The organism is Streptococcus pyogenes (genome assembly GCF_002055535.1).
GTDB classification, from domain to species: Bacteria; Bacillota; Bacilli; order Lactobacillales; family Streptococcaceae; genus Streptococcus; species Streptococcus pyogenes.
On record NZ_LN831034.1, the window covers coordinates 1,379,341 to 1,494,683 of the forward strand.

Consider the following 115,343-nt stretch of genomic DNA (forward strand, 5'->3'; position numbering starts at 1 on the left):
TTCCTCTCTCTTGGCAGCCTTAGCCTTAGCTACTTTTTTGCGGCATCTTTAAGTGTAATTTTGACGGCTTTTTCTGCCTTATAAAGATAAACACCATAATGCTTATTAGCTACGATTTGATTAATCGCTTTTGTGATATCTCGGTCTGTTTCAACCATTGTGTTACGTTTAAGCATGATACGTAGTGCACCTTTGCGAACCATGTAGGCAGTTCCTTTAGGGCATTTGCGAGAACGCACAATTTGTACCCCTAAAACTTCACCATAAACACCAGAGACAACACGATTTGCTCCAACCTCGGTAGCACCTAACCACTCCTTCGCGGCATCTAAACGTAGGGTAGAGGCATCCGCCGGATTCATGACAATGACTGTCTCTGCGTCATCTTCGTCATTAAAAATATCTAGCGCTTTAGATACACCATCAACCGTAGCAGTAGCTTCCACAGTTTGAGTCGATTTACTTAACGCGTCAAGCACGTCTGCATCGACTTTGTGGTCAATAGCCTCAACGATTTGCTTCGCTGCCTGACCTACAGGATCCCCATACCCAGATAAGATAGCTTCGTCAGTGATTTCTACACCTTTTCCGGCTTTTTTAATGGTCATAGTAGTCTTTTTGAAGCCAAGTTGAGTCATTGGGATAGCTTCACCCTCGGCAACATCTTCTGCGTCACCGATGTAATCCCATTTAGGCACTGTTAAAGTTGTACCTGGTTGTCCTTCTAAAGTTGTATCTACTTCAGCAAGAGGAGCAAAGCGAATCGCTTTCCCTACCTCTGCATCAATCATATCCGCTAGAACCTCAGGGTCTAGCATTTGTGCCATTTTAGTTGTTCCTACTGCCATTTTTTAATTTCCTTTCAATTGGTCATAAAGACTCTTATTTTTTAGTTTTAGGTTCAGTTTTTCTTGGTAAGACATCTTCGAAAAATCTTCCTTAGACACCGAACCTTGTCCGTTATCAGCAGACGGATTGCCTGCCACTGTGATTTTGGGCGCTTTATCCTTTGTTTGGCCAAAATGAGGATATTTACCCAAAACCGTTTTGATTGCATCCTCCATGCTTGTCTCGTCAGTGACAAGGCGCTCAGATAGTGCAATCACATCATCAATAGACTCAGCGTTCACACCTAAAGACATTGCTGCTAGCTTTGCATTAAGAGCCTTATTGTTTGCCCGAGCTTCCTCAAGCTCTTTGTCTTTAGCATTCAAGATTTCTGTTTGTTTTTCTGACTCGCTTCTTTGTGACTCTTGCCACTCTTGGAAGGCTTTTAGTGCATCCTTGGCAGACTCTACATCATCAAAACCCAAGTCTTTAACTGCTTTGTTATAGCCTTTAGAATGCTCTTTAGTTCCCACTCGGTTGAGATCATCTTGTGTAAATGCTTTATCTTCTTGTTGATTATTTTCCAAGTCAGTAGTCTCTTGGTCGACATTTTCGTTTGTCACATTTTCCATGTGCATTCCCTCCTATAAATGCGATAGGTCGCTGATTTCCGTTCTTTAACGCCTGCGGATAAAGGCATAATAAAAAGCCGTATTGCTACGACTTTGACTTCTAAAGGGGTCGAATTCGACACGGTTAAACTTTATTTCCCCCACTTCCGTTTGTAGTTTTTCTTAATATAGTCAACCGTGTCACCAATTGCCTTGATAACTGATTGGTTATCTAAAGTAGCAGCTTTAACAGTCGCTAACTCTTCGTTTGTTGCCAGAGCGTTTCGTTGAACGATTGATTTTAGCTCCATGATTTGTTTGTTTTGATTTTTAATTGCTTCAACCTGCGTGGCATTTTCTGCAACAAGCATCACAACTGCTGTTTCTAGTTTACGTTTTTTCTTAATGCGTTTATTCATGTTCCCTCCTATTTTTTAAGTACAAAAAAGCACCTAGCTTTTAGCTAAATGCTCTAGATTTAATAAGTCGTAGTTTGGTGTACTAGTCACCAATAACCTTTATCAGTCAGTAAATCAATAATACTCTCAGCTAGTTTACCTTTAGCTGTTATATTGTACTTTTCATCAAAGCTTTCTGTCTGGTAGTAAGTCTCTATACCTTCACAAAAAACATCATACTTTTCGGAATTAACATCTATATCCACAGGTAATCCCGGAAGTTCATTTTTGACAAAATCGATTTGACTATCATTTAAAATACTTTTTAATTTCATCAATTTCCTCCATATTTTTTGCGGATTCTCGTGCTAGTAGCATGAACTGTAACAATATTTCCGTCTATCGGGTTTATTACTGTCGAGACACACTTACCAATGTATTTCTGGGAAGGTCTATCAAGGTTATCGTACTTAATAGGAGCTATCTTCAACGGTTCTTTTATAGAATCGACAATATCAATAGGCGCTATATTTCTCAGTACCGCCCTTTCGGCTAAATGCTTTGTTATTTTTAGCGGTATCCCTTCACTAGTTTCTACTCCTATTATAGCACTTTCAACATCCCTACGTTTATCTAATTTAGCTTTTTCTTTTCTAACTTCGACTTCACTTTGAGTTTTGGTATAAGGATTATTGTAACGCTTTTCTCTGGCTTGATTGCGATGTAAAAAGGCATTGTTGTTTATCAGATAATTGAGTGCATCTTGTTTACTTCTAACATCCGATTGATATTGCCTAATCAACTCTTTATCACCCAATTGCTTCGCAACGTGCAGTAACTCTTTACTCTCACGTATTGATCTCTCGATTGCCCTCTGCTTAGCTTGCGCATTCGCATTAGCTTTAGCTTGTGCAGGAGTGATATTTTTTAGATGCTCTGGCAATTCTGGCTTACTATTCACACCGACGACAAACGGCGTTTTAGTGTGCTTGCAGTTGATTCCCAAGCATCCATCAGGCTCACCATGCCCGTAATCAGATAAAGCTAAGATTTTTATCCCTCCTTCTTCTCTCGCTTCGCCAGTAGTGACAATTTGATATTGCAAAGGTGCACACATCTCTCTAGCTGTAGCTCTTTTTGAGTAATAGAAGGTATCAATGCCAAGCTCCCTAGCAGGGGCTTCTTTGGCTTCGTTAAAGACTCGCCAAGTCGTAGTATTGATAACGGTACGAGCATAAGAGTCTGCTCTCCACTTTCTCCCAGCTTTATCTGTAAAACCATAAAACCCCTTTTTAAACCATTTAATCACAGTTTGATTGATAGCTTGGTCAGGCGTTTTTAAGCCTGTCACCACACCAGCAACAGCGTCTTGGATTATCCCTTGATAAGCTCCTATAACACTAAATGGCAAGGTGGTGTTAGTCAAATTATGCACATCATCAATAGCTTGTCTAGCATAGTTAGATAGGTCGTCTTGGATAGTACTGTTTACCCCAGACTCTCTACCTAGAGCCTCTTCTAGCTGCTCAGACGTGTTTTTATAAATTTTAAATCCTTCATTCTTGATAATATAGCGAAGTTGAGCTTCCGCAATGCCAGAATACTTTGCAATAAGCTTGATGTTATCTGCATTAAGCAGTCCAACGTCATGTAACTTATTAGCTTGCCAAAGATAAGGATTATCGGCTAAGCTCGCTGAGCCTCTGGCTTTTATCCTCTCAATCACTTGATCAAATAAATCAAGAGTCAGCTGATGATACATATCAGATAACTGACTAGCTTCCAAAAGAAGCTGTTCGTCATTTAACTTAATAGGCTTCTTTTTCATCTAATCACTCTCCGTATAAATGTGTATCAGTGCGCTGTTGATTGATTTCGTCAACGATTCCAGTATTAATTTCTGCAGCTATTTCTTGGGCTTTTTCCTCTGTCACGTTTAGCACTTTTTGGATGGCCATCTCACGAGTGCCAAAGCCAGCATTAACAACTTTTATCCAGTAGTCTAACTCAGCGTCTCGATCTGTAAAAACACCGTCATCAAGACTTATGCTGATGTTATCCATGCTTGGAACTTCGCTTTGGTACAAATCATAAGCTTTAGCAATCTCAAAAATAGAGATAACTAACTCTTTTAGCGATTGCTCTACTAAAGTAACAATACTGTTACGCATTTGGTAGGTGTCTGAGTTTTCAGAGACGATTTCTGTTGCAGTCTTCATGCTTTTGCCATCAAAACTAAATAACCCAGCGGATACGCCTATTTGCATTTCAAACAACGACAAGCCCTCGTTGATAGCCTTGATATAGTCATCAGCTCTAATAGGGGTTGTTAGGTCCTGTATTGCGCTTGAGTCTAAATCCCTGCCGCCCATACGGATATAAACGTTTTGATCAGACTCGAACCGAGGCCTTGGAACAACATCGCCATCAGCGGTACGAACAGTTAAAGCGGTCAAACTCTCTGGCACAGCAACTCGACGTTGACCCATCTTAACTTCCCACATAAATTCGTCATAGGTCGTATTGATAAAGTCAATCGTTGTCTTGGCGTTATCAAAGATAGATAGCCCAAGTGGGCTATTAATATCCTTGTTATTCATTCCAGGGGTCTTGAGATAAGTAAAGATAGGCCTAGTCACATCTGTAACTTTTGCCTCGTCTTTTAAGTCCTTGTATACCTCAGATAACGGCACTCGGCTACCTACTTTGGCTTTATCATCCGAGCGATATAACTCATTTGAGATAACATAATCATCAGAGCTCTGCCACTCATGGAACTCTATCAAGGTATAGTAGACCTCTTTGCCGTTGATTGTCTTAACGGACTTAATGACGACGGCGGCACTCGAAACGTCTTGCGTATTACTCTGCAGTGGCAAAAAAACAGGCGCTTGAACAAATGCTACCCTAACTTTATCACCATCCACATAAGGCCTCATAGCTAATCCGCCTAACGCTAAACAACTCTCCAGATACCGCTCGAAGTTTTTATTAAACCTGTCGTTTTTTAGTGTCTCACTAATAAATTCGTTAGCCGCATCATCATCAACCTTAATCTCTGCCTGCTCGTTAAAGACTAGACTGGCAATCTTTTTAGCAGCTGTCCGTGCAATTGGTAGATGGTTAAGATCTCTTTTTTTAGTCTCGCCGTCCGTGTTTAAGTATAAAACACTATCCCAATCGCTCTTATAATACTTTAGATTGGTTGTTATACGATCGTACTCTAGCTTACTGATAGCTATTTTAGGATGATCAGTTATATTTGTAAGACTCTGCGTTGTCATCACGTATTTACTCCTTGTAACAAGATTTTTTATTTTTTGGATTACTCCCATTTAAGCAACTCCTTTAGTTGTAATACCGATGCACAAACACGTTGACGCTGTATCTAAACTCGTCCATGGCATGGTTATCTTTATCAATAGGTTTGCCATTGTCGTCACGACTGTACAGCCCTATCTCTTTTAAAAAGTGGTAGTGGTCATACTCTTCTTCGCTATGATTAACAAGATAAAAAGCGCCATCTGAGATAATGTTTTGGCCGCGTTCGATACCGACCTCAATACCTTTTGCTTTGCTAGATACATCTTTAGAATTGTTCGGAGCTCCCAGAGTAAATACTCCTAACTTATGCAGCTCCTCTCTCAAAGATTTACAGGCAGGATCCACAAATACCTCTGTATAGCGCATCTGATACTTTTTAACGCACCAGTCTATAAAAACTTTTAACTCTAAAGCGTAGGTTGACATAGCTTTTACTTGGCCAGTGTCAGCTCCGCTGTGGTAGTAGTGAGCTACACGATTAAGTCTGAAGCTTATCCTACCGTTATCTCTAACTCTTGTTACGATATTACAAGACATAGAGGTGGCATCTGATTGACCTCCATCTGCACAGAAATACATCTCTACTGGTTCGCCAATCAAAGCATCCAAAACATTTTTTTCCGTGTCAAAAAGGCCATAAATAACTCCCTGAGGCATGACCCGCTGTCCAAGTACATCTCGTTTGTATAGATATGGATTTTTTTTAAGACTGTTGATAATGTTTTGTTTACGCTCTGCGGTTAGTATTGGGTTATCATCCATGGTCCAATGAGTCCACCTCGTGTTCTGAACATCAAAGACATCTTTAATTACTGGATGTTGAGGTGCTGGGGGATTTAAATCTGCTAGATGATAACGTAGCTTAGCCGCCCAAGTACGCCTAAAACACTCCTGGATAAAATCCATGTGCAGTAAGTTAATCTCGCAGAATACTACTGATCCTAAAGACATACCTGTAATAGCACCAACACTGTTAACTTTACCGCCGCCTTTATAATAAACGCGCTTATTGCCTTTTGGTGTCGTGATTAACAAGTGATCTCCACGCTCGTCGTGTTTTATTTCGCAGTTACCGTCAAATATATGCATCAAACCCGTACCATCGCCGTCGATAAACAAACGATAAGCTTGTTCTTGATTATAAGCAGTCACAAGGTGATTTTCATCTTCTGACTCAATCAGATACCTAGCATAACGAAAATGCCCAGCTGTGGTCTTTCCGCTACGAGGGGTCAAGTGCCCTCGTTGACCTCTAATTCGTAGTTAAAAGGGCGTCTAATGACGTCTTTTTGTTTATTTGAAAAGATAATCTCCAAGGCTAATCACCTCCTTCCACAGCATCTAACAAGGCTCTCATTAAGCTAGTATCAGGCTTAGCGCCCTTCTCTGCGTCAAGTTTGACTTTAAGCAGCTCGATGCGCGTTCGTTGCTCGTCTGTGGCGAGCTCCGCGGCCTTAATTCGCTGTCTTTGTTCTTTTCTATCCAGGCTATCTTTGACCTCGGTAGTTGTAATTTTAGCTAATAGCTCTGCAGATCTAACATCACCCTTTAAAGCATTTTCCACAAGCTTGAGTGCAATAGCTGATTGATTTGTGGGGGAAATATCCAATTGTTCTAATTGTTCTCGAAGCAAGGCGCTTGGTACAGTTGATCCTAACACCAGCTCCACAGCTTTTCTCAAATTCGCTTTTTCCCTCCTAGCTTTGCCGGAAGCTATGCCTCCTTTTTTTGCAATTTCTCGGAGTTCGCTCGGGGTTCGTTTGGAGTTTGGTATCAAATTATCTTCATTTGCCATCGCCTCACTTCCTTACTTTTAAATATAAAAAAAAGGCTTTCGCCCTTTTAAAATTATTTTATAGTCCTAGCCAATTAATAATAAAGGCTTGATCATCTTGATAAAAAAAGTTATTTTTGATATCTTTTGCAGTTATTTCTTTAATTGCGCTATAAAACAGATTGTAAACGAGATACTCAAGTTCGTTGGCGTATCTATATTTTAAGGCCGAATCTTTTTCGCTTGGTTCAATATTTTAGATTTTGTGAATTACTTTTGTTACTAGCATGTTATTTACCTCTTTGTCTTTGTGATCACATGATAGCTCTGAAACACTGTTAAGTCAACGGTTTTAAGGGGTTTTTAGTTTAGTTGTATAACACTTTCTCCAGTTAATTCTTCCCAGCGTTTTATAATGACATCTACATATTTTGGGTCATATTCCATTAATCTAGCGTGACGACCATTTGACTCACAAGCAATTAACGTTGTCCCAGAGCCACCAAACAAATCAAGGACAATGTCGCTTCCCTTTGTGTTGTTTTTGATTTGGTAATCAAAAAGTCCGACAGGTTTCATTGTTGGATGAACGCCATTTCATTGAGGTTTCTCATAATCAATAACTGTTGTTTGCTTTCTGTCTGAAGCCCACAAGTGACCAGCGCCATCTTTCCAGCCATAAAGACAAGGTTCGTGCTTCCAATGATAATCTTGGCGACCGAGAACCATTGAGTTTTTATTCCAAATTAAGCATTGACGTACTGTCCAACCGATATCAAAACAAGCACCTCTAAAATTATAGCCTTCTGAATCAGCATGCCAAATATAAAAAACAGCGCCTGGCTTCATAACTTCATTTGCAGAACTAAAAGCATTAACCAAGAACTGTCTAAAACTGTCATTATCCATACTGTCGTTTTTTATAGTTAAACTATCTTTTGTTTTACCCTCATAAGCCACGTTGTATGGTGGGTCTGTAAGTAGTAAATCAGCTAATTCTCCATTCATAAGTTTTTTAACATCGGCTCCATTTGTACTGTCGCCGCACATCAACTTGTGACTACCAAGTTGATAAATGTCACCAAGTTTTGACTTTGGCTCATCTGGCACAGTCTCTGTAAAATCGTCTAAATCTTTTTCATCTTCGATTAAATCATCTAAATTATCTAAAACGTCAAATCCAAAAGCAGACATATCGAGGTCTAAAATGTCGTTTAATTCTTCGTTTAACAAATCTAAATCCCAAACCGCAATCTCACCAACTTTATTGTCAGCAAGTCTGAACGCTTTAATTTGCTCTTCAGATAAGTCATCTGCGACAATAACAGGAACTGTTTCTAGCCCTAATTTTTGGGCTGCTTTATAACGAGTGTGGCCGTTTACGATTTCGCCGTTTTTATCAACGACAATAGGCACTTTAAAACCAAACTCTTTAATAGATTCAGCAACTGGTCCAACCGCCTCATCATTGTTTCTAGGGTTATTTTTATAAGGTGTTATTTCACTTAATTTTTTGTCCACAAACTCCATGTTTTATTCCTTTTTTACATAATAAAAAGTCACCACAATGTGATGACTAATTGGTTAACCATAGATAAATAGCAAATGAATGCTAAGCCTATTGCCTACCCCATTCTGGGACACTTCTATTTATCGAACAGGAACAGTCGGAATCGAACCGACTTGCAACCGTTGTCCCTGCTAACCACAAGCAAGGTTGCGACCCTTGGTTTTGGACTTGCGGTTAATATGTCGGTTGGCACTGTCTTGTCCAACCTTGACATCGACTTAGCGCTGGTACGCATTGTCAAGAGGCATTGCTAAGTCTTAATCATTAACACCGAACCCAGATTGCGTATTCTCCTCAAGGGAACGCCAATGTCAAATAAGGGTGTTAATTCACGGCGGACATCGCAAAGTTCCGTGATTCTTTTTGCTTTGATTACATTCCGCAATGTCACAGCGTGTAATCTCTGGGTGATTGAGACGGCAGGATTCGAACCTGCACGTCCCACATACCATAAAATAACAAGTTTGATCGTAGTTAAAGTTGGCGACTAAATAAAATAGTCAGTAGTTAAAAGGTTATCTCTTCTTGCTATTTTGATAATACTATAATAACATGTAAAAATATGTATAAACTATCTTATTACTGTATAAAAACTAGCTAAAAACTCCTTCCTCAACAAGCAACACACCCTCTCTGTACAGCTCTGCAAAAGATAACAAAGCAATGTCAAGTGTATCATAGTAAAAGCTCTCTGACATACACAATTCTGTATAAATAACCTTATCTGCCTTTTTATAAGGCGCTAAGTATTTGTCATACAAAATCCTGCGTCTCTCTGGCTCTAGTATCATACTGACGGCTTGCTCAATCGCATCCAGCTCTTGTTCTGCTGACACACGGTTGAGCGCTAGTCTCTCAACAGGCTTGCTTGGCGTTCCATACGGTTGTCTTGGCTCAAAGGAATAAGTGGCTGTCACTTTTTGAGTATCTACATCATTAGCTATCCTTCGCCAGCGTGGATACTCTCTCAATTTACGCTTGGCATTAGATTTTGTTTTTTGGATATCAATCTCTGGAAAAAACGTCATGAAAGCCCCCCCAATGTGGTATAATTTATTTAAGCTTAAATTTAACCAAGGGGGCGTTCCGTATGGACGTCTTTTTGTTTTGTGGAGAAAAGTCCTCTCTTTCCTTTGTTTTTTGACACAGGCGCACGATGTCGTGTTAAAGCATTAGCGACGCCTTGGATAATCACGGATGACCGATAACCCGCTTTAGATTTGTTTTGGTGTAAGGAGGTTCTCGTTTCTATTTTTTAATTTCGGTCCACCCCCACAGAGCCATCGCAGGCTCTTGAGCGCTTGCGTGGGGTTATAATTTTGTCAGCGATACCCATTTAAACTGTGGAAACTGTTCTGCTTGTTTGCGGGTGCATTTAGTAGCCTGATGTGGATTATCAACATAAGATATATACCTGCAAGTTTTATATAAATAATACTTATGCCATTTTTCGCTATATAACACTCCTAACTCTTCAGTCATTCAGTCACCTCTTTCGCAAATTGCCAAGCCCACTCGAAGTCTTTTCGGATTTCTGATTCAGTGAGTTTTGCATTTTCGGCTGTTAGATTTTGACTAAAATACAAAGTGTTTTTACCGCGTACTAAAGGCTGACCGTTTGGCAAATCAACTGTATACAGCTGCTCTTGCTCGATTTCATAGCCAAATTGGTGCATATTAATAAGAGTACGAACTGGATTCTTTGATTTTTGCATCCAATAATAAAAATCATCTTCTTCAACTTTTTCATCATAGATTGACATTTGATATAAATATAAATCATATTCCAAATTATCTTTATGCTTTTCGTACCAATCTGCAACACATTGTTGTACTATAATTTTTAGTTGGTCGATGATACCTAATACATCAATTCTTCTAATTAAATTACCTTTAAAGTCGAAATAATTAAACGCCTCTAGTTCTCTTATCTTTTTAATAGCTTCTTCAATGTTCATTTTGTTACCTCGCATTTAACTTACTCTCTACATGCACTATCGCATCACCAATCCACTCTTTGACATTAAATTCTTGCTCAATATCTTGAGTCCTTGGCATAACGTTAATATCACTAAAACTCAGCATGTCGTCTTTTGTATTTTGCAAAAAATAAATGTTTTTAACTTGTCTTGTTAAAGAGTCACCATGCACCACCACACCATTTATCCCTCTTATAGACATATTAAAGAGTAGAAACGGTACTGCTTTGTCCGATAACTCTTCTACGTGATACCAGTATTTACTCGGACGATAAGTAAATGGACTGTCATTTAATCGTTGTTCTTGCCATGCTTGGATAAGTATCCCACCCGTCCCGACTGCTACCTCGTAGTATTGATTACCACTTATTATTTTAGATAATAGTGTACTAACCGATTTAGGCGTAAAGTCTTGCTTTTTATTTTTGCGGTCAGCTTGTTCTTCCTCAAAATATTGCATAAACCAGTCGTAAGATACATCTGTTTCATATTTCAAAAACTGTCTAAATATATCCTCACGACTATCTTTATCAAAGAGTATGTCCGTAAGTCGTTTGGGTGCTTTATAAACTTCGTCGATGCCTAGTATGCGATGTATCTCATCGATCTTAATCATGTTACCCTCCGTTGTGCGTAAGTTCCGCAATTCGCTTTGTCTGTCTAGCTCTATCTTCGCTAGCACGTTTAAGCTGCTTTTGTGTCCTGCTTAGCTGTGTACGTAGTCCTGTGATTTGCGACTCGTAATATTGTCGTGCGTCGCGATAGCTAAAATACGACACGGTTACCATCATCCCAAATATTGCGATTGCAAGAAACAATAGTGCTTTCCAATCGTTTTTTAGGACATTCATTATTTTATTAAAGTTATCACGTAAATTTTGCAACGCTTCATCTATCGTCATTCTTCCACCTCTGCCAAAATATAAGTCAAATCTCTTCCGTAAGGAGAAAGTTGTACGACTTGATAACCAACAACTGTCACTTTTGCGTACTTGTTTTTGTCGATAAAATCGTTCAGGTGGTCTGTTGCACTTTTCCATTCGTCCTTAACTTCAATATATCTCTTCATTCTTCCACGCTTTCGATTAACCAATATTCAATGAGACGCTTTGTATATTCGAGTGCTTTTTCTAAATCCTGAGTCGCATTGCCTTTGTATCTATGTCGTTTAATGTATTTATCAATGTGACTTTCCATGATTGCGACAAACTGGTCCCATGGGTACGTCTTATACCACGACTCAATCAAATCAATTTCTCCGTGATTATAATGCTTTGGTTTATGTACTAATTCTTCTATCATCACTCCACCTCTCTCAAATAATTTACTATCGTTTTACACACGCTCTCATTTGGCAATATTCTGCGTTCTAAGAGCGCTTTTAATTGCCAAGTATAAATGCCTATCTTATCTGCTAAAACGTCATCAGACATCTTTATTTTGCATCTGTGAGCTATTAACAGCTCTGATATATCGTAAGGCAACAGATTATCGTAAGATCTAGGTGTATATTTAATATCGTTATGCCACTGTCTGTGTCTTTTCATAGACCCATTCTCCGAGCTCTTTCTAGTGCGTCCGTGCGTTTGATTTTTTTAACGAGCTTAACGTCACCGTAGTTTTTAAACATCCACTTTTCGTAAATCTTGTCATCCTCATCTGTCTTTTTTTGTTTAAGGCGGTAAGACTGCTTGATTAACATTATCATTTCCTTTGTCGTGTAAATTCGTTGGAACCACTCCAATACATCAGGTGGCGGCAATCTGTTTAGTTTTTTATAGTATTTGACAGATCTATAGACTCTGTCAGCTTCTTCTTTGTCTGCGATGGTAATGTTATCGTCTAAAAACGCTTTAATTGACGGCTCCATTTGTTTGTAAAAATCATCTACTAGTGTCATAATTCGTTTATTTTTACCTCGATTCTGGGATTTGGGCTATACAGCTTACGTGTAGTGTGCTCGACAATGATGTTGTCATCTGTCCACACAACCTCTGATTTTGATATGCTGTCATATACTGCTTTTTCAAGGTTGTCCAAATCGGGCTTCTTTGGCACATATAAGAGCTCATTTATATAATCCTGATACTTTTGTTTAGTCTTATCTTTGGCACGCTCTGACGGCTTTTTAGACACCAATTCTGGTGCTTTTAGATAAAAAGTAACATCAACTTTTAAACCGTCGTCAAAATAAGGCCCTTCGTAATTGTTTTTAACATAGTCTGTGACCTGCTTCCGCCATGCCATCATATCTCCATCCTCGTAAGCTCCACTCCATCTGCTAAAGCGTGGACGTTTTTGCGGTTTTGGCTCAATCGGTATTATAAACTTAACCACTACTCCTCCAATTCGTCTTCGTATCCTATAAACTCTGCGTGTCTGCCATCTGGTCTCCTCTTTTTATGAGCTGGCGACGCTATAAAAACTATTGTGTCAGCGGTAACACCAAGTCTTTCTGCTAGCTCATGCTTTGTGCCAACATCTACAAAAGAGTCTCCGTCGTAGACCGCATATATCCTTTGTCTATATCTGTTAGCCATATCATTTAAAACGGCAGATCATCGTCTGAAATATCCATTGGGTTTGAATTGCCAAACGGTTGACTGTTATCGTTTTGCGAAGAGTTATCTTGACCAGATTGTTGCTGGCTATTTCGACTTTCCAACATTTGGAAACTCTCTGCAACAACTTCCGTCACATAGACACGTTGTTCTTGTTGGTTTTCGTAGTTACGTGTCTGAATACGACCCGTAACTCCGATCAAAGCACCTTTTTTAGCCCAGTTGGCTAAATTTTCAGCAGACTGTCGCCAGATAACACAGTTAATGAAATCTGCTTCTCTCTCCCCGTTTTGCTCTTTAAATCTGCGGTTTACCGCAAGTGTGAACGTAGCTACAGCTACTTGACTCGCTGTATAGCGAAGCTCTGCGTCCTTGGTCATGCGACCAACTAGCACAATGTTGTTAATCATTTTTTTGCCCTGCTCTCTTTTTTAATTTATTAATCAAATCATCAGTCGATACAATCTGTTCTGTGCGTAAATCTTCCAGTGATTTAACTTTTAAGGTATCTGTTAGCCATTTTGTTAGCTCTTTGACATTTTGATTTGTGGCTTTTGCAATATCGCTTAAATCAGATTTATAAGTCTCTACTTGGATATTGCTGATTTTCGGGGTTTGGAAGCTTGCCCCTTTTGACGTTTTATTTGTTGGTTTTTGCGATTGATTTGTTTTGTTGGGTTTGCTAGCTTCATTGCCGTCATCATCTTGATCGCTTGTTATCCCAAAAATTGCTGATAGTGCGTAGCGTTTTGCGTAAGTGATAGCCGAACCAGCGCCTTGTACATCATTTTTTGTTGGTTTAACACTTAAAGGTCCGTATTCCACCCATTCGCCACTCGTGTGCATGACTAGCGTTGCGACATCGATATAACCGTTTTCTGCGTTTGTTGTTGGATCCTGCGAAAAAGATATCCCGTTATTAGCAAAGGCTTTTGTAATCGCTTCCGTCACGTTTTCTAGAGGCACGTATTTGCTTTTGAAAAAGGGGTTGTCTTTATCTTTTAGCGGTTGTTTTACCTCTAGCTGAGCTTTACAAAAGGCTTTAGCATATTCTGTTATACTTTCTGATTTCCTCATTTACTTTACCTGCAAACTTTCTGTTTCGATTAGTTCAACTCCAGATATATCAATTCCAGATTTCAAAGCTTTCGAGATCTCAGATTTCATTGGTTTGTATTCAATTTTTTCTTGCATGTAATCAAGAGGAATTTTTGTTTCGTCCAAAATCTCTACTTTTTTGCTTTTTCGCAAAGACACCTTAAACATTCCAGCGTCAACTTTTTTCTTTTGGCTCAATTCCATTGCACGCCTGATTGTCTCTTTGTATTTTTCCACTTTTGCTTCTGCTTGCTTTTGCTTTTTGTAAAAAGCTTCTTTTTCGGCTTTATACATTTCGACGTCAGCTTGAGCATTTTTTAACATTTTGACAAAATACTCAATGGTATTTTCTAAGTCTGATTGAAAATCAATGCTGTCAAGCGTATTTTGAAAGGTTTCGTCGTCTAAATCTAAACTTTCCAGATAAGCGGCGATTCCCTCAAGTTCATATAAATAAGCCATGTTATTTCCTCTTTCTGTATTTTAATCATCCAAAATGTGTTGTTTAGTGGACCACTTGCTGTCAATCTTGCGATTAACGATTAGCTCTGGCCATACATCAAATTCTGTCTCGATGTAGTCCATCAAGTCTTCGTCTGTGTAGTCTTTAAAGGTTTGATAAGTCTGTTTTAGCGTAGGTTCTTCGCTGCCTCTAAGACAGTCAATCGTAAAGATAAGCGCATCTCTAAAATTGCTATCAAAGGTTACGAGCTCACCGTTAATTCTGATTCCAACCATTTCGCACCTCGTTAGCTATTTCTACGAATTCGTTCAAGTTTCCGTTTTTTAAAATGTTTATCCGCTTTTGTTCTTTTCTAACTTGACTTTCAAGTGAGCTGATAGCTTCTGCACGCTCATCATCGTTGTCAATTAGATAGTACCCTCCGCCTTTTCGACGGCTAGAACCTATCAAATAGCCTTTCATTACCATTCCGTGGATAATGTCTCTCAAGGTTTTCGGGTCTTTGATGTCAAATGTTCGACAAATTTCCTTTGAATTAACCATCATGTTACTTCCTATCGGCAAATAACAAAATATTCTTTTTTCTAACTCATCTAGTGGCATTACCATATTAAATCTCTCCTAAAACGTGACTTTTGAGCACTCTCTCCACGCTCTCAATTCTTCAATTTTCTTTGTTCGGACATCTTCATCTAGCGCCATGATTTTTGCCGCATGTTCCTCGGATAGCCCGAAAAATGTTGTTAGTGTCAATTCCATAGCTTCATCCTTTCGTCCTCCATGCCATCAAATTCCATGATATGACTTTTGTCGCAGCCTTTTCTGATACGGGATGCAATTCTCTCTCCATAAATTTTTCTAATTTCGGCAGGTGTCAGATTGGTAGTAATGATTGTGTTTGTGCGCTTGTTAAGCAAGCTGTAAATAATGCTTGTGGACCAGTCACTAACTTTTTCGGCACCTAGATCATCTAGCACCAGATAATCGACATCTTTTAGCTTATCCATCCAAAATGCTTCCTTGCTAAAGTCTCGCTTTATCTCTGACAGTAAGTCAGTGACATTTACAAGCAAGCCTAATTTTTTCGTTTTATCAGACAATCCCCTAATGATGCTATAAGCTAAATGACTTTTGCCTCGTCCTGCTTTGCCAGTCATGATGATGTTTCCCTTACCACCACTAAACCAATCGTTAGCCATTGTCTTTGCCCAATAAAGCACCTCTTTGTGTTTAGCCGTATCAGCCCTAAAATTGTCAAATGATGCATTTTCCAACTCGTCGTCCATAATTGATAATTTTTTGAGATAGTACAGTCGCTTGTTTTCAAGTTCTCTCTCATATTGCTTTTGGACGTGCAAAGTGTTTTGATTGTCTAATTCTTCTCTGTGACAATCTGGACATACTGTCAAACCAGTCTTAAGGACTGTGATGTACCTACAACCGTGTTTTTCACAGACAGCATCTTGTTTCTTGGTGTTTTGTTGATAAGATATAGCGATTTTAGCAAGTGCATCTTCGTCACCAAGTATCATATTCGCTTACCTCTTCGTCTTTGCTATTAGTCTTAGATTTTTGCTTTAATCTAAGTTCTTGTGCAGCATCAACTTGCTCGACTGTTGTTATACCGCTGTCAATCCAGTTATTAATCACCGCTGAGACATAATTCATGTTTCTTGCACCGTTAGCAAGAGAGGTTTCGATAGCTTTTTTTAGCAAGTCATTTGAGATGTGTTCTTCTAGTAAAAATCTATTGATTTGTTGCACCTCGTAACCGTTAAATTGTCTCCCCCAAAGATTTTCAATTTCTTCTAAAAAACTAGTCCCTTTATCATCATAATAATTAGATATATTAGTATTGATAATATTAGTATTGATTGTGTGTAATTTATACACGTCTTGAAGTGTACTTTCTACACTTCCGTGGTGTAATTTATACACGTCTTGAAGTGTACTTTCTACACTTCCATTGATATATAAGCGATTAGGCTTGTTTATACCTTGCCTAACTTCTCTTAAAAGGCTTAAATCATGTAATTCTTTTTTTGCTTTTACTACGGTTTTATTTGAGCATTTAAGTAGTTCCATAAATTGCTCGTTTGTAAAGTACATATAAACCTTGCCGTCATCATCAAACCACTTATTTTCAACAGATAGTGTTCTGCGATCAAATAGCAACATGTAAATCAGTTTTGCTTTATCGCTCAGAACGTTGTACGGCTCTTTCAACAACCACTGTGGGAACTGATAAAATTGGTTGTTTTTAACTTCATCAATATGCATTATTCCTCGCTTTCTAAAATAGCCTCCATATCTTCTAAATACTGATTATCATCACCATTTGTTCGGTAGTTTCGCATGGTTATCAATATCTGATTAAGCTTGTCGTCCATACTGTTTCCTCATATAGGCATCAAATTCGGCCCACTGCTTTTCAGATGATGCTCTAAGCGTGTCGTGTTTAATCGGTTCCTGTTTTTTTGGTTTTGCAAAAATAAAATCTAATAGTTTCATGTTATTTCTCCTCGATCTCGTCCAAAAGTCTTATTTGTTATTTAGCCAAGCTATGATTTCAGCTTTTTTCCAACGGACAGCTGGCAATTCCTTTGGAAAATTTTTGTCGCGTCTGTAGTATTTGTCAAAAGTACTGGGGCTCATGTTAAGCCTCTCTGCTACTTTTTCTCTGGTCCATAATTCTGCATTGAGTTCGTCTAACTTCATTTGGACTAATTTGTTAACTGTTTTTTCAATGAATTCTTTTATCCAGTCGGACAAACTCATTAAGATATTGTCCATAGTTGCCTCCTTGTGGTATAATGAAGTAAATTAAGTTTGTTTTGAGTCCGATTCCCGTCGGACTTTTTTGTTATCTAAATTCGTCTAAGCTGACACCTAAGACATCGGCGATTTTAACGACATCATCAAATTTCAATGATTTTTTTCTTCCTTTCTTTAGATCAATCAAGCAATTTTGGTTCAATCCAGCCTTTTGTGACAGTTCATATTTGGTCATTTTTTTCTCAATTAATAGAGCTTCGATTTTACCCCACATAATTCCTCCTAAGCACAACATGTAGTTGTTGATAACTTTTTATATACAATATATTGATTTTTCAATATAGTCTTGATATAATATTCGTATGATTCAACAAGATCTCTCGAGAGACCTCTACTCTTCTAATCTTGTTTAGTCAAATAAGCAAGAAAGGAGATTAATTATGGATACAAAAGAATTTATGAAAGTTGTCTCAAAACATATCAACCAAAATTTCAATGTTGACAACCAATTAGTTGAATTTGTCGTTGCGGAACTTAATCAAATGAATGCACCTATTACACAAAAGCAAGCTCAGCATATCGTTAATATTTTGGAGTATGTTTCTAAGTCAACCTCTAAATCTACTATCGCAGCTATGACAAATGCATTGTTAGAGCTTGGCGTACTTAAGGGAGATTGATGCAATCAACTTTACCGGTTTTTATCAGTTCAGGGTCTATCTTATGATAGGCTCTCTTTTTCTCTCCGCTATACGGATATCGTTTTGGTCTCATGCTCTACCCCACTTTCTCATTTAAAAATTTATTAATAAAATACTGCTGGCCTTTACCTGTCATCTTGGTAGTTTTGCTGATACGGATACTGCCATTTGGCTCCTGGTGCGTCCGTTCCTTGACTTCGAACAGCTTCATGTCCATGCTTCGTTGTGTCGGCATGTTGTAGCTCTCGCCATTTTTACGAATCAGGAAGCCATTCTCACGCAACCAAGCGAATAAGCGATTTTGACCGATGTTATAACCATTCTGACGTAAGATTTTAGCAAAATCACCAATCAAGATAGATGTCTCACTAGCCTCAACCGCATCAGCAAATAGCACCTTTGGACGGTCTGCCTCGATTTGTGCTTCCAGCTTGTGCACTTTCTTATCAGCCATCAGCAACGCCCTTGCCATGATTTTCTCAGGACTGTTGAAGTCTTTTTCAACCTGGATGAAGTATTTACGGACTTCTTTGCCTTTGTCAGTCTTGGATACCATTGCCAAATTTTTGGCAGCATCAAGTGAGAGAACGTAGTCTTGGATTTCTCTGACAGCCCCATTATTTACAACCGTAGTTCCAACTACACTTGTAAAATCATATCCTTCTTCAAGAATTTTAAAGTTTTGTTTTACCCACTCACTAAAACGAGTTTTGACTTTTAATTCTTTATGTAAGTCTCTTGCACTTACTACTGGTTCTTGATTTTCGTTTAGTGTTACGTTAATTAGATGATTCATAATTTCCTTTCTACGAATTTTCGTATATCATCCGACAGATGATTCTTTACGCTCTTTAAAAAGATAGACGATATCAAATTCTGGAAAAAAAGTTTGTTGAACTTTCAATGCTTCACCAAATTTAAAATCAGAGTCACCGTTAATTTTTTCTCGAACTGTTTGAGATTTCAACCGTAAACAGTCGGCAATATCAACCAATGAAACACCTTTTTCTTTTCGAATGTGTTCGATGTTTTTCATATCATTCCTTTCCAATACGATTTTTCGTATATTATTTTATTTTAAAAAGCTGTCGTTTCCTTAAGCTTGATTTAATTATATATGATTTTTCGTATATAGTCAACAGTTTTTTTAAATTTTTTGTTATTTTTTTGTCTTGAAATATGATTTTTCGTATGTTATTATATAGTAGAAAAAGAAAAAAGGAAATTAAAAAAATGGATGAAAAAGATTTAAAGAGGATTATCGAAAGTAGATATAATAGCGTTAGGGCTTTTGCTATTGAAAATGATATCCCATACACAACAATGCGCTCCATTTTAGAGCGCGGTGTGATGAATGCAAAAGCAGAAACTATTTTTAAAATATGTGATATTCTTGGAATTAACCCAGAAAGTTTTGCTGAAGAAAAAACTGATTGGCAGGCCACTATTGACCTATCCAATCTACGCGAAAAGGTTGTGATGTTCGACGGCAAACCTTTGTCTGACAAAGACGTAGAGAAAATTGAAGCTATTATTAAAATATCTTTAGGAGTAGGGAATGGTGAAGATAAATGAGATGCTTAGTAAGTACAACATAAAGTTATTCGAGTTTCCCGACACAATGTGGAAAAGGTCAGGGTTTTACTATCCTGACCTTAGGATAATTTATGTCAATCAAAATCTATCACAAATAGAAAAAGAAAAAGTTATTTTACATGAGCTGGGCCATATCGAACACGATCCTAAGCAATATCAAAGATTGCTACTAAAATATGAAAATCAAGCCGATAGATTTATGATTAGGGAATTGATCAAAAATTACTTGTCATCCCACGATGTCGTTGATTTTAATTGGTTACAGTTTGCTACGACATATCAAATATCGACAACGTGGGGGCAAAAGATGATACAAGACGAATTTTATAAGATCGTATCAGGTAGTTAAGAAAGGATTTGAAAATGAAGAAATCAGATGGATTGCCGTTTTATTTTAGGTTTTGGTTTATTCTAATTATAATTTTATTGTACCCCTTCACGTATGGTATTTCAATCTTGTTTGGACTGGGGTTATTTTTACAAAGGCAAAAAACGTATCCCAATCTAACACCTTCACAACAGAAAAAATGGAATGAGATAAAAGAGAGCGAAATTGAAGCCTCTGCTATCAAAAACGATGCATACGAGAGAGCAGCAGAAATAAAAAACGAAGCTAGTAAGATAGCTATAAAAACTGAAGAGGAGGCTGTAAAAAAATTCAATACATTAGTATCGAGCGGAGAAGCAAAGAAACAAAACCTAGAAAATGATATAAAGTCGCTAAGTTCTCAAAAAAAAGAAATAGAGTTTTTTATAGAGGAAAACAGCGACAAATCTTTGCTATCTCAGACAACTGTTGATTTTACAGACAATGTCACTTCTAATGAAATCAAAAATGAACTTTCTATTGTGCAGTTAAACGAAAAGGAATTAATAAAGCTTGGCATTGCCGTAAATAGTCTCGGAGCCACAACGAAAGTCAATATAGCCAAACAGTCTAAACAACTGCTACGTGCTTTTAATGCAGAATCTGATTATTATTTATCAAATATAACGATAAAAAATGTAGATACATACAGAAATAAACTCGCTAAAACATTTGAAACACTAAACAAGCTATTTGAAATTGATGGTGTAAAAATCAGCAAAGAATTACTTACATCAAAATTAAAACAACTTGACATATTATACAAATACCAAAAGCAGATTGAAATTGAAAAAGAATTGCTAAAAGCACAAAAAGAAGAAATTAGAGAGCAGCAAAAAGCCGAAAAAGAGATCCAACAAGCCAAAGCTAAACTCGAGAAAGAGGAAAGACAATTCAATAACGAAATGTCTAAACTGCTCAAATATCTAAATGGCGCTCAAAACGAAATTGAACAACAAATCTATGCAGATAAAATTAAAGAGCTTGAAGATAAAATCAAGGAGCTTGAAAAAGATAAAGAGGATGTGCTTAAGCGTGAATCTAACACCCGAGCAGGTTATGTTTATATCATCTCTAATATTGGATCGTTTGGGGAAAATGTATATAAAATCGGCATGACTAGACGGTTAGAGCCGATGGATAGAATCAACGAACTTAGCAGCGCTTCTGTTCCTTTTCCATTTGACGTCCATGCTTTAATTTTTAGTGAAGATGCACCAGCACTCGAAAGCACACTCCACAACTACTTCCGGAATAAAGAAGTTAATAAAGTTAATCCACGGAAAGAATTCTTTAAGGTAGATCTTCAAGAAATTAAGGAAGTTGTTCTTAAAGAACATAATAATACTGTACATTTTACAGATTTAGCTGTTGCAGAACAATACTATGAGTCAATTAAAAAAGATGTAGTCATTTAAGAATAAAAAAAACCCACGCTCTCAAAGTTTGGCGACTCTGAGCGTGAGGCAATATGCAATCAATAAGAAACAAGCATTAAATGGCTCGTTTTCTTGTACCTAATTATACCATTTTTAGGAGGTGATGCCAATATCCTTTCAACTGATCTCGTCCAAAAGTCAAAAAAGAAAGGATTTAAGAATGAAATACAATAAAACAAAATACCCAAACATATTTTGGTACATTACCTTGAAAGGTAAGCGATACTATATCCGTAGAGGCTATTACTTGAACGGAGAAAAAAAGGAGGCCACTGAAAGTGGCATAAAAACGATACAAGAAGCTCGTTTGTTGCTAGCTGAAATTGAGCGAAAAATAGAAAACAATGAATTTGCTTATAATAAAAATTTGACTGTTGATGAATACTGGGATATATACGTTGATAATAGATTAAAAGCTGGAGTGTGGTCTCCTGACACATACGTTGAGCGCACTAATATCTTTAAAAATCACATCAGCCCAAAGTTTGGCAATAAAAAAATGAATGCTATAAACCGTATAGAATACGAAAACTACATTAACAATCTGCTCAATACCAACTCAAGAAGTACAGTAAAGCACATATATGATGTTTTTAGTATTATGTTAAATCATGCTGTCAAAAATAAAATGCTAGACGATAATATCATCAAATTTATTGACATTGGCGATAGCGAAATAAAACCTATCAACAAACGTAGATCAATGCAAGAATTTAAAGCTTGGGATAAAGTTGCCAGAAAAATGCTTGATGATTATGACTACGCAATGGTTAGGATAACATATCTTGGATTGCGTAGAAGCGAGGTAGCTGGCATAAAATTAGGGAATATAACTTTTAATGATAAAGATTGTGCGGTCGTAAAGATAGACGAATCAAGGACAAGAGGTAGAAAAGATGGCGGAGGCCTAAAGACAGCTTATTCGGAACGATATGTGTATTTAGATTTTGAGACATCACAACTGCTAAAAAAAGCTATTGATACTTCTATCAAAATAGCCGTGTGTAACGATCGCATCTTAAATAAGGCTGATTTCCTATTTTTAGGAGACGACGAAAAAGTAAAGCCATCTTTTGTAGGAAAACCAATCGGTAGCCATTACATCTACTGCTTATTTAAAAAAATTAATAAAAATTGCGACGTTCATTTTACTCCGCACATGATGAGGCACTTTTTTGCTACACAGGGCCAAATAGCCGGTGTCCCAATCGAGCATATGGCAGCGGCTTTAGGTCATTCAAATAATTACATGACTAGCCAATACACCCACATAAAAGACGAGGTAGGGGAAAATGTCACAGCAGCTTTTATGGGCAGCATAAAATAAAAATTCCCCGACATAGTCCCCGACAAAATATTACTTTTTATGATTTTTGTTACTTTTTATGGCTAAACAAAAAAACTAAAACGCTGTAATATCAATGTTTTAAAACAATTTGCTTGTATATAAATTTTAAAATACTATAATCAAAGTATGAAAATCACTAAAATTGAAAAGAAAAAACGCCTCTACCTTATCGAATTGGATAATGACGAATCCCTTTATGTAACAGAAGATACTATTGTTCGGTTTATGTTGAGTAAAGATAAAGTCCTTGACAATGATCAGCTTGAAGACATGAAACATTTTGCCCAACTGTCCTACGGCAAAAATTTAGCCCTTTATTTTCTTTCCTTTCAACAACGCAGCAACAAGCAAGTTGCTGATTACCTGCGCAAGCATGAGATTGAAGAACACATTATTGCTGACATCATCACTCAACTCCAAGAAGAACAATGGATAGACGACACCAAATTGGCTGATACCTACATTCGCCAAAATCAGTTAAATGGTGATAAAGGTCCCCAAGTCTTAAAACAAAAATTATTACAAAAAGGCATTGCAAGTCATGACATTGATCCTATCTTATCTCAAACTGACTTTAGCCAACTCGCTCAAAAAGTAAGCCAAAAACTCTTTGACAAATATCAAGAAAAATTGCCACCAAAAGCCTTGAAAGATAAAATCACCCAAGCATTACTGACCAAAGGCTTTTCATACGATCTAGCTAAACATAGCCTCAATCACCTTAATTTTGACCAAGATAATCAAGAAATAGAAGATCTTCTTGACAAAGAATTAGACAAACAATATCGTAAACTCAGTCGCAAATATGATGGTTATACCTTAAAGCAAAAGCTCTATCAGGCTCTCTACCGAAAAGGCTACAACAGCGACGACATTAATTGCAAGTTAAGAAATTATTTATAGACTGACAAAAGAAGTGATTTTTTCACACATTTATGATAGACTATAGAGGATAAGTTTAATTGTAGAAAGTTGGTAAGGCATGAAATTACCTAAAGAAGGCGACTTTATTACAATTCAAAGTTATAAGCATGATGGTAGTTTGCACCGTACTTGGCGCGATACTATGGTACTAAAAACAACTGAAAATGCCCTCATTGGAGTTAATGATCACACTCTTGTCACAGAAAGTGACGGTAGACGATGGGTGACCCGCGAACCTGCAATCGTTTACTTTCATAAAAAATACTGGTTTAACATTATAGCCATGATTCGAGATAATGGCGTCTCTTATTACTGTAACTTAGCTAGTCCATACATGATGGACACTGAGGCCCTTAAATACATTGATTACGATTTAGATGTCAAAGTCTTTGCGGATGGTGAAAAGAGATTACTTGATGTTGATGAATACGAGATTCATAAAAAAGAGATGCAGTATTCAGCCGATATGGACTTTATCCTAAAAGAAAATGTCAAAATATTGGTTGATTGGATTAATCATGAAAAAGGACCATTTTCCAAGGCCTATATCACTATTTGGTACAAACGTTATCTTGAACTGAAGAATCGTTAAGAGTTGTCCAGCACTCCCAAGGAGTGCTCAGAACGCAGACAAACTCAGTTTTAGGCTCAAAAAGCATGAACAGCTCTGCTGATTTGACATCCAATTTCCTATTTCTGCGTGTGGAGTGAGCCAAAACAGATGTTTTTCGTTGTGGTAAAAGTGGCGTCAATGTTAATGTTGACGCCACTTGGCATTTTTGAGCCTAGGATCTCAAAAATAAGGCATGGAATTCCAAAGAAAGTCGCTGCCTTAAGCACTACCTAAGGAAAGTATCAAAAAATACTAAGTTTAGTAGCGAGGAAATCTCCGACGAAAGAGAGTACTCACTACTTTTTCTTTGCGTTAAAGTAGAAGTGTCTTGTTAAGTCGCAAAGTCTTTTGGCACTTGATGTTGTAACCAAAACTGACAAGACACCTCTTTTAGGTAGAATTTTATCAAAGTATGTAGGACGCTTGACGTCGTGTATTGAAAATGAAACCACTAAAATAAGGAATCATTCAAGACAAAACGATACCATCGGCCTCAATCATCTTCTTGGAAACTTGAAAACCGTCCATAACCCTGAGATTATCCTTAAAACGATTAATGTCTATTCTCGTCGTCTTCAGGTTTTTTCGCAGATAATGGCTACGCTTATACTCGGTTTAATCCTTTAGAAACTAAGAAGCAATTGAATAGCCTGCACGTTCGTAAAACAGACAAAAATGACACTGAGAAGAAGTCTAATAAAATCTGACAGAAGATATTGTGGGAGTTAAGAATCGTCTGCATAAACTTTTCCAAGTCACCTTTTGTCTTACTATAACTGCTAAAATTACCATTAAAACCACATTAAGATCTCCATACCATCCATTACTATCCATTAATTAAACAATTTCTTTTATAATGGGATTTGTAATATATGCATACAACCTACAACAACACATGACTTGAGAGCATTGTAAAGTGTCTTTTAAACCCCAATCTGCAATTAAAAATAAACAATAAAAAGCTTAAATTTGTTATACAACAAATTTAAGCTTTTTATCATTAAAATACAATCAACCAAGTTAGTTCGATTACTTTAACCAAAGTTACTAAATAGCTATAGTCCGTACGGGATTCGAACCCGTGTTACCGCCGTGAAAAGGCGGTGTCTTAACCCCTTGACCAACGGACCATAATAATATAATTATAGATAATGGGCACGAGTGGACTCGAACCACCGACCTCACGCTTATCAGGCGTGCACTCTAACCACCTGAGCTACGCGCCCAAGCTAATAGCTTGGAAAAATTATTACTATTGGTATGCCGGCTACATGACTTGAACACGCGACCCTCTGATTACAAATCAGATGCTCTACCAACTGAGCTAAGCCGGCTAATCTTTTATGCGGGTTAAGGGACTTGAACCCCCACGCCGTTAAGCGCCAGATCCTAAATCTGGTGCGTCTGCCAATTCCGCCAAACCCGCTTTTATGACCCGTACTGGGCTCGAACCAGTGACCCATTGATTAAAAGTCAATTGCTCTACCAACTGAGCTAACGAGTCTTTCCTTCAAAAAATATGACTACTCTTTGAACGGTCCCGACGGGAATCGAACCCGCGATCTTCGCCGTGACAGGGCGACGTGATAACCGCTACACTACGGGACCTGTATTTTCCAATACTATGGGAGTTAACGGGATCGAACCGCTGACCCTCTGCTTGTAAGGCAGATGCTCTCCCAGCTGAGCTAAACTCCCATTGAGTGTGTCATTAAGCTAAGCGACTACCTTATCTCACAGGGGGCAACCCCCAACTACATCAGGCGTTCTAGGGCTTAACTGCTGTGTTCGGCATGGGTACAGGTGTATCTCCTAGGCTATCGTCACTTAACTTGTAAATGTGCTATTTTCATAACCCACTCAAAATTGAATATCTATAGTCTAACAAGAATCCGTAACGTTGTCAATATTTCTTTTTGGATAAGTCCTCGAGCTATTAGTATTAGTCCGCTACATGTATCGCTACACTTACACTCCTAACCTATCTACCTGATCATCTCTCAGGGCTCTTACTGATATAAAATCATGGGAAATCTCATCTTGAGGGGGGCTTCGCACTTAGATGCTTTCAGCGCTTATCCCTTCCCTACATAGCTACCCAGCGATGCCTTTGGCAAGACAACTGGTACACCAGCGGTAAGTCCACTCTGGTCCTCTCGTACTAGGAGCAGATCCTCTCAAATTTCCTACGCCCGCGACGGATAGGGACCGAACTGTCTCACGACGTTCTGAACCCAGCTCGCGTGCCGCTTTAATGGGCGAACAGCCCAACCCTTGGGACCGACTACAGCCCCAGGATGCGACGAGCCGACATCGAGGTGCCAAACCTCCCCGTCGATGTGAACTCTTGGGGGAGATAAGCCTGTTATCCCCAGGGTAGCTTTTATCCGTTGAGCGATGGCCCTTCCATTCGGTACCACCGGATCACTAAGCCCGACTTTCGTCCCTGCTCGAGTTGTAGCTCTCGCAGTCAAGCTCCCTTATACCTTTACACTCTGCGATTGATTTCCAACCAATCTGAGGGAACCTTTGGGCGCCTCCGTTACTCTTTAGGAGGCGACCGCCCCAGTCAAACTGCCCGTCAGACACTGTCTCCGATAGGGATAACCTATCTGGGTTAGAGTAGCCATAACACAAGGGTAGTATCCCAACAACGCCTCATTCGAAACTGGCGTCCCGAAGTCAATGGCTCCTACCTATCCTGTACATGTGGTACAGATACTCAATATCAAACTGCAGTAAAGCTCCATGGGGTCTTTCCGTCCTGTCGCGGGTAACCTGCATCTTCACAGGTACTAAAATTTCACCGAGTCTCTCGTTGAGACAGTGCCCAAATCATTACGCCTTTCGTGCGGGTCGGAACTTACCCGACAAGGAATTTCGCTACCTTAGGACCGTTATAGTTACGGCCGCCGTTTACTGGGGCTTCAATTCAGATCTTCGCTTGCGCTAAACCCTCCTCTTAACCTTCCAGCACCGGGCAGGCGTCACCCCCTATACATCATCTTACGATTTAGCAGAGAGCTGTGTTTTTGATAAACAGTTGCTTGGGCCTATTCACTGCGGCTGACCTAAGTCAGCACCCCTTCTCCCGAAGTTACGGGGTCATTTTGCCGAGTTCCTTAACGAGAGTTCTCTCGATCACCTGAGGCTACTCGCCTCGACTACCTGTGTCGGTTTGCGGTACGGGTAGAGTATCATTAAACGCTAGAAGCTTTTCTTGGCAGTGTGACATCACTAACTTCGCTACTAAAATTCGCTCCCCATCACAGCTCAATGTTATAAAGATAAGCATTTGACTCATCTTACACCTCACTGCTTAGCCGGACTCTTCCAATCGTCCGGTTTAGTTAGCCTACTGCGTCCCTCCATCACTATATACTCTAGTACAGGAATATCAACCTGTTGGCCATCGGATACACCTTTCGGTCTCTCCTTAGGTCCCGACTAACCCAGGGCGGACGAGCCTTCCCCTGGAAACCTTAGTCTTACGGTGGACAGGATTCTCACCTGTCTTTCGCTACTCATACCGGCATTCTCACTTCTATGCGTTCCAGCGCTCCTCACGGTACACCTTCTTCACACATAGAACGCTCTCCTACCATGACACTTTTGTGTCATCCACAGCTTCGGTAAACTGTTTTAGCCCCGGTACATTTTCGGCGCAGGGTCACTCGACTAGTGAGCTATTACGCACTCTTTGAATGAATAGCTGCTTCTAAGCTAACATCCTAGTTGTCTGTGCAACCCCACATCCTTTTCCACTTAACAGTTATTTTGGGACCTTAGCTGGTGGTCTGGGCTGTTTCCCTTTCGACTACGGATCTTAGCACTCGCAGTCTGACTGCCGATGATATCTCGTTGGCATTCGGAGTTTATCTGAGATTGGTAATCCGAGATGGACCCCTCACCCAAACAGTGCTCTACCTCCAAGAGACTTAACATCGACGCTAGCCCTAAAGCTATTTCGGAGAGAACCAGCTATCTCCAAGTTCGTTTGGAATTTCTCCGCTACCCACAAGTCATCCAAGCACTTTTCAACGTGCCCTGGTTCGGTCCTCCAGTGAGTTTTACCTCACCTTCAACCTGCTCATGGGTAGGTCACATGGTTTCGGGTCTACAACATGATACTAAATCGCCCTATTAAGACTCGGTTTCCCTACGGCTCCGTCTCTTCAACTTAACCTCGCATCATATCGTAACTCGCCGGTTCATTCTACAAAAGGCACGCTCTCACCCATTAACGGGCTCGAACTTGTTGTAGGCACACGGTTTCAGGTTCTATTTCACTCCCCTCCCGGGGTGCTTTTCACCTTTCCCTCACGGTACTGGTTCACTATCGGTCACTAGAGAGTATTTAGGGTTGGGAGATGGTCCTCCCAGATTCCAACGAGATTTCACGTGTCTCGCCGTACTCAGGATACTGCTAGGGCTCAAAAGAATTTTAAATACGAGGCTTTTACTCTCTTTGGCTTACCTTCCCAGGTAATTCTTCTATCCTTTTAAAGTCCCACGTCGCAGTCCTACAACCCCGAAGTGTAAACACTTCGGTTTGCCCTCCTGCCGTTTCGCTCGCCGCTACTAAGGCAATCGCGTTTGCTTTCTCTTCCTGCAGCTACTTAGATGTTTCAGTTCACTGCGTCTTCCTTCTCATAACCTTAACAGTTATGGATACTAACCATTAGTTAGTGGGTTCCCCCATTCGGACATCTCTGGATCAGCGCTTACTTACAGCTCCCCAAAGCATTTCGTCGTTTGTCACGTCCTTCTTCGGCTTCTAGTGCCAAGGCATCCACCGTGCGCCCTTATTAACTTAACCTTATTAACCTAGTTTTTTTAAACTAGAAAACTTATTAAATAGTCACAGCGTTTTCGGTTTATTTTCTTGTTACTTTTCTACAATCTATTTCTAGATCGTGGAATTTGATATAGATATTCAATTTTCAATGGACTATTATATAGGATACTAAGCAACGCTCGCTTTAGCGAAACTTCTGTAGAAAATTAGGAATCTGACCATGTGGGCCTTGCACACAAGGGAAGATTGTCCATTTTCCTAGGAAGTGAGTTGCGTGTTCAACTTCACTTGTATTAAGTTTAGTAGGATTGTATCCTGATGGAGCCTAGCGGGATCGAACCGCTGACCTCCTGCGTGCAAAGCAGGCGCTCTCCCAGCTGAGCTAAGGCCCCACAAGACCTCTCAAAACTAAATAAGACGATAAACGTGTTCCATTTCCTTAGAAAGGAGGTGATCCAGCCGCACCTTCCGATACGGCTACCTTGTTACGACTTCACCCCAATCATCTATCCCACCTTAGGCGGCTGGCTCCTAATAGGTTACCTCACCGACTTCGGGTGTTACAAACTCTCGTGGTGTGACGGGCGGTGTGTACAAGGCCCGGGAACGTATTCACCGCGGCGTGCTGATCCGCGATTACTAGCGATTCCGACTTCATGTAGGCGAGTTGCAGCCTACAATCCGAACTGAGATTGGCTTTAAGAGATTAGCTTGCCGTCACCGGCTTGCGACTCGTTGTACCAACCATTGTAGCACGTGTGTAGCCCAGGTCATAAGGGGCATGATGATTTGACGTCATCCCCACCTTCCTCCGGTTTATTACCGGCAGTCTCGCTAGAGTGCCCAACTTAATGATGGCAACTAACAATAGGGGTTGCGCTCGTTGCGGGACTTAACCCAACATCTCACGACACGAGCTGACGACAACCATGCACCACCTGTCACCGATGTACCGAAGTAAAACTCTATCTCTAGAGCGGGCATCGGGATGTCAAGACCTGGTAAGGTTCTTCGCGTTGCTTCGAATTAAACCACATGCTCCACCGCTTGTGCGGGCCCCCGTCAATTCCTTTGAGTTTCAACCTTGCGGTCGTACTCCCCAGGCGGAGTGCTTAATGCGTTAGCTCCGGCACTAAGCCCCGGAAAGGGCCTAACACCTAGCACTCATCGTTTACGGCGTGGACTACCAGGGTATCTAATCCTGTTTGCTCCCCACGCTTTCGAGCCTCAGCGTCAGTTACAGACCAGAGAGCCGCTTTCGCCACCGGTGTTCCTCCATATATCTACGCATTTCACCGCTACACATGGAATTCCACTCTCCCCTTCTGCACTCAAGTTCTCCAGTTTCCAAAGCGTACATTGGTTGAGCCAATGCCTTTAACTTCAGACTTAAAAAACCGCCTGCGCTCGCTTTACGCCCAATAAATCCGGACAACGCTCGGGACCTACGTATTACCGCGGCTGCTGGCACGTAGTTAGCCGTCCCTTTCTGGTTAGTTACCGTCACTTGGTGGATTTTCCACTCCCACCATCATTCTTCTCTAACAACAGAGCTTTACGATCCGAAAACCTTCTTCACTCACGCGGCGTTGCTCGGTCAGGGTTGCCCCCATTGCCGAAGATTCCCTACTGCTGCCTCCCGTAGGAGTCTGGGCCGTGTCTCAGTCCCAGTGTGGCCGATCACCCTCTCAGGTCGGCTATGTATCGTCGCCTTGGTGAGCCTTTACCTCACCAACTAGCTAATACAACGCAGGTCCATCTCATAGTGGAGCAATTGCCCCTTTTAAATTACTAACATGCGTTAGTCTCTCTTATGCGGTATTAGCTATCGTTTCCAATAGTTATCCCCCGCTATGAGGTAGGTTACCTACGCGTTACTCACCCGTTCGCAACTCCTTGAACCGGTGCAAGCACCAGTTCTCAGCGTTCTACTTGCATGTATTAGGCACGCCGCCAGCGTTCGTCCTGAGCCAGGATCAAACTCTCTTTAATTTGCGTTTGAACTTACTCGTTCCTTCTGTCGCTGACAGATTTATTTCTCGTTTCTTGACGGGTAATATGTCTCCATATCACCCTCACGTTTGGTTCGTCTTATTCAGTTCTCAAAGGTCTTAACGTCTCCTAAGAGACAACTTCTTTATTCTATCAGGTTTCTCATAGCCTGTCAACTACTTTTTCATCTTTTTTCAATAAGTGTGTTACAGGAACCTCTCTGACAGCTTTATTAGTATACGATATCTTGTATAAGATTGTCAATAGCTTTTTTATTTTTTTATAAAAATAAGTGTTAGGTTGTACTGATAAAACGCTAATACAAAAAAAGTTTAACCCTTCTGTGATGCTTTCTCAGTGATAGGCTTATTTGGAACTATTTTGTTATAATCTGATCTTGCACGCACGTCACATAACCTATATTTTAAGCAAACGTAAGTGCTTAAATCTTTTATGGAAAAACAATTCAGATTGCTGCCAAAGATTGTGCTATTATTTTTAGTTAGAAAAAATTCTATTTTTATTTGGTGTCAGAAAGTCTTTGACCTTTTTTTAAAAAGTAAAAATTCTCTTATGATACCATGTTCGTCATGAGTTTTTTATTGTTAAATGGAAAAAGAAAAAAACGCGCTTTATATTCTGAAAACGCGCTTTTTCATATTTTTTGAGAATTTCTAGCCCAGAATTGGGACTAATCTTTTTTCAAACTAATTTTACGTAAGATTTACTTAAAGAGGAACTGTAATAGATACTTTTGTTAGCATAATGACTGTCGTATCTATCACTTAATCTCATTTTCATCATGTCACCTCTAAACATGAATAGCTTTTTCCCACTTTTAAAATACGTATAATCATCCCTGTAGGTTTTAGTTGTGAACTATTTAGCTTCTATTAATCCTAGGTTTCCATCTTCGCGACGGTATAAAATGTTTGTTGCGCCATCTTCAGAATCAGTGTAGATAAAGAAATCATGTCCCAATAGTTCCATCTGTAAACGCGCTTCTTCAACATCCATTGGTTTTAATGTCACATTTTTAGTACGTACAACTTGTACTTCTGGTATCTCATCGACTTCTTCAGCTTCAAACTCAGTTGTAAAGACTTGACCAGTTGGAACCTTTTCGCGATGTTTTTTAGCAATTTTGGTTTTATTTTTTCTAATTTGGCGTTCGATCTTATCAACAACTAAATCAATAGAGCCGTACATATCCTGTGAAACATCTTCAGCACGAAGGGTTACTGAATCTAATGGGATCGTTACCTCAACTTTTGAAGATCTCTCCCGATAAACTTTTAAATTAACACGTGCATCTATTTCTTGGTCTTTAGCAAAATATTTTTCGATTTTAGTAAGCTTTGATTCTACATAATCGCGAATAGCTTCTGTCACTTCGATATTTTCTCCACGAATACTGAACTTAATCATAGGATACCTCTTTCTCGCGCTTGAAGCGCTTACTTTATCTTTAATACTATTATACTGCTTTCATGAAAATTTGCAAGTTTTAACGTGCAATTGACAAACTTTTAATGTCACTATTTGCTACTTTAGCCAATTGTTTTCTAAGAGCGATAATTGTACTACCAGTAGTATAAATATCATCTACTATAAGGATTTTATCAGGAATGTTTGATACTTTTAGTAGTCGATAAGATTTTTCTACTAATAATCTCTCTTTTTTTGTTCTGGAAGATTGGTGAGTATTATCTAGCTTTTCAAAAAGAGAAAGGTAGCTAACATTAGCTGCCTCAAGAATAGCGCTCACTTGATTAAATTGTCTTTCTCGAAAACAACCGGGACTTACAGGAACCGGGACTGGGATATAGCCTTTATAGTACTTGGTGATAACATCGGCAAGTTCTACTGCAAAAACTTTTCTTAATAAATAGTCTCCTTGAAACTTATATTGACTGAAGTATGCTTTCATAGCAGCATTATAACAATATAAGCTTCTATGATTTACATTGTATCCTTTGTTTTCCCATTTTAGACAATCTCGACAAGCTATTATATCTGAGTTTGCACAACATGTCGCACAAACACTTTTTCCTATCTTTTGAAAGCTTTTTTGACATTGTTGACAAATCGGTGAAGAGATACGTCTTAAAAAGATGATTTCTGTAATACTTATTGGTGTTTGACTAATTTGTTGACATAGTAGACAGATCATGCGAATACCCTTTATAATTCATTTCTTTAATCTCTTTTCTTGCTAGTAGCATTGCTTTACTGATACCTTCATGAAAGAAATATAACGTTCCGTCTGGTCTGTCTATAGATCTTCCAACTCGTCCAGCAATTTGAACAAGACTTTGGGAACTATAGACACGATGATGAGACCCAAGAACAAAAACATCAATTTGGGGAAATGTCACACCCCTTTCTAAAATTGATGTTGTAATTAAAATCGTTTTTTTCCCTTGACGAAAAGCTGTGATATCTTCTTTCCTGTTTTGTGATTGACTAGAAACACAAGCTATTTGTTCGGCGGGCAATAACTCTTTTAAGATTGCTGTAACAGATTCTGCCATTATAATAGTGGGTAGAAAAATTAAAAGGGGATAGCCTGTTTTTCTTTGTTTTTTTAAGTATTTTAAAATTTTAAGAGGAAGTTTTTGCCGATGTATCATTTTAAATAGATTAAAACTTCTTATAAATTTTGGAATAACTAATGGCCTATTATGAAAGCGTCTCGCCAATGTCAGCTTGACTACTTCTCCCTTGTTTACCTTTCTTTCTAAAGTTCTAGTTGAAGTTGCAGTTAATAAAATCTTTGCGCCACCTTCTTTTAAAGCCTGACTTGCAGCATAATGAAGTTGAATATTATTTACAAAAGGGAATGCGTCTACTTCATCAATAATTAAGAGATCAAAAGCCTTGTGAAATTTTAGCAGCTGATGCGTTGTGGCTACTATAATAGGAGCTCTTTGATAAGGAAGAGACTCTGCGTGCATTAAACAGATGCTGCAGGAGAAGGCTTGGGATAAACGAGTAGCCACCTCTACACAAACATCTACTCTTGGGCTGGCAATGCAAACCCAGCCACCTGTGTTAATTACCGCCTCAATCGCAGCATAAATCATTTCTGTTTTTCCTGCACCAGTTACAGCATGAACTAATGTTGTTTTTTGATTTTGCATATTGATTAATAATTGTTGGGAAATCATCTCTTGATAAGCAGTTAGTTGACCGCCCCAAACCAGATAATTACCTTTTGGAAAATGCATAGGTGGGATAGCATAGAGCAATTTATCTGATTGATTTCGTCCAAAGACAAGACAAAATCGGCAATAATAGGCTCCACTTGGCAATCGTGCTTCTTCATCAAGCTGATAGTGACAACGTTGACAAATCATTTTTCCTCTCAATATTACTACACTTTTTAAAGGTTGAGCAAGCTGCTTTGCTGAATCTGGTAACTGGCTTTCTAGCAACAACCGTCCATAACTATTTTCAATAGACTCCATACTTTATTATTCGCTTTTTTTTGCTAATTTTTATCTTTTCTTGTACAATTTTTTTATGGAACATTTTAAGACAATCAAAGCCAGTGGTTTTTTCGAAGAAAGTATTAAAAAATCTCGTTTCATTTGTCATATCAAACGAGTGAGCACTGAAGAAGATGGTAAGAATTTTGTTAATGCTATCAAAAAAGAACATTACAAAGCTAATCATTCCTGCTTTGCGATGATTATCGGTAACAACAGACAGATCAAGCGCTCAAGTGATGATGGTGAACCTTCAGGAACTGCTGGAATACCTATCCTTTCTGTGTTAGAAAAGCAGTGTTTAACAAATGTAGTAGTTGTGGTAACGCGTTACTTTGGTGGTATTAAATTAGGAACAGGTGGGTTAATCAGAGCATACTCTAACATAACCGCAACAGCTATTAAACGATTTGGCATCATTGAAGTTAAACAGCAGATAGGACTAGAAATCACACTTTCTTATCCCCAATATCAACTATACTCTAACTTGCTAGATCAATTGGCTTTAACCGAAACAGAAACTAAGTTTTCAGACACGATAAAGACAACACTTTATTGTGATACTGAACGTGTGGAAAATCTCATTGATACTTTAACAAATTATTATCATGGTCAGATAAGCTGTGAGAAAATCGGATCCAAAGTTATTGAATTCCCCTGTGATTAATCATCAACAAAAGTGATATGGCTTTATTATCAGAGTGATAGTAAATCTGTATTTTACTTTAATAATATCTCTCCTTATACTTAAATACACAGCGTATTTATTTTGTATCAAGAAAAGAGGCTAAACTATGACTAAAATTTACAAAACTATAACAGAATTAGTAGGTCAAACACCTATTATCAAACTTAACCGTTTAATTCCAAACGAAGCTGCTGACGTTTATGTAAAATTAGAAGCTTTTAACCCAGGATCTTCTGTTAAAGATCGTATTGCTTTATCGATGATTGAAGCTGCTGAAGCTGAAGGTCTGATAAGTCCTGGTGACGTTATTATCGAACCAACAAGTGGTAATACAGGTATTGGTCTTGCATGGGTAGGTGCTGCTAAAGGGTATCGAGTCATTATTGTTATGCCCGAAACTATGAGCTTGGAAAGACGGCAAATCATTCAGGCTTATGGTGCAGAGCTTGTCTTAACACCTGGAGCAGAAGGTATGAAAGGGGCTATTGCAAAAGCTGAAACTTTAGCAATAGAACTAGGTGCTTGGATGCCTATGCAATTTAATAACCCTGCCAATCCAAGCATCCATGAAAAAACAACAGCTCAAGAAATTTTGGAAGCTTTTAAGGAGATTTCTTTAGATGCATTCGTATCTGGTGTTGGTACTGGAGGAACACTTTCTGGTGTTTCACATGTCTTGAAAAAAGCTAACCCTGAAACTGTTATCTATGCTGTTGAAGCTGAAGAATCTGCTGTCTTATCTGGTCAAGAGCCTGGACCACATAAAATTCAAGGTATATCAGCTGGATTTATCCCAAACACGTTAGATACCAAAGCCTATGACCAAATTATCCGTGTTAAATCGAAAGATGCTTTAGAAACTGCTCGACTAACAGGAGCTAAGGAAGGCTTCCTGGTTGGGATTTCTTCTGGAGCTGCTCTTTACGCCGCTATTGAAGTCGCTAAACAGTTAGGAAAAGGCAAACATGTGTTAACTATTTTACCAGATAATGGCGAACGCTATTTATCGACTGAACTCTATGATGTACCAGTAATTAAGACGAAATAAAAAAGGGTTTGGAACTACTAAGGTTCCAGACTCTTTTTAGTGTTCTTTTTTAAAAACTGCAGGCTTTCTTCAATCCACTGAGGTAACTGCTCTTCAAGTGGCCTAAAGCCAATCTTGTGCCGACTGTTGGAATAACGATGACGATGGAAAAAATGCTGTTTTTCTTCTGCTAAGGTCCGCATAGATAAACTTGGCTTTTTACTATATTCATCAATATCAATTACTTGTACTAAAACCTGGTTGCCTATAGCCAATAATTGATCAATATCGTCAATAAATCCCGTTTTTATTTCTGAAATATGAATGAGACCTGTTGTCCCATTTTCAAGGGCAACAAAGGCTCCGTATGGTTTAATCCCAGTGATGGTGCCATGCAGTTTGTCGCCAATTTTCATTAGTCAAATACCTCGATTGTTTCAATGATAACGTCTTCTTTAGGTTTATCCTGTGCGCCAGTTTCAACGCCAGCAATCAAATCCAAAACTTGGAATGAAGTTTCGTCCACAAGCTGACCAAAGACCGTATGACGACGATCAAGGTGAGGAGTTCCACCATTTGCAGCGTAAGAAGCTGCAATTGGAGCCGGCCAACCACCACGTTCTAGTTCTTTTTTGGCATAAGGAATCTTACTATTTTGAACAATAAAGAACTGACTGCCGTTAGTATTTGGTCCCGCATTAGCCATCGACAAGGCCCCACGGAGATTATAGAGTTCATCCGAAAATTCATCTTCAAAACTTTCACCATAGATGGATTGTCCACACATTCCTGTTCCTGTTGGATCGCCCCCTTGAATCATAAATTCAGGAATAATACGGTGGAAGATAATCCCATCATAGTACCCTTCTTTAGCCAAACCTAAGAAATTGGCTACTGTTTTAGGAGCATGATCTGGGAACAAGACCAGGGTCATATCGCCATGGTTTGTTTTAATGGTTGCTTTTGGTCCTTTATGGTTTGGCAAATCCAATTGTGGAAACTGTAATTCTTTGTCAATCAATCCTAATTCCTCCAAGGCATATAAAATGCCATCTTCTTCAACTTTTTTTGTGATAAAATCTGCTTTTTCTTGCAGTAATGGATGTGATACTCCCATTGCAATACTGATACCAGCATAGTCAAATAACTCTAGGTCATTGAGTTCATCTCCAAAAACCAAAATATTTTCAGGTTTTAATCCTAAATGGTCAACTACTTTTGAAACACCTAGCGCTTTTGACGTACCTTTCAAGACAACATCTGATGAGTTATCGTGCCATCTGACCAAACGAAGGTGCTCTGCTAATTCAGCAGGCAACTGCAAGCCATCTCCCTTGTCCTCGAAAGTCCACATCTGGTAAACATCATGATACTCATTATAATCCGGACAGACCTCTAGTTGAGCGTAGACATTATCAATAGCATTGCTAATCATGTCATTTCGAGCGGACAACACCGCTTCATGACGACCCGCCATTCCATAAAAAATGCCCATATCATCCGCCCATTTTTTATAGGCCACAACAACATCTGCTGGAATCGGAGCTTGGAAAATAATAGTTTTAGCATCGTCTTTGACATAAGCTCCATTTAATTTGACACAATAGTCAGCATGTAAATCTTGAACTTCTTGTGGAACACCGTACCGAGCGCGACCTGAAGCAATACCAACCAAGATGCCTTTTGCCTTCAAAGCCTTAAATACTCTTTGAATCGACTCAGGCATATAACCCGTATCTTTGACCCTCAAGGTATCATCAATATCAAAGAACACCATTTTGATTTTTTTAGCTTTGTATTTTAGTTTTGCGTCCATACTTTCCTCCAATTTGCTATACCCTATATTATAGCATTAATTATCGTCTTGGGGGACTAAATGATGTCGAAAAGCATAGACAACCGCTTGGGTTCGGTCACCAACTTCTAACTTGGCTAGAATATTGGACACATGTGTTTTGACGGTTTTTAAGGAAATAAAGAGTTCATCAGCGATGGTCTGATTATCATACCCTTTAGCTAAAAGGTGTAAAATGTCATACTCACGCGCTGTTAGTTCCTCATGCAAGTCAGGGTGTTGATCATGCGCCTTAATTTTTTTGTCAACTTCTGTTTCAATAGCTAACTCTCCCTTTGAAACCTTGCGAATGGCATTTAAAATTTCAGCCGCACTCGATGTTTTTAACATATAACCCTTCGCTCCTGCATCAATGACAGGGTATATCTTTTCATTATCTAGATAGGAAGTTAACACAAGTACCTTAGCCTCTTTCCATTTTTTTAGGACTTCTAAAGTTGCCTCAACACCGCCTAACTCTGGCATCACTAGATCCATAACCAAAACATCTGGCTTCAAAGCCAATGCCAAATCAACCCCTTCACGTCCATTAGAGGCCTCACCAACGACATCAATATCAGCTTGTAAATTCAAAAAACTCTTGAGTCCCATGCGGACCATTTCATGATCATCGACCAATATCACTTTTATCTTACTCATCGTCATCTCCCTTCACTATCGGCAGTCTAATATCCATGGAAACTCCTTTGCCTTTTTGACTAATTAAATGTAGGTTTCCTGCTAAATCATTGACACGGTCTTCAATATTCTTCAGACCATAACTCAAATCCCTTACCTGATCCATATCAAATCCTACACCATCATCAATCATCTTCAATTGTAATTCTGTTGAGGTTTGATTGAGATAAACTTCAATTCGACTAGCTTTAGCATGTTTTAACGTGTTGCTAATGAATTCTTGGGCAATTCTAAAAAGATTATCTTCCATTGTTTTAGGAAGCTGAGCAATGGTTTCCTTATAAATGACTTCAATATCACTTTTATCTGTTAATTCCTTAAGAATCATATGAAGGCCCTCAGATAAAGTCCGATTAGCTAGCTCGGTAGGTCTAAGATGCAAAAGGAGAATGCGTAGATCATTTTGAGCATTTTGCAACATTGCTTCAACCGTTGTTAACTGTGTTTGTAATTGTGTTTTGTCCAGTTGTTCCAAACTCATCGAAATTCCTGATAAAATCAATGACGAAGCGAATAGCTCTTGACTGACTGTGTCATGTAAATCTCTTGCAATTCGTTTGCGCTCTTGTTTTACAACTTCTTGGCTATCAAGAATATAAGCACTTTCTTTCTTTTGCATGTTAGCAGTCAGGTGAGACATTTTTTTAGAAAGTCGACTTAAATTAGTATTGATTTCTGATGTCTCATCTAGATAGAGTCGTCGATTATTGAGAATATATTTTAGATTTTGGTTGATGTTACGCTTACTGTTATCATCCATAATAATCCACAATAACAACAATAATAAAGTCACAGAAACAATCAACAATAAAATCGAAAACCCTAGACGTTCGACCTGCCATAAATGATTGCGAAGGTAGTTAAAAGTGATTCCTAAATTATCCATGACCACAAAAACAATAGATAAAATGGTAATGGTTGAGTAGAGCCAAACAAGAGCATAGTAACGTTTTTTCATCGCCTATCCACCTCAACATTTCCGGCAATAGTTGTAACGATAATTTTGACTTTTTTAAGGGATTGGTTATCCGTTTCTTTTAACTTAATAGATTCGTTGCGCAAATCATATTGCTGACATCTAAAAAAATCAACGCTTCCGTATATGGAACTAACATCTAAAGTAACAGTGACATCAATAGGTACCAATATAGTCGTATTTCCAAAAATTTTACGTATCACAATGATATTATCCATTCCTGTCACAATAACATTGGTTAAGTCAACCGTGTCATTTCCTGAGATTCGAATGATGTTAATGTCATCAAAACAATAATAATCACTTTCATAATTAGCAGTACCAATCCATTGATGCTTGGTATTGTTCACTTCAATCTTTTCTTCCTTGAAACGAATCAAGGCAAAGCGATTCTTCTTTTTGACTTGTGAAAAATGGTTAATGAAAATGTAAACTATCCCCAAAAGAACAGCCATGATAATGTAGGGATTAAGCATGAAAATTAAAAAAAGAAACAATAAACTGACAGTTAGTAAAAAATTATTGCGGCTATCTTGGTTATAAAAGCGTAATGCTAATAAGATAAGAACTAGAATTAGGATAAAACTTGATAAATCATTATCCAAGATTGTCATGATACCCATAGCTAGCAGTATACACTCGATAAGTAAAAAGAATTGAAATTTTTTCATTAGTTTCCCCTTATTTCTTTGTATTTTATCAGAATTCCTGGAAAATTGCATCTTTATATGACGAGTAGTTAAAAAGAATAGTTAGTGGCATGCCAGTAAAACATGAGACTAACTATTCTTTGTTAAGGTGTTTGAGAAGTAGTTTCTGATGGGCTTAATTCAGTGTTGCTACCTGGTGCAGTACTATCATTTATTGAAGAACTGTTTGAACTTGACGTTGAACTCGATGAGCTACTAGAAGAGTGTGTTTCTTCTGGATAAAGGTAAAGACTAATCTCTCCTTTATCAGACAGACTCAAAGACGTTCCATAGTAAGGAGATTGACCACTGACAATAGCTTTAGAACTAGGAGAATGAATTGGCACAAAGCCCGTTGCTGAGCTAGAGCTTGGCACATAAGCTTTTATTCTAGATGCATCTATACCTAAAGCTGTTAAGGTATTGACTGCATCTGCATAACTATATTCTGTTACCATAGGCATAGTGATCGTATCACTAACAGCAACACTGAGCGTAATTTTAGACTTTCCGTTTGGATTAAATTTATCACCCGCACTTGGCGATTGACTGATGACTGTATTTTCAGGATATTCATTAGTTACAATGCGCTCAATTTTGATTTTTGATTTTGGAACACCATAAGTTTCTATCAAACTATTCATAGCTTCTTGATAATCTAGTCCTTTGTAGTTTTCCATGTCAAAACCTTTGTTTCCAATTGACACATAAAGCGTAATGCTTGAGCCTTGCCTCTTAGCTGTTCCTGCTTTAGGATCTGTTCTAACTACATTTCCCTCAGCAACCGTATCACTCTCAATTTGCCTGATTTTACCCACTTTTAGCCCAACATCATACAGTTCTTGTTTGGCAACTTTAAGACTAGTGCCTGCTACATTAGGAACTTTCACAGAAGTTGGTTTAGTTAGTATAAGATAAGTAAAGAGTGCTACACCTACAATAAAGAAAGAAAAAAGAATTTTGAATAAAGTACCTAAAAAACGACCACTTTTTTTCTTTTTGGTGGGGGGCTGTAAAGCATCTGTTTGATTAGTTTGATCTAATCGACTTTCCTGTGTTAACACTGTTGGGGTAGGGGGAGACAATTTTACAGAAGCGGTGGGACCTGAGGCCACTTTGGGGAGGGGTTTGGTACTTTCAACATTCTCAAAGATAATCTTACGCTCCCGACTACGATTATAACTAAGCGCCGTCATTAAGTCACGACTCATTTCAAAGGTTGACCCGTAACGATCACTTAATTTCTTGGCTGTTGCTCGAATAACAACATTCTCCAAAGCTTGTGGCACATTGTGGTTCTCCTCGATAATAGATGGAAGAGGCTTTTGAAAATGTTGCAAGGCAATCGTAACAGCACTATCGCCGTCATAAGGGATATGGCCTGTCAACATCTCAAAGAGCATAATCCCCATCGCATAAATATCACTTTGAATCGTCGCTTTGGAGCCGCGAGCCTGTTCTGGAGACAAGTAATGAACACTGCCTAACATCGAATTAGTTTGTGTCAAGCTTGTTTCTGCAAAGGCTACTGCGATGCCGAAATCAGTTACTTTGACAACACCCTCCTTAGTTAGTAGGATATTTTGAGGTTTTAAATCTCTGTGTACAATTCCTTTTTGGTGGGCTAAAGTCATAGCAGAAAGGACTTCTTCCATAATTCTAACCACTTCATTATTAGATAATGGAGCATGATTTTGAATGTATCTCTTTAGGTCAGCACCATCCACATATTCCATTACTAAAAATTGCTGTCCGTCTTCTTCACCTATATCCCGGATGGCAACAATATTGGGATGGTTCAATTCAGCCATGGCCCGCGCTTCTCGTTGGAAACGCGCAACTGCTACCTGATCTGTTTGATAATTGGTACGCAAGACCTTGATTGCAACGTCTTCATTATCCAAGATCAAGTCATTTGCTAAATAAACATCCGCCATACCACCGCGGCCAATAGATTTCAGAATGCGATAACGACCAGCAAATAATTTGCCAATCTGAATCATTCGACGTCCTCACTTTCGTTATGAACCAAAGCGATTGTAATATTATCTAGGCCTCCTCTTAGGTTAGCTAAGTCAATCATTTCTTGGTTTTTTTCATCAAGACTAACCTTACTGCCCAAGATAGTCACAATTTCATCATTTGAAATCATATTGGTTAGACCATCACTGTTAATGACAAGATAATCCCCTGGCTCCAAAACCCTCACTCCTAAATCAGGCTCTACTGGGGAAGCTTGACCAATAGATTGAGTGATAATATTTCTTTGTGGATGGCTAGCAGCTTCTTCTTCTGTGATCTGTCCTGCCTTAACCAACTCATTCACTAAAGAATGATCACTGGTCAATAAGGTATAATGCCCATCATGGACAAGACCAATCCGTGAATCACCAATATGAGCATAAATGGCGCTAGATTCAACTAAAGCTACTGCTTCAACAGTCGTTCCCATTCCTTTAAAGTCTTCTGATTGGCCTAGATCATAAATCCGTTGATTTTCTGACTGGATAGTTTCAAATAACCAATCTCTAATCTGACTTAACTCTGTGAAGTCTGTTTTTACCCATTCTCTTCCCAGGTCTGTGACTGTCATCTCACTGGCAATATTTCCAGCTCTGTGGCCACCCATACCGTCTGCTAAAATCACTAAAGTGATGCCTTTTTTATTATCAAACTTATTGATAAAATCTTGATTGTTTGAGCGTTTTTGCCCAATGTCTGTTTTTAATGAAATCTTCATACGTTTTTTCTGACTCAGTCAGTTTCCTCCTAAAATACTACAAGACTCGTCTGACTTGTCCAATAAAGAAGCCATCAGTCTGGTATTGTTCTGGTGTGATAATAAGATAACCATCCTTGACAATATCTGCTTGTGTATGGTTCAGTTTTACTTGTTCAAAATTAGGATGACTCTGTAAAAATGCTTCGATGACTTGACGATTCTCCTCATCAAAAATAGTGCAAGTACTGTATGTTATTATACCACCTTTACGCAAGGTTTGACAAACACTAGACAATATCTCTAGCTGGATAGCTTGCAGAGCATTGAAATCTTGACTTTCTTTATTATATTTGATATCGGGTTTTCGACGAATCAAACCAATTCCTGAGCAAGGAGCATCCACCAAAATCTTATCAAAGCTATCCTTTTCAAAATGACGATGAACCTCTCTGGCATCTAGTTTTCTTGTCTCAATGTTATCAGCAACTCCTAAGCGGTTAGCATTTTCCTTCACCAACTCTAGTTTATGATCATAGAGATCTAAGGCAATAACTTTACCTGTTTTTAAGTAAGATGCTATATGAGAGGTCTTGCCCCCTGGAGCGCTACACGCATCAAGAATTATGTCGTCACCGTCAATGTTTAAAGTAGGAGCTACAAGCTGACTGCTTTCATCTTGAATAGTGATGTCCCCATTTGTGAAATAATCACTGGCTGCAAAATGACCTGACGCTTTGGTTAAACCAGTTGCTGATAAAAGGGAACGTTCTGCATCTAAAGCCTCAGCAACTTCCTCTAGCTTCAAAGGGTCTGTCACGCGAATACTAGCCTTACTACGCACAAATAAACTTTCCATGATGGCCACTGATCTGTCAGAACCAAATTGGTCTTCTAACTTTTTAACCAACCAAACAGGCAGTGAATACTTGACCGAATAATACTTATTTCGACGCTTAATTGTTTCCATATCTGGGAGAGGATGGCTGGTGAATTGACGTAAAATAGCATTGACAAACTTCTCTGCACCTTTTTTATTGCCACGATTTTTGGCAATACCAACCGCATCGTTAACAATGGCATGCGCTGGTAACTTATCTAAATAAGTCAGTTGATAAAGACTGAGCATAAGGAGATAATAAACCCATTTGTCCAATTTATCTCGGTCTTTGACATAATGGGCTAAATACCATTCCAAGCTAATTTTACGTGAAACGGTACCATATACAATCTCAGTTAATAGAGCTCTGTCCTTAGCAGATAAAGCTTTATTGCTTAGTTGCTGATTAAGCGCTATGTTTGTGTAAGCCCCCTGATCAAAAATAGCTTCAATGACAAGGAGGGCTTTGCCTCGCGTACTTTTTTTCCAATTATCTGCCAATGATGTCCCCTACTTCAAGTTTTCTACCAATGCCGTTTAAAAAGTCTATTATTGACATTTTAGGTTTACCAGCCGGTTGCACAACGATCAAGGACAAAGCACCTTGTCCAGTAGCTATTACCAAAGATTTTTTGGTTTTGACAACAACTTGTCCAGGTAATCCCTCTCCTTCAGCTAGTTGAGCTTCGTAAATTTTTAAACGTTGCCCCTCTAAAAACGTATGCGCTACCGGCCAAGGGTTCATACCTCGAATATGATTGAACACTTCTTGATTAGACATTGTCCAATCTAATTTTTCATGTTCTGGAGAGATATTAGGTGAAAAAGTAGCTTGGCTGTGATCTTGAGGAATAGGTTTTAATTCTCCAGAAAGATAAGCTGGCAAACTATCCAAAAGTAAGTCTCGACCAATGATGGCTAATTTCTCAAAAAGAGTACCTACATTATCGGTTTCAAGAATTGGAGTGCTTGCTTTAGCGACCATGTCACCTGCATCCATTTCTTTAATCATTTCCATAATAGTAACGCCGGCCTCTTTATCTCCATTCATAATAGCATAATGGATAGGTGCTCCACCTCGATATTTAGGTAACAATGATGCATGTACATTAATAGCAAATGAAACTGAATCAAGTAATATTGTTGGTAAAAATTGGCCAAATGCTGCTGTAATAATACCATCTGCACCAAGTCCCATAATCTCAATGAGTTCTTGAGAGCCTGATAATTTTTCCGGCTGATAGATTGCTATTCCATGCTCAAGAGCTAATTGCTTTACAGGTGTTACCTTAATATCTTTTTTGCGTCCAACAGCTCGATCAGGCTGAGTAACCACTCCTAAAATCTCATAGGCAGGATTATCTAGCAAGCCCTTCAATACAGTTGCTGAAAATTGGGGAGTTCCCATAAATAATAATTTTATCATGACTTTCCTCTTTGTATTTTTATTATATCATAACTGATCATCCTAGATTTAGTGATTTACCTTATAAAAATTGTTGCGGTTCACAATCAATAATTAGTTTTAAATGACGATTATCTGCTTCTTGACTCCAATCAAGAATACGATTGAGCGTCTCTTCTAGGTTATCTTCAAAACGGTATTTTAACAAAATTTGATAGTGGTATAAATTGTGTGTTCTAGCAATTGGCTTAGGAGTCGGTCCTAATATTTTAATATTATCCGATAAGTGACTCTTTAGCAGTTCTGTAACTTGATAAGCTTTTTTTACAACCGATGCTTCTAAACGATGCGAAAGCGTAATACCCACTGTAAAGTAGTAAGGGGGATAAGCCATTTGATGACGAATAGACATCTCATAACGGTAAAAAGCTTCAAAATCTTGTTTCTTAGCTAATTGAATAGCATAGTGATCGGGATTATAAGTTTGAATCAAGACCTCTCCTGGCTTATGGGCACGGCCTGCCCGACCAGCAACCTGTGTTAACAATTGAAACGTTTTTTCTGACGCTCGAAAATCCGGCAAATTTAAGGAAGTATCTGCATTTAGTACCCCAACTAAAGTCACATTTGGAAAATCCAGTCCTTTGGCAATCATTTGCGTCCCTAACAAAATATCTGCTTCCTGGCGACCAAAACTATCTAGTATGGTTTTGTGACTTCTTTTTTTTCGTGTGGTGTCAACATCCATTCTCAAGATCTTAGCTTCTGGAATAACCCCTTGCAATTCATCAAAAGCTTTTTGAGTTCCAGTGCCATAATAGCGGATACTATTGCTATGACACTCAGGACAAGTAATTGGGATAGGTTTTTGAAACCCACAGTAATGGCAATTCATAGTTTTAGTATCCATGTGAAGGGTTAAAGAGATATCACAGTTGGGACATTTGTCCACATAACCACAGTCCCGACACATCACAAAACTAGAATAACCACGTCTATTTAACATTAAGACAACTTGTTCTTTTTTAACCAAACGTTCTTTAATCTTATCAATCAAATATGGGGTAAAATTACTAACTGCTTGCTGTCCAATATAATCACGAAAATCAACAATCGTTACTTCTGGAATCTTAGCAAGAGGGTTTGCTCTTTGCGTTAATTGAATAAAATGATAGACACCCTTACTAGCCCTTGCTCGGCTTTCAATACTTGGCGTAGCAGAGCCCATAACCACAACTGCTTGATGGTGTTTAGCTCTGAGCAGGGCAACCTCTCTGGCATGGTATCTAGGGTTGCTTTCTTGTTTATAGGTTGATTCATGCTCCTCATCGATAATAATTGCACCAATCCGCTCTAGTGGGGAGAAAATAGCAGAGCGGGCACCAACCACAACCTTAGCCTGTCCTGTTTTTATCTTGCGCCACTCATCAAACTTTTCACCATCTGATAAGCCTGAATGCATAATAGCCACTTGCTTTCCGAAACGGGAAATAAAACGAGAGGTCATCTGAGGAGTCAACGAAATTTCTGGCACTAAAACAATGGCTGTCTTATCCTGTTTTAAAACCGCTTCGATGATATGAAGATAAACTTCTGTCTTACCCGAACCTGTAATCCCTTCAATCAAAAAAGGTTTACTCGGTTTCCCAATTTGTTCAACAATTTCAGTAACAGCTGACGCCTGCTGTTCATTTAAGGTTAAAAAAGAAGATGGTTTGATCTGGTCAAAATAGGACTCACTGCGATCAATTGGACGTTCGTCAATACGAATTAAGTGATTTGTCACAAAGTAAGCCACCACATCTCTAGAAAAGGCTTGATAAAGCGTTGCAAGTTTAGCTTCCTTCGTATGGGTTAGCAGATAGTCTTTTAATAATTGACGCTTTTTGGCACGACTAGAGATGGGATGTACCGCTAAGGCGTCTAAGTCGACGTGATAATATTTTTCTGTCTTTAGGTTTTTCTTGTCTTTGGCTAAATAACTAACAGTAATATGCCCAGCTTGTATGCCCTTAAGAGCTATTTTTTCCTTCTCGCGGTCTAAGGTAGAATATAAGACAGATGGTTTTCCTTCAAAAAGAAAGTCCCTATCAGACTTTTTTAGACCTGACTCTGGCCTTAGCACTTTATCATAGTTAGAGTTAAGAAGATTAGGAATCATTGCTTTTAAGAGCGTGATTTTATAAGAAAAAACTGTTTTTCGAAGCTGATCAGCAAGGGTCAATTGCTCTTGGTTTAGGACTGGCTCAGGATCTAAAACGGTCTGAATCAGTTTAAGAGAGCTTGAATCTTCTTGGCCAAAACCAATAATAAAGCCTTGCAACAAACGATTCCCTTTTCCAAAAGGAACATGCACACGAGAACCAAGCTGCACGAGAGAAACTAACTCTTTTGGAATACCATAAGAAAATGGCTTGTCCGTTTGCATCAATGGAATATCTACAATCACATGAGCTACTTTTTCCATTTGCTTCTCCTTTTCTGTCATGGACATCGTACTAAATATGAAAAAATCTAAGATTTCTGAAACCTTAGATTTTTTCTCCTTCTTCTTCTTTTTCTTTGGCAATTTGTTCTTTGATTTTACGTTCCTCTTCCTCTTTGGCCAAGCGTTCTGCCTCAATCTTAGCACGGACAGCTTCACGTTTAGCTGAAGGATCTGGGTGAATCACAACGTTTCCTGATTCAATTTCTTCAAGTGCCTGAAGTGTTGACTTCACTGATTTAAATTCTTGAGTTGGAGTGGCACCAGCTTCTAGTTCATGGGCACGTTTGGCTTGTAAAATCACAAGTGAATACTTGGATGGTACTTTATCTAATAAGGTATCAATGGAAGGTTTTAACATCATAATGCTTACTCTTTTCTATTTAGCTTTAAAGGAATTTTTTGTTATTTTAATCATTTTATCATAACGACCAATCACGCGCTCCACACGAAAGTGTTCTGTCTCAATGATACGCTTAACCCGCTCAGCTGCCAAGGCAACTTCATCATTAACAACTGCATAATCGTATTCGCGCATAAGGGCAATTTCTTCTTTTGCTCTTTCAATACGTTGAGCTATGACTTCTTGACTATCTGTACCACGACCAACCAGGCGGTCTTCTAATTCATCTAAATCTGGTGGTGTTAAAAAAACAAAAACACCATCTGGTACTTTTGACTTAACCTGAAGAGCTCCTTGAACTTCAATTTCTAAAAAGACATCAATTCCCTTATCAAGAGTCTCATTAACATAAGTTAAAGGGGTGCCATAGTAATTACCAACATATTCAGCATACTCTAGCATTTGACCAGTTTTAATGAGTTCTTCAAATTCTTCACGTGTGCGGAAGAAATAATCAACCCCATCAACCTCGCCCGGTCTTTGCGGACGAGTCGTCATTGAAACCGAATATTCAAATTTATGATCTGGCGTTGAAAAAATTTCTTGTCTTACCGTTCCTTTTCCGACACCTGAAGGGCCAGAAAAGACGATTAACAAACCGCGTTCAGACATTGTATTCTCCTTATTAGTTGCTTTTTAATAGTTTATCAAAAAGGCTAGTCTTTTTCAAGAACATTTTCAAAGGCAAGTCATAAAGAAAAAGAGGATAATTCCTCTTTTTCTACTTGGCATAATCAACCGCTCTCATCTCACGAATAACAGTTACTTTAATATTTCCTGGGTAATCTAGATTGTTTTCAATTTTTTCTCTTACTTTATGCGACAAAATGACAACCTGATCATCTGAAATTTTTTCAGGTTGAACCATAATACGAATCTCACGTCCAGCTTGTAGAGCAAAACTATTTTGTACCCCATCAAAACTTGTCGCGATTTCTTCTAAATCACGAAGACGCTTGATGTAATTCTCCATTGACTCATTACGAGCGCCTGGACGAGCCGAACTGAGAGCGTCTGCTGCAGCTACTAGCACAGCGATCACAGAATCTGGCTCCACATCTCCGTGGTGGCTAGCAATAGTGTTGACAACAACTGGATGTTCTTTGTATTTACGTGCAAATTCCATTCCAATCTCAACGTGACTGCCTTCAACCTCACGGTCAATAGCTTTACCCATATCATGCAAGAAACCAGCACGGCGGGCAAGAGCAACATTTTCACCTAACTCACCAGCTAAAATACCAGCTAACTTACCAACCTCAACAGAGTGACGTAGGACATTTTGACCAAACGAGGTACGGAATTGCAGGCGTCCCATGATTTTAATCAAATCAGGATGAAGGTTTGGTGCACCAATCTCATAGGCTGCAGCTTCACCGTACTCACGAATACGATTATCCATTTCAAGACGATTTTTCTCAACCAATTCCTCGATACGAGCTGGATGGATGCGACCATCAGCAATCAGAGATTCCAAGGTCATACGAGCAATTTCACGTCGAATAGGATCAAATCCTGATAAGATAACAACTTCAGGAGTATCGTCAATAATAACGTCAATGCCAGTCAAGCTCTCTAAAGTACGAATATTACGGCCTTCACGTCCAATAATTCGGCCCTTCATGTTGTCGTCTGGGAGATGGACACTGGTAATAGTTTGTTCAGTCACATACTCACCAGCAAGGCGTTGCATGGCTTGCGCTAACAAGTCCTTGGCTGTTTTAACTGTTCGGTCCTTGATGTCACGTTCGGCATCTCGAATGCGCGTCGCAATTTCATGGGTCAGTTTGTTTTCCGTCTCCATTAAAATCACTTCACGCGCTTCTGCAATCGTCATCGCAGCAACTTTTTCCAGTTCTGCTTTTTTCTCCTCTTCAAGTTTTTCCACTTGAAGTTGCCGCTCATCAATGTGTTTAGATTTATCGGTCAGACTTTGTTCTTTACTATCTAGTACCTTTTCTTTACTTGATAGGTTTTCATCTTTACGGTCAAGAGTTAAGGAGCGCTCCGCTAAGCGTGTCTCGAGTTGTTTAAGCTCTTGTCTTTCAGACTTAAATTCTTGTTCAATCTCTTCACGATATTTTCTTGCCTCTTCTTTTGCTTCTAAAAGTAATTCTTTACGATTTGCTTTACTTTCACGTTTAGCTGTTTTTTTGATGTGTTCAGCATCTACTTCTGCTTTGCCACGAATATCAACAGCTTCTTGTTCAGCGTTTAAAAGAGTCAACTCTGCAGCTTCCTTCGCAGACTTGAGTCTAATCGAAATAAGTGCATAACCTAATATTAAACCAATGAGGGCAGAAACAATTAATAAAATAATATTAACCATGTTTGTACCTCAATATATTCTAGATTTCATTAATAGAAAGCCATCTCTTAGTTTATCATAAATTGAGCGTTTACACAATTCCAATTCATTTTTAAAAAAATTAACATTTGGGCCAAGTGGTTGAGAACCCTACTTAAAAAAAGACTGTAGCAAGTCGTCCATGATGTAGGCTTCTATTTCAGAATAACTTTTTTTCCGGAGGCGTGTTAAGACAACACGCCAAGAAATGGGACGTTCCATTGGAATACACTTAATGTCCTTTAATTGGTATAATTCTGTAATAGGTTTGGGACAAATAGTTAAGACGTTGTGATTAATCTTGGTAGAATTAAGCATAAAATCCCAGGAAGAGGACGTCAAAATAATATTAGGTCTGACTTGGTGACGCTCGCAAGCTTCAAGCACTAAATGGTGAACCATGAAACTAGGATCAAATAGGGCAAGTTGTTCATCTGTTAAATCTTCCCACTGAATAACTTTTTTGGAAGCTAAACGATGGCGTGGAGACAGGCATACAGATAATTCTGATCTCTGGATTTCATAAGTCTCAACCAAATTATCAGCGATGCCTGTTGGGGATAACAAGACTGCGACGTCAACATTTCCCACGAGTAGTTCATTTTTTAGTTGGTAAGCACCAATCTCCTTAACATTGAATTGAATCCCCGGATTTTCTAAAATCAGTTTTGGCATTACTTCTGAGAAAACAACTGATAAAATAAGAGGAGGAATACCAATATTGATACTTCCCTTTAACCCTTTACTGTGATCATGCAATTTCAAAAACATGTCATCATAGAGACTGAGAACCTTTTGAGCGTCCTTATAATAATTATCACCAAGATAGGTTAACCCAATAATACGACCTCTTTTTCGTTTGAAGAGCTTAACATTTTCTCTTTTTTCAAAATCATTGATCATCATGCTAAGTGTCGGCTGCGACACATACAACAGTTCCGCCGCCTGGCTCAAGTTAAAATGATTTTCAACGATTGCGATAAAATAACGAATTTGTTTAATATCCAAATAGGATTCTCCTTGTCTTATCAATTGCTTTTTCCGGTATAATTACCTATATTATGACACAAGTAGATGTTAAATGCTATTGCCAACTCTATCAAAAAAATTTATATGCTTATAAAAATTCTATATTTTTATTTTTAGCGTTTTCTTGTTATCTTAGAGACATGGAAAGCGCTTTTCTAAAACTGAAAGGATGTTTATTTTATGAAAAACATAGTTATCGTTGAAGCTTTACGAACTCCTATCGGAGCTTTTGGAGGCTCCTTTAAAAGTGTCTCTGCTGTTGAACTTGGAACAACTGTACTGAAAAAAATCCTTGATAAAACGCAAGTAAAGCCTGAAATGGTTGATGAAGTCATCCTAGGAAACGTCCTTCATGCAGGCCTAGGACAAAATGTGGCAAGACAAGTTGCAGTCCACTCAGGAATTCCTGAAGATAAAACAGCTTTCACATTAGATATGGTTTGCGGTTCTGGACTTAAAGCAATCCAATTAGCTGCGCAAAGCATCATGCTTGGTGACGCTGATATCGTTATTGCTGGTGGTGTCGAAAACATGTCACAAGCAGCCTATGTATCAACTCAGCACCGTTTTGGACAGCGACTTGGTAATAGTCAATTGATTGATACTCTTGTTCATGATGGCTTAACAGATGCTTTTAACAATTACCACATGGGTATTACTGCTGAAAACGTTGCTCAGAAATATGGCATCTCAAGAGAAGAGCAAGATCAATTTGCTTTAGAAAGCCAAGAAAAAGCTGCTAAAGCATTAGAAAATCATCGTTTTGCTGACGAAATTGTCCCTGTCTCTGTGCCTCAACGACGCAAAGACCCTTTAATTGTTACAACAGATGAATACCCAAAAGTTGATACAAGCCTTGAAAAATTACAGCAATTACGTCCTGCTTTCCTCCCTAAAGAAGGAACCGTTACTGCTGGGAATGCCTCAGGAATAAACGATGGTGCAGCCTTATTGATGTTAATGACTGAAGAAAAAGCTCTTGAATTAGGGTTAACACCTTTAGTCACTATTGAAAGCTATGCTAGTGCAGGTGTTGCACCTGAACTGATGGGAACTGGACCAATTCCTGCCACTCAAAAAGCCCTTAAGAAAGCTGGATTAACAATTTCTGATTTGGACTTAGTGGAGTCCAATGAAGCATTTGCAGCACAGTCCTTGGCGGTTTTAAAAGATTTAAAGTTAAACCCAGAAATCGTGAATGTTAATGGAGGAGCCATCGCTTTAGGTCATCCTATTGGTGCCAGTGGCGCTCGCATTCTAGTCACATTAATCCACGAAATGAAAAAACGCCAAGTAACCAGAGGACTAGCAACACTTTGCATTGGTGGAGGACAAGGAACTGCTGTTATCGTGAAAAACAATACTTAGTCTCGTGAAAGTTGGTAGAAAAAATGTGTAAAGAAATCACAATAAAAGAAGCGGTAGCTCACGTTAAAGATGGTGATACCATTATGGTTGGTGGCTTCATGACAAATGGCACACCAGAAAAATTAATTGATGCACTTGTGGAAAAAGGTGTCAAAGACCTCACTTTAATCTGTAACGATGCCGGTTTTCCTGACAAAGGCGTTGGTAAGATGGTTGCCAATAAACAGTTTTCAACTATTATTGCATCACATATCGGTCTCAACCGTGAAGCAGGCCGACAAATGACTGAGGGCGAGACTGTAATTGATCTTGTACCTCAGGGAACATTAGCTGAGCGCATCCGCAGTGGCGGTTTTGGGCTAGGCGGTTTCTTAACACCTACTGGAATAGGAACCGAAGTTGCCAAAGGAAAAGAAGTCATTACTATTGACGGCAAAGACTACCTTCTTGAAAAACCTTTGAAAGCTGATGTCGCACTTATTTTTGCTAACAAGGCAGATAAAAATGGCAATTTGCAATACGCAGGTTCTGAAAATAACTTTAATCATGTGATGGCTGCTAATGCGAAAACCACCATTGTTGAAGCAAGAGAAATTGTTGACGTGGGGCAAATGGATCCTAATTTTGTCCATACTCCTGGCATTTTTGTTAACTACTTAGTGAAAGGAGCCTAACATGGGAACATCAACTACTGTTCTTTCAAAAGAAGAGATTCAAACACGTATTGCTAAGCGCGTTGCACAAGAATTAGAACACAATACACTGGTCAACTTAGGCATAGGTTTGCCAACAAAAGTAGCCAACTATATTCCTGAAGGTGTAACCATTACCCTGCAGTCCGAAAATGGTTTTGTCGGTCTCACTGGATTAACAGATGATCACTACGATCCTACTATTGTTAATGCTGGTGGGCAACCTGTTAGTATTGCTCCTGGAGGGGCTTTCTTCGATAGCTCAACTTCCTTTGGTATTATTCGAGGCGGCCATGTGGCCGCAACCGTCTTAGGTGCCTTACAAGTTGATAAAGAAGCTAGCATTGCTAATTACCTGATTCCTGGAAAAATGGTTCCTGGGATGGGAGGGGCCATGGACTTATTGGTAGGTGCTAAAAAAGTCATTGTTGCAATGGAGCATACCAATAAAGGCAAAGCAAAAATTTTAGACAAATGCACCCTTCCTCTGACTGCTCAAAATGTTGTTAACCTAATCATTACTGAAATGGGAGTCTTTGAATATCAAGATGAAGGTCTATGCGCCCTTGAAATTAACCCAGATTACACCTTTGAAGACGTGCAAAACGTTACCGAAGTTACCCTAATTGATAAAACAAACTAAAGACTAACCAAAAGAAAGACGAGGATAGTATCATGACACATACTAAAGAAGTTGCATTTATCACTGGTGCTGCAAGCGGAATTGGAAAACAAATCGGGGAAACCTTATTAAAAGAAGGTAAAACGGTTGTTTTTTCCGACATTAATCAAGAAAAACTGGATCAGGTTGTTGCTGACTATACTAAAGAAGGCTATGACGCTTTTAGTGTTGTGTGCGATGTCACCAAAGAAGAAGCCATCAATGCTGCTATTGATACGGTTGTTGAAAAATATGGTCGTATTGATATTTTGGTTAACAACGCAGGTCTTCAACATGTTGCCATGATTGAAGATTTTCCAACTGAAAAATTTGAATTCATGATTAAAATCATGTTGACAGCACCATTTATTGCCATTAAACGTGCTTTTCCTACAATGAAAGCTCAAAAACACGGTCGTATTATTAATATGGCTTCTATCAATGGTGTCATTGGTTTTGCTGGCAAATCCGCCTACAATTCAGCTAAGCACGGCTTGATCGGTCTGACCAAAGTAACTGCCTTAGAAGCTGCTGATTCAGGCATTACGGTCAATGCCATTTGTCCTGGATATGTTGACACACCACTGGTTCGTGGCCAGTTTGAAGACCTTTCCAAAACAAGAGGTATTCCCCTTGAAAATGTTCTTGAAGAAGTGCTATACCCACTTGTTCCTCAAAAACGCCTCATTGACGTTCAAGAAATTGCAGACTATGTGTCTTTCCTTGCCAGTGATAAGGCAAAAGGTGTTACAGGTCAAGCCTGTATCTTAGACGGTGGCTACACTGCTCAATAAATTTGGAGAGATAAAGAGGCTGTATCTTGTGATCTGTCTCTTTATTTTCTAATAAGGAGGTCATAAAACTATGGAAATTATTGGTTCTCTGGGGGTCTTGGTAGGTGTTATTGTTATTATTTACCTGTATGTCAAAGAAGTTAACATTATCATCGCTGCGCCTCTTGCTACCAGCTTGGTCATTTTGTTTAATCAAATGGATCCAACCACAACCTTACTTGGAAAAGAACCCAACCAATTTATGGGGGCACTCTCCACTTATATTCTCAATTATTTTGCTATCTTTTTATTAGGTTCTATCTTAGCCAAATTAATGGAAACAAGCGGTGCAACCACTTCTATTGCAGATTATATTTTAAAAAAAGTTGGTCATGATAGTCCTTATAAAGTACTCGTTGCTATTTTTCTGATCAGTGCTATATTAACTTATGGGGGAATCAGCCTCTTTGTTGTCATGTTTGCTGTCTTGCCGCTTGCACGAAGCCTATTCAAAAAAATGGACTTGGCTTGGAACTTAATTCAAGTTCCTCTTTGGCTCGGTATTGCAACTTTTACCATGACGATTTTACCCGGAACACCTGCCATTCAAAATGTTATTCCTATTCAATACTTGGACACCTCACTAACTGCTGCCGCCATTCCGAGTATCGTTGGCTCAATTGGCTGCGTGGCTTTTGGGCTCTTTTATATGAAATATTGTCTAGCAAAAAGTATGGCAAGGGGTGAAACTTATGCCACTTATGCTTTTGACAATGAGATACAAGTGAAAACAAAAAATCTCCCACATTTCCTTGCCAGTATCTTACCTTTATTGTTGCTCATTATTATCGCCCTAACCGGTAGCCTTTTCGGAAACGATTTTTTTAAGAAGAACATTATTTTCATAGCACTTTTAGCTGTCATTCTCACCGCAAGCTGGCTCTTTAGACAGTTTATTCCTAATAAGATTGCTGTCTTTAATTTAGGAGCTAGCAGCTCTATTGCACCTATTTTTGCGACAGCATCTGCAGTTGCCTTCGGAGCCGTTGTGATGATTGTCCCAGGTTTCACATTCTTCTCAGATCTCATTTTGAATATTCCCGGTAATCCTCTTATTAGTTTAGCCGTGTTGACTTCCTCTATGTCAGCTATTACCGGCTCTTCTTCCGGTGCTCTAGGAATTGTCATGCCTAACTTTGCCCAGTATTATTTAGATCAAGGCCTTAATCCCGAAATGATTCACCGTGTTGCCACTATTGCTTCTAATATCTTTACCATTGTGCCCCAAAGTGGTGTCTTTCTCACCTTCTTAGCATTGACAGGACTTAACCACAAAAATGCTTTTAAAGAAACCTTTATTACTGTTTCTGTAAGTACTTTTATCGCACAGGTCATTGTGATAGCCTTTGATCTGTTTTCTTAGCCTTTTCTCCTCCACAAGTAGCCACTTTCTCACTATTTGTGTTATGATAAAGTGTAAAACAAAGGAGATTGAAATGACAAAAGAAGTTATCGTCGAAAGTTTTGAGCTAGATCATACTATTGTAAAGGCCCCTTATGTTCGTCTTATTTCTGAAGAATTTGGACCCAAGGGCGATCGTATTACAAATTTTGATGTTCGCCTAGTGCAGCCTAACCAAAATTCTATTGAAACAGCCGGTTTGCATACCATTGAACACTTACTTGCCAAGCTCATCCGCCAACGCATTGATGGGATGATTGATTGCTCTCCTTTTGGCTGTCGAACAGGTTTTCACCTTATCATGTGGGGAAAACACAGTTCTACTGATATTGCCAAGGTGATTAAATCCAGCCTAGAAGAAATTGCAACTGGGATTACTTGGGAAGATGTTCCTGGAACAACTCTTGAATCCTGTGGGAACTATAAGGATCATAGCCTCTTTGCCGCCAAAGAATGGGCTCAATTGATTATTGATCAAGGGATTTCAGACGATCCTTTTAGTCGCCATGTCATCTGATACTAGTGTGTTGTCAAACATAACAATCCTACTGACCTATTTGACTTGTTACAAAAAACAAGTCTATCTGCAGATTTTAAGACAACATACTTTATTAATCAAAAAACTGAGACAAGTTGCCTTATCTCAGTTTTTTTGATTTTCTCAGTAATCTAAAGCATCAGCATAACCTTTGCCATTTCCTACAAAATAACCCGTCTTACAATTAATAGAGAACAGATAAGTGCCATCAGGCTTAAACATATTATAGTAACCATTGCCATTAATAATATTAACCGGCTCTAAAATATATTGGTTGCCTGAAATATAACCTCTAGCTTGTGAGGTTGCTACAATTTTTTCAAGAACTCCTGGATTAAATGCCCAAGATGGGTTAGCTCTGTCAGCAATAACATCTTGATTGTAAGGTACACGTGATAAATGCCGTTGTAAGCTTGCAGGATCATAACTTGTCAAGCCATAGCCAGATGGTGCTACTGATGTACTTTGTCCTTGAGCTGCTTGATCCTGGACTGCTTGCTCATTAGCTGCTTTAGCGGCCTCAGCCTTGCTGGCTAGTTGCTGACGACCTTCTGTGATGCTTGCCTGCAAGACAGCATCAAGATTTGCATTTCCTGTTGTCAAGGTTGCACTTGATAAATCATCAAAATTAGCATCAGCCTTGACTTCAGCCGAAACCTTTTCACCATCTACAACAACATCGGAAACAAATTTACCGTTAACCGCTGTAATAGCAGCAATAGCTTTCTTAAGGGAATCGACTTTTGCTTTCGCCTTATCATAGTAAGCAGAGCCTTCCAAAGCTTTCAAGGCAGCTTCTAAATCTGGCAAAGTAGCAAAGGCACTATTTTTTAATTTGCTCTTTGTGGCATCTGTATAAAAAGTACCATATAGTTTTTCGAAAGCTTTAGCAGCAGCCTTCAAGCGCGTTGCTTTTTTAGCACTGTCGGTCTGCAAAGAGGTCTTTGTCTGTTTACTTGCTGTTTGAGTTGTTTTACCACTGTCTTGTCTCAAGAAATGGTTCCAACCAAATACAACTGCAAGAATGGCCAATAATAGCAGAAATAAAGCTATTAACCAACCTTTTTTCGTGTTTTGTTTGGCTGGATGGTGGCTATCTTCAGAAAGAAACTGATCTCTTTTTGGTTCTTCCTTGGTCATCTGTGGTTCTGGAATGACCCTCTCTGATGGATCTAGATCTAACACAGGGACTGTCGCTTCCACCGGAATCCCAGTTACCACCGCAGTAGTCTCCATTGGAGCTAAGTCTTCAGCTACTTCTTCAACCAAAGTGCTATCTTGCTCAGCAGACTCCGCAGACACAGGTTCGTCATCAACAAGACCGGCTTTACTCAATGCTTCTCTTTGTTTTTTGATAAAGTTATCTAAACTAGCTGTATCAAGCTCTGTATACTTAGCATCAAACTTTTGAGAAGAAACTTCGTCACGGTGTTGCTTAATGTACTTATCTAAAATACTATCATCCTTAGTAACACCTGCTTTTATCTCTGACTGTTTGCGTACAGCTTCACCAATTGTCATTGACTTGGCTTCATTAAGCCCCAATGTTTGCGATTCTTTTGTTACTTCGACTTCTTTGCTTTCTTCTGACACGCTTACTACCTCTCTATATCAGATGTCGCTTTACCCTTTCCCCATAAAATTGGTACAAATCAACTTTTAGGGTGCCGTTATAAAGTTTACGTTTTTTATCAGCTTTTTGCCCGTATTTTAGTTCAAAAAGTTCATCACTTGTAAGGATAAATTTGCTCCATGTTTTCAATGGTGCAAAGGTTTGTCCCATTTCATTATACAAGATGTCAACCGCTTTGTCATCAAGCAACCGTTCTCCATAAGGAGGATTTGATATCACTACACCATTAACCTTGTCTGTTCGAAAGTCTTGCAGACGCATTTGCTTAAAGGTAATCACATCAGATAAACCAGCTTCTTCAGCATTACTTTTAGCAATCTCAATCATGCGGCCATCGATATCAAAGCCAGAAATATCTAATTCGATTTCATAATTAGCTTCTTGTTCAGCATCATCACGAACTTGTTGCACCATATCTTTATCTACCCAGCTCCATTCTTCAAAAGCAAACGAACGGTTAAATCCTGGAGCAATATTCATCCCAATCATGGCTGCCTCGATGCAAAACGTTCCCGATCCACAGGTGGGATCAACCAGAGGTTTATCTGGAAACCAGTTAGATAAGGCCAAGATAGCAGCTGCCATATTTTCCTTGATCGGTGCTCCACCTTTTTGAACGCGATACCCTCGTTTAAATAGGCTAGATCCTGTCGTGTCAATCATAATAGTGGCTTGGTCTTTTAAAATAGATACCTCAATGTTAAACGTTGACCCAACTTCTTGAAGAGGAACTCCTTCTGGCCTGTGGAAATGCTTTTGCAGTTTCTTAACAACGGCCTTTTTGGTAATCGCCTGAACACTTGGCTCGTTATGCAATTTAGACTTAACACATTTGGCTTTTGAGATTGGAAATTTAGCTCCTAGCGGTAAATAATTTTCCCAATCCAAGGCAAAGACACCTTGGAATAATTCTTCAAAGGTTCTAGCAGGAAATTGTCCTACGATAATTTTGATACGATCTGCTGCACGTAACCAAAGATTTGTTTTAACAATCGCTTCTACATCACCTTCAAAATAAACTTTCCCATTTTCAACCTGACAATCAAAGCCTAGTGCTCTGACTTCTTTACCAACGACAGCTTCTAAACCTGCGGCTGCAGTTGCGACTAATCTAAATGTTTCTTTCATATATCTCTTTCTTTTAAATCAAATAAAAGCTAGCAAATGCTAGCTTAACCTATTATGCAATTTTCTATAAGCCATGTTTTGTTCCGGAAATAACTAGGAATTATTTCCTTCGATAATCATCTGTCTACCGTCTGTTGACAGTCAGGATAGCTTGTTCGTTTCCAACTATCCCATGCCCCTACCAAAGTTTGGGTTGCTAGCTTGAGGGGTTTACCGCGTTCCATTTTTTACGTTTCCATAAAAACTACGTCACTGTGGCACTTTCAGAAGTACTTTGGCATATCAAACGACTTAGCCATTTCCTTCGCCGTAATGTGTATGCACATCCCTAGGCTTATGTGTTCGCCTAGCACAATCACTACTGGCATCACAGCCAGTGCTAGCATGGACTTTCCTCATAGTATTAAAATACTACGCGATTATCCAAAAATTGCACAGTTTTCATTACTCAATAATTTGTTTACCAAAAACCTCTTTTTCCAATTTACTAATACGTTTCAAGATGTCAAAATTAGTAGCTGATTGAGCAACACGAGTCGGTTGCGGTACTGGTTGTTGAACAGTCGCTGAAACTGTATTTCTAGCTTGAAACTTCGCCTTTTTTAAGGCTTCATTCTCAGCTTTTAAAGCTTCAATTTGAGCATTGAAATTTTCATAATCTTTAATTACATTATCAAGAAATTCATCAACTTCTTTCTTATCAAACCCTCGCATACTAGTCTTAAATTCTTGCTCAAAAATATCTTTAGGACTATAAATAATACTTGTCATTCTTTACTCTCCGAACGGTCAATCTTTTTACCAAAATTATATTTCAGTATTATTATCAATGATACAGAAAAATAGTTCAAAAAGCAAGTATTTAAATACCAATACCCCTAAAAATACAATGCTAGCTTTGTGACATATCATTTAGCCGATCAAAGGTTAGCAATAGCAACTGATAATGCGGCATATCTTTTGCTTTCTTGAGAAAATATTTTAAGTTGGTCTCGTTTTCTGTGTCATAAAAAACATAAGCCCCTTCTGTCTTTTCTAATAAAAACTGATAATATTGACTAAATTGCGTCGGTTGTTCGTAATTTGGAAAGTAATATTTTACAAAGTCAACAGCCCTAAACTGACTTAAAACTTCTTTATTTTTTTCATTCCACCTATCTCCATGCGTTTCAAACAAGAATATAGTAGCTATCTGCAAGGGATACTCCTCTTTTAGCTCATTAGCTACTTCCAAAGCCCATTGTTCAAAACCCAAGTTCCCTGTAAAGATAAACCAATCCACACCATTTTCCAAATAACCTATTAAATCTTTACGAATAGCCTGTTTAATAATTGAAACTCGTGGGTCTTTATGGTCAAAAATCCCTATTTCAAAGCTTCGGTAACCTGTAATTAGAATCGCAGTCATTAGGTGTTATCCTTTCAAAAAATATGTTATAATAAAAGTGCTTAAATTTTTAGCATTAACTAGATAATATTAGGAGAACAATGGTTAATTATCCTCATAATCTTATTCGACAAAAAGTAAGTTCCGTTCAAAAGCAAAATAAGGTGGACTTCGCCAATAGAGGTATGTCCTTTGAAGCTGCTATCAACGCGACAAATGATTATTATTTATCTCGTCAAATAGCTGTCATTCACAAAAAACCTACTCCTGTCCAAATTGTCAAAGTGGATTACCCTAAACGCAGTCGGGCAAAAATCGTTGAAGCGTACTTTAGACAAGCTTCAACGACTGACTATTGCGGCGTTTATAAAGGACATTATGTTGATTTTGAAGCAAAAGAAACCAGGCAAAAAACAGCTATGCCCATGAAAAATTTCCATTTACATCAGATTGAACATATGGCTTGCGTTTTACATCAAAAAGGAATCTGCTTTGTCCTTCTTCACTTTTCCACACTGAAGGAGACTTACTACCTACCTGCTCAAGCCTTGATTTCATTTTATCAGATAGATAATGGCAGTAAATCGATGCCCATTGATTATATCAGAAAAAATGGCTTTAAGGTAGCATTTGGAGCCTTTCCACAAGTCCCTTATTTAAACATAATTGAACAAAATTTTTTAGGCGGTGATTACAATTAAAAATCCAAAAATCCTTAAGTGGCTAAAGTATGTATTAAGTGCAATTCTTAGCCTTATTATCCTTGTTATTATTATTGGTGGTCTTTTGTTTACCTTCTACATTAGCAGTGCTCCGAAACTGTCAGAAGCCCAGTTAAAATCAACAAACTCTAGCTTGGTTTATGACGGTAATAACAATCTGATTGCTGATTTGGGTTCTGAAAAGCGTGAAAATGTAACAGCTGATAGTATCCCTATTAATCTAGTTAATGCTATTACCTCAATTGAAGATAAACGTTTCTTTAACCATCGTGGAGTAGATCTTTATCGTATTTTTGGTGCTGCCTTTCATAATCTAACGAGTCAGACCACTCAAGGGGGGTCAACGCTTGATCAGCAACTCATTAAACTAGCCTATTTTTCTACTAATGAATCTGATCAAACCTTAAAACGTAAGGCTCAAGAAGTTTGGCTTGCTCTTCAAATGGAGCGAAAATATACTAAACAAGAAATCCTGACTTTTTACATCAACAAAGTATATATGGGTAATGGCAACTATGGTATGCTGACAGCCGCTAAGTCTTATTATGGCAAGGATCTTAAGGATTTATCTTATGCCCAACTAGCCCTATTGGCTGGAATCCCTCAAGCTCCTAGTCAATATGATCCTTACCTTCATCCTGAAGCTGCTCAAAATCGCCGTAACGTCGTGTTGCAACAGATGTACATGGAAAAACATCTGACGAAAGCAGAATATGAAACTGCCATCGCAACTCCCGTCGCTGAAGGTCTACAATCACTCCAACAGCGCTCAACTTATCCAAAATATATGGATAATTATCTAAAACAAGTTATTGAAGAAGTCAAAAAAGAAACGAATAAAGATATTTTTACCGCTGGTTTAAAAGTTTATACCAATATTATCCCCGATGCGCAGCAGACTCTTTATAATATTTATCATTCTGGTGATTATGTTTACTATCCAGACCAAGATTTCCAAGTTGCTTCAACGATTGTTGATGTGACAAATGGTCATGTTATTGCTCAGCTTGGCGGACGTAATCAAGATGAAAATGTTTCATTTGGGACTAACCAAGCTGTTTTAACTGATCGTGACTGGGGTTCTACCATGAAGCCAATCACAGCCTATGCTCCTGCTATTGAATCTGGTGTTTATACTTCTACTGCTCAGTCGACTAATGACTCAGTCTATTATTGGCCTGGAACCACTACCCAATTGTTTAACTGGGACCTTAGATATAACGGATGGATGACAATCCAAGCTGCTATTATGCTATCGCGAAATGTCCCAGCAGTCCGAGCACTGGAAGCCGCAGGACTTGACTATGCTCGATCTTTCTTAAGCAGTTTAGGTATTAACTATCCCGAAATGCACTACTCAAACGCTATCTCAAGTAATAACAGTAGCTCAGATAAAAAATATGGTGCAAGTAGTGAAAAAATGGCCGCTGCATACGCTGCTTTTGCAAATGGTGGTATTTATCATAAACCAAGGTATGTCAATAAAGTGGAATTTAGTGATGGTACAAGTAAAACTTTTGATGAAAAAGGAAAACGTGCCATGAAAGAAACCACGGCCTATATGATGACAGATATGTTAAAAACTGTTCTCACTTATGGTACAGGTACTGCTGCTGCCATTCCTGGTGTTGCGCAAGCTGGTAAAACAGGGACTTCTAACTACACTGATGAGGAACTAGCTAAAATTGGTGAAAAATACGGCCTTTATCCAGATTATGTTGGTACATTAGCGCCAGACGAAAACTTTGTTGGCTTTACTAAGCGCTACGCCATGGCTGTTTGGACAGGTTACAAAAACCGCTTGACCCCAGTATACGGATCAAGTCTAGAGATTGCATCTGACGTTTATCGTAGCATGATGACTTACTTAACAAATGGTTACAGTGAAGATTGGACGATGCCAAATGGTCTTTATCGCAGTGGTGGATTCCTCTACTTAAGCGGAACCTATGCGAGCAACACCGACTATACTAATTCGGTTTACAACAATCTTTACAGCAATAACACGACAACAGCTTCTAGCCAAACGACTTCAGATGATACTAGTAGTAGCAATGATACAAGTAATTCAACCAATACAGACAACAATGGCAGTCATCCATCTACCGATGATAAAAAGACAACTCATTAATCTCTAACCTCTACTTATTGTCTGTACCTACCTTTTATTACATATCCATTTAGTTACTTTTAATATCTACCTTAAGTGATAATCTAAATAAAAAGCGAGTCCACGTTCTGTGAGGACTCGCTTTTTATATGACACAAATGACTTACCACATACAATATAAAACAAAAAACAGAATTCTTTAATCGTATTAAAGAAAAGGTACAACGTTAAGGGAATTAGCAACTGATTTTTCAAACGTTAACCTAAAACAAAATAGACTTATTTAAAATTGTTATAAATAGCAACTAATGCCATAAGAGAGTATACATGAAAAAAACACGTTTCCATATACCGAAGACGTGTTTTTTCATATGTCATTTTCTTAGCATAATAATTTTTTTCATGTTCACTTTCTTATGCGGAGTCCAATCCGTTTGCTGTTCGTTTTGTCCAGCTTTTAGATTTCATACAGTCGCAAAGAAAGGAATTAGTATTGTGCTAAAGCACCCATTGGATCCCAAGGAGCTAGTACTTGTGGCTCTTTTTCATAAGCCGCTAACTCGTCAGCTGTTAAGAATTCTTTACGGACAACAATTTGATAGGTATATTCATCCATCCAAGCATCTGAAGCAACAAAGTAACCTTTGTCACCAACCTTCTCACCCCATGAATTTTCAACCTTCCATTTTAACGTTTTTCCTGTTTCATCTAAGTCAACACCTGTTAAAACCATAGCATGTGTCATCAAACTTTCACTATAATCCAAACGTCCAGCCTTATCTTGACTAAGATTGATATCCATACTAGCTTCAAAATCGTAAGTATTAGTTGCTAAAATGCCTTTTTGACGATCTGAAACTTGACCCACATCAGAGCCAAACCAAACGGACTCACCAGCCTGCATCTGCTTGATAGCTAGTTCTTTGAAACGTTTCATATCAAGGTTGAGGTAGCGAACCTCACGACTACCGACCACATTTCCTAGCATCTCAACAGTGTATGATTTGCCATAAGGCTTATCAGCAGTTGGCGCATTAATAACAGACACATAATCAGAAAGCTTTAAGCCAACAAATTTGTCGTAAAACGCTTGCGGTGTCAAACCTTTCTCAACATGATAGTGGTCATCTTTATCACGGTAGGCAAAATCAAAATGACGAGGTGGTAAACCAAGGGTCATGGCCAAGAAGTTAAAAATTTCCTGAAGAAGCTCTGCTTTTCGATCCTCAACTTGGTCTGCCTTAGCACCTGACGCAATCAGGTCACGAAGAATTTGAGCATCTTGGCGCAATAATTTATTCAAATACTGGTTTAATTCACGACTGTTACTTGATGAGATTGATTCTGGGTAAACAGATTTTGGCACCACTCCATACTTCTCAAACAAGGAAACCACCATGTCCCACTGACCACCATCTTGTTGTGGAACATCCAAGAGAAACTTAACTTTACGACTGGTTAATTCTTGGTCAGCTGTAGCAATGACCTGCTCCATAAACCAGTTAGCTTTTTCATACTTATCCCAAAAGAAAGTATGAGCTTGTGACAGTTCAAAATTTTCTAACTTAAATTCTGTGATTAATTTGTGTCGGAAAGTGTTCAAGGCAGCAAACATCCAGCAACGACCAGAAGCCTTTTGGTTAGATACCTTATCTTTAGTTAAATCAATAGAAAACACAAAATCATTGTCCACTTCACTTTGACGGGTTTCTAATGATTTTAGCAAACCATTATGCGTAACGGCATTCTCAATAGCTGAAAATTTTGCATTGGCTTCGTAATGAGCAAATAATTGTTCTGTAAATGTCTCTGTTAATGCTGACATTATTGTCCTCCTAAAATATTAAGATAAGCTTCACCTGAAATAATATTGGCAAGATGGTTATTATCCAGCCATTCTATTCTAAAGGATTACTTCTATTATAGACCTTATTTGATTTTCTTCAAGAAAAAAGTTAGGATAACCTAACTTTTTTTGTTTTCTTTTTTTACTCTTTGAACATCATCTCTTATTTCCAAAAATCATCAAAAATGGTGATTGGCAGGTGACGCTTGTGTTGTCCTTTATGCCACCATTTTTCAATAGTTGCTTGAGCTACTTTGGAAATCAGCTTCCCTTCCAAATAGTCGTCGATGTCTTGATAGGTCACCCCTAGAGCAACCTCATCAGCCAAGCCTGGTTTTTGATCTTCTAAATCAGCAGTTGGAACTTTTTCATACAAAGCAGCATCTGCTCCTAAAACTTTCAAAAGAGCCTTTCCTTGACGTTTGTTAAGCCTAAAGAGGGGAAGAATATCTGCTCCACCATCACCAAATTTAGTAAAGAAACCAGTGATGTTTTCTGCCGCATGATCCGTTCCAATAACAGCACCAGCCATTTGGCCAGCAATGGCATATTGACTGATCATTCGCTGACGTGCTTTAATATTACCTTTATTGAAATCAGAAATCTCAACGCCTGCTGCTTGTAGAGCCTCTACTTGACCGTCCACAGCTGCCTTGATATTAATGGTAAGGGTCTGATCTGGTGCAATAAAAGCCAAGGCTTTTTGCGCATCTGCTTCATCAGCCTGAACCCCATAAGGCAAGCGAACAGCTATAAATTGGTAAGCTTGATCACTTGCTTCCTCCCGTAACTCTGCAATGGCCATTTGGGCTAGCTTTCCTGCGAGGGTAGAATCCTGACCTCCCGAAATGCCTAAGACATAAGTTTTTAAAAATGAGTGCTTACGCAAATAAGCTTTTAAAAAATCAACGGCTTTCCGAATTTCTTCTTGTGGGTCAATGCTAGCCTTGACGCCTAATTGTCGAATTATCTCTTCTTGTAGTGTCATGTCATTCACTCTTTCCATAAGCATCTTTGCGAATGTTATCAATTAAGGCCATCTTGTTTTGCCACACATCACGGGCTAAGTCTACTGGGTAGTCTTGAGGATTTAAGACACGCTTGTATTCATCCCAAAGCTTGTCAAATTCTTTTTTAGCATAAGCCTTGATTTCAGCTAAGGTCGGTAGCTGGTAAACTAATTCTCCCTTGACAAAAATATCAACTAAGAGAGGAATTGCATCAAATTCTTTAACGGTTTTCTTAATATAGGTATAGGTCGGATGGAACATCTCAATCTCAGTTAATTCATTAACATTAATATCAGTAAACGTGATATAGTCGCCTTCTGATTTGCCTTTTTCACGACTGGTGATGCGCCAAACTTGTTTTTTACCTGGTGTGGATACTTTTTCTGCATTATTTGATAATTTGATCGTATCACGCATGCTGCCATCTTCTTGCTCAATAGAGACAATCTTATAAACAGCACCTAAGGCAGGCTGATCATAGGCTGTGATCAGTTTGGTCCCAACACCCCAAACATCAATTTTGGCCTTTTGCATTTTTAAGTTGAGGATGGTATTTTCATCGAGGTCATTAGAAGCATAGATCTTAGCCTCGGTAAAACCAGCGTCGTCTAACTGCTGACGGACTGTTTTTGAGAGGTAAGCCAAGTCACCAGAGTCCAATCGAACACCTAGAAAATTAATCTTGTCACCCATTTCTTTGGCTACTCGGATAGCTGTTGGCACACCTACTTTAAGTGTATCATAGGTGTCAACAAGAAATACACAATCTTTATGGGTCTTAGCATAAGCCATGAAAGCATCATAATCATTACCATAGGCTTGCACTAAAGCATGAGCATGCGTACCTGAAACAGGGATATCAAAGCGTTTACCTGCTCTCACATTACTTGTTGCATCTGCTCCACCAATCATCGCTGCGCGGGTTCCCCAAATCGCAGCATCTAGTTCCTGTGCACGACGGGTGCCAAATTCCAAAAGGGGTTCATCCTCAATCACAGAACGAATACGAGCAGCCTTTGTAGCAATCAAGGTCTGGAAGTTAACAATGTTTAAAAGAGCTGTTTCGACCAACTGACACTGACCTAGAGGGCCTTCTACTTGCACAATCGGCTCATTAGCAAAAACCAAATCTCCTTCTTTAGCTGAACGGATGGTCAATTCTAATCGTAACTCTTTAAGGTAGGTCAAAAAGTTTTCTGGATAACCCAGTTCTTCAAGGTAAGCCAAATCTGTTTCTGAAAATTGAAATTGCTCTAGGTACTCCACCATGCGCTGTAAACCGGCAAAAACAGCATAACCATTGTTAAAAGGTTCCTTGCGGAAATAGACTTCAAACACCGCATGACGATTATGAATGCCCTGCTCAAAATAAACTTGCATCATATTAATCTGATACAAATCAGTATGGAGAGTTAAACTATCATCTTTATACATAAAGGGGACTCCTTTGAATTATTGTTACTATTATAACATATTTTAAAAAAGACTCTTTGGCTAGGGTTTAGAAATAACTTGAGTTATCGCTAAAGTAAAAAAAGAACTGATCCATCATGACATCCTCAAATAAGAAAGAGTTAATGGATTCAGTTCTATATCGCTAATTATTATTTAAATTTGACATTGCTATAAATCCCAAAAACAATAATCCAAATCGTTGCTCCAATGGCGCCGATATAGGTGGATTCTTGTAAGAAAAGAGAGATAAAGACAAAGGCAAAGAAAGCAAGGGTCAAAGGCGTTGTCACTTTATATTTTGGCATCAAATAACCATCTGCCATAAAGTCCTTAGATTGACGGTACTTCCAGTGAGCAATCATGGTTAAGGCGTAGATAGCAATATATACACCTGATGAGGAGGCCGTAATGAGTGAGAACGCATCTGCAACTCCTGGTAGGATATTAATCAAAGCTGAGATACCAACCACAACCGCTGAAGCAATAATGGCACGACTTGGCACCCCTTGTCGAGATAAAGTATTAATCTTTAAGCGATTGGTCAAAGCGTTTGGAGTCTCATTAGCAATCTGATAGAGATGACGACCGGTTGAATAAAGGGTTGAGTTAAGCGCTGACGCTGCTGATGTCAAGACCACAAAGTTAATCAAGGCTGCTGCCCATTTAATACCAATCAATTTGAACACCATCACAAAAGGAGATTCATCAACTGGTAACTGATGCCATGGCACAATTGCCATAATAGAGACCAAGGCTCCCACATAAAAGATCACAATACGGGTTGGAATTTCTTGAATAGCCTTTGGTAGAACTTTTCTTGGGTTAGCCGTCTCAGAAGTGGTAATTCCCACAAATTCGATAGCTTGATAAGCAAAGAAAACCATTTGGAAGGCCATAAAGAACTTTAGTTTCCCATTTGGGAACATGGAAAAATGGTCAAAAATATTGGAAAGGCTAGCATGGCCTGTGTGAGTTTCAAAACCTGTCAATACCATGAAAATAGCTGTTGCAATCAAAGCTAAAATAGCTAAAATCTTAATCATGGCAAACCAAAACTCTGTTTCCCCAAAAACGCGCACAGCAATTAAGTTGATCGAACTAAGTAAGACTAAGAAAACCAACTGAATCAACCAGGCTGGCCAGCTTGGGAACCAAAATTGCACATAAGCACCTACTGCTGTGATTTCTGCCATTCCAATAAAAATAAGGGAAATCCAATAGGATAGACCCGAAAAATAACCCCAGCCTGGACCAATGTATTTGGAAATAAAATTGATAAAGGTGTGTTGATCTGGATCATAATAGAGCATTTCACCGATGGCACGCATCATCATAAACATGAAGGCACCTGTAATCATATACACAAAAATAATAGATGGTCCTGTTAGGGCAATAGAGCGTCCTGCCCCTAAAAAGAGACCTGTTCCAATCGTTCCTGCGATCGCAATTAACTGCACATGACGATTTTCTAAGCCCCTTACCATTCCATTTTCTAGTTCGTTATTGTCTGTTTGTTCTTTTATAGACATTCTAAACTCCATTCACTAAAATACTATTTATTATATCCTTTTTTCAGAAAATTTTCAACATTTATCTAGGAAAGATATTAAGGAAAACTGTTCTTTATATTTCTTAAAGGTCTTATGCAATTTAGCTTTTTTAAGGGTGAGACAAGGAAAAATGAAGGAGTTTTAACCTTATGAAGAGAAACTTTCAAGGTAGTGATAAACACCTTGCCCTGCAATTGCACCATCTCCAACAGCTGTCGTGATTTGGCGAAGGTCTTTTTGACGAACATCTCCAATCGCAAAAATACCAGGAATACTTGTCCTCATATGATCATCTGTGATAATCCAACCTTCTGAATCGGTAATTTCTAGATCCTTTACCATACCTGTAACAGGATTCATACCAACATAGATAAACACACCTCCAAAAGCGTGGTCAGTGACTTGGCCTGTTTTCACATTTTCGATTAGGACATTGGAGACCTTAATGTCGTTACCTTGAATTTCTTTGACAACTGAATCCCAGATAAAGTCAACTTTGTCATTAGCGAAGGCACGGTCCTGCAAGATTTTCTGAGCTCTTAGTTGATCACGGCGATGAACAACGGTTACCTTTTTAGCAAACTGAGTAAGATAAATAGCTTCTTCAACTGCTGAGTCACCACCACCAACGACCAAAAGATCCTGGTCACGGAAAAACGCACCATCACATACTGCACAATAAGAAACTCCTCGACTAGTATAGTATTCTTCACCTGGAACACCTAGTACACGGTATTTAGCTCCCGTTGCAATAATAACCGTTTTAGCTTCATAACTAGCATCTTCAGTCAACACACACTTATAGTCACCAAAATTTTCTATTTTTTGAACAATACCATAAATGTTTTCAACGTTAAACTTCTCTAAAGGTTCGTACATTTTCATAGCTAATTCTGGTCCAGATATATGATCATATCCCGGGTAATTCTCTATATCAAAAGTGTTGTTCATCTGACCACCAGGTGCCCCTTGTTCAATAATGGCAACAGATAAATTACTTCTAGCAGCGTATAAAGCGGCAGTCATTCCTGCTGGTCCTGAACCAATAATTAATGTATCGTACATGATTTTTCTCCTTTAATCTACTCTTGCCAATATTTTAGCAATGATAATCCCTTCTTGCAATGATTAGGATTTTATGACAACCAAAATACTCATAAAAGCAAACGATAAAATTGGGATGGTTAAAATAGCAACCATTAGCATCTCATAAAGAAAAGCTTGTCTTTCAATCAATGTTTTATCTCTTTTGGTTTTTGCTCGCCATAAAGTCCATATTAAACAAATTAAAATCATAGTAAGGCTTGAGAGAATGAGACCTTTTACATAAAGGCTAAAGATTTCTACTAACATATTTCCACCTAGTCATTATTTCTTTCCCATAAGTTTTTCTAAAAAACATAACAAGAAAAGCCCAGGGATACCTAGACCTTTTTATTATAACAAAAGAATAACATTAAATGTATGTTTTTGAATAGCTTGCAAAAAATTCTTTGGTTCGTTCTTTTTGAGGATGTCTAAAGACTTCTTCAGGTGTTCCTTGTTCCAAGATTTTCCCTTGATCTAAAAAGAGTACTCTATCTGCCACTTGGTAAACAAAATTCATGTCGTGACTCACTAAAACCATGGTCTGTCCGGATTTAGCAGCATCAGTAATAGACTTTTCCACTTCGCCAACTAATTCCGGGTCAAGAGCCGAGGTCGGCTCATCTAGTAATAAAACATCTGGTTTCATAGCCAGAGCTCTTGCTAAAGCTACCCGTTGTTTTTGTCCCCCTGATAAATGACGTGGGTAATGATGTTTTCGATCTGCTAAACCAACCTTAGCCAATTCTGCTTGCGCCAGTTTAGTCGCTTCTTGGTCAGACAGTTTTTTGACCACCTTAAGACCTTCTTTGACATTCTCAAGGGCTGTACGACGCTCAAAAAGATTAAATTGTTGAAAAACCATGGCAAGTTTCCGACGTAAAATAAGGACTTGCTCTGTGGTAATGGTCTCAAAATCAACCGTAAAGTCACCAATGCTAATGGAGCCTGAATCTGGTTTTTCCAAATAGTTTAGGCTACGAAGGAAGGTCGATTTCCCTGCTCCTGAAGCACCAACTAAAGCAATCACTTGACCTTTTTCAATATCAAGAGCCAAACTATCTAAAACTTTTTGCCCTGAGAATGTCTTGCTCAAATTTCTAATTGTAATCATCAACGCAATTCTCCTAACTTTTCATTTCTAGCTTGTTCTGGTGCTTTGATGGCCATCTTGTTTTCAATCAAGCGACCTACTTGCTCCATCAAAATACTGATAGACCAATAGACAAGAGCAACAGAGATATAACGTTCAAAATAACGGTAATCTGATCCGCCTAGAATTTGAGCCTGGGCAAACATTTCGACAATCCCTGCATTAAAGGCAAGCGATGTTCCTTTAGTTAAGCCAATTAACCCATTAATCAAGGTTGGAATAGCCACAACAGTTGCATTAGGAATAATGACACGACGGTAAACCTGCACAGAAGTCATGCCTAGACTTTTTGCTGCTTCAATTTCACCTGTATCTACTGATAAAATGGCTGCCCGAATAGTTTCACTAGCGTAGGCTGCTTCATTAAAAGCAAAGGCTGTAATGGCAAAAATAGAAGCCGGAATTGCATTAACATTCCAATCAAAGCCATACTTCTGATTGAGAAATTTTAGAAAGAGGGGAATACCGTAGTAGGTCAACATCAACTGTACCAAAATAGGAGTTCCTCGCAAGAAACTCACAAAAATAGCTTGAATAGGGTATAGTAGCTTCACTTTATTAATTTTGACAAGGGCAAAAATCAAAGCCAAAACCAAGCCAAAGGTTGCTCCTGATAGTGTCAAACCAAGCGTAATTGGAAGCCGTTGGATAATATTTGGAATGGCATCAAAAACAGCATGCCAACTAAAAAGTTTCCCATGTGGAATCGGTGAGATGAGGTAATCATAAAAAGCCCAACCACTGGTTAAAAACACTGATGTCATGTATTTCCCCTTTGTATTTGTTTGTCTTAATATTCTAACACTCTTAGACCCACATGTAAAATAGTAAATTCGTATTATAGCAATAAGCAAAAGCTATGATCACTTTTTGTGTTAACAAATGGTAAACAATACAAGTAGCAGGTGTAAAAAAAGCAAGATTAGATGCCAATTGATCACTTGCTTGCTCTTTGTTCTTAAAAATGTTGTTTTTTGGCCTTACGCTCAGCGCGGCCCTTAGCACGATTTTCAGCACGACGTTCTTTGCGACGTTTTTCATCAACCGCCCACTGAATTTTTTTCTTGTAACCTGGTTTGACTTTTTTCTTTTTCTTTTTGACCAAACCAATCATTTCTGTGTCTAATTTTTGATAGGCTTTTTCACGGTTTTGACGGCGATCACGGTCATAGGTATCTTGAAATTCTCCATTTTTGAGCACCTTCGGTGTAAAGGCAATCCCCATTTTTTCCAGCTCTTTGATATCTGAGTCGTCACTTGGCTGGTAAAGTGTAATGGCAGTTCCTGCCATACCATTTCGACCTGTTCGGCCTACACGATGGACAAAGAAAGACAAGTCTTGTGGGATGGCGTCATTGATCACATGGCTGACCCCTTCAATGTCAATCCCACGCGCTGCTAAGTCTGTGGCAACAATGTATTCAAAGTCCAGTTTTTTGACTTGGTTCATGATGCGCTTACGTTCTCTTGGAGGAATGCCCCCATGAATCTTAGCCACTTTTAAGCCATTAGCTGTTAAAAAGGCATGCAAATCATCTGCGCGTTCCTTGGTATTGACAAAAAGCATAGCCATATAAGGCTGCATGGTTTTGAGAATCTCTAACAGTTGACCATTCTTATCACGCCCTTTTGTCGACACAAGCCAGTTATCAATGGTATCTGCGATAACGGTCTTTGTCTTGATTTGTTCAATAACAGGATTGGTCAAGTATTTTTTCAAAAAGGGTTGTAATTTCTGTGGAATAGTTGCTGAGAACACCAAAATCTGAACAGATTTTGGAAGCGAAGCTGCAATCTTATCTACCGTATCCAAAAAGCCCATGTCCATGGTCATATCGGCCTCATCCACAACAAAGGTCGTTGCTTTATGAATCGCTAAATCACCAGACTTGACCAAGTCATAAATACGACCTGGGGTCCCGATGACAATATGCGGCTGGCTGTCTTTTAGTTTTTCAATCTGACGGAGTTTGTCTGTGCCTCCAACATAGTTGGCCAAACGAATCTCTTCTTGGAAGTGCTTAGCAATCTGTTTACAAGCATCAAAAATTTGAGTTGCTAATTCACGGCTAGGTGCTGTAATAACGACTTGCACTTCTGCTTTAGCTTCATCAAGTTTTTCAAAAATGGGCAACAAAAAGGTGTGGGTTTTCCCTGAACCTGTTTTTGATTCCCCAACTAAGTCACGACCGGAGTTAACAATAGGAATCAGCCGCTTCTGGACCTCTGTTGGATTGACAAAGCCAATTTCTTCCAGCGCTTGCTGAACGTATTGCTTAAAATGATAATCTTTAAATGACATGTTTTACCTCGTTTTCTTCCATATTATATCATTATTGTTAGAGACAAGCAAAAGGAGTGGGACAACACTCGCAAAATCAGCATTTGTGGGTCATCTCCACTCTCTTATTGATGATGTTAATCAAAATGCTATTGGTGACTATTCTTGATAATCCCCCTTAGAACACGTATAAGATAGCTAAAACTAGTAAACTAGCTAGACTTCCTACTCCCCACAAAAAAGCATCTACCTGCCATTCTGACCACTTCTTGCCTTTACCAGACAAGCCTCCCAATTCCAAATGGTGGTGGAAAGGCGTCATTCTAAAAATACGACGACCTTCTCCATATTTTTTCTTGGTGTACTTGAAATAGGACACTTGCAACATCACAGAACTTGTTTCAAGAACATAAACGATCCCAATAATCAGGAGAGTCCATTCTTGACGAAGCGCAATAGAAATGGCAGCCAACATAGCTCCAAGGGCTAAACTACCTACATCTCCCATAAATACTTTAGCAGGTTTGTGATTAAAGCAGAAGAAGCCAAGCAAGGCTCCAATCATTGCTCCAATCAGTAACAAAACATCAAATTGACTCTGAACGTAGGCAATAACGCCGTAAGTCACTAGACTAATCACCACTGAGATAGAAGCTAAGCCATCGATACCATCTGTCAAATTAACGGCATTTGAAAAACCAACCACCCAAAACAAAACAAAGAATAGGTAGAAAATTCCCAGCGGCAGCTGATAACCAAACACATTAATAGAGGAAATGCCACTTGGACTAACATGTAAAAAATAGAACATCAATCCTCCAACCAACTGCAAGGCTAACTTTTGTTTGGCTGTCAATCCTTCATTGATTTGCTTAAAAATTTTTAAAAAATCATCCAAAAATCCGATAATCCCGTAAATGACAACAATTGATAAAATGCCTGAAATCAAAGCTAAACTTTGAGTGTTTTTGATCGAAAATAGACTAACCAATAACGATACTGCCGTAGCTACTAAAAGAAAAACAGTTCCCCCCATAGTCGGTGTTCCAGCTTTAGCTAAATGTTGCTTGACATCTTCATGCATTTGTTGCCCACCAATTTTTTTCAATTGATAGAATTTGATAAAATAAGGCATTGTGAAAGCAGATACCATAAAGGATATGATTGCTGCAATAAGGGTTAAAAACATGTTAATCTCCTAAAGTAATGGTCATTTTTTTTATTTTTTTCAAGGACTTACCAACATCAACACTTTGTTTCATAACACGACCAGAATCTGTTCCTTTAAAGCTGATGTCTATTCCAGTCCATTTAGCAAAGGTTTTAACATTGGATTTTGTCCAGCCATACATGTCTGGTACCTCCACAAAACGGTCTGATAATATGAGAACTTGTTGGTTTTCTGTTAACGTTTGACCGGGCTGATGCGATACTTTTTTGATCTTGCTGCCAGTACCAAGGACAACTGGCTGGACAAGGTTTCGACGCAACTCGCTTGATGTCTCACCAGGATTCTTTCCTACAAAGTTTGGTAATTTATAAGTTGTTTGACGATTAGCATCTGATACTACTGGCTTAGTTAGTGTATCTTGCATTAAGTATGCTTCTTCCAATACTGGGTTAACCACATCTTGCCAAAAAAGGGGACCAAAATGTTGTGGTTTAGTCATAGTAACATACATCAAAAAGTCTGGTTTATCAGCTGGCACCATTGCCACAACCGAATAGACATAGTTAGTCAATCCACCATCTTGATAACCACTTCCATCTTCTGAACCAATTTGTGCTGTTCCTGATTTAACAGCAACAGGTAAATCACCCACTTTAATAATTGGTCCAAATGTTTTTGAATAGAGTGTTCCAAACTCAGGGTCTGTTCCTACACCAATCATGTATTGTCTTGTTTCACTAGCGGCTTTTTTTGATACAGGTTTTCCAACAATTTCTTTATTTGCCGTTCTAAAACTTGCTGTGTTAGGATCATAAATTTGACTGATAAATTGTGGCTCTAACATCTCACCATTATTAGAAATAGCAGTAAAGGCTCTAAGCATTTGAATCTGGGTTACAGAAATCCCTTGACCAAAAGCGCTCATAGCTTGAGTCACGATATTATCAGAAGGAAATATACCTGCGTCTTCATCTTTTAAACCAAAACGAGTAGGAAAACCAAAGCGGAACTTCGTCAAATAATTCATCCATTTTGCATTACCCATTTTTTGTTCAAGTTTAGTCATCCCAACGTTACTTGAGAAGGCAAACCCTTGTGCATAATTCATGTACTGTCCTGTGGAAATGCCTTCGTTAATAGACCAGTCTTGAATAGTAGCATCTGCAATTGTCAAACCATTAGCATTGCTAAAGGTTTCGTTTGGGTTGAAAACTTTATCATCAATAGCCGCTGCCAGAGTCATCACTTTCATGGTTGAACCTGGTTCAAAATTTCCTTGATGAAGTGCACTGTACCATTTGTAGTTCGTATTTTCAAGTCCTTTCAGAGTATCAGCATTATAAGTGGGGCGTTGTGTTGTTGCCAAAATTTCACCAGTTTTAGCATTAACAAGTGTTGCACTGGCCAACTGACCATTTGATTTGGCTTGAAAAACATCCATCTGGGTTTCTAAGAAGGTCTGGATAGGCTCAGATAGCGTTGTGTAAATATCTTTGCCATCAATAGCTTTCTTGACAGTCTTACCTGTACCCAAGAGTGTGGTCCCATTTCGATCTTTTTGATAAGTAATAACACCATCTTGACCTGATAAAATTTTATCAAAAGAAGCTTCTAGACCTGTTTTTCCAACTAAACTCTTAACACCTGTCTTTTTATCTTCTGTTAGAGATGCTAGGCCTATAAATTCTGAAGCAAATGTCCCATTTGGATACATACGACCAGGACTAGTTGTGAAAGCAATTCCCTTGATTTTGGCATCTTCCATAGCCTTTTGAATAGTAGACATAGTACTATATGAAATGCCAGACCCTGACGGTCCAAACGAGACTTGGAAAAGTCCTTTACGCTTAAGCTGTTTAATTACATCTGTTTTTTTCATTCCCAGATGCTTTTTTAAAATATCAGCTACTGTTTCATACTGAGAAGGTTGTACATATAACTTTTCATCTGAAGCCGAGACAAATGATTTATCCAAAATTGCGTATATGCTATAAGTCGTAGAATCCACTGCAATAGCTGTACCATTTCGATCATAAATGGTCCCACGCTTAGCTTGGATCGTAACGGTTTCTTGATAAACCTTCTTCGCCCCTTCTGACAAACTAACTCCAAACTTTTGATCTGTTCCAATAATAATCATGAAATTAATAATGAAAATAAAGAAAATAAAGATAGTTAAGAGCATCATATTTTGTCCAACTCGAACGCGATTTTCGACTGGAGTTCTCCTATCGCGCACAACATAATCTAAAACATATTTTTGCCATTTTTTCATAGATTACTCGACTTTCTTGATATTATTATTACGGTTGCTTAAGCCTGCTTTACCAGCAATATCTATAATACGATCACGGCGAGATAACTCATTTACTTCTTGCTTGGCATTATTAAGCTCTAGTTTTTGATCCGAAATATGACTATTTAAACTAGTGATTTCTTGTTGTAGCTGCAACTTACGACTTTGCAGGTAAATAATACTTACTGCCATCGTAATCGCTGTTACAATGATAGCAGTATAAAAAGCCTTCTCAATTCTAGAGAAAGTTTTTATTCGTTTTTGCAAGGCATTTGTAACTGCCTGAGTTCTTTTTTCATTTGTCATAGGCTTATTTCCGAATTTTTTTGGCAACACGTAGCTTGGCTGAGTGTGCCCTTTTATTAGCTGTTAACTCTGAATGACTAGGTAAGATCGGCTTACGTGAAACAAGTTCAAACTTAGGTTTCATATCTTCAGGAATTAGAGGAAGCCCTTTTGGCACATCCACCGTACTAGCTTCTTTAAACAACTGCTTGGTTAGGCGATCTTCCAGAGAATGGAAGGTAATAACTGAGATACGACCATCAAGGGCTAATAATTCCATAGCGTCCTGAATAGATTCATCGGCCGCTCCCAATTCATCATTGACTTCAATGCGAATAGCTTGAAAAATCTGTTTAGCAGGGTGGCCTTTTTTCTTCAACTCTTTAGCTGGCTTTGCTGCCTTAATCAATTCTGCCAACTCTGTTGTTGTCTCAATAGGCTTAATAGCTCTTGCTTGTTCAATTTTTCGAGCGATCTGCTTGGAGAATTTATCTTCACCATATTTGAAAAAAATCTTAACCAAATCATTGAATGGATAGGTATTCACCACTTCGTAAGCTGTTAAGAGCGACTGACGATCCATGCGCATATCCAATGGAGCATCTTGTTTATAAGAAAACCCTCGTTCTCTTTCATCCAATTGCGGGCTGGAAACACCAAGGTCATATAAGATACCATCAATTTCATCAACTCCAAGCGCTGTTAAACGTGCTTTGAGGTGTCTAAAATTATCTTTAATAAAAGTTACCTGTCCTTTGTCAATATAAGATTTGAGGGTAACTTGTGCATTGTCAATAGCCTTTTGGTCTTGGTCAAAACAATAGAGGTGCCCTTCTTCACCAAGTTTGGACAACAAATAAGCTGAGTGGCCTGAGCCACCTAGCGTCGCATCAACATAAATCCCATCAGGCTTTATGTCAAGCATGTCCACTGTTTCGTGAAGGAGTACGGTCACGTGATGAAATTCTTTTGTCATAACTTTAATTGTACCATACTTCAAAAGGTTTAGAAATGAAAAAGTAAGAGAAAAGGATTTCATTCTCGTGGGAATCTTCCTCTTCTCTAATCTTGTTCTTTTTGTTCGCTATCAGCCAACTTAGCAAGCACTGACTTAGCCACTGCCTCTAGAGTTTCAACTGCTTGTAAAAGATTTTTAGCTTCCTTAATCACACAACAATCTGTCAGCGGGTTGTCTAACCAAATACCAAAGGTTTTATCCCAAATCGTATTTGGTAAGTCAGCTAATAATAGCCTATCGACGTCTGCCAGCTATCTTCGGCAGTTTTGAAGAGTAACTTGTAAGTCTATTAATAATTGGTTGACCTTGCTCATTATTTCGACGTTTGATCCAGCTAACCAGCATACCATCTCCAAAAAAAAACAAAATAGCCCCAATTTCGGACAATTTTCAATTCCAAATGAATCACCTGAATCTGATGTAAAAGTTCTTCTAAAGTAACCTTTGCTTCTTCTTTTTCTCTTTCATTAGTCATTAAGGGACCTTATAGTAGCTTATTCTCTGATATGTCCATCCCCATTAATATAAAATTTAGTGCTGGTCAAGGCTTCTAAGCCCATTGGCCCACGGGCGTGCATTTTTTGAGTAGAAATCCCAATTTCAGCACCAAGCCCAAAAACAAAACCATCGGTAAATCGTGTTGAAGCGTTGACATAAACAGCAGCAGCATCCACTAAATCTTGAAAGGTCTCTGCTGCCTTAATATCCCTTGTGATGATAGCTTCGGAATGGTGACTAGTATACTGATTTATCCAAGAAATAGCTTCTTCCAAAGAGGAAACAACCTTAACAGACATGATATAATCTAAAAATTCGGTCTCAAAATCCTCTGCTTTTGCAGGCACTGCCTGCTCAAATAACGGCAAAGCCTTGTCATCTGCCCGCCATTCTACTGGCTGAACTTGATTGATCGCTTTTTCAAGCATAGGAATAAACCTTGCTGCTACAGCTTCGTGAATTACCAATCCCTCAGCTGCATTGCAAACACTTGGGCGCTTTGTTTTAGCGTTGATAACAATCTTAGTAGCTATATCTAAGTCAGCTTGAGCATCCACATAGATATGCACATTCCCCACACCTGTTTCGATGACAGGCACTTTTGCTTTTTCCTTAACGGTCTGAATTAATTTAGCACCACCACGTGGAATCAAAACATCTACATAATCCGTTGCCTGCATCAATTCTTCAGCGACAGCATGTGAGGGATCCTCAACTAGCTGGACAGCATCTGGGGTGATCCCTGATTTTTCCAGACTTTGTCGGATCAACTTCACCAAAGCTTTATTTGAGTGAAGGGCATCTTTTCCTCCCCTTAGGATGATCGCATTATTGGTTTTGAACGCCAGACTAAAAGCATCCACTGAAACATTCGGACGACTCTCAAAAATCATCGCAATCACCCCTAGAGGAACTCTCTTTTGGAGGATTTTAAGGCCATCGAGGTTAGTATAGCCCTTAATGACTTGTCCGATTGGATCAGCTAAGTCAGCAACCTGTTGAACTCCCTGTGCTATCGCTTTAATCCGTTCTGAAGTTAAGCGCAAGCGATCCATCATGATGTCAGAAATACCATGTTCTTTAGCATTCGCTAAATCTTTTTGGTTAGCGGCTAAGAGAGTCTGTGTATCGTCAACTAATGCCTTTGCTAAGGTGCTTAAAAAGCGATTTTTAATTTGCGTCGACAAAGGTGCTATTAAAAGACTAGCTTGTTTTGCCCTTTGCCCTAACCTTCTCATATCAGTCATGCCTTACCTCTTCTATCTGCTTGAACCAGGTGCCTAGTGGTTGCCCTTCAAGCACTCTTAAAATATCTCTGGGATTAGCTCCATTCATCAAGACCATCTGTCCTTTGTTTTCAAATACCATCTGAGCAGACTGCACCTTACTTAGCATCCCACCTGTGCCAAACTTACTGCCCGCACCACCTGCTGACGCAATGATTTCTTGCGTAATATTAGCAACATGGCTGCGTAGCTGCGCATCCTCATAAATAGTAGGGTTTTTATCAAAAAGGCCATCAATATCAGACAACATGATTAATAAATCAGCTTTTGTAATACCAGCAACAACAGCAGATAAACGGTCATTATCTCCAAATTTAGTCGCATGATCCATTTCATCCACACTAACCGCATCGTTTTCATTAACAATCGGCACAATGCCCAAACTAATCAGACTTTCAAAAGCATTGGTAACATTGGCTAGACTTTCTGGGAAAACCACCACATCTCTCGTCAATAAAATTTGTGACACGTTGGTTTGGTAGTATGCAAAAATTTGTGAATAAAGACTCATCATGGCTACCTGACCAACACTGGAAACTGCCTGTTGTTTAGCAAGATTGGTCGGACGTTTTTCCATTTTCAAAATATCTAGTCCAAATCCCATCGCTCCCGATGATACTAAAATAACTTCCTTGCCCTTATTCATCAAACTTGAAATCACAAAAGCCAGTTGGTCGATTTTTTCTAAATTAATTTTACCTGTTGGTAGCACTAATGAACTAGTGCCAATTTTAATTACGATACGTGTTACATCTTCAAATTGTCGTTTCATCATACCCAAATTATAGCATAAAAAACAGCCCCAGAGGACTGTTTTTCCGAATAATGATCCCTCTTCGTTAAAGCCTCTCTAAGCTTTTCCAGAAGGTTTTTTGAATCCATAATTGCGCAAGACCTAAAACCATTAGTATTAGACAACTCAATAGAATACTAATCAACAGAGGTTGTTGGATAATATTGGCAATGATAACAGCTCCAAAACCTAGCACACCTGCAACTATTAAATTACCAAAGATAAGTCCCATTGTTAACCATTGCCCATCTCCTCTGGTAAAGAGTTGCGTCATGTCTTGCCATTTTAAATCCAGAAGCCGGTAGTCACGACGATACATCAATTCCCCTTGCACAATCAGTGATAGGGCGTAGCCAAGACAAAAAGCAATCGTTAGAAGAGGATGCAGGTGCAACACAAAGAGACCAAACACAAGATAAATCACCATAGGCACAATCAGCTGCAGACCTACAAGCAAGCAAAATTTATCCATCAAGAATTTTTTTAACGTTATTGGTAAGCTTTTAATAAAGGTAAAGTTATCCTTTTCAAGTGAAATACCTACTCCAATAAAGCTGGTTGGTGTTGCACACATGACACCCAAACTAACCCCAAATAATAAGGCTACCCCAAAGTAATCTGGGGAAATATGCTTAAAGAAACCTGTGCCACGTGACAAACTTGGACCGATAAAAAGCATCACATACATCAGGGGCATGAGATAGGTTTGTGTCAGTAAAGTTGCATTTTGTAACGTTAATAGGTGATGTTTTCGCAACAACTGCGCCAGTGATTGATTCTGATGAGGACGATTAACTGGTTTTTTAGTTTGCTTGACTTTGTTCTCGTTACTAATATAAAAAGCCTCACGATAATAAGTTGGCATCACTTTTGTGACAATACCATATACCATAGCTAGGATAAGTAACAATGGCAACCAAAAGTTAAGGAGGGCCGCAGTAGAAAACGGTGCCTGAACAACATCATAGAATCCTTTGAAATAGGGAATAGTTGGGTAATCAGTAAATACGCCATCCGTCATCGTACGCTTGTTGTTACTAATATTAATCGCAAAAATTAAGACGAAAGCGCCAAAAGTTGAGACAAACATCATGATAGTTGAAATGAGTTTTCGTTTGCGACTTCTTACAATGATTTTGCCTACCCAAGCATTGATATAAATAGCTAATACCATAGAACTCACTAGTAACACTAAAAAGAGCACGATAGCTACTAAAATAGACAAAGGATTTCCCAAGAGTTGCCAATAGGCAATTAAGAGAAGAGAGATAAGAGGCATCAAAAAGACAGCACCCATCCCTAGCGACGAGACAATTTTTGCAATATAGAGTTCTTCTGACGTTACTGGTAAGTGAATATAAAGTTTTAGGTCATTACTTTCATAAAAAATGGTGTAAAGAGAGCTAAAGGCTGTCAAGGTTGACATGATAAAAAACATAGCAACGTCAAAGGAGAAAAGTCCTGGATAATGACTGAAATCGACACCAATAAACATAAAAAGGTAAATCACCAAAAACATGGCAATCATTAAGGCCTGTTGCCTCATCATGCTTTTATAGGCTTTGAAGTTTTCTTTCGGGTGTTTTTCCTGACGCTTTTTGAGGTTAGCTAAACTTTGTGGATTGGAATAAAGAATGTTTATCTTGATAAGTTCCCAAATAGTAGACCAATTCATGCCATCACCCCTCTTCTTGCGCCTTACGCCCAGCGAGTTCAAGGTAGATGCTCTCCAAGTCTTTGTCAGGATGGTGTTCTTTCAACTCATCAATCGTTCCAACAAAAATCAATTTCCCTTTTTTTAGAATCCCGATACGATCACATAACTGCTCAGCGACTGATAGCACGTGAGTCGAAAATAAGACTGTATGTCCAGAAGCTGCATGAGCTTTCATCATTTCTTTAAGGTCAAAAGAAGCCTGAGGATCCAAACCTGTTAATGGTTCATCCAAAATCCAGATGTTAGGATTTGATACAAGAGCACCAATCACAATCACTTTTTGGCGCATCCCATGTGAGAAACTATCAATGGTTTGATTAACTTCTTCCTTCAGTTCAAAAAGTGTTGTCAGCTGTGCTAACCGTTCTTCTCTGTCCTCGTCTGACACCCCATAAATTTTAGCTAAAAACTGCCAATACTCATTTGGAGTTAGATTCAAGAAAATATCAGGAGAATCTGGCACATAAGCAATTTGTTTTTTGATAGCTTCTCTATTTTCTGTCAGAAGTTGACCATCCACAAATACTTCGCCATAACTCGCTTCGATAATAGAAGTCAAAATGCTGATGGTCGTGGTTTTACCTGCACCATTATGTCCGATAAGGCCAAAAATTTCACCGTCATTGATGGTGACGTTTAAATCGCTGAGAGCTTCTTTGTCGCCATACAACTTTGAAACATGTTTAAATTCTATCATGGTATCCTTTTTCCTTTTCTTCTCTTTTTCTCCCTAGACTGATGAGGCTTCCTCTAAAATATACTTTTCCAATGACTGCTTAAAACGGCAAAGCGATTTTGGAAGTAAAATGTCATTATCAAGTAAGTAATTATCCACATCTTGGTTTAGTTGGTAGGCAACAAGAAGTGGGTTACTGTGTTTAATTAATCTATTAGAAGCTGCTAAAAGTAGCTGCGACAAGGCCACATTTTCACGATTTTCTGGATAATCATAAGCCTGTCTAATCACATCGTATAAGCGCTGTCGTTTCTTTTCCATTTATACTCCTTTATTTTTTGTACTTTTACGCTAATACAATAACAATTAAATTATAATTTTTATGAATCGTTTTGTCAATGACTTCTTATCAAAAGAAGTGTATTAGGCAGTTTGAGGAAAAGAAAGAACTGGGTATTTTATTTTAAAAAAACAGAGTAAATCAAATGATTTACTCTGTTTGGGATGTTTAACTTAGAGTGATTTGTATAACTCAGTTGCATTTGCCACAGTGAAACCATATTCTTCGAAGATACGATTTCCTGGAGCTGAAGCACCCCAAGTGTCAATGGTCAATGTTTTTCCTGATAGGCCGACATATTTTGCCCAGCCAAAGCTTGAACCTGCTTCGATAGCGAGACGTTTAGTCACAGCTGCTGGTAGGATGCTTTCTTTATACTCTGCTGACTGTTCGTCAAAGATATTTTGTGATGGCATAGATACGACACGCACATGAATGCCTTCTGCTTCAAGAGCTTCTTGAGTATCCATTGCCAGTTTCACTTCTGAACCTGTTGCAATCAAGATACCATCAAGGTCGCCTTTGGCTTCTGACAAGATATAAGCTCCTTTGCTAAGACCATCTTCTGCCAATTCTTTTGTGCCCTCAAGCACTGGAAGGTTTTGACGCGTCAATACAAGCATGGTTGGGCGATCTGTTTCAGCAATGGCACGTTTCCAAGCAGCATTTGTTTCGTTACCGTCTGCTGGACGAATAACGTTCAAGTTAGGCATTGAGCGAACACTTGCCAATTGTTCAATTGGTTCGTGCGTTGGCCCATCTTCACCGACAGCGATAGAATCATGTGTCATGACATAAACTGTTGGCAAGTTTTGGAGCGCTGCCATACGAACAGCTGGAAGAAGATAGTTTGAGAAGACAAAGAAGGTTCCGCCGTAAACGCGTGTCCCGCCGTGAAGGGCAATACCGTTCATGGCTGCAGCCATGGCAAATTCACGAACGCCAAACCAGATGTTACGGCCTTCGTAGTGACCTGGTTGGAAATCTGTTTCAGCCTTAACCATAGTATTGTTTGAAGCTGAAAGGTCTGCTGACCCACCCCAGAAAGAGGCTACTTGTTCTGAAATTTGTTGGATGGCTTGTTGACTGGATACACGACTCGCCATTGAACTACCAAGTTCGTGCGCTTCAAGTTCTACTTGAGCAGCTTCGTTAGTAAAGGCTTTTTGGTATTCTGCTGCTAATTCTGGATATTCTGCTTCATAAGCTGCAAACAAGTCATTCCAGGCTTGTTCTGCTTTTTCACCACGCGCTTGAAGACCTTGAGCAAAGCGCTCTGTTACTTCAGCAGGCACTTCAAAATCTTGATGAGTCCATTGGTAAGCTTTTTTGGCAAAAGCAATGCCTTCTGCTCCAAGAGGAGCGCCGTGAACAGCTGAAGTTCCTTGTTTTTCGGCACCAAAACCAATAATGGTTTTGACTTCGATGATGGTTGGTTTCTCAGTTTCAGCTTTAGCTGCTTCAATAGCAGCTGCAATTTCTTCTAAATCATTTCCATCTTTCACAAGGATATGTTGCCAACCATAAGCTTCGAAACGTCCTTTCACATCTTCTGTGAAAGCCATAGAGGTTGGACCATCAAGAGAGATGTCGTTTGAATCATATAGCAAGACCAATTTCCCAAGTTTTAAATGTCCTGCCATACTTGCTGCTTCTTGGCTGACCCCTTCCATAAGGTCACCGTCACCATTCAAAGCAAATGTGTAGTGATCAACGATGTCAAAGCCTGGTTTGTTAAATTTAGCTGCTAGATGAGCTTCTGCCATGGCCATCCCAACGGCATTTGCGATCCCTTGACCAAGAGGTCCTGTGGTTGCTTCGACACCGTCTGTGTGGTTCACTTCTGGGTGACCTGGTGTTTTAGAACCCCATTGACGGAAGTTCTTTAAATCTTCTACAGATAAATCATAACCAGCTAAGTGTAACAAGCTATAAAGCATGGCACTTCCATGACCTGCTGATAGGATAAAACGGTCTCTGTTTGACCAATTACGGCTTGTTTTGGGATTGATGTTCATGAAGTGATTCCAAAGAACATAGGCCATAGGTGCTGCCCCCATTGGAAGTCCTGGGTGTCCAGAATTTGCCGCTTGAATGGCATCCATTGATAGGGTGCGGACAGTGTTTACTGCCAACTGGTCAATTGCATCAAATGTCATAAGTAAAACCTCTCTGTTTATTACAACTAAAATTAAACGTTTTCTATTGTCTATTGTATCACAAAAATAGACGCTTTTTTCAGAAAATCCTCCAAAGTCCCTAAATTCTTTTTCTCTATTTTGCCAGAAAAAAACTAGTTTGGACATCATTGGTGGATTCTTTTTGACGATGAATATAAGAGAGCCTGTTGACACAGTGGCCACAGACTCTTTAGCCTTATTTTTTAAAGGAAGCCCAATCTTCCATAAAGGTTTTCAAACCATTTGTCGTTAAGGGATGTTGCGTCATCTTAGCAAACAAGGGGTCTGGAATCGTCGCAATGTGTGCGCCTAATTTAGCAACAGCTTCCACATGGGCTGTTGTACGAATACTTGCTGCGATGATTTCTGCTTGGAAATCGTACAAGTCAATGATTTCACGAAGGTCGCTGATTAATTGATAAGCATCTGTGCCAATATCTTCCAAACGACCGATAAATGGGCTAATGTAAGTTGCGCCTGCTTTCATTGCCATTAAACCTTGGCTTACTGTGAAAATCAAGGTCACATTAGTTTTAATCCCTTCTTTTGAAAGAATGTTTGTTGCTTTTAACCCTTCTGTAGTCATTGGAATTTTAACGACGACATTGTCATGCCACTTAGCAATGCTTCTAGCTTCTTCTACCATAGCATCTGCTGTTAGCCCTGTCACTTCAGCACTGATTGGGCCATCGACGATGTCACAGATTTCTTTGATAACTGTTTCAAAATCACGTCCTTCACGTGAGATAATGGTTGGATTGGTGGTGACACCATCTACAACGCCAAGTTCATTAATCGCTTTAATAGCGGCTACATTAGCTGTATCTAGGAAAAATTTCATTTCTTACCTCCAAAAATTTTCGATTTTGTTAAGCTCTATTTGATAAGCTTTTTCAAATCATCTACCTTTAGACTATCCTACTTTATTATTATAAAAGTGTAACAGTCCTTAGAAAAGACCAAGTATCACACAGTTTTGTGTGCAAAACTAGACTTAGCTGCTGGGCTGAGTGAGAGTTCCTCTTCTCGTGTATTTTTTTGCTGGAAAAGGTCTTTGAGAAAAGCTTCTAAAGCAGTGAGTTCATAGGGGGAGCTATACTGTTTTAACCGGTAATAGGGTAAATCTTGTCTCGGTAAACAGACAGTCTGATAGGTAATCAGACAATCATAAACTTTCTGATGATCATAGGGCATTAATTGAAAATCCCTACGATGCCCCAAATGACGTCTAATGGCCAATTCCGCAATGGCTGCTTCCACCTTATTTTGCCCCAAGGCAAGCCCTACTAAAAGAGGCTCATGGTGGCGCTCAATGGAAAAAATCAACAATGCTAAAATGTCGTCACTCAACTGCTGACTGAAATCCGTTTCCTGATCCATTTGCAGCACTAAATGGTTTATGATAACCCTTAAAAGCGCTCTTTTATCTTCGCCTACTAATTGATAAAGGTATTGGCTATTGGTTGGTTGACTAAGGATAGCTCCTTTAAAAAAGTAAGCTTTGGAAAAAAATATCCCCAAGCCATAAATGATTTCCTCCTTTGTCTGATGGATAATCACATGAGCCTTCTTTAAAAGCCATAAGGCTTCTGAAATGTGATCAGCAATAGGACCTCCAAAACCCAAACTATACTTCATGCTGGCAATAGGAAGTAGAGGATAAGCATGCAAAAAGACAAAGAGGCTCTTAGCTTCAAAAGCATCAAATTCAAGGGCATAGCGTCTTAAGTAATGTAAAAGCATGCTTTCTAAGCGCTTAAAGAAAATATTAGATGTCATAAAGTCACTATCTCTTAAAAAATGATCATTGTAGCCTTTTTGAAAGGACATTCGCGCTTGCGAAATCGCCAACCAAATCAATAATTGTTCTAAGGCTTCTGCCGATAATGACTGGCCAATCAGCCGCTCAATTAAGGTAGCCAAATGCGAAGCGTCTAACTGATTGACCAAGGCGTCTATGCCTTGTCTGGTCAAGGTATGGCGGAACAATTCAAAATAGAAATAACGCCACTGAAGCTCACTTCCCAGTTGTCTGCCTTGCGAGAGCGCCAGATCAAATTCTGATAAAAGCTGGTTGAGGTGAGCTAATTGTCTGTTTAGAGTAGCTTCACTAACCATCAGTTCAACGGATAAGTTGGTGATGTTAAAGTGTTCATGGCAGTACATGTAGGTCAATATCTGATAGGCAACCGATTCTTTGAGAAGCAGAGCTACCAAATCCTCCCAATGGAACTGGCCATTTTCTTTTAAGCTCAGACTGTCTTTTTCTAAAAGTAATTGACAGGCTAAACCTTGTTCTCGACACAAATGATTTAGATTGTCAATGTATTTTAATAGGGTCACTTTAGACAAGTTTGATAGCCTCATTAGGTCTTTTAGCCTTAACGTTTCTTTAGCATGATAAAGGGTCACCAAGAGACGATATTGGGCCCTTCGTTCCTTATCCATTAAGTCTTCAATCTTCATGGCGGAGCCTCTTTTCAAATAATTTGAGACAAGCTTCATGAAGATGATAAGCCAAATCACTGTGACCTTGTAAAAAGAGAAAATCTTGAAATGCTAAGTCAGCGTCTGTAACTTTCAGAGCCAGAGCCTGACCTAATTGATTGGCGATGACAAGAGCATTGGTTTTGGATAGGAGCTGAGCGCCTATTAAAATCCCATCCGTTTTTCTAGCTATTAATTTCAGCCAAAAGAGGTTTTTAGAATCCCCATTTTGGTACAAATAGCTACACGTATCCATATAAAGCTCTGCTTCTTCTTCTGTCACACCAACACTCGCGCGATAATAATCAAAGTGAGAACTTCCTAATACCTTGACCGTCTGTAATGGAGGAATAGGATATCCAGCTAAATGCAGAGCCAGAGCCTGACCTGTCTTCATTGCTTGGTTAATCAAAGGTGTATAGTAATCCATTCCCAATATACCAAAATGCAATGAAACCATGTCTCCAATGGCATAGATATTAGCCTGGCTGGTCTGTAAGTTTTCATTAACCAAAATGGTCTTATCCAGAGCACAAGCCACTTGTCCTTGCAAAAGGTGTGTATTTGGCCTAAAGTTAATGGCTAAAATAGCCAAATCACCTTGGAAGGTGTCCCCTTGCTCGGTATGAGCGACAACTTTTCCCTCTATCTCATGAATAGCCGTAACACGCTTATTATTAATAAAGGTGACATGGTGAGTGGACATTTCTGCCATTACAGGGGCTATCAGTTCTGCGTCAGTCTGATAGAAATCTGGACGTTCGGCTGCTTCAATCAGTTTGACCCGTTTGCCTTGTAAGGACAAACTGTAGGCAAGGTCTAAGCCAATCAAGCCGGCACCAATAACCAAGACCTCTTGGCTAGCCTCAATCAGTTTTAAACTAGCTTGGCTTTCTTCATAATATTTGGTTACCAAAACTTTGTTGGTCTGTGACGTCTCAATATAATGAGACTGGGGGCTAGCACCCATGGCACAAACAAGCGTTTCATAACCTTCTTCAAAAACTCGTCCTTGACTGTCTTTGAGAAGCAAGGTGTTTGAGGGAGCTTCGATAGCTAACACTTCTGCTTGAATAAACCGATGGTTAGACTCTATTTGTGCTGCTAGGCAGGCTCTTCCCCACATAGCATCAGACAGGTCTTGAATGTCTCCTCTGAATAATTGGTTGATACCATTTGGAATATAATTGGGACAGCTTTCCTTATCAATGAGAATGATTTGGGAATCTGGATTGAGGTCCTTATATTTATCAACAAAGGCTAGACCAGCAAAGGATGCCCCGATAACATGTATGGTCTTTGTCGTTAATGTCATAATAGTATTATTATAGCAGTTGTTTTTAAGATATGAAAGCGTTTTACCTAATCCTATAAAGAAAATGCAAAGGAGCTGGCCTATGATAGCCAACCCCTTTAGTGATGGTTAGGACATGACTTGGAAAAGCAAAACTGCTAAGACCGCTCCAATAATTGGTCCTACAACAGGTATCCAAGCATAAGACCAATCAGAATCTCCCTTGTTGTTGAGTGGTAGAATAGCATGAACTAGACGAGGTCCTAAATCACGTGCTGGGTTAATGGCGTAACCTGTCGTTCCTCCTAAGGATAACCCAATCCCAATAACCAAGGTACCTACACAGAGGGTTCCTAGTCCTGCTGGCATATCATATAAGCCAAATGCCAAAATACCAAGCATCAAGACAAAGGTCCCAAAGATTTCACTCAATAGGTTTGAGCTAGTATCTCGAATAGCAGGACCTGTCGCAAATGTCCCTAAAATATCAGCCTGACTCTCAGCAGCCAGATAATGTGGCCTGAACTGAAGGAATACCAGAGTTGAACCAACCATAGCTCCCAATAGTTGGGCAAGGCTATAGGCAATGGCTGTTGACCAGGCAATGGTTCCACTCATGGCAAAAGCAAGGCTAACAGCTGGATTGAGGTGGGCAGGGGCAACTTTGCCACTGATAAAGACTGCCACAGCAACTGCAATTCCCCAGCCAGTCGCAATCACGATCCAGCCAGAAGCATGGGTTTTCGTTTTGGGCAAGACAACCCCTGCTACCACACCATTTCCTAGTAAAACCAATAAGGCTGTACCCAAAAATTCGCCAAAGATATCCATATTAACCCTCCTGATGGCCTTTTAAGGCACTCAAATCATTGTCTGCAATCACGCGACGAAGATCGTCTTCTTGTGCCACTCTTTCCTGATCAGACCATTCAAAATGTTTAGCCATTTCATTAATCACTGGGTCAATCAAAGCATCTAGGCTATCTCGCATAAATAAGAGGTGATTTGTTCTTCTCAAGAAATAATCTGTCGGTTTAAGAGCCATTTCATAATCCATCGCATAATGTAAGGACAAGGTTTCAGCTAAACTTAACCCTTCAGCTGCTGTTAATTGACGAGTTAAGGCAAAGACTTTTGGCGCATTAGAACCATAAAGGTTTGCCAAATACCTAGCATCATCCATCGAAAGACCACTAAGAGTTCCTAATTGAGCATAGGCTTCTATTTCCGAATCTACATTGGCTGGATTGATTTCACCTCCTGAAACAGGATAGGTTTTTGAATTGATAAGCTTGAAGGATTTGCCAAACTCTTCTTTGAGGATTTGAATAATCCCTGTCAATGCTCCTTCAGCCATTTTGCGATAGTCGGTAATCTTACCACCTGCCAAGGTAAAGAGTCCATTCTCATCACGCTCAAAACTTGAACCTCGTGACACTGCAGACGGATCCAATTCTTTTTCAGATGTGCTGGTTTCAACCTGCTTAATAGCTTTTTCAACAGCTTCTCGGCTATCTTCGTGGTTAATATAGGCTTTGACAGTATCAACCAAGTGATCAAAACTATCATCACTGACTTTACCGCTGTTGCCACCATTGTAGTCAGAAGCACTATTACCTGATAACAAGGGGCGAAGACCAGCCCAACTGCTTTCAATATCATCAATGGTCACGTTGGCATTTGGAAAGCGGTTATTGACAACGCCTAACAAATAATCCACATCTTCTTGAGTAACTTGTGGGTGCTCCAAGTCTCCAGTGTAGTCCGTGTCCGTTGTTCCAAAATAAGTTTTTTCCTCACGTGGCAAGACAAAGACCATACGACCATCATTTAACCCTGTGTCAACATAGACAGGTTGAGACACTGGTAATTTTTGACGGTCCACTACCAGATGCACCCCTTTTGTAGGGCGCATTTGATGAATCGGTTGTCCCTTATGAGAGAATTGACGAATCTCATCACTCCATGGACCTGTGGTGTTGATGACTAATTTAGCCTTGATAATGATTTCTTGATCTGACAGCAGATCACGCGCCTTCACACCAATAATCTTACCATTGTCATCTAGCAAGAAATCTTCTGCTTTCACATGACTAGCAATAAGAGCCCCATCACGATTAGCTCGTTTGATATTTTCAATAACAAGCCTTGCGTCATTATTGCGGAAATCAAGGTAAACCCCACCACCAAGCAAGCCTTCTTGTTTTAAGTCTGGTTCTCGTTTTAAGACTTCTTCTTTGGTTAACACCTTGTTGGCCGCTGGCGTATTGGACACGCCTGCTAAAAGATCATACAAATCCATAGCGACCTTCAAACGGAACATGCTAAAGGTACTGCCAGGTTCGTCATAAACAGGTAATAACATAGGGTCTGGTTTTGGAATGTGGGGTGCAATTTGTTGCACCACAGCCCGCTCTGACACCGTATCTGAAACCACCTCCACATCAAATTGTTTCAAGTAACGAAGCCCCCCGTGAACCAATTTGGTTGAACGGCTAGAGGTTCCTTGAGCAAAATCTTGCATCTCAATCAGACCCGTATCTAGGCCACTAGCTGCCGCCTGAAGTGCCACACCAGCACCCGTAATACCTCCCCCAATAATCAGTAGGTCTAAATCTCTTTCTTGCATTTTTTGGAGAGCTAAGCGTCTTGTTTCTCTTGAAAATTCCATTCCATCCTCCTCTAGTTATTTTGCATCGTCATCTGCATCTTCTTCTTGGGTGAAAACTTGAGTTGCTTTAACAGCGCGCTTCCAACCCTTGTATAATTTTTCTTTGCGCGATTCATTCATGCTAGCCTTAAAGAGCTGGCCTGTGGCATTTAATTCTTTCAAAGCATCCATATCTTCCCAATACCCCACAGCAAGCCCTGCTAAGAAAGCTGCTCCTAGAGCTGTTGTTTCTAAATTTTTAGCACGGGCAATATCAATTCCTAAAATATCAGCCTGAAATTGCATGAGCATATTATTCATGGCTGCACCGCCATCCACACGGAGCTGTTGAATGTCAATACCTGAATCCACCTGCATGGTATCAATAACATCTCGCACTTGATAGGCGATAGATTGTAAGGTTGCTTTGACAAAGTCTTCTTTGCTGGTACCACGTGTCAAGCCAAAGACAGATCCACGCGCATTAGAATCCCAGTAAGGAGCTCCTAAACCGGTAAAAGCAGGCACAACATAAACTTCATCGTCACTAGTTGATGCTAGAGCGAACTGTTCAGATTCTGGTGAAGTCTCAATCATTTTAAGACCATCTCGCAACCATTGAATGGCAGAGCCCTGCAATAAAGATGGAACCTTCCAAGGCATAGTGAACCTTCCCATTAATCCCGTAACCAATGGTGGTCAAAAGATTATTACTCGATAACTGCATCTCATCACCAGTATTCATGATAATGAAAGAACCTGTGCCATAAGTGTTTTTCACCATACCAGGCTCAAAAGCTAGTTGGCCAAACAAAGCTGCCTGTTGGTCACCCGCCATACCTGAAATAGGCACTTCGCCCCCATAAAAATGAAAGGCAGCTGTTTTGCCATAAATTTCAGAATTGGATTTAACCTCTGGAAGCATATCTTTTGGAATATTTAAAAGCTCTAAAATCTCATCATCCCATGTTAAGTCTTTAATATTATAGAGCATGGTACGAGCCGCATTGGAATAATCCGTCACATGAACAGCACCATCTGTCAATTTCCAAACCAGCCAAGTATCAATGGTTCCAAAAAGTAACTCGCCTTTTTCAGCTCGTTCTTGAGCACCAGGAACATGGTCCAAAATCCAACGGATCTTGGTTGCAGAAAAGTAAGCATCAATAACAAGGCCTGTCTTTTCATGGATCATTTTTGTATGGCCATCTTGTTTGAGTTGCTCAGCAATTGGTGCCGTCTGCCGTGATTGCCACACAATAGCATTATAAATAGGTACACCCGTTTTTTTGTCCCAAACCACTGTGGTCTCACGTTGGTTGGTAATTCCGATTGCTTCAATTTGGCTTGGTTTGATGCTAGACTCAATAAAAGCACCCGCAATAACAGACTGAACCGAATTCCAAATCTGATTAGCATTGTGCTCTACCCAACCAGCGTGTGGGAAAATCTGAGGGAATTCTTTTTGGCTACTGCTAACCTTTTCCCCTTTTTGATTGAAAATAATCGCTCGTGAACTTGTTGTTCCCTGATCAATAGCCATGATATACTTTTCTTGCGACATTCATTACCCTCCTTTAAGTAAGCGTTTTCCTATTTGATTCTATTATAGCTAATTTTATCAGAAATATATTATCAAGAATTTTTAAAGCTAAAAAAAAGCTGATAAGATAGGTAGCTTATCCCACTAGATGAACTTGAAAAATCCACTGATGACAACCACATCTCCTCATTTCTAACGAGGTAATCTTTCTTATCAAAGAAAATCAAAAGACCCAACAATCACTCTGCTAATCCAGAGTCATCATTGGGTCATAAAGAGAACTAAGCCTCAAAGGCAACACGGTATCAAACAGCCGCGCCTAAGAGGCAAAGACAATTGGACACAAGAGTTAAGGCTGTCTTATTCATTACAGTCCTTGATTAGTCATTGATTGGTTCAGAAGATTTTTCCACAATATCCCCTGAGTTGGCGTCAATGGTATAGCTGTATTCTTGATCTTTGTTTTGAAACTCGATTTCATACACGGCTTTGCCATCTTCATTATCTTGTGTAACTGATAGCATTTGAGCATCAGCTTCCGTAACAGAAGCATCTTTTAACGCAATTGATTTGGCTTTGTCTTCTGAGAGTTTAACTTTCTTGCTAGTTTGACTTGTCTTTGGTTGATTATCCATATGATCGTCTTTATCATCCATATCACAGGCTGCAAGACTGAGTAAAGAGAGGCTGGCTATGGCTAGTAGAGAGAATTTTTTAATTGTCATAAGTACTACCTTCTTTCTTTGATTTCTTCTATTATAACTCAAACACATGGTTTTTCCCAATATTTTGACTATACAATATAAAAACGTGTGGTCACTTTGAAGTATCATACCATTTAAAATAAAAGCTAACAGTCATCACGATAAACAAAAAGCAGTTCAGAGCTGCTTTTTGTCTTATGATTTTGGGTCATCTAATGAACGGCCGTGCAAGCCTTTTTCACGTTGCACCTGTCTTAATTTTTCAGGGGTCACGTCGTTTCCTTCTTCGTCCACCAATTTGATGCCTTCGATATGGTGTCTGACAGAGCGACGATAGCCTTCAATGTATTCTTCACGGAGTTTTGCCTGTTCCACTTTTTCAGGTCCAGTCAAGCCTACCGTTTTTTTCTTTTTAGCCAGCTCATTGATACGAGCAATTTTTTTAGGATCCATGTTAAGCCACTAAGAGCCTGGGAAAAAAGTATAAGGCTTAAAAAACTGACTTGACTCTCACTGTGAAAAGCAATGTTTAAAGGCCTTGTTTTTTCCACTCGGGTACTGAACTCACTTTTCTAGCTAAGTCCCCAACGGCTCTTTCCTTTCTATTTACTTGGTGTTTAGTTGGTTAAAAGCAACAATGGTCTTAGCTTTGCTTACTAAATCTGATAAAATAGCTAAACGGTTGTTTTTAAGGGCTTGATCTCCTGCCATAACCATTGTGTTATCAAAGAAATCATTAATCACTGGGCTAAGGGCAAAGACCTGTTCTAACTGCTGGGCAGCACTGCCTGCTAGAGTCAAGCCTTGAATAGCTGCAAACAAAGTGTTTTCTTGCTCATTTTCAAAGAGGCTAGGGTCCACCTGAACAGAAGCGTCCGCTTTTTCTGCCAAATTAAAAGCACGTGACAAAGATTCAACTGCTGGTTTGTAATTTTCCGTATGACTGGCTTTGACAAGAGCTTCAGCTGCGGCCAACATTTCTGGAACCACAAAGGTTGAACTTGCTAGAATAGCTTCCCGAATGTCTTTTGGTGCGGCTTTGCCCATCATCTTATCCACACGAGCACGGATAAAGTTCATCACATCCGCCTTATTGGCATAGGTCAAACTATCAAAGGACAAGTCATATAAGCTATCTACCAGCTTATCCATTGGGATGCGCCATCCAAAATGATCAAGAATACGGACAATCCCTTGGGTTGCACGACGTAGAGCATAAGGATCATTAGAGCCAGATGGAATCAAGCCAACAGAAAAGAATGACAAGAGAGTATCCAATTTAGCTGCCAAGGCCAGGACAGCGCCAACTTTGGTTTCAGGTAGCGCACCTCCTGCAGCATCAGGTAAGTAGTGTTCACGGATTGCTGTTGCCACAGCAGCATCTTCACCAGCTAGAAGGGCATATTTTTCACCCATAATCCCTTGCAGCTCATCAAATTCACCCACCATACCTGTTAACAGGTCAAATTTGTAAATTTGGGCAGCACGGTCAACAGCTGTGACTTCCTCAGCAGATAGGTTGGCTTCCTTAGCAAGTGATGCGGCAATGACACGCGTACGATCCATGTGTTCAGCAAGAGAGCCGATTTTTTCATGGAAGGTCACATTGGTCAATTTGGCAACCAAATCAGCAATTTGCAATTTCTGATCCTCACGCCAGAAGAATTCACCATCTTCTAAGCGAGCTACCAAAACTTTTTCGTTCCCTTTAATAACATTTTCAATGGCTTGATCATTCCCATTACGAACTGATACAAAGTTTGGCATCAAGTGACCAGCCTGATCACGTACTACAAAATAACGTTGGTGGTTTTTCATTGATGTTACCAATACTTCTTCTGGGACATCAAGGTATTTAGCCTCAAAACTTCCCATGAAAGCTGTTGGAAACTCGACCAAGTTCAAAACTTCATTAAGCAAGTCTTCGTCAATGTCAACTTGCACACCCTGCTCCACTTCAAGCGTCTTGATTTGCTCCACAATCATCTCTTGACGCTCTTTAGCATCAGCGATAACAAACTGGCTGCGTAAATCAGCCTCATAAGAATCAGCACTTGTGATAGTGGTTTCAGTACCTAAAAAACGGTGACCACGGCTGACGCGTCCAGAATGAATATCCAAGAAGTCAAGTTCCAAGGCCTCATCATTCAACAGAACTGTCAAGGTGTGAACAGGACGAATGTATTCAAAACTATTGTTAGCCCAGTGCATGCTGACTGGGAAGGTCATTGCTGATAACACTTCAGTAACGCCTAGAAGCACTTCCTTAGCAGGTTTTCCAGCTTCGTGTTTGGTCACATAAACGTATTCTTCTCCTTTGACTTCGCGGAATTCGATAGCATCTGTGGTCAAGCCTTTGCCACGAACAAATCCTTGAGCAGCTTTTGAGAAATTCCCATCAGCATCAAGGGCAATTTTCTTAGCAGGCCCTTTAAAGTCCTCAGTCAAATCCGTTTGCTGATCAGCTAATCCAGACACACGCACTGCCAAACGGCGTGGAGTTGAAAAGGTTTGTATATCTTCAAAAGAGAGACGATTTTCTGTTAAGAAAGTCGCCAAGCGCTCTCCCAGTTGTTTTTCACTTGGTGTGACCACGTAGGCTGGAAGTTCTTCCAGACCAAGTTCGATTAGTAGATTTTTACTCATAATTAAGATACCAAGGGCGTTAAGCGGACACCATCAAAATAGCAAAGCGACGCAGGTGCTTGCACCTAGGAAGTCTTGGTCTTTTTGACATAGTCCGTAGCCCGTGTTCAGTTCCTTTCTCTAAAAAGTATCTTTTTGATTGTTCCCTTAGGTAGGGGGGACGCAAAGTGAAATTATCCAGTGGATAATTTCAGAAAACAAAAGTGTTCCATTCCTAGTTAGCCAGCCTAAAGTCTAGCCAACTCCCTCGTTCGATAAGTAACCTTACCGAATTGTCACTACAGCGGGAGTAACCTTGACTCGGCGACCTTCGGTCGCCCACTTCTTGCTCGCTCTTAAGATTACAAAGCTCGCAACTAGATCATCTTTAAATCGACTTATTCGTCATCTTCAGCTAGCAAGATTGCGCGTGTTGCTTCATCCAACAGTGGAAATCCAAGCTTCTTGCGTTCTGCAACAAAGGTCTTAGCAACGACACGTGCCAAATTACGGATACGAGCAATGTAGCCTGCACGTTCTGTGACGGAAACAGCGCCACGGGCATCCAGCAGGTTAAACGTATGAGAACATTTGAGCACGTAATCATAAGCTGGGTGAACCAAACCTTCTTCTAGGGCACGCGAGGCTTCTTTTTCAAACTTTTCAAAGTTTTCAAGCAGCATGTCTTGGTCTGATATTTCGAAGGAATATTTTGAATGCTCATACTCAGGTTGTAAGAAGATTTCACCATATTTAACACCTGGTGCCCACTCAATATCATAGACCGAATCCACTTCTTGAATATAGGAAGCTAAGCGCTCAAGACCATAAGTTACTTCTGCTGTCACTGGAGATGTCGCAAGGCCACCAACTTGTTGGAAATACGTAAATTGTGTGATTTCCATTCCATCAAGCCAAACTTCCCAACCAAGCCCTGCTGATCCTGTTGATGGGTTTTCCCAGTTATCTTCAACAAAACGAATATCATGTTCTAAAGGATTGATGCCCAATTTTTCCAAAGAAGCAAGGTAAAGTTCTTGAATATTTGATGGTGATGGTTTCATGACCACTTGAAATTGGTGGTGTTGGTAAAGACGATTTGGGTTTTCTCCGTAACGGCCATCTGCAGGACGACGTGATGGCTCTACATAAGCCGCATTCCATGGCTCAGGACCTATAGCACGTAAGAACGTGTAAGGACTCATGGTCCCAGCTCCTTTTTCATTGTCATAGGCTTGCATGAGCATACAACCCTGATCATTCCAATATTGTTGTAAGGTCAAGATGATTTCTTGAAAGGTAAGTTTTTTAGACATTTCGTACTCCTTTGATAGTAGTAAAATGGTATATCATTGACAATCGTTTTTTTGTCATCAGTAAAATACCTGACGATGTTACTAGCATGTATTACAGGTCTAGGCACCAAAAAACCGCATTTTGATGCTCCTAAATCATAAGACCTAGGGGCGTCAAAACGCGGTTCCACCCTAATTTATTACTTCATTTATATAGTATCTTTTTGGGCAATATTGACAAATATACTTAATCACACTGCCCAAACGGAAGCGCCAATCTGCAGTCCTACCATTCGGCTCTAACTACCCCGAACTCGCTTTAGATAAGATACTTGCATCCTTTTTCCTAGAGTCTAGTTTAGCATAAAGCCATTAGTTTGTCCATCATGAGCTTAAGGTTTTGTTCGAGTACCGTTTGGAATAATCACTTCCGCTAATAGCTTGTTTTCTTCTCGAATACGTAAATATATTACTACAATGTAGCATGGGAAAAGAAGCATAGCCGTAATTTTAGCATGGCAAAGTAAGGCTATGCCCACCAGCTCAGGGGCGATATTTAAAAAGTAGTTAGGATGTTTAATCGTTTTGAACAACCAGTGATCCACATATTTGTGGTCTTTTGCTAACATCAATTTTACAGTCCAAATGTCACCTAAGATACGTGTCACTTCATATAAAACAGCTACTGATAATAACATCAACAAAAGACCTAAAAAACTAATGCCATCAAACTTAATTTGTTTAAGCAGCGCTTCAATCACCGCAAACACATAAATCATAATGTGAAGTAACGTCAAAAATTTCGTGTTCTGAGCACCAAATTCCTGTCCTCCTTGGGCTAATATGGCTTTTTCATTTGTTATCGATTTCTTCAAAAATACTAAACGAATAGTAAACATAGCTAACATCACTAAAAAGATGGTCACAATACGGCTCCTTATTTTCAATAATAGTTTCTTTCACAAAACACTAATAAAGATTATAGCTAAATGATAAACCTTTGTCAAACCGTTTTCAAAAAAGATTTAGCGAATTATGGCTAAATCTTTGTAGTTCCTTAAAAACTTGTAGTATCAGGGTTAGGAATCGCTGACATTCCTGAGAGATAGCGAATTGTTTTTTTATCTTCTTGTGTCAAGCTCACATCAAAAATAGCCATATTTTCCTTGATGCGCTCATCATGCACCGATTTTGGCAAGGGAATAAAACCTTCTGCCAGCGACCAAGCTAAGGCAACTTGTGCCACTGTTTTGTCATATTTATTAGCTAACTGCTGCATAGTCTCATTATCAAAAATCTCCCCTTGTCCTAGAGGACTCCAAGCTTCCAATAAAATCTCATTTGCCTTACAATAATCAACCACTTCCTTTTGATAGCAACCTGGGGCTAATCGAATCTGATTAATTGCTGGAGTTATTTTAGCTGTCTCTTGAAGAGCTTCTAGATGATGCACCATAAAATTGCTGACGCCAATGCTTTTAATAAGCCCTGCTTCAACCGCCTCTTCCATATATTGCCATGCTTGGGCATTTGCCTCTTTCCAAGTGTTACGCAGAGCTTTTGGGTTTGGCCAATGGATAAGATAGAGATCCACATAATCCAGACCAAGACGGTCAAGAGAAGCAGCTAAAGCGTCTTTTGCCCCTTCATAACTATGGGCGTCATTCCAGAGTTTAGTTGTAATAAATAAGTCTTCTCGTAGAACCCCAGAATCCTTGATGGCACGACCCACACTTTCTTCATTTTTATAAATAGCTGCAGTATCAATATGACGATAGCCAGCCTTGATGGCTGCTAAGGTAGATTGGTAAGCTTCCTCACCATCGGCTGCTTGGTAAGTTCCAAATCCTAAAACGGGAATCTCATAGCCACTTGTCATTTTTACTGTTGTTACCATCACAAAAACCTCCTTTTATCAATATCTGTAAGCGATTACTTTAATCTATTCTATCATAAAGAAAGAAAATACAAAAAGAATTGGCCTGCCAGACATAGCTACCCCAATCCTTTTGTATCTCTTAGGCATCAAAAGCTTTTTGCCCATTTAAATAGGTTGCAACAAGTGTTAAATCCTTATCAAGAACAATAAAGTCAGCCGCATGCCCAGCTTTGATTTGACCACATACGTCGTCAATACCGACAGAAACAGCTGGCACATAAGTTGCCATATGAATGGCTTCTGCCGGAGTTGCGATTCCCCAGGCCACTACATTTCTAAGGCCATCTTTTAATTTCAAAATAGATCCTGCCAAGTTTCCACTCTCTTTAAGACGAGCAGTGCCATTTGCCACAACCACAGAGAATTCCCCCAAGAGGTAATCACCATCTGGTGAACCACCTGCTCGCATACAGTCCGTAATCATGGCTACATGATCATGCCCTTTTTGCTGCATCAAAATATCACAAGCAATTGGTGAGACATGGTGGCCATCACAAATCAACTCTGCGTAAGTATTTGGAAGATTATAAACCGCTCCCACCATTCCTGGTTCACGGTGGGTCAATCCTCGCATGCCATTATAAGCATGAACCCAAACACTAGCACCAGCTTGAACAGCTTCTTTAGCCTCTTGATAAGTACCGTTTGAATGCCCTAAGGCCACTGTTACGCCTTGTTTTGTCACTGCAGACACAAATTCTTTGACACCATCACGTTCAGGAGCAAGGGCAATTTTTTTGATGAGCCCTTTAGCAGCTTTTTGCCAAGCATCAAATTCCTCCAAGCGTGGGGTTTTCATATAACTTGGGTTTTGAGCACCCTTATATTCTTCGGTAAAATAAGGACCTTCAAAGTAGATACCTTGTATTTTAGCACCTTTTACCTGATCAGCAACTGAAGCAATAGTCCCTGATACTTTTTCTAACTGCTCAAAGGTAGAAGTTAAGGTCGTCGGTAAAAAAGACGTTACTCCTGTTGCTAATAGTCCTTCACTCATTTGATGAATCCCTTGGGCAGAATTATCCATGACATCAGCTCCCGCATAGCCATGGATATGCGTATCCACAAGACCTGGTGCAATTTGATAACCGGTGTAGTCAATGATTTGCGCATCTGCCGGAACAATTTCTGTCCACTCCCCAAAAACACCATCATGAAGACTTAGGTAGCCAGCCGGTCTCACCTCTGTTGGGTAATAAAAACAATCTGCTTTAAGATAGCATGTCATCTTTTTTCCTCCCTTTTTTCCTTATTATACGCCTTATTCTTTACTTTGTAAATGGTATATACCACTTTTGGGATTCAAAAAAGAAAACGTGGATGATCATTCACGTTTTCTCTTTTTTTAAAGCTGGTGTGAAAGTACTTTCTCTGCTAAATTCAAGGCATGATCTGTGATGCGGGTATAGTGGGAAATAATATCAATAAAATTAATACCTGCTTGTGCCGTACATTCTCCACAATTCAAGCGCTTAATGTGGGTTTTACGTAATCGTCGCTCTTTTTCTTCAATTTCTTTATGGCGAGTCACAATAGTTTGCGCCAAGTCTGTATCACTATCAACGATAGCTCTAATGGCATCCAGTGTTAAACAATGCGTCAATTGATACATCTCTGTCAATTCTTGACGAGCAGATATTGAAAAACCAATTTGTTTAGATATGATGCCTTCAATTAGAATGCCTAAAGACTCAGAATGATCTCCAATTCTTTCCAAATCACGTGAAGAGTCAAGAATACCAGCCAAGACTTCATTTTCACTTGGGCTGAGGGCTTCGTTAGAAATATCAACCAAATAAGTGGTTAACTCCTCATCGATGGTATCAACTGCTCTTTCATAACGCTTGACCTTTTCCCCAAATTTACCGTCAGCTGTCATAATATAACTGTAAGAAGCTTCAAAAGCTTGAATCGCATAAGAGGCTAAATGAACCAATTCCTTGTGGGCATTTCCTAGTGCGATAGAAGGGGCTTGGGTAATAAGTAAGCGATCTAAATAAAGGGCTTCGTATTTGACCACTTCATCTTCTCCTGGAATGAGTCTAGTCACAATCATAGCTAGTAGACTAATGAAAGGAATTAATAAGATGGTATTAGTGATATTAAAAGAACCGTGAGAAAAAGCGATAGTCATCTCAGGCGTTAAACTCAACTTTGATTGTAGCCATAACATCAATGATGTGAATGGGACTAGGATAATCATAAAAATAATTGTACCGATCAAATTAAATAACACATGAGCTGCTGCCACACGTTTAGCAGCAATATTTGAACCTATAGCTGCTAAGACAGCTGTAATGCAGGTTCCTATATTTGAGCCTAACAAAATAGGAATAGCCCCCTGTAAGGTCAAAAGACCGCCTGAAAACAGTCCCTGTAAAATCCCGATAATGGCTGCCGATGACTGAATCAACATGGTCAAAGCCGTTCCGATAAAGACACCTTGGAAGGGTTTATCACCTAATGTCGCTAAATAATTTTGAAAGGCTGACACAGATTTCAAAGGATCCATGGCATCTCCCATTAGGTTCAGCGAGAAGAAAATTCCTCCGACACCAAAAATGATACGCCCAAAATTGTTGAGCTTTTTATTAGAGGTAAAGAAAAGACAGGCTGCACCAATAAAAATCATGGGCAAGGCGTAATCTCCTAGTTTAAAACCAATTAAAAACGAAGTGATAGTCGTTCCAATATTAGCCCCCATAACAATTCCAATGGCTTGTCGCAAATTTAGCAAACCCGCAGAAACCAAACCAACCGTAATTACAGTTACGCCTGAACTGGACTGAATTAAGGCAGACATGGCAATTCCGACTAAGATACCAAAAAAGGGATTACTGGTGTATTTATCAATGTAATACCTTAGTTTATCTCCTGCTGCTTGTTGCAGACCATCTCCCATATACTTGATACTGAAAAGAAAGAGACCTAAGCCTCCAAAGAAATGAAATGCAATGTCTTGCCAATTTACTGACACAATATTGTCCTCGCTCAATTTTTTAGTCTATTCTATTTTAATGTATTACGGTCTTTATCACAAGGTTTTTTTAAGCGTTTCTGTGTATACCGATGTCAACATTTGCATATTATTGGTTTGATAAGGTGTTAGGCTTTTCCGATATTTTACATCATTTGTTTTTGCACAAATCTTTTCATTTCGTTTAATTAGAGGTATAATATGGCTACGATGAAACAATATCATAAAGGAGATTCCATGACTAAATCACAAAAAGAGGCGCTTTATTGGATGTTGAGTGTTCTAACTATCACTCTAATAGGTGGCTCCTGCCTTATTTTTGGATCCCACCCTCAAACGCAAGATAAGGTAGCTAAACATTCTAAAAGTGCTGCTAGTTTACTAAAAAAAGCAGTTAAAGCAGTTAATGACGCTGATCGTTTAGCCACTGCAGCTGCTATCCAAGAAGCCCAGAAAGCTGTTGATAAATTAGCAGAATCTTCTAAGAAAAAAACGCTACAAGAACAGCTAAACGTTGCCAAAGCAAAGCAAGAGCAAGAAGATGCAGCTACTCAAGCAGTTAAAGCTGCTGAGGAGACTCTCAATCAAAATCTTAAAGATATCGCCCAAAAAGCAGTTAACGACTTAAGTAACAAAGGTAAAAAAGCCGCTTTACAATCTCGGTTAGACGCTATTTTACCAGCGAAACCCATTATTGATGAATTTCCAAGACAAAGTGGAGAAATAACAGATAACTCTTACTGGACACCTTTCCCAGGAGACGTCTCAGATACTTATGATAATTCCCAGTCACCTACTTTAGACCCAAGCTCAGAATCTTCAGCTTCAGATGTTACACCACAACCTAGTCATCCTGATCCAATTCCACCTCAGACCTCTTCAGAACCTTCCGACTCAGGAGACAAGCAATCATCAAAAGAGTAATACAACAGTTTTTCGTAAAATCAATCAATAAACGTTTTAGACGGCTATCTTAGTGATTAGTCTTCCTGACATCTTAAAAAAGCTAGCTCAAATCAAAAGAGTCTAGCTTTTTGTTTTGTTAGATAGCATTAAATTTCGTAGCCCATTAAAAGTCCTCCGTCTTCAGCATAAAAGCTACACAAACCTGAGGTCCTTCCAGTTTGAATCACAGCATCAGGATATAAAGATTTGATTTTTTCACTGATCTGCTCACAAATTTTTGGATTTTGAGCATGAGCAATGTAAACTTTTCCGCCTACATAACCCTCTTTTTGAATTTCTTCTATCAAGGCAGAAACTGCTTTTTTTTGACCACGCGCTTTTTGAAGAAGTTCAAGCGTTCCTTTATTGCTAGCTTTCCCAACCATTCTAATATTGAGTAAGCCAATTACTTTACCTACTAATTTACTCAGTCGACCATTTTTAACCAAATTATCAACCTTGGCAAGCACAAAAATCAAACGTGTTTTTTGCTGATAAGCTGTGATCTGTTTGACAACTTCTTCAAAGGATAATCCAAGTTTGATCAACCGCTCAAGCTCCAGTACGAGCAAATCCATCTCGCCACCTGCTGATAAAGAATCGATTAGATGAATATTGACATTAGGATTTTCTTCAAGAAGTTCATTTTTAGCCAGTCGTGCACTATTATGACTGCCAGATAAGGTCCCTGTAATTGTCATCACGATAACATTATCTGCACCTCTATAGGCCTGCAAAAAGGCTTCTGGGCTTGGACAGCTAGATGTCGTTGCTTTAGACGACTGGTACATAGTTGTCATCATATTATCGATATCTAATCCATCATCATCTCTAAAAATTTCTGTGCCAATCTGTAGGGTCAAAGGCACACGTTCAAAGCGCAACTCTTTGGATTGTCTAGTCAAACTTCTAAGATCACATCCTGAATCTGTTACAATTTTCCAAGTCATTTTTTATCCTTCTTTTTCTCTAATTTGTGTTCGGTAACAAAGACCAGATTATTAAGCCTTCGCTAAGATGTCTAGGCTAATGGTAATAACTAGTCATTAAATCCTATGTTTTATTACTAGCCTTTTCAATAGTTAGTAAAGTCATCCAATAGAGCTATACAAGGAGGTAATGAGGCTCCTGATAACTAACTTTAGTTGACAAATTAAGACTTTTCCCATAAAATTATATCATTATTAAGTCGGTTTTTGCTACTGATAACTCATCAGATGTAACACTTGAAAGGTATTTGTGATGACTGATAAAGCACTCTCAAAAAGATCACTTCAAAACTTAACACAATTTAATAAAGAAACACGACGCATAGCACGTGAATCTATGGAAATCGCCTTACTAAATCTTCTAGAAACAAAACCTTTAGGTGATATTACGATTTCAGAATTGGTGACGAAAGCAGGAGTATCTCGTAACGCTTTTTATCGTAATTATACCTCTAAAGAAGCCATTATAGAACAACTGTTAGTAGGGGTTATCCGTCGTATTTTTCGTGGACTAAAACAATTTGATATTAAAACTCAGGCTTATCAAGCTTGGCTCTATCTTTTTACTGAAGCTAAAAAAGAAGCTCAGCTTCTTAAAATGATTTTCAAACATCACCTGCACCATCTTCTAACACGATTAGTCACTAAACGTCTGAAAGCTTATCAAAAATTAAAAGACAAAAAACAATCGCACTATAAGCGCCTTTTTTGGAGCAATGCTATTGTTTCTGTCTTGACAAACTGGATTTCAGATGACATGATCGTTCCTGCCGAAGAAATGGCTGCTATGGGCTTGCCTCTATTAACGTAAAAAGGTTCCTTTTGGGAACCTTTTTACGTTAATTGTTAGTCTTTTTGAGCTACAAGTGCAAACTGACGGATAGCCTGGGCCACACCCGCCATATCATTAGTCAAAGTGACTTTGTCAGCTAATGGCTTGATAGCTGCTGAAGCATTTTCCATAGCAACTCCTAAACCAGCATAAGTTAACATCTCAATGTCATTGGGAGCATCCCCAATAGCCATCACTTGGTCAGCAGTTAAACCCAAATCTTCTACTAATTCTTTGAGAGCCGATGCCTTGCTGACTCCCTGAGGGAGAATTTCTAAAATATTATCTTGGCTACGAACAACATGAAAACTCTGACTAAGCTGATTTCTCACCGCACGTTCAAAGGCATCTAGCGCAGCTTTTTCTCCTAAGTACATGGCTTGAAAAATCAGGCGAGGAGTGTCCGACAGCTCTGCTAAGGAGACAGGCTTGACAATGGTAAATACCAAATCTCCATCTTCCTGCACAAGGTCTGGCACTTCTTCTTCAAGCACCAAATAATCGTTTTCCTCAGTTAAAGTCAGGTAAATATCTGGAAAACTTTGGCTTAGCTCTTCCAGCAATTCAATATCTGAAACCTTCAACATTTTTGAATGGCGTAATTGCCAGTCAGGACTACTATAAGTACTACAGCCATTATTGATAATGAGGAATTCCTCTTGTGTCAAACCTAATTGGTCAAAATAGGGTCTTGTCCCTGACTGAGGCCGGCCTGTGCATAAGACAATTTTTAAGCCTGACTGAGCTGCTTCTTGGATGGCTGTGATATTCTCTTTTGGAATCTGTTTGTCCTGGTTTAATAAGGTGCCGTCCAAATCAATTGCAATTAGTTGAATCATCCTATCTTTCCTCTTTCCATTTGATTTTAGGGAGGTTCCATTTTTTACGGTTGCCAATCATGCGTAAAGTCGTGAGTAAAACAACCAAGGCATAACATTCAATCGTTGAATCTGCTAGTTTAAAATGCAAAACAATAGCTGCAAGAATGGACCACCCAGCATAGATTTCACTACGCAAAACACTAGGTTTTCGCCCTGCCAGAATATCTCTGACAACACCACCGCCTGCACCAGTCAACACAGCTGCTACAATGACAGCACTTAAAGGCTGGTTAAGACGGACAGCATGCAAGGCTCCTTGGACACTAAAAGCTGCCAGACCAATGGCATCAGTCAAAACAGCTGCCCGTACCCAACCTCTAGCCATTAGCTTAGGAAAAAGCATAATCAAAACCATAGCAAAGAAAGCGCAAGTGAATTCTGGCTTTTGCCCCCATAAGGCCTCTATAGGTAAACCAATTAGGGTGTTTCGAATGGCTCCGCCTCCAAAGGCTGTCACGAAACCTAAAATAAAAATCCCTAAAATATCAAATTCTTCTTCCATGGCAACAATAGCACCAGAAAGAGCAAAGGCAATGGTCCCGATGATATTTAAAATTTCCCACATATCAATTGTCATAAGCTACCCTATTGTCTTTTAGTCTTCTTTTAGTTTACCACGTTTTCCTTTAAAAAATAAGTAGAAAAAGATAAAATGTAAGGATAAAAAAGCAAGGATAAAACCCATTTTCATCCTTGCTACAAAAGATTCAAACAATTATCCCCATACTTATCTTATCACATCAATGAGAGCTGCTTGATAGGATAAGGTTGTTTTAGATTTTTTCCGTCCAAGGGCTAGCGGTCTCTTCGAGTACCCTGTTTAACTCGTCAATATTTTGGAAGCCTTCAGTGCATAGCCACTTTCTTGCTTCGTCCTCTCCTTTAGTAATATAAACTGGAACGGATCCTGCCCACGTGGCACGCCCACACAAAACACCACTAAATTGAGCACCTGCTGCTGCTGCAAAGTATAATGTCTCTTGAAAAAGTTTGGCAGATACGCCTGCACTCAAATAGATATAAGGGAGGTGGCTGGCAGCTTCTTGGTCTTGAAAAGCTTTAATAGCCTCAGCTTGACTGTAATGGACTTCCCCTTCAGTAAAACCTTCTACATAAGCCATATTAACAGGAACCTCTACTTTTAGCACATCAACGCCAAAACGCTTATCCGAAAATACTGACATAGCACCGTTAACCTTATGTGGCTTAAGCTTTGCGTATGCCGCACTGTTGTTATCTGATATTCTCTCATCATAACTCAAAAGTTCAAGAAAAAAAGGGATGTCTTCAGCTGTACATTCTGAACCAATGCGTTCAATATAAGCTTGTTTTTGTAAATTGATTTGTTCATCTCCATCAACATCATAATAGAGCAAAAATTTAATAGCATCTGCACCTGCTGCTTTCAACCGTTTGACCGACCATTCCACTAAGCAATCGGGTAAACGGCTAGTGGTTGTAGCATCATAACCTGTTTTTTCGTAAGCTAACAGTAAGCCTGTCTGATTAGCTCTTACCTTAGTAGCCAGCAACCCATATTCTGGATCTAATAAAATAGATGAAGCATAAGGCGTCAATTCCTCAGAAACGAGAACTTTCAATGTTTCTATCTGTGTAACTGTCGCTTCTCCTTCTTGATGTGCTGCCATCATTTGCTTCAGTGCACCTCGTTGATCAAAAGCTAAAGCTGATATGATTCCTTGATGGCTCACTTTTTCTAAGTAATGTCTTTTATTTGCTGTGATTGTCATGTGATACCTCTCTTACTTGAAGTTGCTGATATAATTGTTTAAAAGTTGCCATAGTCATCAAATCTTGATAATAGTGAGTAGCTAGTCTCCTAGGCAGACTGCCTGAGAAGTTAAGACATCAAACGGCTTAGCAATAGTACTCATGTGGCTCAAAGAGACTTCGGCTTCGTCCACATCACTGTAGGGACCAGCTTCCAAAATTTTTGTCTGCATGCCTTCATGTAAAACAGCAATACAATTTCTCGTTTCCCCTTTGATTTTGAAAAATTGGTTAGAAATGCCCTGTTCTTGTAACTGATGAATGATAAAGTCACCCAGCTTACCACCACTAAATCCTGTTGCCATAACTGACCAGCTTTTGCTAACATTCTGGTCACATTTAGCTCCTTATCACCAGCTGTTTTTGCCGTTCTGTCAACACAATTAACCGTGTCCATAGCCAGACAATCTAAAGGATAGGAAATAGCGACAGAAGGATTTAAGATAACTGTTAAACTCATCTCTTCTTCCTAATCGTGATACTCACCACGATCCCATTTTTCCAAAAATTCTGTAAAAAAATCAGGATCTTCTTGGTTGGCATGATGACTTTCCAAGTGGGCTATTTTAGCAATTAGCTTCTTATTCTCTTCAGTTTCTTTGTATTCTGCCTTGATAAAAGCATCTATAATATCACACATAAGAAGTTCACCCGTGATTTTACCACCAAAGCCAATCACATTGGCATTCAATTCTTCCTTGGCATAAAGCGCTGTTGTCATATCTCGAACAAGGGCTGAACGAATACCTGGTACCTTGTTCACGGCATTATTAATGCCAACTCCAGTTCCACAAATACAAACACCCAAGTCTGCTTGACCATTAACCACAGCTTCGCCGACTTTTTTTCCAAAAATAGGGTAATGGGTTCTTGTATGGTCATAAGTGCCACAGTCAATAACGTCATAGCCTTTAGATTTCAAAAAATCAGAAACAGCCATTTTTTCGTTGGTGACAATATGGTCACAACCAATCGCAATTTTCATCACTTTATCCTCCTTTAGGCCATTTTATTGAGCATGTCAACACGAATTTGATGACGACCACCATCGTAGGGACCAGTCACAAAACCTTTGACGATATTCTTCGCTAATTCTGGACCTACAATCTCTGCCCCTATTGTGATCATGCGGGCATTGTTGTGACCGCGCGTCATGTAAGCAGAGCGTTCATCTGACACTTCAGCAGCAACCATTCCTTTTAATTTTGTGGCTACCATAAAGGGACCTGCTCCGTAAGCATCCACCATAATGCCTAAACGACCTTCTGCTTCATTAACGGCTTTCGCCACCGCTAATGTGTTATCAATAAAATCACTGTTAATATCAGTCACGTCAATAATGTCATAGCCTTCTTCTTGAAGAAAACTTTTGATCAATTCTTTTAATGCATTTCCGTGTGCATCTGCACCTAAAATAATAGCCATAGCTTTTCCTTTTCTAACCCAAAACGCTTGCCAATCTAGAGAAGGGGGACATGATTACCTGTCCTTAGATCAAGATGATTGCCAGTAGTCTTAGTGTCTTCCATTATTTCTTTCAAGACAAAGCACTTGTGGGTTCCCACAGAGCGCCTTGCCTTACATGAGAAATACTCTTTTCACGTTAGGGAGTAAGGTAGAAATACCTTACTCCCTAATTTTTTAGTCAGTCACCTGACCTGATTTTATTTCATTGTTTTCGCATACTCAGCGTTACGTGCCTTCATTTGGTTAGCATACCAAGCAAAGAGACCTAGGTAAATGGCCACAAAGATGATTAGCGTGATGATTGAGGCAATCTGACCTGTTGTCGCTTGACCAATCACATAACCAAAAATTTTTTCCATTGGTCCTTCAAGTGTTGAATGCGTAATCAAGGAACCAGCGCTTGTACCTGCTGGAAAAGCCCCTACTTTTTTAGCCAACTCTGTCGCAAATGGAGCAATCATAGTTCCTGACAAGAGGAATAATGGCAATAAGAGGGAACCAAAAATAATCATGCGAATCAAACGACCACGTGTGACCACAAGAAGAGCTGGTGTCATCCCCATAGCAATAATTCCTGCCAGTGGTAAAATCCCATTGCCAACTTTTGATAGGAGAACGGCTTCAATCAACATGATTGGGGCAAGAATATTGGCACAGGCCCAGATTTCAGCACGACCAGCAATGAAGGGCCAGTCCAAACCGATATTGAAACGACGCCCATGCATTCTAGCATTGGCAAAATTGGTAATCCCTTGTGACAAAGGCTCAACAGCTGCGATAAACCAAGAGCCAATCAAAGAGAAAAGTTCCAAGCAGGCACCCGCGGTAAAGCCTAGGCCAAACCAATTTTTGATAGATTCAACAGTGAAATGAGGATCTCCCATAATCCCAATCACAAAACCTAGAGCCATTCCGATAAAGAACTTAGAGCCCCAGAAGCCAATTTTTTTGTTCAATTTAGCAGCATCAAAGTCATATTTATCCAGCCCCGGAAAGACCTTGTCAAAAATCTTATCTAAGACCATAATGATTGGATTCATCATGTAGTTCATGTGAGTTGAAGTCATTGGTGATTGAGGCCCTGTCCCAAGAAGGTCATCAAAGGTCGGTTTCATCAAATCAGAGTTAATGATTTTCAGTACCCCAACAAGAATAACTGCCACAGTAGCAATCAAAAGAGACACAAAGACTGGTAAATGGTTACGAGCCGCATACCACATAATCAATAGACCCGTAATGGACAAATGCCAAATATCAAAAATATCGACGTCAAGGGTGTCCGTTTTTTTCATGACAATCATGACAATATTAACCACCAGCATCACCAGCAAGAAATAAAGGGTGTAAGGGGAACCCCAGGTAATTGTTGCAAGCGGTGCCCAACCGACATCAATAATGTTTAAACTGATCCCTGTATTTTTAACAAAGGCCTGTAAAGACTCTGAAAAAGCCCCCGTCAAAATTCCAATAATGGCTCCAATCCCTGTCAAAGCGATGGCTAACTTAATCCCACCTTCCAGTGCCTTTGTGAATTTAACCCCGAAAATCATGGCTAAACCTGTCATGACAATCAGCATGACCACACCTGATCCCAACTGAATAGGAAATCCCAGAATCTTGTTAATAATGTCTAAAAAAGGTTGCATCATCTTGTCTCCTTATGTTTTTATTAACTCACTGCAAATGATTTTCTTTAATCACGCGCTCTAATTCAGCAAAAACAGGCTCACTCATGATTGGGATACGATAGAGAATCGGTCCTGCTTCTACTATGGGAATCGGCATCTCAAATCCCAAGTCAGTTTTTGCAATCGGCGTAAAAATATCATAACGAGACACCAATTCTTCTGTGATGTCTTTGACCATCACCGCATCACAGTGAACATCGTAACCACGGTCACTCATCTGAGTTTCAATCGCATCTTTAATTTGATGGCTTGAGTTAACCCCTGCACCGCAGGCTGCTAGAATTTTAATCATGCTGAAACACTCCTTTTTCTATTAAATAGTTTGAAATAGCTTGTTTATCATCTTTTAGACTGGCTAGATAGCTAAGATTGCCTTTCGTAATAAAGAAGGTAATGAGATTGGATAGAATCGTCGTTTGACCCTCGTTTTGACTATTGATAATAAAGAAGAAATCCGTTACCAAACAGTCTTCCTCTGGATTAATCATGTGCTTAAAGGTAAGGGCTTGACTATTTCTAACATAGACCACTTGATCAACCAAGCAATACTTGGTTTCTGTATGCGGAATAGCCGCATACAAAATATCTGACCCATCTTTGAGGTCCACTTTGAGTCCTGTCGGAAATACCGCCTCACGCTCCACTAAAGCCTGATGGTACTCTTGCGTCACATACCCAACCTTTTCCAAGTGGCTAGCAACAAGATCAAAAAGCTCTGGCTGCGTCCTTGCTTCAGTAAATAGAATATTAGGAAACACTCCCTACCGCCTTTCTATAAGTATCAATTTTTAACAACTGTCATCTCATCATCAACAAATTGGTAACCGTTTACAAAATCATTATAGTATAACCTTCAACATAATTCAACATTTTTACGCAATATTTTTTGTTCTATATGTTTGTTTTTGTTTTGTTTATTTTGTTTTATTGAAATATGAAGGTCTATATGCTATGATAAACATAAGTAAATAAACTATAGAAAGGAGCCCCTTAGATGTTAAAAAGAGAAAGACTTCTAAAAATTACCGAAATAGTCAATGAGCAAGGTATTGTTACTGTGAATGATATTATTCAGACTTTAAACGTTTCTGATATGACAGTTCGTAGAGACTTAGATGAACTGGAAAAAGCCGGCAAATTGATCCGCATCCATGGAGGTGCACAAAGCATTACCATGCCTAATAAAAAAGAGCGGTCAAATATTGAAAAACAAACCGTTCAAACAAAGGAAAAATGGGAACTAGCTTCATATGCGACACAACTAGTCAATGATGGTGAAACAATCTTTATTGGTCCAGGAACAACTTTAGAATGTTTCGCTGAGCAGTTAAAAAATCGTCAGATTCGCATTGTGACCAATAGCCTCCCTGTCTTTAACATCCTTCAGGACAGCGAAACCATTGACCTGATTCTTATCGGTGGTGAATACCGATCTATTACAGGAGCTTTTGTAGGGTCCCTTGCCAGTCAAAATATCTCATCCTTAAAATTTGCCAAGGCTTTTATTAGCTGTAATGGTATTTATAAAAACGATATTGCAACTTATAGCGAAACTGAAGGAGAGATTCAAAAGCTAGCTTTTAATAATTCTATTGAAAAATACCTCTTGGTAGATAACCAAAAATTCAATGCCTACGACTTCTTCATTTTTTACCATTTAAACAACATTGATGCTGTTGTTACAGATTCGCAAATAACTGAGGACGTTATCGAACGTTATAGTCAGTTCACGCAATTATTAGTAGCCCACGAAAACAAGGAGTAACCGTTTCATCAAGAATGGACAGCCTGTCAGTGCATCGTCCTTAAACACCTTCTGGCAAAAGTGATTTGCCCCCAGAGAGGTGTTTTTGTTTTGCTCGGAACACACCTGCTAACGTCAGAGTCTTTATGAGTGACCACAAAAAAAGAAGCCCAGATTAAAAAACTGGAACCTCTTTTGAGATGAAGTAAGGCTACCAAAATAACCTAAGACCATTTATATAATTCAAATTTGGTATCCTTCAAAGCACGCTTGATTAGGAACGTTAAAGGACGTCCTGTCACCTTAGCCTCTCCTTTTTCCAAATTTACCTGGACCGATTGCACACCGGGGACAGCTGATAATTTTTCAGTGACCGTTCTTGCGCAACCGTCACATGTCATTCCTGTAACCTGATAATGTTTTTCCATTTTGTATTCTCCTTTAAATGGTTTTTCCTTTTAATCGCAGGGCATTCAAAACAACTGATACTGAACTAAAACTCATGGCAAAACCTGCTAACATCGGGTTCAATAGTGGACCTCCAAA

At 39.2% G+C, this 115,343-nt stretch carries 116 protein-coding genes, 8 tRNA genes, 3 rRNA genes, 1 other RNA gene and 4 pseudogenes (1 of these 132 running past the window's edge); 21 read left to right on the plus strand and 111 right to left on the minus strand.

All coding sequences use genetic code 11. The annotated features are described in order from the left end of the window. Positions 1-29: 29 nt before the first annotated feature. The 30 genes and pseudogenes from B6D67_RS07325 to B6D67_RS07470 all read right to left on the minus strand — a co-directional run bounded on the left by B6D67_RS07325 (position 30) and on the right by B6D67_RS07470 (position 17,655). Positions 30-848: a N4-gp56 family major capsid protein gene (locus tag B6D67_RS07325; RefSeq protein ID WP_010922080.1), complete on the minus strand. Its 819-nt coding sequence runs from the start codon at positions 846-848 to the stop codon at positions 30-32. A 3-nt stretch (positions 849-851) separates the two neighbouring features. Next, positions 852-1,466 (minus strand): hypothetical protein, encoded by a 615-nt coding sequence (locus tag B6D67_RS07330; RefSeq protein WP_011888690.1) that lies wholly within the window; start codon positions 1,464-1,466, stop codon positions 852-854. Positions 1,467-1,591: 125 nt separating this feature from the next. Beyond that, entirely contained in the window at positions 1,592-1,858 is a 267-nt protein-coding gene (locus B6D67_RS07335) for a hypothetical protein (protein ID WP_011888689.1), read from the minus strand. An 86-nt stretch (positions 1,859-1,944) separates the two neighbouring features. Then, on the minus strand, positions 1,945-2,172 hold the full coding sequence (locus B6D67_RS07340) for a hypothetical protein (RefSeq protein ID WP_010922077.1): 228 nt from the start codon (positions 2,170-2,172) through the stop codon (positions 1,945-1,947). Then, a complete protein-coding gene (locus B6D67_RS07345) occupies positions 2,172-3,665 on the minus strand; it encodes a phage minor capsid protein (protein WP_029714379.1) in 1,494 nt (497 codons plus the stop codon). Before B6D67_RS07345 ends, B6D67_RS07340 begins: the two co-directional genes overlap by 1 nt. Positions 3,666-3,669: 4 nt before the next feature. Then, positions 3,670-5,172 carry a phage portal protein gene (locus B6D67_RS07350; protein WP_010922075.1) on the minus strand — a complete coding sequence of 501 codons (1,503 nt, stop codon included), beginning with the start codon at positions 5,170-5,172 and terminating at the stop codon, positions 3,670-3,672. A gap of 13 nt (positions 5,173-5,185) precedes the next feature. Beyond that, on the minus strand, positions 5,186-6,397 hold the full coding sequence (locus B6D67_RS07355; RefSeq protein WP_010922074.1) for a PBSX family phage terminase large subunit: 1,212 nt from the start codon (positions 6,395-6,397) through the stop codon (positions 5,186-5,188). An 82-nt stretch (positions 6,398-6,479) separates the two neighbouring features. Then, entirely contained in the window at positions 6,480-6,956 is a 477-nt protein-coding gene (locus B6D67_RS07360) for a hypothetical protein (protein WP_010922073.1), read from the minus strand. A 342-nt stretch (positions 6,957-7,298) separates the two neighbouring features. Continuing rightward, positions 7,299-8,465 (minus strand): annotated as a pseudogene (locus B6D67_RS07365) (DNA modification methylase). Between the two features lie 633 nt (positions 8,466-9,098). After that, the gene (locus B6D67_RS07380) at positions 9,099-9,533 is read right to left on the minus strand and encodes an ArpU family phage packaging/lysis transcriptional regulator (protein ID WP_011888687.1); all 435 of its coding nucleotides are present in this window, start codon (positions 9,531-9,533) and stop codon (positions 9,099-9,101) included. A 283-nt stretch (positions 9,534-9,816) separates the two neighbouring features. After that, on the minus strand, positions 9,817-9,987 hold the full coding sequence (locus B6D67_RS10280) for a hypothetical protein (RefSeq protein WP_002987493.1): 171 nt from the start codon (positions 9,985-9,987) through the stop codon (positions 9,817-9,819). After that, complete coding sequence (locus B6D67_RS07385) at positions 9,984-10,463, minus strand: DUF1642 domain-containing protein (protein ID WP_011888686.1); 480 nt, start codon at positions 10,461-10,463, stop codon at positions 9,984-9,986. The genes B6D67_RS10280 and B6D67_RS07385 overlap by 4 nt, the downstream gene beginning before the upstream one ends. 4 nt (positions 10,464-10,467) lie before the next feature. Further along, positions 10,468-11,100 (minus strand): N-6 DNA methylase, encoded by a 633-nt coding sequence (locus tag B6D67_RS07390; RefSeq protein ID WP_011888685.1) that lies wholly within the window; start codon positions 11,098-11,100, stop codon positions 10,468-10,470. A gap of 1 nt (position 11,101) precedes the next feature. After that, a complete protein-coding gene (locus B6D67_RS07395; protein WP_011018134.1) occupies positions 11,102-11,386 on the minus strand; it encodes a hypothetical protein in 285 nt (94 codons plus the stop codon). Continuing rightward, positions 11,383-11,553: a hypothetical protein gene (locus tag B6D67_RS10285; RefSeq protein ID WP_002995952.1), complete on the minus strand. Its 171-nt coding sequence runs from the start codon at positions 11,551-11,553 to the stop codon at positions 11,383-11,385. The genes B6D67_RS07395 and B6D67_RS10285 overlap by 4 nt, the downstream gene beginning before the upstream one ends. Continuing rightward, on the minus strand, positions 11,550-11,786 hold the full coding sequence (locus B6D67_RS07400; protein WP_002995955.1) for a DUF3310 domain-containing protein: 237 nt from the start codon (positions 11,784-11,786) through the stop codon (positions 11,550-11,552). The genes B6D67_RS10285 and B6D67_RS07400 overlap by 4 nt, the downstream gene beginning before the upstream one ends. Then, entirely contained in the window at positions 11,786-12,031 is a 246-nt protein-coding gene (locus B6D67_RS10555) for a hypothetical protein (RefSeq protein WP_011285573.1), read from the minus strand. Before B6D67_RS10555 ends, B6D67_RS07400 begins: the two co-directional genes overlap by 1 nt. Next, positions 12,028-12,384: a hypothetical protein gene (locus B6D67_RS07410; protein WP_011284873.1), complete on the minus strand. Its 357-nt coding sequence runs from the start codon at positions 12,382-12,384 to the stop codon at positions 12,028-12,030. The genes B6D67_RS10555 and B6D67_RS07410 overlap by 4 nt, the downstream gene beginning before the upstream one ends. Further along, a complete protein-coding gene (locus B6D67_RS07415) occupies positions 12,381-12,821 on the minus strand; it encodes a RusA family crossover junction endodeoxyribonuclease (RefSeq protein ID WP_011285574.1) in 441 nt (146 codons plus the stop codon). Before B6D67_RS07415 ends, B6D67_RS07410 begins: the two co-directional genes overlap by 4 nt. Beyond that, entirely contained in the window at positions 12,821-13,024 is a 204-nt protein-coding gene (locus tag B6D67_RS07420; RefSeq protein ID WP_011106686.1) for a hypothetical protein, read from the minus strand. Before B6D67_RS07420 ends, B6D67_RS07415 begins: the two co-directional genes overlap by 1 nt. A 5-nt stretch (positions 13,025-13,029) precedes the next feature. Beyond that, complete coding sequence (gene ssb, locus B6D67_RS07425) at positions 13,030-13,455, minus strand: single-stranded DNA-binding protein (RefSeq protein ID WP_011285575.1); 426 nt, start codon at positions 13,453-13,455, stop codon at positions 13,030-13,032. Beyond that, a complete protein-coding gene (locus B6D67_RS07430; protein ID WP_029714396.1) occupies positions 13,448-14,122 on the minus strand; it encodes an ERF family protein in 675 nt (224 codons plus the stop codon). Before B6D67_RS07430 ends, ssb begins: the two co-directional genes overlap by 8 nt. Further along, on the minus strand, positions 14,123-14,605 hold the full coding sequence (locus tag B6D67_RS07435) for a siphovirus Gp157 family protein (protein ID WP_011018142.1): 483 nt from the start codon (positions 14,603-14,605) through the stop codon (positions 14,123-14,125). Positions 14,606-14,626: 21 nt separating this feature from the next. After that, on the minus strand, positions 14,627-14,881 hold the full coding sequence (locus B6D67_RS07440) for a hypothetical protein (RefSeq protein WP_011018143.1): 255 nt from the start codon (positions 14,879-14,881) through the stop codon (positions 14,627-14,629). Next, positions 14,862-15,215, minus strand: a complete 354-nt coding sequence (locus B6D67_RS07445) for a hypothetical protein (protein ID WP_011285579.1) — start codon at positions 15,213-15,215, stop codon at positions 14,862-14,864. Before B6D67_RS07445 ends, B6D67_RS07440 begins: the two co-directional genes overlap by 20 nt. Before the next feature lie 140 nt (positions 15,216-15,355). Beyond that, positions 15,356-16,138 (minus strand): ATP-binding protein, encoded by a 783-nt coding sequence (locus B6D67_RS07450; protein WP_011888684.1) that lies wholly within the window; start codon positions 16,136-16,138, stop codon positions 15,356-15,358. Beyond that, a complete protein-coding gene (locus tag B6D67_RS07455; RefSeq protein WP_014635613.1) occupies positions 16,125-16,886 on the minus strand; it encodes a DnaD domain protein in 762 nt (253 codons plus the stop codon). Before B6D67_RS07455 ends, B6D67_RS07450 begins: the two co-directional genes overlap by 14 nt. 93 nt (positions 16,887-16,979) lie before the next feature. Beyond that, positions 16,980-17,117 (minus strand): hypothetical protein, encoded by a 138-nt coding sequence (locus B6D67_RS07460; RefSeq protein WP_011017881.1) that lies wholly within the window; start codon positions 17,115-17,117, stop codon positions 16,980-16,982. 30 nt (positions 17,118-17,147) lie between these two features. Then, positions 17,148-17,399: a helix-turn-helix transcriptional regulator gene (locus tag B6D67_RS07465; protein WP_011888682.1), complete on the minus strand. Its 252-nt coding sequence runs from the start codon at positions 17,397-17,399 to the stop codon at positions 17,148-17,150. Between the two features lie 70 nt (positions 17,400-17,469). Further along, positions 17,470-17,655 carry a helix-turn-helix domain-containing protein gene (locus B6D67_RS07470; RefSeq protein ID WP_011054585.1) on the minus strand — a complete coding sequence of 62 codons (186 nt, stop codon included), beginning with the start codon at positions 17,653-17,655 and terminating at the stop codon, positions 17,470-17,472. Positions 17,656-17,821: 166 nt separating this feature from the next. On the opposite strand from B6D67_RS07470, the gene B6D67_RS07475 reads away from it, so the two are divergent. After that, a complete protein-coding gene (locus B6D67_RS07475; protein ID WP_011284879.1) occupies positions 17,822-18,061 on the plus strand; it encodes a hypothetical protein in 240 nt (79 codons plus the stop codon). A gap of 97 nt (positions 18,062-18,158) precedes the next feature. On the opposite strand, the gene B6D67_RS07480 is transcribed toward B6D67_RS07475, so the two are convergent. After that, positions 18,159-18,878: a phage antirepressor KilAC domain-containing protein gene (locus tag B6D67_RS07480; protein ID WP_011888681.1), complete on the minus strand. Its 720-nt coding sequence runs from the start codon at positions 18,876-18,878 to the stop codon at positions 18,159-18,161. A gap of 27 nt (positions 18,879-18,905) precedes the next feature. Further along, on the minus strand, positions 18,906-19,118 hold the full coding sequence (locus B6D67_RS07485) for a DNA-binding protein (RefSeq protein WP_014635614.1): 213 nt from the start codon (positions 19,116-19,118) through the stop codon (positions 18,906-18,908). A 197-nt stretch (positions 19,119-19,315) separates the two neighbouring features. On the opposite strand from B6D67_RS07485, the gene B6D67_RS07490 reads away from it, so the two are divergent. From B6D67_RS07490 to B6D67_RS10150, 7 genes and pseudogenes are all read left to right on the plus strand, one after another. Further along, a complete protein-coding gene (locus B6D67_RS07490) occupies positions 19,316-19,657 on the plus strand; it encodes a helix-turn-helix domain-containing protein (protein WP_011888679.1) in 342 nt (113 codons plus the stop codon). Further along, a complete protein-coding gene (locus B6D67_RS07495) occupies positions 19,641-20,027 on the plus strand; it encodes an ImmA/IrrE family metallo-endopeptidase (RefSeq protein ID WP_023605207.1) in 387 nt (128 codons plus the stop codon). Before B6D67_RS07490 ends, B6D67_RS07495 begins: the two co-directional genes overlap by 17 nt. Before the next feature lie 14 nt (positions 20,028-20,041). Beyond that, positions 20,042-21,463, plus strand: coding sequence for an SNIPE associated domain-containing protein (locus B6D67_RS07500; RefSeq protein ID WP_014635616.1), 1,422 nt, complete (start codon positions 20,042-20,044; stop codon positions 21,461-21,463). Positions 21,464-21,644: 181 nt separating this feature from the next. Continuing rightward, entirely contained in the window at positions 21,645-22,811 is a 1,167-nt protein-coding gene (locus tag B6D67_RS07505) for a tyrosine-type recombinase/integrase (protein ID WP_011018152.1), read from the plus strand. A gap of 147 nt (positions 22,812-22,958) precedes the next feature. After that, a complete protein-coding gene (gene recX, locus B6D67_RS07510; RefSeq protein ID WP_009880741.1) occupies positions 22,959-23,735 on the plus strand; it encodes a recombination regulator RecX in 777 nt (258 codons plus the stop codon). Positions 23,736-23,814: 79 nt separating this feature from the next. Beyond that, a complete protein-coding gene (ntdP, locus tag B6D67_RS07515) occupies positions 23,815-24,348 on the plus strand; it encodes a nucleoside tri-diphosphate phosphatase (RefSeq protein ID WP_002983693.1) in 534 nt (177 codons plus the stop codon). A gap of 474 nt (positions 24,349-24,822) precedes the next feature. Further along, a pseudogene (locus B6D67_RS10150) lies at positions 24,823-25,132 on the plus strand (IS110 family transposase); the annotation flags it as partial. A gap of 295 nt (positions 25,133-25,427) precedes the next feature. Here the strand turns inward: B6D67_RS10150 and B6D67_RS07535 are convergent. The 14 genes from B6D67_RS07535 to B6D67_RS07600 form a co-directional block, all read right to left on the minus strand. Further along, positions 25,428-25,499 (minus strand) — tRNA-Glu (locus B6D67_RS07535). 22 nt (positions 25,500-25,521) lie between these two features. After that, positions 25,522-25,595, minus strand: a tRNA-Ile gene (locus tag B6D67_RS07540). Positions 25,596-25,630: 35 nt separating this feature from the next. Beyond that, positions 25,631-25,703 (minus strand) — tRNA-Thr (locus B6D67_RS07545). A gap of 10 nt (positions 25,704-25,713) precedes the next feature. Continuing rightward, a tRNA-Leu gene (locus tag B6D67_RS07550) sits at positions 25,714-25,795 on the minus strand. 5 nt (positions 25,796-25,800) lie between these two features. Continuing rightward, a tRNA-Lys gene (locus B6D67_RS07555) sits at positions 25,801-25,873 on the minus strand. A gap of 31 nt (positions 25,874-25,904) precedes the next feature. Then, positions 25,905-25,977, minus strand: a tRNA-Asp gene (locus B6D67_RS07560). A gap of 17 nt (positions 25,978-25,994) precedes the next feature. Further along, positions 25,995-26,067, minus strand: a tRNA-Val gene (locus B6D67_RS07565). A 17-nt stretch (positions 26,068-26,084) separates the two neighbouring features. Then, positions 26,085-26,200: ribosomal RNA gene (rrf, locus tag B6D67_RS07570) — 5S ribosomal RNA — on the minus strand. A gap of 85 nt (positions 26,201-26,285) precedes the next feature. Further along, positions 26,286-29,188: ribosomal RNA gene (locus B6D67_RS07575) — 23S ribosomal RNA — on the minus strand. A gap of 298 nt (positions 29,189-29,486) precedes the next feature. Further along, positions 29,487-29,559, minus strand: a tRNA-Ala gene (locus tag B6D67_RS07580). Between the two features lie 51 nt (positions 29,560-29,610). Further along, positions 29,611-31,159, minus strand: a 16S ribosomal RNA gene (locus B6D67_RS07585). The 16S, 23S and 5S rRNA genes sit together here with 8 tRNA genes alongside, the layout of an rRNA operon. A gap of 879 nt (positions 31,160-32,038) precedes the next feature. Further along, the gene (gene hpf, locus B6D67_RS07590) at positions 32,039-32,587 is read right to left on the minus strand and encodes a ribosome hibernation-promoting factor, HPF/YfiA family (RefSeq protein ID WP_002988974.1); all 549 of its coding nucleotides are present in this window, start codon (positions 32,585-32,587) and stop codon (positions 32,039-32,041) included. Positions 32,588-32,666: 79 nt separating this feature from the next. Then, on the minus strand, positions 32,667-33,332 hold the full coding sequence (locus B6D67_RS07595) for a ComF family protein (protein ID WP_002983685.1): 666 nt from the start codon (positions 33,330-33,332) through the stop codon (positions 32,667-32,669). Beyond that, positions 33,304-34,629 (minus strand): DEAD/DEAH box helicase, encoded by a 1,326-nt coding sequence (locus tag B6D67_RS07600; RefSeq protein ID WP_010922534.1) that lies wholly within the window; start codon positions 34,627-34,629, stop codon positions 33,304-33,306. The genes B6D67_RS07595 and B6D67_RS07600 overlap by 29 nt, the downstream gene beginning before the upstream one ends. 55 nt (positions 34,630-34,684) lie before the next feature. Here B6D67_RS07600 and B6D67_RS07605 point away from each other — a divergent pair, with 55 nt between their 5' ends. Both B6D67_RS07605 and cysK read left to right on the plus strand, forming a co-directional pair. Continuing rightward, on the plus strand, positions 34,685-35,317 hold the full coding sequence (locus B6D67_RS07605; RefSeq protein WP_029714065.1) for a YigZ family protein: 633 nt from the start codon (positions 34,685-34,687) through the stop codon (positions 35,315-35,317). A gap of 127 nt (positions 35,318-35,444) precedes the next feature. Beyond that, positions 35,445-36,386 carry a cysteine synthase A gene (gene cysK, locus B6D67_RS07610; protein ID WP_010922535.1) on the plus strand — a complete coding sequence of 314 codons (942 nt, stop codon included), beginning with the start codon at positions 35,445-35,447 and terminating at the stop codon, positions 36,384-36,386. A gap of 17 nt (positions 36,387-36,403) precedes the next feature. Here cysK and B6D67_RS07615 read toward each other — a convergent pair whose 3' ends face one another. The 14 genes from B6D67_RS07615 to B6D67_RS07680 all read right to left on the minus strand — a co-directional run bounded on the left by B6D67_RS07615 (position 36,404) and on the right by B6D67_RS07680 (position 51,810). After that, positions 36,404-36,781: a S1 RNA-binding domain-containing protein gene (locus tag B6D67_RS07615; RefSeq protein ID WP_002991882.1), complete on the minus strand. Its 378-nt coding sequence runs from the start codon at positions 36,779-36,781 to the stop codon at positions 36,404-36,406. Next, complete coding sequence (locus B6D67_RS07620) at positions 36,781-38,181, minus strand: bifunctional Cof-type HAD-IIB family hydrolase/peptidylprolyl isomerase (RefSeq protein WP_011285657.1); 1,401 nt, start codon at positions 38,179-38,181, stop codon at positions 36,781-36,783. Before B6D67_RS07620 ends, B6D67_RS07615 begins: the two co-directional genes overlap by 1 nt. A gap of 36 nt (positions 38,182-38,217) precedes the next feature. Beyond that, a complete protein-coding gene (locus B6D67_RS07625; RefSeq protein WP_010922536.1) occupies positions 38,218-38,859 on the minus strand; it encodes a response regulator transcription factor in 642 nt (213 codons plus the stop codon). Further along, positions 38,852-39,856, minus strand: coding sequence for an envelope stress sensor histidine kinase LiaS (locus B6D67_RS07630; RefSeq protein ID WP_002991890.1), 1,005 nt, complete (start codon positions 39,854-39,856; stop codon positions 38,852-38,854). Before B6D67_RS07630 ends, B6D67_RS07625 begins: the two co-directional genes overlap by 8 nt. Then, positions 39,853-40,545: a cell wall-active antibiotics response protein LiaF gene (liaF, locus tag B6D67_RS07635; protein ID WP_011054833.1), complete on the minus strand. Its 693-nt coding sequence runs from the start codon at positions 40,543-40,545 to the stop codon at positions 39,853-39,855. Before liaF ends, B6D67_RS07630 begins: the two co-directional genes overlap by 4 nt. A gap of 122 nt (positions 40,546-40,667) precedes the next feature. Continuing rightward, entirely contained in the window at positions 40,668-42,566 is a 1,899-nt protein-coding gene (pknB, locus tag B6D67_RS07640; RefSeq protein ID WP_010922538.1) for a Stk1 family PASTA domain-containing Ser/Thr kinase, read from the minus strand. Beyond that, positions 42,563-43,303 carry a Stp1/IreP family PP2C-type Ser/Thr phosphatase gene (locus B6D67_RS07645; RefSeq protein ID WP_002983660.1) on the minus strand — a complete coding sequence of 247 codons (741 nt, stop codon included), beginning with the start codon at positions 43,301-43,303 and terminating at the stop codon, positions 42,563-42,565. The genes pknB and B6D67_RS07645 overlap by 4 nt, the downstream gene beginning before the upstream one ends. Before the next feature lie 37 nt (positions 43,304-43,340). Next, positions 43,341-44,663, minus strand: coding sequence for a 16S rRNA (cytosine(967)-C(5))-methyltransferase RsmB (gene rsmB, locus B6D67_RS07650; protein ID WP_002983657.1), 1,323 nt, complete (start codon positions 44,661-44,663; stop codon positions 43,341-43,343). Continuing rightward, positions 44,653-45,588, minus strand: coding sequence for a methionyl-tRNA formyltransferase (gene fmt, locus B6D67_RS07655; RefSeq protein WP_029714068.1), 936 nt, complete (start codon positions 45,586-45,588; stop codon positions 44,653-44,655). The genes rsmB and fmt overlap by 11 nt, the downstream gene beginning before the upstream one ends. 61 nt (positions 45,589-45,649) lie before the next feature. Continuing rightward, positions 45,650-48,034, minus strand: a complete 2,385-nt coding sequence (locus B6D67_RS07660; protein WP_010922541.1) for a primosomal protein N' — start codon at positions 48,032-48,034, stop codon at positions 45,650-45,652. A gap of 64 nt (positions 48,035-48,098) precedes the next feature. Further along, on the minus strand, positions 48,099-48,416 hold the full coding sequence (rpoZ, locus tag B6D67_RS07665; protein WP_002983650.1) for a DNA-directed RNA polymerase subunit omega: 318 nt from the start codon (positions 48,414-48,416) through the stop codon (positions 48,099-48,101). Positions 48,417-48,431: 15 nt separating this feature from the next. Beyond that, the gene (gene gmk / locus B6D67_RS07670; protein WP_010922542.1) at positions 48,432-49,067 is read right to left on the minus strand and encodes a guanylate kinase; all 636 of its coding nucleotides are present in this window, start codon (positions 49,065-49,067) and stop codon (positions 48,432-48,434) included. A gap of 109 nt (positions 49,068-49,176) precedes the next feature. Further along, positions 49,177-50,784, minus strand: coding sequence for a ribonuclease Y (locus B6D67_RS07675; RefSeq protein ID WP_002988954.1), 1,608 nt, complete (start codon positions 50,782-50,784; stop codon positions 49,177-49,179). Positions 50,785-50,913: 129 nt separating this feature from the next. Then, positions 50,914-51,810 (minus strand): LysR family transcriptional regulator, encoded by an 897-nt coding sequence (locus tag B6D67_RS07680; protein WP_010922543.1) that lies wholly within the window; start codon positions 51,808-51,810, stop codon positions 50,914-50,916. A gap of 201 nt (positions 51,811-52,011) precedes the next feature. On the opposite strand from B6D67_RS07680, the gene B6D67_RS07685 reads away from it, so the two are divergent. The 6 genes from B6D67_RS07685 to B6D67_RS07710 all read left to right on the plus strand — a co-directional run bounded on the left by B6D67_RS07685 (position 52,012) and on the right by B6D67_RS07710 (position 57,304). Then, the gene (locus B6D67_RS07685; protein WP_002992509.1) at positions 52,012-53,199 is read left to right on the plus strand and encodes an acetyl-CoA C-acetyltransferase; all 1,188 of its coding nucleotides are present in this window, start codon (positions 52,012-52,014) and stop codon (positions 53,197-53,199) included. 23 nt (positions 53,200-53,222) lie between these two features. Beyond that, positions 53,223-53,873, plus strand: coding sequence for a CoA transferase subunit A (locus B6D67_RS07690; protein WP_002983642.1), 651 nt, complete (start codon positions 53,223-53,225; stop codon positions 53,871-53,873). Between the two features lies 1 nt (position 53,874). Then, on the plus strand, positions 53,875-54,534 hold the full coding sequence (locus B6D67_RS07695; RefSeq protein ID WP_010922545.1) for a 3-oxoacid CoA-transferase subunit B: 660 nt from the start codon (positions 53,875-53,877) through the stop codon (positions 54,532-54,534). Between the two features lie 32 nt (positions 54,535-54,566). Beyond that, positions 54,567-55,346 (plus strand): 3-hydroxybutyrate dehydrogenase, encoded by a 780-nt coding sequence (locus B6D67_RS07700; protein ID WP_002983637.1) that lies wholly within the window; start codon positions 54,567-54,569, stop codon positions 55,344-55,346. A gap of 70 nt (positions 55,347-55,416) precedes the next feature. Beyond that, the gene (locus B6D67_RS07705) at positions 55,417-56,748 is read left to right on the plus strand and encodes a GntP family permease (RefSeq protein ID WP_010922546.1); all 1,332 of its coding nucleotides are present in this window, start codon (positions 55,417-55,419) and stop codon (positions 56,746-56,748) included. A 73-nt stretch (positions 56,749-56,821) separates the two neighbouring features. Next, on the plus strand, positions 56,822-57,304 hold the full coding sequence (locus B6D67_RS07710; protein ID WP_002988938.1) for an S-ribosylhomocysteine lyase: 483 nt from the start codon (positions 56,822-56,824) through the stop codon (positions 57,302-57,304). Between the two features lie 144 nt (positions 57,305-57,448). Here the strand turns inward: B6D67_RS07710 and B6D67_RS07715 are convergent, their stop codons facing one another. From B6D67_RS07715 to B6D67_RS07735, 5 genes are all read right to left on the minus strand, one after another. Continuing rightward, a complete protein-coding gene (locus B6D67_RS07715) occupies positions 57,449-58,918 on the minus strand; it encodes a cell division site-positioning protein MapZ family protein (protein WP_011285659.1) in 1,470 nt (489 codons plus the stop codon). 13 nt (positions 58,919-58,931) lie between these two features. Beyond that, a complete protein-coding gene (locus tag B6D67_RS07720) occupies positions 58,932-60,086 on the minus strand; it encodes a THUMP domain-containing class I SAM-dependent RNA methyltransferase (protein ID WP_010922549.1) in 1,155 nt (384 codons plus the stop codon). Positions 60,087-60,148: 62 nt separating this feature from the next. Continuing rightward, an RNA gene (rnpB, locus tag B6D67_RS07725) (RNase P RNA component class B) lies at positions 60,149-60,517 on the minus strand. Between the two features lie 13 nt (positions 60,518-60,530). Beyond that, on the minus strand, positions 60,531-60,857 hold the full coding sequence (gene gpsB, locus B6D67_RS07730) for a cell division regulator GpsB (RefSeq protein WP_002983626.1): 327 nt from the start codon (positions 60,855-60,857) through the stop codon (positions 60,531-60,533). A 121-nt stretch (positions 60,858-60,978) separates the two neighbouring features. After that, on the minus strand, positions 60,979-61,494 hold the full coding sequence (locus B6D67_RS07735; protein WP_010922550.1) for an SLOG family protein: 516 nt from the start codon (positions 61,492-61,494) through the stop codon (positions 60,979-60,981). 80 nt (positions 61,495-61,574) lie between these two features. On the opposite strand from B6D67_RS07735, the gene recU reads away from it, so the two are divergent. Together recU and pbp1a are read left to right on the plus strand one after the other, a co-directional pair. Beyond that, entirely contained in the window at positions 61,575-62,174 is a 600-nt protein-coding gene (recU, locus tag B6D67_RS07740) for a Holliday junction resolvase RecU (protein WP_010922551.1), read from the plus strand. Continuing rightward, on the plus strand, positions 62,161-64,326 hold the full coding sequence (pbp1a, locus tag B6D67_RS07745) for a penicillin-binding protein PBP1A (RefSeq protein WP_009880659.1): 2,166 nt from the start codon (positions 62,161-62,163) through the stop codon (positions 64,324-64,326). Before recU ends, pbp1a begins: the two co-directional genes overlap by 14 nt. 466 nt (positions 64,327-64,792) lie before the next feature. Here the strand turns inward: pbp1a and pepC are convergent, their stop codons facing one another. The 34 genes and pseudogenes from pepC to B6D67_RS07925 all read right to left on the minus strand — a co-directional run bounded on the left by pepC (position 64,793) and on the right by B6D67_RS07925 (position 104,460). Further along, entirely contained in the window at positions 64,793-66,130 is a 1,338-nt protein-coding gene (gene pepC / locus B6D67_RS07750) for an aminopeptidase C (protein WP_029714071.1), read from the minus strand. Positions 66,131-66,314: 184 nt separating this feature from the next. Beyond that, entirely contained in the window at positions 66,315-67,139 is an 825-nt protein-coding gene (nadE, locus tag B6D67_RS07755; protein ID WP_010922552.1) for an ammonia-dependent NAD(+) synthetase, read from the minus strand. 1 nt (position 67,140) lies between these two features. After that, positions 67,141-68,595, minus strand: a complete 1,455-nt coding sequence (locus B6D67_RS07760) for a nicotinate phosphoribosyltransferase (protein WP_010922553.1) — start codon at positions 68,593-68,595, stop codon at positions 67,141-67,143. Positions 68,596-68,765: 170 nt separating this feature from the next. Next, positions 68,766-70,145: an amino acid permease gene (locus tag B6D67_RS07765; protein WP_002988920.1), complete on the minus strand. Its 1,380-nt coding sequence runs from the start codon at positions 70,143-70,145 to the stop codon at positions 68,766-68,768. A 168-nt stretch (positions 70,146-70,313) separates the two neighbouring features. Continuing rightward, positions 70,314-71,231 carry a thioredoxin-disulfide reductase gene (gene trxB, locus B6D67_RS07770; RefSeq protein WP_011285660.1) on the minus strand — a complete coding sequence of 306 codons (918 nt, stop codon included), beginning with the start codon at positions 71,229-71,231 and terminating at the stop codon, positions 70,314-70,316. Between the two features lie 63 nt (positions 71,232-71,294). Beyond that, entirely contained in the window at positions 71,295-71,519 is a 225-nt protein-coding gene (locus B6D67_RS07775; protein ID WP_002988906.1) for a DUF4059 family protein, read from the minus strand. A 103-nt stretch (positions 71,520-71,622) separates the two neighbouring features. Next, the gene (locus tag B6D67_RS07780; protein ID WP_002983603.1) at positions 71,623-72,366 is read right to left on the minus strand and encodes an amino acid ABC transporter ATP-binding protein; all 744 of its coding nucleotides are present in this window, start codon (positions 72,364-72,366) and stop codon (positions 71,623-71,625) included. Beyond that, positions 72,366-73,169 carry an amino acid ABC transporter permease gene (locus B6D67_RS07785; RefSeq protein WP_002988904.1) on the minus strand — a complete coding sequence of 268 codons (804 nt, stop codon included), beginning with the start codon at positions 73,167-73,169 and terminating at the stop codon, positions 72,366-72,368. The genes B6D67_RS07780 and B6D67_RS07785 overlap by 1 nt, the downstream gene beginning before the upstream one ends. 194 nt (positions 73,170-73,363) lie before the next feature. After that, on the minus strand, positions 73,364-74,707 hold the full coding sequence (locus tag B6D67_RS07790; protein ID WP_010922555.1) for a DEAD/DEAH box helicase: 1,344 nt from the start codon (positions 74,705-74,707) through the stop codon (positions 73,364-73,366). A 157-nt stretch (positions 74,708-74,864) separates the two neighbouring features. Continuing rightward, the gene (mraY, locus tag B6D67_RS07795) at positions 74,865-75,875 is read right to left on the minus strand and encodes a phospho-N-acetylmuramoyl-pentapeptide-transferase (protein WP_002988900.1); all 1,011 of its coding nucleotides are present in this window, start codon (positions 75,873-75,875) and stop codon (positions 74,865-74,867) included. 1 nt (position 75,876) lies between these two features. Continuing rightward, positions 75,877-78,132: a penicillin-binding protein PBP2X gene (gene pbp2x, locus B6D67_RS07800; RefSeq protein ID WP_002988898.1), complete on the minus strand. Its 2,256-nt coding sequence runs from the start codon at positions 78,130-78,132 to the stop codon at positions 75,877-75,879. Positions 78,133-78,135: 3 nt separating this feature from the next. Beyond that, the gene (gene ftsL / locus B6D67_RS07805) at positions 78,136-78,459 is read right to left on the minus strand and encodes a cell division protein FtsL (protein WP_002988895.1); all 324 of its coding nucleotides are present in this window, start codon (positions 78,457-78,459) and stop codon (positions 78,136-78,138) included. 4 nt (positions 78,460-78,463) lie between these two features. Continuing rightward, positions 78,464-79,414 carry a 16S rRNA (cytosine(1402)-N(4))-methyltransferase RsmH gene (rsmH, locus tag B6D67_RS07810; protein WP_002988893.1) on the minus strand — a complete coding sequence of 317 codons (951 nt, stop codon included), beginning with the start codon at positions 79,412-79,414 and terminating at the stop codon, positions 78,464-78,466. A gap of 376 nt (positions 79,415-79,790) precedes the next feature. Beyond that, positions 79,791-79,931, minus strand: coding sequence for a hypothetical protein (locus B6D67_RS10290; protein WP_015055982.1), 141 nt, complete (start codon positions 79,929-79,931; stop codon positions 79,791-79,793). 19 nt (positions 79,932-79,950) lie between these two features. Then, positions 79,951-81,201, minus strand: a complete 1,251-nt coding sequence (locus B6D67_RS07825; RefSeq protein ID WP_010922557.1) for a glutamate-5-semialdehyde dehydrogenase — start codon at positions 81,199-81,201, stop codon at positions 79,951-79,953. Next, a complete protein-coding gene (gene proB / locus B6D67_RS07830; protein WP_010922558.1) occupies positions 81,194-82,015 on the minus strand; it encodes a glutamate 5-kinase in 822 nt (273 codons plus the stop codon). Before proB ends, B6D67_RS07825 begins: the two co-directional genes overlap by 8 nt. 64 nt (positions 82,016-82,079) lie before the next feature. Beyond that, the gene (locus B6D67_RS07835; RefSeq protein WP_010922559.1) at positions 82,080-83,708 is read right to left on the minus strand and encodes an ABC transporter permease; all 1,629 of its coding nucleotides are present in this window, start codon (positions 83,706-83,708) and stop codon (positions 82,080-82,082) included. Positions 83,709-83,712: 4 nt separating this feature from the next. Continuing rightward, on the minus strand, positions 83,713-84,447 hold the full coding sequence (locus B6D67_RS07840; RefSeq protein WP_002988881.1) for an ABC transporter ATP-binding protein: 735 nt from the start codon (positions 84,445-84,447) through the stop codon (positions 83,713-83,715). A gap of 33 nt (positions 84,448-84,480) precedes the next feature. After that, on the minus strand, positions 84,481-84,747 hold the full coding sequence (locus tag B6D67_RS07845) for a bacteriocin immunity protein (RefSeq protein WP_002988878.1): 267 nt from the start codon (positions 84,745-84,747) through the stop codon (positions 84,481-84,483). A gap of 192 nt (positions 84,748-84,939) precedes the next feature. Further along, entirely contained in the window at positions 84,940-86,925 is a 1,986-nt protein-coding gene (gene tkt, locus B6D67_RS07850) for a transketolase (protein WP_010922560.1), read from the minus strand. Positions 86,926-87,142: 217 nt separating this feature from the next. After that, complete coding sequence (gene fsa / locus B6D67_RS07855; protein ID WP_002983569.1) at positions 87,143-87,787, minus strand: fructose-6-phosphate aldolase; 645 nt, start codon at positions 87,785-87,787, stop codon at positions 87,143-87,145. Positions 87,788-87,912: 125 nt separating this feature from the next. Beyond that, on the minus strand, positions 87,913-89,412 hold the full coding sequence (locus B6D67_RS07860) for a helix-turn-helix domain-containing protein (protein ID WP_029714074.1): 1,500 nt from the start codon (positions 89,410-89,412) through the stop codon (positions 87,913-87,915). Next, positions 89,402-90,748, minus strand: a complete 1,347-nt coding sequence (locus tag B6D67_RS07865; RefSeq protein WP_010922562.1) for an NAD(P)/FAD-dependent oxidoreductase — start codon at positions 90,746-90,748, stop codon at positions 89,402-89,404. The genes B6D67_RS07860 and B6D67_RS07865 overlap by 11 nt, the downstream gene beginning before the upstream one ends. A 108-nt stretch (positions 90,749-90,856) precedes the next feature. After that, the gene (locus B6D67_RS07870; RefSeq protein ID WP_002994264.1) at positions 90,857-91,558 is read right to left on the minus strand and encodes an MIP/aquaporin family protein; all 702 of its coding nucleotides are present in this window, start codon (positions 91,556-91,558) and stop codon (positions 90,857-90,859) included. A gap of 1 nt (position 91,559) precedes the next feature. Beyond that, entirely contained in the window at positions 91,560-93,398 is a 1,839-nt protein-coding gene (gene glpO / locus B6D67_RS07875; protein WP_010922563.1) for a type 1 glycerol-3-phosphate oxidase, read from the minus strand. 15 nt (positions 93,399-93,413) lie between these two features. Beyond that, a pseudogene (gene glpK / locus B6D67_RS07880) lies at positions 93,414-94,941 on the minus strand (glycerol kinase GlpK). 359 nt (positions 94,942-95,300) lie between these two features. Beyond that, a complete protein-coding gene (locus B6D67_RS07885; protein ID WP_011054910.1) occupies positions 95,301-95,693 on the minus strand; it encodes a PepSY domain-containing protein in 393 nt (130 codons plus the stop codon). A 126-nt stretch (positions 95,694-95,819) separates the two neighbouring features. Further along, a complete protein-coding gene (locus B6D67_RS07890) occupies positions 95,820-96,077 on the minus strand; it encodes a DUF896 family protein (RefSeq protein ID WP_002983550.1) in 258 nt (85 codons plus the stop codon). Between the two features lie 153 nt (positions 96,078-96,230). Further along, positions 96,231-98,270 carry a glycine--tRNA ligase subunit beta gene (gene glyS / locus B6D67_RS07895; protein WP_010922564.1) on the minus strand — a complete coding sequence of 680 codons (2,040 nt, stop codon included), beginning with the start codon at positions 98,268-98,270 and terminating at the stop codon, positions 96,231-96,233. A 377-nt stretch (positions 98,271-98,647) separates the two neighbouring features. Continuing rightward, on the minus strand, positions 98,648-99,565 hold the full coding sequence (gene glyQ / locus B6D67_RS07900; RefSeq protein WP_010922565.1) for a glycine--tRNA ligase subunit alpha: 918 nt from the start codon (positions 99,563-99,565) through the stop codon (positions 98,648-98,650). A 371-nt stretch (positions 99,566-99,936) separates the two neighbouring features. Then, complete coding sequence (locus B6D67_RS07910) at positions 99,937-100,470, minus strand: isoprenylcysteine carboxyl methyltransferase family protein (RefSeq protein WP_002983542.1); 534 nt, start codon at positions 100,468-100,470, stop codon at positions 99,937-99,939. Positions 100,471-100,601: 131 nt separating this feature from the next. Next, a complete protein-coding gene (locus B6D67_RS07915; RefSeq protein WP_002994275.1) occupies positions 100,602-101,441 on the minus strand; it encodes an aldo/keto reductase in 840 nt (279 codons plus the stop codon). 121 nt (positions 101,442-101,562) lie between these two features. Continuing rightward, a complete protein-coding gene (gene nagA / locus B6D67_RS07920) occupies positions 101,563-102,711 on the minus strand; it encodes an N-acetylglucosamine-6-phosphate deacetylase (protein WP_010922566.1) in 1,149 nt (382 codons plus the stop codon). Between the two features lie 117 nt (positions 102,712-102,828). Next, positions 102,829-104,460 (minus strand): Na/Pi cotransporter family protein, encoded by a 1,632-nt coding sequence (locus B6D67_RS07925; protein ID WP_010922567.1) that lies wholly within the window; start codon positions 104,458-104,460, stop codon positions 102,829-102,831. Between the two features lie 201 nt (positions 104,461-104,661). On the opposite strand from B6D67_RS07925, the gene B6D67_RS07930 reads away from it, so the two are divergent. Further along, a complete protein-coding gene (locus B6D67_RS07930; RefSeq protein WP_002994282.1) occupies positions 104,662-105,384 on the plus strand; it encodes a hypothetical protein in 723 nt (240 codons plus the stop codon). Between the two features lie 128 nt (positions 105,385-105,512). On the opposite strand, the gene B6D67_RS07935 is transcribed toward B6D67_RS07930, so the two are convergent. Continuing rightward, positions 105,513-106,355 (minus strand): DegV family protein, encoded by an 843-nt coding sequence (locus B6D67_RS07935; protein ID WP_010922568.1) that lies wholly within the window; start codon positions 106,353-106,355, stop codon positions 105,513-105,515. A 292-nt stretch (positions 106,356-106,647) separates the two neighbouring features. Between B6D67_RS07935 and B6D67_RS07940 the strand changes: the two genes are divergently transcribed. Further along, entirely contained in the window at positions 106,648-107,205 is a 558-nt protein-coding gene (locus B6D67_RS07940) for a TetR/AcrR family transcriptional regulator (protein ID WP_010922569.1), read from the plus strand. Positions 107,206-107,240: 35 nt separating this feature from the next. Here B6D67_RS07940 and B6D67_RS07945 read toward each other — a convergent pair whose 3' ends face one another. From B6D67_RS07945 to B6D67_RS07985, 9 genes and pseudogenes are all read right to left on the minus strand, one after another. Continuing rightward, positions 107,241-108,065: a Cof-type HAD-IIB family hydrolase gene (locus B6D67_RS07945; RefSeq protein ID WP_010922570.1), complete on the minus strand. Its 825-nt coding sequence runs from the start codon at positions 108,063-108,065 to the stop codon at positions 107,241-107,243. Between the two features lies 1 nt (position 108,066). Then, entirely contained in the window at positions 108,067-108,684 is a 618-nt protein-coding gene (locus B6D67_RS07950; protein ID WP_002994286.1) for a trimeric intracellular cation channel family protein, read from the minus strand. A gap of 196 nt (positions 108,685-108,880) precedes the next feature. Further along, positions 108,881-109,858 (minus strand): tagatose-bisphosphate aldolase, encoded by a 978-nt coding sequence (gene lacD, locus B6D67_RS07955; protein WP_002983521.1) that lies wholly within the window; start codon positions 109,856-109,858, stop codon positions 108,881-108,883. Positions 109,859-109,904: 46 nt separating this feature from the next. After that, positions 109,905-110,358: pseudogene (locus tag B6D67_RS10560) on the minus strand (PfkB family carbohydrate kinase); the annotation flags it as partial. A 9-nt stretch (positions 110,359-110,367) separates the two neighbouring features. After that, positions 110,368-110,883 (minus strand): galactose-6-phosphate isomerase subunit LacB, encoded by a 516-nt coding sequence (lacB, locus tag B6D67_RS07965; protein ID WP_010922572.1) that lies wholly within the window; start codon positions 110,881-110,883, stop codon positions 110,368-110,370. Positions 110,884-110,897: 14 nt separating this feature from the next. Beyond that, complete coding sequence (gene lacA / locus B6D67_RS07970; RefSeq protein ID WP_010922573.1) at positions 110,898-111,323, minus strand: galactose-6-phosphate isomerase subunit LacA; 426 nt, start codon at positions 111,321-111,323, stop codon at positions 110,898-110,900. A 239-nt stretch (positions 111,324-111,562) separates the two neighbouring features. Then, the gene (locus B6D67_RS07975) at positions 111,563-113,014 is read right to left on the minus strand and encodes a PTS galactitol transporter subunit IIC (RefSeq protein WP_020750283.1); all 1,452 of its coding nucleotides are present in this window, start codon (positions 113,012-113,014) and stop codon (positions 111,563-111,565) included. Positions 113,015-113,039: 25 nt separating this feature from the next. Then, positions 113,040-113,345: a PTS sugar transporter subunit IIB gene (locus B6D67_RS07980; protein ID WP_010922575.1), complete on the minus strand. Its 306-nt coding sequence runs from the start codon at positions 113,343-113,345 to the stop codon at positions 113,040-113,042. Then, the gene (locus B6D67_RS07985; protein WP_010922576.1) at positions 113,338-113,811 is read right to left on the minus strand and encodes a PTS sugar transporter subunit IIA; all 474 of its coding nucleotides are present in this window, start codon (positions 113,809-113,811) and stop codon (positions 113,338-113,340) included. The genes B6D67_RS07980 and B6D67_RS07985 overlap by 8 nt, the downstream gene beginning before the upstream one ends. Before the next feature lie 236 nt (positions 113,812-114,047). Here B6D67_RS07985 and B6D67_RS07990 point away from each other — a divergent pair, with 236 nt between their 5' ends. Further along, positions 114,048-114,818 carry a DeoR/GlpR family DNA-binding transcription regulator gene (locus B6D67_RS07990; protein WP_002983505.1) on the plus strand — a complete coding sequence of 257 codons (771 nt, stop codon included), beginning with the start codon at positions 114,048-114,050 and terminating at the stop codon, positions 114,816-114,818. Between the two features lie 203 nt (positions 114,819-115,021). On the opposite strand, the gene B6D67_RS08000 is transcribed toward B6D67_RS07990, so the two are convergent. Both B6D67_RS08000 and B6D67_RS08005 read right to left on the minus strand, forming a co-directional pair. Continuing rightward, a complete protein-coding gene (locus B6D67_RS08000) occupies positions 115,022-115,225 on the minus strand; it encodes a heavy-metal-associated domain-containing protein (RefSeq protein ID WP_010922577.1) in 204 nt (67 codons plus the stop codon). 13 nt (positions 115,226-115,238) lie between these two features. After that, positions 115,239-115,343 carry the 3' end of a heavy metal translocating P-type ATPase gene (locus B6D67_RS08005; protein WP_011285671.1) on the minus strand. 2,127 nt of this gene lie beyond the right edge of the window, so the window shows 105 of its 2,232 coding nt (coding positions 2,128-2,232); its start codon lies off the right edge, out of view; it ends in the stop codon at positions 115,239-115,241.

Coding starts and splice junctions, on each gene's coding strand:
- trxB (WP_011285660.1), bottom strand. CDS start 71,231: ATGTACGATACATTAATTATTGGTTCAGGACCAGCAGGAATGACTGCC.
- B6D67_RS07615 (WP_002991882.1), bottom strand. CDS start 36,781: ATGAAAATTGGCGACAAACTGCATGGCACCATCACTGGGATTAAACCA.
- B6D67_RS10290 (WP_015055982.1), bottom strand. CDS start 79,931: ATGACTAATGAAAGAGAAAAAGAAGAAGCAAAGGTTACTTTAGAAGAA.
- B6D67_RS07630 (WP_002991890.1), bottom strand. CDS start 39,856: ATGAAAAAACGTTACTATGCTCTTGTTTGGCTCTACTCAACCATTACC.
- B6D67_RS07495 (WP_023605207.1), top strand. CDS start 19,641: ATGGTGAAGATAAATGAGATGCTTAGTAAGTACAACATAAAGTTATTC.
- B6D67_RS07335 (WP_011888689.1), bottom strand. CDS start 1,858: ATGAATAAACGCATTAAGAAAAAACGTAAACTAGAAACAGCAGTTGTG.
- ssb (WP_011285575.1), bottom strand. CDS start 13,455: ATGATTAACAACATTGTGCTAGTTGGTCGCATGACCAAGGACGCAGAG.
- B6D67_RS07695 (WP_010922545.1), top strand. CDS start 53,875: ATGGGAACATCAACTACTGTTCTTTCAAAAGAAGAGATTCAAACACGT.
- lacA (WP_010922573.1), bottom strand. CDS start 111,323: ATGGCTATTATTTTAGGTGCAGATGCACACGGAAATGCATTAAAAGAA.
- pknB (WP_010922538.1), bottom strand. CDS start 42,566: ATGATTCAGATTGGCAAATTATTTGCTGGTCGTTATCGCATTCTGAAA.
- B6D67_RS07935 (WP_010922568.1), bottom strand. CDS start 106,355: ATGACTTGGAAAATTGTAACAGATTCAGGATGTGATCTTAGAAGTTTG.
- B6D67_RS07395 (WP_011018134.1), bottom strand. CDS start 11,386: ATGACGATAGATGAAGCGTTGCAAAATTTACGTGATAACTTTAATAAA.
- B6D67_RS07975 (WP_020750283.1), bottom strand. CDS start 113,014: ATGATGCAACCTTTTTTAGACATTATTAACAAGATTCTGGGATTTCCT.
- B6D67_RS07465 (WP_011888682.1), bottom strand. CDS start 17,399: ATGGACAATATCTTAATGAGTTTGTCCGACTGGATAAAAGAATTCATT.
- rpoZ (WP_002983650.1), bottom strand. CDS start 48,416: ATGATGTTAAAACCTTCCATTGATACCTTATTAGATAAAGTACCATCC.
- B6D67_RS07690 (WP_002983642.1), top strand. CDS start 53,223: ATGTGTAAAGAAATCACAATAAAAGAAGCGGTAGCTCACGTTAAAGAT.
- B6D67_RS07760 (WP_010922553.1), bottom strand. CDS start 68,595: ATGTATAAAGATGATAGTTTAACTCTCCATACTGATTTGTATCAGATT.
- B6D67_RS10280 (WP_002987493.1), bottom strand. CDS start 9,987: ATGACTGAAGAGTTAGGAGTGTTATATAGCGAAAAATGGCATAAGTAT.
- B6D67_RS07490 (WP_011888679.1), top strand. CDS start 19,316: ATGGATGAAAAAGATTTAAAGAGGATTATCGAAAGTAGATATAATAGC.
- B6D67_RS07330 (WP_011888690.1), bottom strand. CDS start 1,466: ATGCACATGGAAAATGTGACAAACGAAAATGTCGACCAAGAGACTACT.
- B6D67_RS07980 (WP_010922575.1), bottom strand. CDS start 113,345: ATGATTAAAATTCTAGCAGCCTGCGGTGCAGGGGTTAACTCAAGCCAT.
- B6D67_RS07485 (WP_014635614.1), bottom strand. CDS start 19,118: ATGAAAAACATCGAACACATTCGAAAAGAAAAAGGTGTTTCATTGGTT.
- B6D67_RS07410 (WP_011284873.1), bottom strand. CDS start 12,384: ATGACACTAGTAGATGATTTTTACAAACAAATGGAGCCGTCAATTAAA.
- rsmH (WP_002988893.1), bottom strand. CDS start 79,414: ATGACAAAAGAATTTCATCACGTGACCGTACTCCTTCACGAAACAGTG.
- gmk (WP_010922542.1), bottom strand. CDS start 49,067: ATGTCTGAACGCGGTTTGTTAATCGTCTTTTCTGGCCCTTCAGGTGTC.
- gpsB (WP_002983626.1), bottom strand. CDS start 60,857: ATGACAAGTATTATTTATAGTCCTAAAGATATTTTTGAGCAAGAATTT.
- pepC (WP_029714071.1), bottom strand. CDS start 66,130: ATGTCAGCATTAACAGAGACATTTACAGAACAATTATTTGCTCATTAC.
- B6D67_RS07360 (WP_010922073.1), bottom strand. CDS start 6,956: ATGGCAAATGAAGATAATTTGATACCAAACTCCAAACGAACCCCGAGC.
- B6D67_RS10555 (WP_011285573.1), bottom strand. CDS start 12,031: ATGAAAAGACACAGACAGTGGCATAACGATATTAAATATACACCTAGA.
- B6D67_RS07990 (WP_002983505.1), top strand. CDS start 114,048: ATGTTAAAAAGAGAAAGACTTCTAAAAATTACCGAAATAGTCAATGAG.
- B6D67_RS07840 (WP_002988881.1), bottom strand. CDS start 84,447: ATGATAGAATTTAAACATGTTTCAAAGTTGTATGGCGACAAAGAAGCT.
- B6D67_RS07720 (WP_010922549.1), bottom strand. CDS start 60,086: ATGAAAGAAACATTTAGATTAGTCGCAACTGCAGCCGCAGGTTTAGAA.
- B6D67_RS07780 (WP_002983603.1), bottom strand. CDS start 72,366: ATGATTACAATTAGAAATTTGAGCAAGACATTCTCAGGGCAAAAAGTT.
- B6D67_RS07325 (WP_010922080.1), bottom strand. CDS start 848: ATGGCAGTAGGAACAACTAAAATGGCACAAATGCTAGACCCTGAGGTT.
- liaF (WP_011054833.1), bottom strand. CDS start 40,545: ATGAAAAAATTTCAATTCTTTTTACTTATCGAGTGTATACTGCTAGCT.
- recX (WP_009880741.1), top strand. CDS start 22,959: ATGAAAATCACTAAAATTGAAAAGAAAAAACGCCTCTACCTTATCGAA.
- ntdP (WP_002983693.1), top strand. CDS start 23,815: ATGAAATTACCTAAAGAAGGCGACTTTATTACAATTCAAAGTTATAAG.
- B6D67_RS07775 (WP_002988906.1), bottom strand. CDS start 71,519: ATGTTAGTAGAAATCTTTAGCCTTTATGTAAAAGGTCTCATTCTCTCA.
- B6D67_RS07885 (WP_011054910.1), bottom strand. CDS start 95,693: ATGTGTTTGAGTTATAATAGAAGAAATCAAAGAAAGAAGGTAGTACTT.
- B6D67_RS07790 (WP_010922555.1), bottom strand. CDS start 74,707: ATGTCATTTAAAGATTATCATTTTAAGCAATACGTTCAGCAAGCGCTG.
- B6D67_RS07890 (WP_002983550.1), bottom strand. CDS start 96,077: ATGGATCCTAAAAAAATTGCTCGTATCAATGAGCTGGCTAAAAAGAAA.
- B6D67_RS07445 (WP_011285579.1), bottom strand. CDS start 15,215: ATGGTAATGCCACTAGATGAGTTAGAAAAAAGAATATTTTGTTATTTG.
- B6D67_RS07845 (WP_002988878.1), bottom strand. CDS start 84,747: ATGGAAAAGAAACGACAGCGCTTATACGATGTGATTAGACAGGCTTAT.
- B6D67_RS07705 (WP_010922546.1), top strand. CDS start 55,417: ATGGAAATTATTGGTTCTCTGGGGGTCTTGGTAGGTGTTATTGTTATT.
- B6D67_RS07735 (WP_010922550.1), bottom strand. CDS start 61,494: ATGACTGCGATTCTAATTACAGGTTACCGAAGCTTTGAAATAGGGATT.
- B6D67_RS07765 (WP_002988920.1), bottom strand. CDS start 70,145: ATGTCTATAAAAGAACAAACAGACAATAACGAACTAGAAAATGGAATG.
- B6D67_RS08000 (WP_010922577.1), bottom strand. CDS start 115,225: ATGGAAAAACATTATCAGGTTACAGGAATGACATGTGACGGTTGCGCA.
- B6D67_RS07865 (WP_010922562.1), bottom strand. CDS start 90,748: ATGACATTAACGACAAAGACCATACATGTTATCGGGGCATCCTTTGCT.
- B6D67_RS07675 (WP_002988954.1), bottom strand. CDS start 50,784: ATGGTTAATATTATTTTATTAATTGTTTCTGCCCTCATTGGTTTAATA.
- B6D67_RS07595 (WP_002983685.1), bottom strand. CDS start 33,332: ATGATCTGTCTACTATGTCAACAAATTAGTCAAACACCAATAAGTATT.
- proB (WP_010922558.1), bottom strand. CDS start 82,015: ATGATGAAACGACAATTTGAAGATGTAACACGTATCGTAATTAAAATT.
- B6D67_RS07940 (WP_010922569.1), top strand. CDS start 106,648: ATGACTGATAAAGCACTCTCAAAAAGATCACTTCAAAACTTAACACAA.
- B6D67_RS07915 (WP_002994275.1), bottom strand. CDS start 101,441: ATGGTAACAACAGTAAAAATGACAAGTGGCTATGAGATTCCCGTTTTA.
- lacB (WP_010922572.1), bottom strand. CDS start 110,883: ATGAAAATTGCGATTGGTTGTGACCATATTGTCACCAACGAAAAAATG.
- B6D67_RS07835 (WP_010922559.1), bottom strand. CDS start 83,708: ATGAATTGGTCTACTATTTGGGAACTTATCAAGATAAACATTCTTTAT.
- B6D67_RS07620 (WP_011285657.1), bottom strand. CDS start 38,181: ATGGACGCAAAACTAAAATACAAAGCTAAAAAAATCAAAATGGTGTTC.
- B6D67_RS07500 (WP_014635616.1), top strand. CDS start 20,042: ATGAAGAAATCAGATGGATTGCCGTTTTATTTTAGGTTTTGGTTTATT.
- B6D67_RS07480 (WP_011888681.1), bottom strand. CDS start 18,878: ATGAATCATCTAATTAACGTAACACTAAACGAAAATCAAGAACCAGTA.
- glpO (WP_010922563.1), bottom strand. CDS start 93,398: ATGGAATTTTCAAGAGAAACAAGACGCTTAGCTCTCCAAAAAATGCAA.
- B6D67_RS07945 (WP_010922570.1), bottom strand. CDS start 108,065: ATGATTCAACTAATTGCAATTGATTTGGACGGCACCTTATTAAACCAG.
- B6D67_RS07860 (WP_029714074.1), bottom strand. CDS start 89,412: ATGAAGATTGAAGACTTAATGGATAAGGAACGAAGGGCCCAATATCGT.
- B6D67_RS07470 (WP_011054585.1), bottom strand. CDS start 17,655: ATGTGGGGTAAAATCGAAGCTCTATTAATTGAGAAAAAAATGACCAAA.
- glyQ (WP_010922565.1), bottom strand. CDS start 99,565: ATGTCTAAAAAACTTACCTTTCAAGAAATCATCTTGACCTTACAACAA.
- B6D67_RS07475 (WP_011284879.1), top strand. CDS start 17,822: ATGGATACAAAAGAATTTATGAAAGTTGTCTCAAAACATATCAACCAA.
- fsa (WP_002983569.1), bottom strand. CDS start 87,787: ATGAAATTTTTCCTAGATACAGCTAATGTAGCCGCTATTAAAGCGATT.
- B6D67_RS07660 (WP_010922541.1), bottom strand. CDS start 48,034: ATGGAAAAAGTAGCTCATGTGATTGTAGATATTCCATTGATGCAAACG.
- B6D67_RS07345 (WP_029714379.1), bottom strand. CDS start 3,665: ATGAAAAAGAAGCCTATTAAGTTAAATGACGAACAGCTTCTTTTGGAA.
- B6D67_RS07700 (WP_002983637.1), top strand. CDS start 54,567: ATGACACATACTAAAGAAGTTGCATTTATCACTGGTGCTGCAAGCGGA.
- B6D67_RS07450 (WP_011888684.1), bottom strand. CDS start 16,138: ATGATACTTGGTGACGAAGATGCACTTGCTAAAATCGCTATATCTTAT.
- B6D67_RS07420 (WP_011106686.1), bottom strand. CDS start 13,024: ATGGCTAACAGATATAGACAAAGGATATATGCGGTCTACGACGGAGAC.
- B6D67_RS07440 (WP_011018143.1), bottom strand. CDS start 14,881: ATGGTTGGAATCAGAATTAACGGTGAGCTCGTAACCTTTGATAGCAAT.
- B6D67_RS07385 (WP_011888686.1), bottom strand. CDS start 10,463: ATGAACATTGAAGAAGCTATTAAAAAGATAAGAGAACTAGAGGCGTTT.
- nagA (WP_010922566.1), bottom strand. CDS start 102,711: ATGACATGCTATCTTAAAGCAGATTGTTTTTATTACCCAACAGAGGTG.
- pbp2x (WP_002988898.1), bottom strand. CDS start 78,132: ATGAAAAAATGGCAAAAATATGTTTTAGATTATGTTGTGCGCGATAGG.
- B6D67_RS07930 (WP_002994282.1), top strand. CDS start 104,662: ATGGCTACGATGAAACAATATCATAAAGGAGATTCCATGACTAAATCA.
- mraY (WP_002988900.1), bottom strand. CDS start 75,875: ATGTTTTTAACCCTTATTGCAGCAATCATATCCTTTATGGTATCTGCT.
- cysK (WP_010922535.1), top strand. CDS start 35,445: ATGACTAAAATTTACAAAACTATAACAGAATTAGTAGGTCAAACACCT.
- nadE (WP_010922552.1), bottom strand. CDS start 67,139: ATGACACTACAAGAAGAGATAATTCGACAATTAGGCGTCAAGGCTAGC.
- B6D67_RS07710 (WP_002988938.1), top strand. CDS start 56,822: ATGACAAAAGAAGTTATCGTCGAAAGTTTTGAGCTAGATCATACTATT.
- ftsL (WP_002988895.1), bottom strand. CDS start 78,459: ATGACAAATGAAAAAAGAACTCAGGCAGTTACAAATGCCTTGCAAAAA.
- B6D67_RS10285 (WP_002995952.1), bottom strand. CDS start 11,553: ATGAAGAGATATATTGAAGTTAAGGACGAATGGAAAAGTGCAACAGAC.
- tkt (WP_010922560.1), bottom strand. CDS start 86,925: ATGACATTTGATGCAATTGACCAGTTGGCAGTAAACACTGTCCGCACC.
- B6D67_RS07435 (WP_011018142.1), bottom strand. CDS start 14,605: ATGGCTTATTTATATGAACTTGAGGGAATCGCCGCTTATCTGGAAAGT.
- B6D67_RS07605 (WP_029714065.1), top strand. CDS start 34,685: ATGGAACATTTTAAGACAATCAAAGCCAGTGGTTTTTTCGAAGAAAGT.
- B6D67_RS07430 (WP_029714396.1), bottom strand. CDS start 14,122: ATGAGGAAATCAGAAAGTATAACAGAATATGCTAAAGCCTTTTGTAAA.
- B6D67_RS07625 (WP_010922536.1), bottom strand. CDS start 38,859: ATGAGTAAGATAAAAGTGATATTGGTCGATGATCATGAAATGGTCCGC.
- B6D67_RS07340 (WP_010922077.1), bottom strand. CDS start 2,172: ATGAAATTAAAAAGTATTTTAAATGATAGTCAAATCGATTTTGTCAAA.
- B6D67_RS07380 (WP_011888687.1), bottom strand. CDS start 9,533: ATGACGTTTTTTCCAGAGATTGATATCCAAAAAACAAAATCTAATGCC.
- B6D67_RS07785 (WP_002988904.1), bottom strand. CDS start 73,169: ATGACATCAGTGTTTTTAACCAGTGGTTGGGCTTTTTATGATTACCTC.
- B6D67_RS07460 (WP_011017881.1), bottom strand. CDS start 17,117: ATGAAACTATTAGATTTTATTTTTGCAAAACCAAAAAAACAGGAACCG.
- B6D67_RS07870 (WP_002994264.1), bottom strand. CDS start 91,558: ATGGATATCTTTGGCGAATTTTTGGGTACAGCCTTATTGGTTTTACTA.
- fmt (WP_029714068.1), bottom strand. CDS start 45,588: ATGATAAAATTATTATTTATGGGAACTCCCCAATTTTCAGCAACTGTA.
- recU (WP_010922551.1), top strand. CDS start 61,575: ATGGTTAATTATCCTCATAATCTTATTCGACAAAAAGTAAGTTCCGTT.
- hpf (WP_002988974.1), bottom strand. CDS start 32,587: ATGATTAAGTTCAGTATTCGTGGAGAAAATATCGAAGTGACAGAAGCT.
- B6D67_RS07455 (WP_014635613.1), bottom strand. CDS start 16,886: ATGCATATTGATGAAGTTAAAAACAACCAATTTTATCAGTTCCCACAG.
- B6D67_RS07600 (WP_010922534.1), bottom strand. CDS start 34,629: ATGGAGTCTATTGAAAATAGTTATGGACGGTTGTTGCTAGAAAGCCAG.
- B6D67_RS07685 (WP_002992509.1), top strand. CDS start 52,012: ATGAAAAACATAGTTATCGTTGAAGCTTTACGAACTCCTATCGGAGCT.
- B6D67_RS07505 (WP_011018152.1), top strand. CDS start 21,645: ATGAAATACAATAAAACAAAATACCCAAACATATTTTGGTACATTACC.
- glyS (WP_010922564.1), bottom strand. CDS start 98,270: ATGAGTAAAAATCTACTAATCGAACTTGGTCTGGAAGAACTTCCAGCC.
- B6D67_RS07350 (WP_010922075.1), bottom strand. CDS start 5,172: ATGGGAGTAATCCAAAAAATAAAAAATCTTGTTACAAGGAGTAAATAC.
- B6D67_RS07825 (WP_010922557.1), bottom strand. CDS start 81,201: ATGACTGATATGAGAAGGTTAGGGCAAAGGGCAAAACAAGCTAGTCTT.
- lacD (WP_002983521.1), bottom strand. CDS start 109,858: ATGACAATCACAGCAAATAAAAGACATTACTTAGAAAAAGTGAGCCAT.
- B6D67_RS07645 (WP_002983660.1), bottom strand. CDS start 43,303: ATGAAGATTTCATTAAAAACAGACATTGGGCAAAAACGCTCAAACAAT.
- B6D67_RS07400 (WP_002995955.1), bottom strand. CDS start 11,786: ATGATAGAAGAATTAGTACATAAACCAAAGCATTATAATCACGGAGAA.
- B6D67_RS07390 (WP_011888685.1), bottom strand. CDS start 11,100: ATGATTAAGATCGATGAGATACATCGCATACTAGGCATCGACGAAGTT.
- B6D67_RS07950 (WP_002994286.1), bottom strand. CDS start 108,684: ATGACAATTGATATGTGGGAAATTTTAAATATCATCGGGACCATTGCC.